Annotated in this window: 79 protein-coding genes and 1 pseudogene (1 of these 80 running past the window's edge); 51 read left to right on the top strand and 29 right to left on the bottom strand. The window is 32.7% G+C overall.

All coding sequences use genetic code 11. From position 1 onward, the window contains the following. The 3 genes and pseudogenes from NU08_RS12355 to NU08_RS12345 form a co-directional block, all read right to left on the bottom strand. Positions 1–2,825: pseudogene (locus NU08_RS12355) on the bottom strand (immunoglobulin domain-containing protein); the annotation flags it as partial. Positions 2,826–3,248: 423 nt separating this feature from the next. Then, positions 3,249–4,109, bottom strand: coding sequence for an alpha/beta hydrolase (locus NU08_RS12350; protein ID WP_129747388.1), 861 nt, complete (start codon positions 4,107–4,109; stop codon positions 3,249–3,251). A gap of 182 nt (positions 4,110–4,291) precedes the next feature. Continuing rightward, entirely contained in the window at positions 4,292–5,164 is an 873-nt protein-coding gene (locus NU08_RS12345; protein WP_129747386.1) for an AraC family transcriptional regulator, read from the bottom strand. Positions 5,165–5,614: 450 nt separating this feature from the next. Here NU08_RS12345 and NU08_RS12340 point away from each other — a divergent pair, with 450 nt between their 5' ends. The 5 genes from NU08_RS12340 (at position 5,615) to NU08_RS12320 (ending at position 9,329) form a co-directional block, all read left to right on the top strand. After that, entirely contained in the window at positions 5,615–5,980 is a 366-nt protein-coding gene (locus tag NU08_RS12340) for a DUF3244 domain-containing protein (protein ID WP_129747384.1), read from the top strand. 607 nt (positions 5,981–6,587) lie between these two features. After that, positions 6,588–6,992 carry a secretion protein gene (locus NU08_RS12335; protein ID WP_008462388.1) on the top strand — a complete coding sequence of 135 codons (405 nt, stop codon included), beginning with the start codon at positions 6,588–6,590 and terminating at the stop codon, positions 6,990–6,992. A gap of 516 nt (positions 6,993–7,508) precedes the next feature. Continuing rightward, complete coding sequence (locus NU08_RS12330) at positions 7,509–7,910, top strand: T9SS type A sorting domain-containing protein (protein WP_129747382.1); 402 nt, start codon at positions 7,509–7,511, stop codon at positions 7,908–7,910. Between the two features lie 364 nt (positions 7,911–8,274). Continuing rightward, positions 8,275–8,661 (top strand): secretion protein, encoded by a 387-nt coding sequence (locus tag NU08_RS12325; RefSeq protein ID WP_129747381.1) that lies wholly within the window; start codon positions 8,275–8,277, stop codon positions 8,659–8,661. 281 nt (positions 8,662–8,942) lie between these two features. Continuing rightward, complete coding sequence (locus NU08_RS12320; protein ID WP_129747380.1) at positions 8,943–9,329, top strand: flagellar motor protein MotB; 387 nt, start codon at positions 8,943–8,945, stop codon at positions 9,327–9,329. A 63-nt stretch (positions 9,330–9,392) separates the two neighbouring features. Here the strand turns inward: NU08_RS12320 and NU08_RS12315 are convergent, their stop codons facing one another. Further along, positions 9,393–9,803, bottom strand: coding sequence for a helix-turn-helix domain-containing protein (locus NU08_RS12315; RefSeq protein ID WP_129747379.1), 411 nt, complete (start codon positions 9,801–9,803; stop codon positions 9,393–9,395). Positions 9,804–9,995: 192 nt separating this feature from the next. On the opposite strand from NU08_RS12315, the gene NU08_RS12310 reads away from it, so the two are divergent. Together NU08_RS12310 and NU08_RS12305 are read left to right on the top strand one after the other, a co-directional pair. Beyond that, entirely contained in the window at positions 9,996–10,310 is a 315-nt protein-coding gene (locus NU08_RS12310; protein WP_129747378.1) for a hypothetical protein, read from the top strand. Between the two features lie 457 nt (positions 10,311–10,767). Next, positions 10,768–11,724, top strand: coding sequence for a hypothetical protein (locus tag NU08_RS12305; protein WP_129747377.1), 957 nt, complete (start codon positions 10,768–10,770; stop codon positions 11,722–11,724). A 393-nt stretch (positions 11,725–12,117) separates the two neighbouring features. Here NU08_RS12305 and NU08_RS12300 read toward each other — a convergent pair whose 3' ends face one another. Beyond that, positions 12,118–15,558 carry a methylmalonyl-CoA mutase family protein gene (locus tag NU08_RS12300; protein WP_129747376.1) on the bottom strand — a complete coding sequence of 1,147 codons (3,441 nt, stop codon included), beginning with the start codon at positions 15,556–15,558 and terminating at the stop codon, positions 12,118–12,120. A gap of 290 nt (positions 15,559–15,848) precedes the next feature. Between NU08_RS12300 and NU08_RS12295 the strand changes: the two genes are divergently transcribed. The 8 genes from NU08_RS12295 to purU all read left to right on the top strand — a co-directional run bounded on the left by NU08_RS12295 (position 15,849) and on the right by purU (position 22,736). Continuing rightward, on the top strand, positions 15,849–17,426 hold the full coding sequence (locus NU08_RS12295) for a murein L,D-transpeptidase (protein WP_129747375.1): 1,578 nt from the start codon (positions 15,849–15,851) through the stop codon (positions 17,424–17,426). A 199-nt stretch (positions 17,427–17,625) separates the two neighbouring features. After that, positions 17,626–17,973 carry a hypothetical protein gene (locus tag NU08_RS12290; protein WP_129747374.1) on the top strand — a complete coding sequence of 116 codons (348 nt, stop codon included), beginning with the start codon at positions 17,626–17,628 and terminating at the stop codon, positions 17,971–17,973. A gap of 101 nt (positions 17,974–18,074) precedes the next feature. Continuing rightward, positions 18,075–18,944 carry a hypothetical protein gene (locus tag NU08_RS12285; RefSeq protein WP_129747373.1) on the top strand — a complete coding sequence of 290 codons (870 nt, stop codon included), beginning with the start codon at positions 18,075–18,077 and terminating at the stop codon, positions 18,942–18,944. 126 nt (positions 18,945–19,070) lie between these two features. Further along, on the top strand, positions 19,071–19,493 hold the full coding sequence (locus NU08_RS12280; RefSeq protein WP_129747372.1) for a cytochrome c oxidase assembly factor Coa1 family protein: 423 nt from the start codon (positions 19,071–19,073) through the stop codon (positions 19,491–19,493). Positions 19,494–19,640: 147 nt separating this feature from the next. Continuing rightward, positions 19,641–20,312 carry a hypothetical protein gene (locus tag NU08_RS12275; RefSeq protein WP_129747371.1) on the top strand — a complete coding sequence of 224 codons (672 nt, stop codon included), beginning with the start codon at positions 19,641–19,643 and terminating at the stop codon, positions 20,310–20,312. 64 nt (positions 20,313–20,376) lie between these two features. Further along, the gene (locus tag NU08_RS12270; RefSeq protein WP_129747370.1) at positions 20,377–20,940 is read left to right on the top strand and encodes a hypothetical protein; all 564 of its coding nucleotides are present in this window, start codon (positions 20,377–20,379) and stop codon (positions 20,938–20,940) included. Between the two features lie 142 nt (positions 20,941–21,082). Continuing rightward, the gene (locus NU08_RS12265; RefSeq protein WP_129747369.1) at positions 21,083–21,802 is read left to right on the top strand and encodes a DUF4197 domain-containing protein; all 720 of its coding nucleotides are present in this window, start codon (positions 21,083–21,085) and stop codon (positions 21,800–21,802) included. A 79-nt stretch (positions 21,803–21,881) separates the two neighbouring features. Further along, entirely contained in the window at positions 21,882–22,736 is an 855-nt protein-coding gene (gene purU / locus NU08_RS12260) for a formyltetrahydrofolate deformylase (RefSeq protein WP_129747368.1), read from the top strand. 1,230 nt (positions 22,737–23,966) lie between these two features. Here the strand turns inward: purU and NU08_RS12255 are convergent. Then, on the bottom strand, positions 23,967–24,767 hold the full coding sequence (locus NU08_RS12255) for an ABC transporter substrate-binding protein (protein WP_129747367.1): 801 nt from the start codon (positions 24,765–24,767) through the stop codon (positions 23,967–23,969). Positions 24,768–24,836: 69 nt separating this feature from the next. Then, complete coding sequence (gene pyrF / locus NU08_RS12250; RefSeq protein WP_119789749.1) at positions 24,837–25,655, bottom strand: orotidine-5'-phosphate decarboxylase; 819 nt, start codon at positions 25,653–25,655, stop codon at positions 24,837–24,839. Positions 25,656–25,983: 328 nt separating this feature from the next. On the opposite strand from pyrF, the gene NU08_RS12245 reads away from it, so the two are divergent. The 11 genes from NU08_RS12245 (at position 25,984) to NU08_RS12195 (ending at position 32,555) form a co-directional block, all read left to right on the top strand. Further along, positions 25,984–26,457 carry a Dps family protein gene (locus tag NU08_RS12245; protein WP_129747366.1) on the top strand — a complete coding sequence of 158 codons (474 nt, stop codon included), beginning with the start codon at positions 25,984–25,986 and terminating at the stop codon, positions 26,455–26,457. Positions 26,458–26,659: 202 nt separating this feature from the next. After that, positions 26,660–26,845 carry a CsbD family protein gene (locus tag NU08_RS12240; protein ID WP_129747365.1) on the top strand — a complete coding sequence of 62 codons (186 nt, stop codon included), beginning with the start codon at positions 26,660–26,662 and terminating at the stop codon, positions 26,843–26,845. A 158-nt stretch (positions 26,846–27,003) separates the two neighbouring features. Next, positions 27,004–27,555 (top strand): helix-turn-helix domain-containing protein, encoded by a 552-nt coding sequence (locus NU08_RS12235; protein WP_111365181.1) that lies wholly within the window; start codon positions 27,004–27,006, stop codon positions 27,553–27,555. A 21-nt stretch (positions 27,556–27,576) separates the two neighbouring features. After that, positions 27,577–28,026 (top strand): response regulator, encoded by a 450-nt coding sequence (locus tag NU08_RS12230; RefSeq protein WP_129747364.1) that lies wholly within the window; start codon positions 27,577–27,579, stop codon positions 28,024–28,026. A 12-nt stretch (positions 28,027–28,038) separates the two neighbouring features. After that, positions 28,039–29,826: a CHASE3 domain-containing protein gene (locus NU08_RS12225; RefSeq protein WP_129747363.1), complete on the top strand. Its 1,788-nt coding sequence runs from the start codon at positions 28,039–28,041 to the stop codon at positions 29,824–29,826. A 134-nt stretch (positions 29,827–29,960) separates the two neighbouring features. Continuing rightward, on the top strand, positions 29,961–30,530 hold the full coding sequence (locus NU08_RS12220) for a DUF4142 domain-containing protein (protein WP_129747362.1): 570 nt from the start codon (positions 29,961–29,963) through the stop codon (positions 30,528–30,530). A gap of 36 nt (positions 30,531–30,566) precedes the next feature. Continuing rightward, positions 30,567–31,214 carry a porin family protein gene (locus tag NU08_RS12215; protein ID WP_129747361.1) on the top strand — a complete coding sequence of 216 codons (648 nt, stop codon included), beginning with the start codon at positions 30,567–30,569 and terminating at the stop codon, positions 31,212–31,214. A gap of 36 nt (positions 31,215–31,250) precedes the next feature. Continuing rightward, the gene (locus NU08_RS12210) at positions 31,251–31,403 is read left to right on the top strand and encodes a lmo0937 family membrane protein (RefSeq protein WP_111365189.1); all 153 of its coding nucleotides are present in this window, start codon (positions 31,251–31,253) and stop codon (positions 31,401–31,403) included. Between the two features lie 59 nt (positions 31,404–31,462). Further along, positions 31,463–31,747, top strand: a complete 285-nt coding sequence (locus NU08_RS12205; protein WP_129747360.1) for a YtxH domain-containing protein — start codon at positions 31,463–31,465, stop codon at positions 31,745–31,747. Positions 31,748–31,798: 51 nt separating this feature from the next. Continuing rightward, a complete protein-coding gene (locus NU08_RS12200; protein WP_008462338.1) occupies positions 31,799–32,158 on the top strand; it encodes a hypothetical protein in 360 nt (119 codons plus the stop codon). Between the two features lie 28 nt (positions 32,159–32,186). Continuing rightward, complete coding sequence (locus NU08_RS12195) at positions 32,187–32,555, top strand: hypothetical protein (protein WP_129747359.1); 369 nt, start codon at positions 32,187–32,189, stop codon at positions 32,553–32,555. A gap of 312 nt (positions 32,556–32,867) precedes the next feature. Here the strand turns inward: NU08_RS12195 and NU08_RS12190 are convergent, their stop codons facing one another. After that, complete coding sequence (locus NU08_RS12190; protein ID WP_129747358.1) at positions 32,868–34,199, bottom strand: DUF5723 family protein; 1,332 nt, start codon at positions 34,197–34,199, stop codon at positions 32,868–32,870. A 519-nt stretch (positions 34,200–34,718) separates the two neighbouring features. Further along, entirely contained in the window at positions 34,719–35,795 is a 1,077-nt protein-coding gene (gene prfA / locus NU08_RS12185; RefSeq protein WP_119789747.1) for a peptide chain release factor 1, read from the bottom strand. A 459-nt stretch (positions 35,796–36,254) separates the two neighbouring features. On the opposite strand from prfA, the gene NU08_RS12180 reads away from it, so the two are divergent. The 3 genes from NU08_RS12180 (at position 36,255) to NU08_RS12170 (ending at position 38,412) form a co-directional block, all read left to right on the top strand. Beyond that, a complete protein-coding gene (locus tag NU08_RS12180) occupies positions 36,255–37,352 on the top strand; it encodes a heavy metal-binding domain-containing protein (protein ID WP_129747357.1) in 1,098 nt (365 codons plus the stop codon). 33 nt (positions 37,353–37,385) lie between these two features. Next, positions 37,386–37,757 carry a superinfection immunity protein gene (locus tag NU08_RS12175; RefSeq protein WP_129747397.1) on the top strand — a complete coding sequence of 124 codons (372 nt, stop codon included), beginning with the start codon at positions 37,386–37,388 and terminating at the stop codon, positions 37,755–37,757. Between the two features lie 76 nt (positions 37,758–37,833). After that, a complete protein-coding gene (locus tag NU08_RS12170; protein WP_129747356.1) occupies positions 37,834–38,412 on the top strand; it encodes a hypothetical protein in 579 nt (192 codons plus the stop codon). A gap of 224 nt (positions 38,413–38,636) precedes the next feature. Here NU08_RS12170 and NU08_RS12165 read toward each other — a convergent pair whose 3' ends face one another. Then, positions 38,637–38,957, bottom strand: a complete 321-nt coding sequence (locus NU08_RS12165; protein ID WP_129747355.1) for a hypothetical protein — start codon at positions 38,955–38,957, stop codon at positions 38,637–38,639. A gap of 118 nt (positions 38,958–39,075) precedes the next feature. On the opposite strand from NU08_RS12165, the gene NU08_RS12160 reads away from it, so the two are divergent. From NU08_RS12160 to NU08_RS12140, 5 genes are all read left to right on the top strand, one after another. Next, complete coding sequence (locus NU08_RS12160) at positions 39,076–39,312, top strand: helix-turn-helix domain-containing protein (protein WP_129747354.1); 237 nt, start codon at positions 39,076–39,078, stop codon at positions 39,310–39,312. 37 nt (positions 39,313–39,349) lie between these two features. Next, entirely contained in the window at positions 39,350–39,946 is a 597-nt protein-coding gene (locus NU08_RS12155) for a hypothetical protein (protein WP_129747353.1), read from the top strand. Positions 39,947–40,337: 391 nt separating this feature from the next. Further along, a complete protein-coding gene (locus tag NU08_RS12150) occupies positions 40,338–41,153 on the top strand; it encodes a DoxX family membrane protein (RefSeq protein WP_129747352.1) in 816 nt (271 codons plus the stop codon). A gap of 33 nt (positions 41,154–41,186) precedes the next feature. Next, entirely contained in the window at positions 41,187–41,681 is a 495-nt protein-coding gene (locus tag NU08_RS12145; RefSeq protein WP_129747351.1) for an SRPBCC domain-containing protein, read from the top strand. 2 nt (positions 41,682–41,683) lie between these two features. Next, positions 41,684–41,923, top strand: coding sequence for a hypothetical protein (locus tag NU08_RS12140; RefSeq protein WP_129747350.1), 240 nt, complete (start codon positions 41,684–41,686; stop codon positions 41,921–41,923). A gap of 4 nt (positions 41,924–41,927) precedes the next feature. Here the strand turns inward: NU08_RS12140 and NU08_RS12135 are convergent, their stop codons facing one another. Both NU08_RS12135 and NU08_RS12130 read right to left on the bottom strand, forming a co-directional pair. After that, entirely contained in the window at positions 41,928–42,713 is a 786-nt protein-coding gene (locus tag NU08_RS12135) for a DUF5995 family protein (RefSeq protein WP_242502544.1), read from the bottom strand. Between the two features lie 179 nt (positions 42,714–42,892). After that, positions 42,893–43,264, bottom strand: coding sequence for a GreA/GreB family elongation factor (locus NU08_RS12130; protein WP_129747348.1), 372 nt, complete (start codon positions 43,262–43,264; stop codon positions 42,893–42,895). A 411-nt stretch (positions 43,265–43,675) separates the two neighbouring features. Here NU08_RS12130 and NU08_RS12125 point away from each other — a divergent pair, with 411 nt between their 5' ends. From NU08_RS12125 to NU08_RS12105, 5 genes are all read left to right on the top strand, one after another. Next, positions 43,676–44,101 carry a hypothetical protein gene (locus NU08_RS12125; protein ID WP_129747347.1) on the top strand — a complete coding sequence of 142 codons (426 nt, stop codon included), beginning with the start codon at positions 43,676–43,678 and terminating at the stop codon, positions 44,099–44,101. A 31-nt stretch (positions 44,102–44,132) separates the two neighbouring features. Continuing rightward, entirely contained in the window at positions 44,133–44,537 is a 405-nt protein-coding gene (locus tag NU08_RS12120) for a DUF3997 domain-containing protein (RefSeq protein WP_129747346.1), read from the top strand. 119 nt (positions 44,538–44,656) lie between these two features. After that, positions 44,657–46,966, top strand: a complete 2,310-nt coding sequence (locus NU08_RS12115) for a DNA topoisomerase 3 (RefSeq protein WP_129747345.1) — start codon at positions 44,657–44,659, stop codon at positions 46,964–46,966. Positions 46,967–47,296: 330 nt separating this feature from the next. Further along, on the top strand, positions 47,297–47,773 hold the full coding sequence (locus NU08_RS12110) for a DUF6265 family protein (RefSeq protein WP_129747344.1): 477 nt from the start codon (positions 47,297–47,299) through the stop codon (positions 47,771–47,773). Between the two features lie 111 nt (positions 47,774–47,884). Continuing rightward, positions 47,885–48,406: a hypothetical protein gene (locus tag NU08_RS12105; RefSeq protein WP_129747343.1), complete on the top strand. Its 522-nt coding sequence runs from the start codon at positions 47,885–47,887 to the stop codon at positions 48,404–48,406. A gap of 61 nt (positions 48,407–48,467) precedes the next feature. Here NU08_RS12105 and NU08_RS12100 read toward each other — a convergent pair whose 3' ends face one another. Continuing rightward, complete coding sequence (locus NU08_RS12100) at positions 48,468–49,628, bottom strand: MFS transporter (protein ID WP_129747342.1); 1,161 nt, start codon at positions 49,626–49,628, stop codon at positions 48,468–48,470. A 215-nt stretch (positions 49,629–49,843) separates the two neighbouring features. Here NU08_RS12100 and NU08_RS12095 point away from each other — a divergent pair, with 215 nt between their 5' ends. The 5 genes from NU08_RS12095 to NU08_RS12075 all read left to right on the top strand — a co-directional run bounded on the left by NU08_RS12095 (position 49,844) and on the right by NU08_RS12075 (position 57,684). Further along, positions 49,844–52,162 (top strand): TonB-dependent receptor, encoded by a 2,319-nt coding sequence (locus NU08_RS12095; protein ID WP_129747341.1) that lies wholly within the window; start codon positions 49,844–49,846, stop codon positions 52,160–52,162. Between the two features lie 133 nt (positions 52,163–52,295). Then, positions 52,296–53,021, top strand: a complete 726-nt coding sequence (locus NU08_RS12090; RefSeq protein WP_129747340.1) for a DUF4198 domain-containing protein — start codon at positions 52,296–52,298, stop codon at positions 53,019–53,021. A 231-nt stretch (positions 53,022–53,252) separates the two neighbouring features. Continuing rightward, complete coding sequence (locus tag NU08_RS12085; RefSeq protein ID WP_129747339.1) at positions 53,253–55,535, top strand: TonB-dependent siderophore receptor; 2,283 nt, start codon at positions 53,253–53,255, stop codon at positions 55,533–55,535. A 147-nt stretch (positions 55,536–55,682) separates the two neighbouring features. Further along, positions 55,683–56,993, top strand: a complete 1,311-nt coding sequence (locus NU08_RS12080; protein WP_129747338.1) for an APC family permease — start codon at positions 55,683–55,685, stop codon at positions 56,991–56,993. Between the two features lie 64 nt (positions 56,994–57,057). Further along, the gene (locus tag NU08_RS12075) at positions 57,058–57,684 is read left to right on the top strand and encodes a hypothetical protein (protein ID WP_129747337.1); all 627 of its coding nucleotides are present in this window, start codon (positions 57,058–57,060) and stop codon (positions 57,682–57,684) included. A 50-nt stretch (positions 57,685–57,734) separates the two neighbouring features. Here the strand turns inward: NU08_RS12075 and NU08_RS12070 are convergent, their stop codons facing one another. Beyond that, on the bottom strand, positions 57,735–60,368 hold the full coding sequence (locus NU08_RS12070) for a valine--tRNA ligase (protein WP_129747336.1): 2,634 nt from the start codon (positions 60,366–60,368) through the stop codon (positions 57,735–57,737). Positions 60,369–60,656: 288 nt separating this feature from the next. Between NU08_RS12070 and NU08_RS12065 the strand changes: the two genes are divergently transcribed. Continuing rightward, positions 60,657–61,037 carry a DUF1573 domain-containing protein gene (locus NU08_RS12065; protein WP_129747335.1) on the top strand — a complete coding sequence of 127 codons (381 nt, stop codon included), beginning with the start codon at positions 60,657–60,659 and terminating at the stop codon, positions 61,035–61,037. 342 nt (positions 61,038–61,379) lie between these two features. Here NU08_RS12065 and NU08_RS12060 read toward each other — a convergent pair whose 3' ends face one another. From NU08_RS12060 to NU08_RS12040, 5 genes are all read right to left on the bottom strand, one after another. After that, complete coding sequence (locus NU08_RS12060) at positions 61,380–61,862, bottom strand: hypothetical protein (RefSeq protein ID WP_165352451.1); 483 nt, start codon at positions 61,860–61,862, stop codon at positions 61,380–61,382. Positions 61,863–61,928: 66 nt separating this feature from the next. After that, complete coding sequence (locus NU08_RS12055) at positions 61,929–64,058, bottom strand: OmpA family protein (protein ID WP_129747333.1); 2,130 nt, start codon at positions 64,056–64,058, stop codon at positions 61,929–61,931. A gap of 10 nt (positions 64,059–64,068) precedes the next feature. Next, positions 64,069–64,995 carry a type IX secretion system membrane protein PorP/SprF gene (locus NU08_RS12050; protein ID WP_129747332.1) on the bottom strand — a complete coding sequence of 309 codons (927 nt, stop codon included), beginning with the start codon at positions 64,993–64,995 and terminating at the stop codon, positions 64,069–64,071. Between the two features lie 32 nt (positions 64,996–65,027). Further along, the gene (locus NU08_RS12045) at positions 65,028–67,661 is read right to left on the bottom strand and encodes a gliding motility-associated C-terminal domain-containing protein (protein WP_129747331.1); all 2,634 of its coding nucleotides are present in this window, start codon (positions 67,659–67,661) and stop codon (positions 65,028–65,030) included. Between the two features lie 150 nt (positions 67,662–67,811). Continuing rightward, on the bottom strand, positions 67,812–69,137 hold the full coding sequence (locus NU08_RS12040) for a PDZ domain-containing protein (protein ID WP_129747330.1): 1,326 nt from the start codon (positions 69,135–69,137) through the stop codon (positions 67,812–67,814). 123 nt (positions 69,138–69,260) lie between these two features. Here NU08_RS12040 and NU08_RS12035 point away from each other — a divergent pair, with 123 nt between their 5' ends. The 6 genes from NU08_RS12035 to lgt all read left to right on the top strand — a co-directional run bounded on the left by NU08_RS12035 (position 69,261) and on the right by lgt (position 74,686). Then, on the top strand, positions 69,261–70,457 hold the full coding sequence (locus NU08_RS12035) for a pyridoxal phosphate-dependent aminotransferase (RefSeq protein ID WP_129747329.1): 1,197 nt from the start codon (positions 69,261–69,263) through the stop codon (positions 70,455–70,457). Between the two features lie 204 nt (positions 70,458–70,661). Next, positions 70,662–71,333: a GTP cyclohydrolase I FolE gene (folE, locus tag NU08_RS12030; protein WP_129747328.1), complete on the top strand. Its 672-nt coding sequence runs from the start codon at positions 70,662–70,664 to the stop codon at positions 71,331–71,333. An 89-nt stretch (positions 71,334–71,422) separates the two neighbouring features. Next, positions 71,423–71,788 (top strand): four helix bundle protein, encoded by a 366-nt coding sequence (locus NU08_RS12025; RefSeq protein ID WP_129747327.1) that lies wholly within the window; start codon positions 71,423–71,425, stop codon positions 71,786–71,788. A 63-nt stretch (positions 71,789–71,851) separates the two neighbouring features. Then, on the top strand, positions 71,852–73,333 hold the full coding sequence (gene cysS / locus NU08_RS12020) for a cysteine--tRNA ligase (RefSeq protein ID WP_129747326.1): 1,482 nt from the start codon (positions 71,852–71,854) through the stop codon (positions 73,331–73,333). A 106-nt stretch (positions 73,334–73,439) separates the two neighbouring features. Next, positions 73,440–73,688 carry a membrane protein insertion efficiency factor YidD gene (gene yidD / locus NU08_RS12015; RefSeq protein ID WP_008462282.1) on the top strand — a complete coding sequence of 83 codons (249 nt, stop codon included), beginning with the start codon at positions 73,440–73,442 and terminating at the stop codon, positions 73,686–73,688. 65 nt (positions 73,689–73,753) lie between these two features. Next, entirely contained in the window at positions 73,754–74,686 is a 933-nt protein-coding gene (gene lgt / locus NU08_RS12010; protein ID WP_129747325.1) for a prolipoprotein diacylglyceryl transferase, read from the top strand. 63 nt (positions 74,687–74,749) lie between these two features. On the opposite strand, the gene NU08_RS12005 is transcribed toward lgt, so the two are convergent. The 10 genes from NU08_RS12005 to NU08_RS11960 all read right to left on the bottom strand — a co-directional run. Continuing rightward, positions 74,750–74,980, bottom strand: coding sequence for a hypothetical protein (locus tag NU08_RS12005; protein WP_129747324.1), 231 nt, complete (start codon positions 74,978–74,980; stop codon positions 74,750–74,752). A gap of 220 nt (positions 74,981–75,200) precedes the next feature. Continuing rightward, positions 75,201–76,385 carry a hypothetical protein gene (locus NU08_RS12000; RefSeq protein ID WP_129747323.1) on the bottom strand — a complete coding sequence of 395 codons (1,185 nt, stop codon included), beginning with the start codon at positions 76,383–76,385 and terminating at the stop codon, positions 75,201–75,203. After that, positions 76,378–77,856 carry a hypothetical protein gene (locus tag NU08_RS11995; RefSeq protein WP_129747322.1) on the bottom strand — a complete coding sequence of 493 codons (1,479 nt, stop codon included), beginning with the start codon at positions 77,854–77,856 and terminating at the stop codon, positions 76,378–76,380. The genes NU08_RS12000 and NU08_RS11995 overlap by 8 nt, the downstream gene beginning before the upstream one ends. A 436-nt stretch (positions 77,857–78,292) precedes the next feature. Next, complete coding sequence (locus NU08_RS11990; RefSeq protein ID WP_129747321.1) at positions 78,293–79,492, bottom strand: hypothetical protein; 1,200 nt, start codon at positions 79,490–79,492, stop codon at positions 78,293–78,295. Between the two features lie 419 nt (positions 79,493–79,911). Then, positions 79,912–81,066 carry an SH3 domain-containing protein gene (locus tag NU08_RS11985; RefSeq protein ID WP_129747320.1) on the bottom strand — a complete coding sequence of 385 codons (1,155 nt, stop codon included), beginning with the start codon at positions 81,064–81,066 and terminating at the stop codon, positions 79,912–79,914. After that, positions 81,048–81,644, bottom strand: a complete 597-nt coding sequence (locus NU08_RS22445) for a hypothetical protein (RefSeq protein WP_207214069.1) — start codon at positions 81,642–81,644, stop codon at positions 81,048–81,050. The genes NU08_RS11985 and NU08_RS22445 overlap by 19 nt, the downstream gene beginning before the upstream one ends. Then, positions 81,637–82,665, bottom strand: a complete 1,029-nt coding sequence (locus tag NU08_RS11975; protein ID WP_129747319.1) for a glycoside hydrolase family 19 protein — start codon at positions 82,663–82,665, stop codon at positions 81,637–81,639. Before NU08_RS11975 ends, NU08_RS22445 begins: the two co-directional genes overlap by 8 nt. A gap of 94 nt (positions 82,666–82,759) precedes the next feature. Further along, entirely contained in the window at positions 82,760–83,638 is an 879-nt protein-coding gene (locus NU08_RS11970; RefSeq protein WP_119789717.1) for a hypothetical protein, read from the bottom strand. A gap of 2 nt (positions 83,639–83,640) precedes the next feature. Continuing rightward, positions 83,641–85,794: a L,D-transpeptidase gene (locus NU08_RS11965; protein WP_129747318.1), complete on the bottom strand. Its 2,154-nt coding sequence runs from the start codon at positions 85,792–85,794 to the stop codon at positions 83,641–83,643. 14 nt (positions 85,795–85,808) lie between these two features. Next, positions 85,809–85,860: the end of a DUF4280 domain-containing protein gene (locus NU08_RS11960; RefSeq protein WP_129747317.1), read on the bottom strand. The gene runs 428 nt beyond the window's last position; the window shows 52 of its 480 coding nt (coding positions 429–480); its start codon lies off the right edge, out of view; the stop codon is at positions 85,809–85,811.

The following is an 85,860-nucleotide window of genomic DNA, read 5'->3' as shown; positions in this document are numbered from 1 at the left end:
GTTGTAGTGTAGCACTTGTCGGTAACTTTATAGGTCACTGTCACTGTTCCGCCGTCGCATAGTTTCGGAGCCGTCGGACTGCCTTGGATTTCCCCTTTCGCATCACAGCCTCCGCTTACGCTAAAGCCTGCTTTAAAGGTTTCGAAAGCTGCGTCCAATGCTGCCTGATCGGCATAAGCGCAAGCGGAAGCGCTAAACGGATCCGGAGATACAGGAACAACTGCTGAAGGAGCGGTAATGGTGAAGTCTCTGCTGATGGTTGTAGTGTAGCACTTGTCGGTAACTTTATAGGTCACTGCCACTGTTCCGCCGTCGCATAGTTTCGGCGCTACTGGACTGCCCACAAACTCGCCTTTCGCATCACAGCCGCCGCTTACGCTAAAGCCCTGTTTGAATGTTTCGAAAGCTGCGTCCAATGCTGCCTGATCGGCATACGCACAAGCGGAAGCACTAAACGGATCTGGAGACACAGGAACCACTGCTGAAGGCGCAGTAATCGTGAAGTCTCGGCTGATTGTAGTAGTGTAGCATTTATCAGTAATCATGTAGCTTACACTTGTAGTTCCGCCCTGACATAAGTTTGGCGCTGTCGGACTGCCCACAAACTCACCTTTCGCATCGCAGCCTCCGCTTACGCTAAAGCCCTGTTTGAATGTCTCGAAAGCTGCGTCCAATGCTGCCTGATCGGCATATGCGCAGGCTGAGGCATTCACTGCTGCTGGAGCTTCAGGCGTTATTGCTGAAGGTGCGGTGATCGTAAATGTGGCAGAACATGATTTCTGTAATCCGCAAGAATCAGTGACGTTGTAGTTTACAGTTACAGTTCCTCCACATAAAGCTGGAGGAGTCAAATTCTCTAATCCTGCAATTGTTAAAGTTCCGTTACCTCCTGAAGCTGTAAAGCTTTGTTTAAAAGCATCAAAAGCAGTATTAACCGCGGCCTGATCGGCATAAAAACAAGAACTTTTTATATTATCTTCAGGGCAAGTTATATTAATAGGCGTTGGCGGAGTACTTGTCACAACTACGTCATCTGCTTTTTTACATCCATTTATAGGGTCGGTAACTGTTAAGGTATATGTTCCTGCCTTATCAATTGTTGGTGTGAGCGTTGTACCGCCCGATACAATGTTTCCGTCCAATGTACTCCATAAATAGGTCGCATTAGGCGTACTTGATGAGCCGGATAATTTTATTGATGTTATTAAACACGTTAAAGCCTTATCTTCTCCCGCATTAACATTTGGCGGTTCTTTATTTTCAAGGACTGTGACCGTTTTTTTAGCAAAACAGCCTTCTAAATTTGTATAAGCATATACCGTATAAACTCCCTTAACAGATACAACAGGAGCATTTCCTGGTATAAAAGGGCCATCGGCTATGCCATCAGGTGAAGGTCCGTACCATTTTATAGTGGCATTTGGCGGGGTTGGCGTTGCTGTTAAAGTAGCTGTCGGATTATTACAGGTTAATGGATTACTAACATTACCCACTACGGCTACATCTGTAATATTTCCAAATAGATAAGGTCCTGAAAAATCTTTTAATTCTGCAGTAAATGAAGATGACGATCTTGTTTTTACTATCAGACTACCCAATAAATTTGAACAAGGACTTTGATTAACATTTCGGCTATCCAGTCCTAATGCTGTCAAATTAAGTCCAAACTCTGTAAACTGCAAAGCTTTATAATTATCTTGAAAAGAAGCTTGTGAACCTTCTAAAGTTCCCCAAGGTGGGCCTAATGTGGCTGCTGTAACATTAACAACTGCAAAAACATTGGTAAGTATCCCTCCTCCTTTTGCTTTTATTTCGGCATATCCGTAAGGAGGTGCACCATTGCCTTGGTCAAAAACACCAGTTAGATCAAATGGTCTGTTAGGTCTTGAGTTAAAATTAGCAATATCGGCACTAGACATCCAGACTCTTACACTACCCAGTGGTTTTGTACCGCCATTTTCAAAATCGATAGCAACAAGTACGTCACCAGGAACAAGTATTTTTCCTGTGGCATCAAAAGTCCATGCCGTATGTCCTGCTTGACTACCTGTACCAACTAATGCACTACCGTTGAAGCTAACTTCTGTTCTAAAAAATTCAAAATCAAAATGTGAGTTCCCATCAGAAGAAATTTTAGATGCTCCTCCATAGCCCCATAAAATTCCATTAGGATTAATTGCTAATGCGGCTGGAGATAAGTCTCTCCTTAAATAGCCGTAAACATCAACAATATCATCCTTTTGAGGGATACTACCTGAACCTAAAGCCCAAGTAGTCGGATTATCACCGTTCTTGTTGGAATTTCCAGAAAAAGTATTAGAGTCGTTGTTACTTTGAGTTGAATTTCCGTCACGCCCGTAAACAGCATCAATCCACAAAAAATTACCAACCATGGTATTTTTGGGTTTCGACATTCTTTTTTCGAATGTAAAATTATTATTAGCTTGGATTGATGTTTTCAGTCCCGCCGCATTAGTCTGATCTATAACATTTTGACCGGTTCCATTTGCAAAAGCAGAGCTAAAAAACCAGTCATCATAGATGCCCGAAACCGTTGGGGGAACTAAAAATTGCTCTTTGTTTGCATAAACGTCAGCATCAATACCAAAATTAGCCTGTACAGCCGCTCCAGATATAGCTTGTGAATGCAAGGAAGGATTGAAAGCAAATAGCATAAAAAGTACCATCACATAAAATTGATACTTTTTGTGCACAATAATTTTCGCCAAATTAAAATTTGGGAAAATTAAATCGATAAAAGAACAACGAAAGATTTTACAAAATTCATGTAAAATCATGATGTGATAAAGAATAGTTTTTTTCATAATAATAGTATTTAGAATACCATTACATTAGCAAAAAACCAGATAGTCTGCAGATTTGGCAATTACATGTAAATAATAAACCATCTTCAAAAGTTATGAAGCACAAAATCTAAAACTCTTATAAAAAAGACTTGACCCTCAGAAATTAATCTGACATTGACGATCAGGGGGGATAAACATTTGTTAAAATTAGTTAATAACCTAAATGCTCTCAATTAAAAAGGAGTAAAATCGATATCATTCAAAAATAATCGATGAACGGAACATAATAAGAAAGAAAAGTAGTACGAAGCGCTTTTTCAAATAAAAAAAAGACCTTTCATTTTTCAAAAATAAAAGGTCTTTTTTGTCAATTTCCTAAAAAACATATTAGCAAAACAACACAATAACACGCATGTTGATTAAAAAATATGAATTTCGTAATTACTTTGTTTTAGTTTTAAACAAAATTTTACTAAAAAATAATGCATGATACGGAAGCGAGTTTTCCCAATAATCCCATGTATGAGCTCCTGGACGTTCTGTATAATCGTGGTCGACTTTGTTATAAACTAATCTTCTGTGTAACTCTCTATTGGGTTCAATTAAAAAATCATCTACACCGCAATCTATTATTAGTGGCAACTTGTTCGCTTTTAGTTTATCTGCCATTCTTAAAACAGAATTTTGCTCATACAATTCAGTATTTCCGCTTTTATCGCCAAAAACAGGCTGCATTAATTTGACAATTTGAGCAGACGAATCTCTGTTAAGCATTGTACTCATATCTACGGCACCGCTCATACTTCCAGCTGCACAAAACAAATCGGGATGTCTGGCTGATAAATACAAAGCGCCATGACCCCCCATTGAAAGCCCCGTGATTACTCTTCCGCCTTTATTGGCAATTGTTCGGTACGTTTTATCTACTTTCTGAATTACTTCCTGCGTAATAAAAGTCTCAAACTGACTTTCTTTATTTACAGGACTATCAATATAAAAACTAAACGTCTCGCCTTCCGGCATTACGATTATCATATTATATTGATCTGCAAGATTGTGAACCAGTTTCTTGTTTGGAGTATTTTTTAGCCAGTCGCTAAAATGTCCGTATGCGCCATGCAACAGATACATAACCGGAAAAGTGGTTTTGCTTTTAGCATAAGAATTGGGCAAAACTACCGCTACTTTATAGGTTTTTCCCATTGCAGTGCTGGCAATTTGAAGTGTGTCTACTTTTGCAGCGTATGTCATGGTGGTAAGACAAAGCAAAAATGCAGACAATAGCATTTTAAATTTCTTCATTTTAATTTTTTTTTCTGATTAGGGTTTGTAAATATACCTTTTTTCAGAATAAAATATATGAAAAATCCGACCTCTTCTTGCACTTAAAAAAGATAGCCACGAATTCACGAATTTTATTAATTTTATTAATTTTATTAATATTAATTCGTGAATTCGTGGCTAAAAAAATTTAACTAAAAAAATCAGCTAATTATTATCTTATGCTCGTGACGGTATTGCGAAGCGCTTTTACCTGTATATTGTTTAAACGATTTGCTGAAGTGGCTGAAATTATTAAAACCGCTTTCGTAACAAACCTCATTAATACTTATAGGCTGTTCTGCCAAAAGCTTTGAAGCATGCACTAAACGATATTCATTTACAAACTCAGTAAATGTTTTGTTTGAAATTTTCTTGAAATAACGACAAAAAGAAGGCGTTGTCATGCTAACCAAACTAGAAACCTCATCTATAGAAATAGATTCCTGAAAATGATCTTTCACAAAATTGAAAACCACATTCATACGATCATTGTCCTGAGTCTGAAGTTCCATCGTAAATCCGTCTGCATTTAAAATGGTATATTCTTCAGCTGATTCTAGTTCGTCTAAAACAGTCAAAAGAGTCATTAATCTTTGAAATGGCGGTTCATTTTCCATCATTTCAATTTTTTCTCCAATACGTTTTTTCGTTTCACCACCAAAAGCGATTCCACCTTTAGCTTGTTTTAATATATTCTGAACTTTTTTCATTTCGGGAGCAACAAAAAAATCGCTTCCTAAAAATTCAGGTTTTATATGAATAACAGTTTCATTTGTATTTCCTGTCTGCTCATTTGTAAAACCGCAATGCGGTAAATTAGCTCCTATTAAAAGTAAACTACCATTGGTATAATAAGAAACATGGCTTCCTATTTGTCTTTTTCCAGCCCCGCCATTTATATAAACCAACTCAATTTCTGGATGATAATGCCATAAATGAGCTTTGCTATTGGTCTTTTCGGCGTGCTTAGTGTAGGTAAAAGAACTTCCGTATGAGTTAGTTATCACTTCTAGAGCTGGGGCAATAGTCTTCATGATAATTTCTTTAAAAAATAATAGCAAATTTAACAAAATCACCTAAAATAATTTAAATTTTAACCTACAACGGTTTCGTAAATGCGAATTTCACATTAAAATAACGTTCTTAGTACTGAAAAATTTATATCAAAATCGGCTTTTTTTTAGGGTCTTATTTTTTTTCCTCACTTTTTTTCTATTTATCCCATTTAAAACTAGATTTTATACCAATATGTTAAAAATTGTAAGAAAGATGGAAATTTTAAGAAGTATTAAGTTTTCGAAAAACTTTGAAGAATAACAATCAAATTAACAAAAACATAAGATTTAAATCAAATTTTAACCTATAACGGTTTCGTAAATGAGAATATAGCATATAAATTGGAAAATATAGATGTTAAAATAACACACATGCTGCTATAACTTTGCCTCAGAGAAATGAACGAAAAAAATTTAATACTATAGAATATGAAAAAGATTATGAAATTAAGTTTAGTATGTGCAGTACTTCTAACAGGAATGAGTACTTATGCAATTGATGGAAATGAAACGTTAAATCTTCATGTATTAAAAGGAAATGGCAAGGTAATTGCTTTTGGAATTAATCAATTACAAAAAGCAGTTATTAGTATATATGATGATAATGGTGAATTAATCTATACTGAAACCGCTTCTGGTAAAGACGGAATCTTAAGAACTTTCAGTTTAGAACAGTTTCCAGAAGGAAAATATATTTTAGAAGTTGCTGACAGCTTCAAAAAAGTAAAATACGATATTATTGTTAACGCTAATAGTTCTGTTTTGTCTTCAAAAGGAACAGTTTCTGTTAACTAAGAAAATATAAACGTTAAGTGCAATTCTTCACGGCACTTAAAACTTTATACTCTAATACAGTATAAAAAGTGAGGTTAGATAGTTAGTAAGTTAAAAACTTTCAAAAGTTTTAAAAACGGCTCTTTGTGGTTACTGAGCCGTTTTTTTTTGCTTTATACTTTCTTAACAGTAAAGTTTTTTTTACCGCAAAGACACAATCCCGATAGCAATCGGGAACGCAAAGTTCGCAAAGTTTTTTTCGATAAAGCTTTGCGAACTTTGCGTTTGTATTCACAATCTTAAGTAAAAATCTTTGCGCCCTTGCAGTTAAACACATCATCCAAAAAAACTTAGATTCTTAGTATCTCAGAACCTTAGCATCTTTCAAAAATTCCTACATTTTTTAAAGAAACCGTTATAATATTGCAAATTAAAAACCATCAAAAAAGTTGAAAAATAATAACCAAATCAACCAAAACAGTAAAAAATAAATCAAATTTTAACATATAACGGTTTCGTAAATGAGAATATAGCATCGAAATTGGCAAATATAGTATTGTTTTTTTACTTACAACTGAAGTAATTTAGCATCAGAGAATTAGAACTATTAATTTAAAAACTAAATACCATGAAAAAGATTATTAGATTGAGTTTAGTAGCAGCGTTGCTTTTCACAGGAATAAGCACTTATGCAATTGATGGAACAGCAGATTTTAACCTGCACGTTATTAAAGCTAATGGCAAAATGATCACTTTTGGTCTTAACCAAACACAAAAAGCCTATTTAGCTATTTATGACAAAGACGGATCTCTAATTTATTCTGAAACCGCTTCAGGTAAAGATGGAATTTTAAGAACTTTCAGCTTAGAAGAATTTCCAGAAGGAACTTACTTCTTAGAAGTAGAAAACGATGCAAAAAAAGCAAAATACGAAATCACAATAACTGACGATTCTTCTGTTTTATCTCAAAAAGCAGTTTCTTCGGTTTATAAAGCAGGTTTCGCTAAAAATACAAGCGTGGCAGCACGCTAAAAAAGTTTATGCTTTTCATAAGTATAAAGTGAGGTTAGATAGTTAGTAAGTTTAAAAACTTTCAAAAGTTTTAAAAACAGCTCTTTGTGGTTACTGAGCTGTTTTTTTTTTTACAACAAGAATTTTTACCGCAAAGACACAATCCCAATAGCTATCGGGAACGCAAAGTTCACAAAGTTTTTTCACAAAGCTTTGCGAACTTTGCGTTTTTATAAACTTCTCGTGTAATAATTCTTAGCGTGCTTTGCGCTAAATCTTAGCACTCTTTGCGGTTAAATTCATATTGTTTTTTGTAAATAAATCCTTAAACCATTGTAAATTTAAAAACAAGTAAAACATTAAAAAATAATAACTGAATTAACAAAAACGTTAAAAATAATTCAAGATTTAACCTATAACGGTTTCGTAAATGAGAATATAGCATAGAAATCAGAAAATACAGTTGTGCTTTTTCATGTAATACATAAGTAATTTAGCATCAGAGAATTAGAACTATTAATTTAAAACCTAAGTACCATGAAAAAGATTGCAAAATTGAGTTTAGTAGCAGCGTTGCTTTTCACAGGAATAAGCACTTACGCAATTGATGGAAATGGAGAATTTAATCTTCATGTATTAAAAGCTAATGGGAAACTGATCACTTTCGCACTTAACAAAGTACAGAAAGCCAATTTAGCTATTTATGACAATGATGGAACTTTAATTTATTCTGAAAGCGCATCTGGAAAAGATGGAATTTTAAGAACTTTCAGTCTAGAAGAATTTCCTGAAGGGACTTATTTCTTAGAAGTAGAAGACAATGTAAAAAAAGCAAAATATGAAATTACAATAACTGATAGTGCATCTTTATCAAGAACTGCAATTTCATCAGTTTACAAAGCAGGTTTTGCTAAAAATTCAAGTGTCGCTGCACGTTAAGAATCTATAAGCCAAAAAGGTATAAAATCGAGGTTAGAAAATTTAAAAAATTACGTTTAAGAAACAGCTCTTTGTGGTTATCGAGCTGTTTTTTTGTTTTATGATAAAACCAAAATTGTAAAACAAAACCATTTTCTGAAAATTATTCTTATTAATTCCAATCCATTGATTTTTAAGCACTAAAAAAAATAAAGAAAAAACAATCCGTAAGCCCAGTAATTACGTACATAGTTCAAACAAAATACAGAAATAATTACAATTCAATAACTTATGGATTTAAAAATACCATTTTATTGCTAAAAATTAAATTTGTATTTGTAGTTTTACACGTTCCACATTTAGTAATTAACAATTTAAAAAAAACATGACAAAATTTACCAAAGCTGGTTTAGTTGCTGCCTTTTTTTTAGCGACTGTGTTTACCTATGCCATTGATGGAAAAGGTGATTATATTTTAAACATTAAAACAGGAAACGGAAAAGTAGTTAGCTTTACTTTAGACACTGTAGAAAATGCATCTTTCTCTATCTATGATGAGAATCACAACTTACTTTATGCTGGAGAATCTGCAGCAGACAAATTGGAGGTTTCAAAAACTATTAGTTTAGAAAGTTTTCCTGCTGGAACTTATGTTCTAGAAGTGAAAGCAAACGACAAAGTGGAGAAACACCAAATTAAAGTCGCTGCAAAAAAAGTAAAGGCCGTGAAGTTAGATGAGTCTGTTAACCACAGTCCATCTTTCCGTCGCTAAGCCTTTTTTGTCCCCAAAGAAAAAAGTCAGAAAAGCAGCTCGTACCAGGAGCTGCTTTTTTTGTTTTCCATCAATATAACAGGTTTTATTTACAAAACGTCGTGTAAAATCACTTTATATTATTGATTTCCATATATTTGTACACTAAAATTGCAATAAGCCTACAATAAAAATAAATAAGTGAAGTTTATAATTGTTTTTATAACTGTTTCTTGCAGTGAAAAGATTTTCAAAAACAATTAATGAATACGATTAAATACCACAACCAAAACTAAAAACCTATGCAGAAAAAACTAGTTATTTTAGTATTGTTAATCGTATTTTCATTTCGTGCAAGGGCGCAAAATGAAACCTATTATAAAACCGATAAGGTCGGCGAAAAATACGCTTATGTCGACGTTATAAAAACCTACGAAAAGGTTGCTGCAAAAGGCTACAAATCTGTAGACTTATTTCAAAAACTAGGAAACTCATCGTATTCGAATTGCGAACTCGAAAAAGCAGCCGAATGGTACACCAAACTTTTTTCTCTTACCACAGATCTAGAGCCTGTATATTATTACCGCTATGCAGAATCGTTGCGTTTTATTTGTGAAAATGCAAAAGCCGATGCTATTATCGAGAAATTAAAACGCAAATCAAAAACTTCGATAAAAAAGAAAGTTTAAAAAACTTGAATTGATATAAAAAAAACCTCTCATTTCTGAGAGGTTTTCTTTTATACAAATTTACTATTTCTGATTTAGCAATTTCTCTAAATATTCAATTTTATCTTTCTCTGCTTGAAGCAAACGCTCGTAAAGCTTTTTATTTTCTTCTACCGTTTCCATTAATTTATCTAATGGATTAAAAGTGCAATTATTTCCAAAATTTACTTGGCTATCTTTTGTATCATTAAAAGTATTGAAATAATTAATCATTCCTTCTTCTGAAAAGTTTTTAATTGCTTCTGCTGTTACACCCAATGCTTTTGCAATTGCGATAAGTTTATCTTCATCAATCGTTTCACTATTTTCTAAAATAGAAATCGCTTGCTGATTTGTTCCTAAAGCCTGCGCCAAAGCTTCCTGCTTCATATCACGAAGTTCACGAATACGGCTTATTTTTCGCCCTATATGATTTGGTTTTGTTAGTGTGCTCATAATTCAAAGATAATAATTTAGTGTAAGAATCTGCGAGATGTAAAAAACATATTTAATCGTGTAGCAAACACAAAAAATTGATAGGACACATAAAAATCTATTTCTTCCTTCGCCGAATCAAACAAAAGTACAATTTTTCTTATAATAAATCTTATAGAAGTCAAATTGTAAACTATTTAAATTATATGCCTTATGGAAACGAACCAAACAGAAAAGCTACAAAAACTGCAAAAACTAACCGCTAAGTATTTTACAACGCTAAAACCAACCAATGAAGCCAATTCGTATACCGCACAATTTAAAGTGGTCAATTATTTAGAACTCGGCTGCCTTATTACCGATTTGCTAAAATTATCCATTCTAGCACTTGATAACGAGATGCATAATTTTTCTAAAAAAGATAAAAGTGCAACTATTAATGTGAGTCTGATTTTGGAAACGGTTCTGAATTTGTTTCCTATGGATGAAATGGAGTTTTTGGGGTTTGTTGGAGAGGTTGTTGATTGATTTTCTTTTTATTATTTCAAAAAGATATAAACATAGCCCGTGATTGAAACCACGGGAACGTAATATTTGTCTTGCTCTTATTGGTACCCGTGGTTGAAACCACGGGCTATATTTGATAATAAGATTTTTGTTATCTTACTGGTGCGAGCAGGGGAAAGTTCTAACGTTAAAAATCTCGCAAAGACGCTAAGTCGCAAAGTTTTTTACACAATCTTGTCATTTCGACGGAGGTGAAATCTTCATAAGTAGCTCCGCACAGAATATTGCCAATCTTTGTAGAGTTTCTTGCGAAGATTTCTCCTTTGGTCGAAATGACAAAACTTGAGGACGCCCCTTTGAGTTAACGAGCAGGAGCGCTAGCACTAACCAAGCATTCTATTTTATTAAAAAAATACTTATTTAATTATTTAGAATCTAAAGTTTTTTGCATTTATTTGTCAAAAATTATAATTAATTTATGAGCTTAAGAAAAAAGTATTGGGATCCCTTATATGTTTTTTGTACATCATATGTACTATATTTTATAATACTGTTTGCAGTAATTTTTTTAACTGTTGCTTTTGCAATCTTTGAAACAGATGAAATTTGGAGAGATCTTTTTAAAGGGCTTGGATTTACAATGGTTTCTAGTGGAGTTTTTGCTGTAATATTAAAGTCTGAACAGTTTTCTAACATCTTTCACAAAGAATTGCGAAATATTATTTACAGTGAAGAACAATTAGAAAAAAGAACAGATTTAGATAAAATATGGGAAAAAGTAACATTGGCTCTTTGCAGACAAAAATTTAAAAATATTAGTTCTAAATTACATCAAAAAATTAAAGGATTTTATTTACCTGTTACTCAGGAATATTATTACAAAAATTACAACTTAGATTTGACTATAGAATTAGACCCTATAAATCCAGATTTTGTTCGTATAACTGAGATAAATAAAACTCAAATTATTTCTCATGATATTCAATGTATAAAATACGATTTTCAGTCTAAAATTCCAGTTCCTGACGGTGACACAATTACCTCATATGAATTACAAGAATTTTCTGTTAATAATGAAAAGATAGATATAGATAAGCATCTTTCAATAAAAAACGAAAATGGTATCCTTGATATACAATTTAACTATGATTGTACTGGAAAAACAGTTTATAACATTGTTCGCAAAGAAAAAAAATCTTATAATTTAAAATCTAATCCATATAGAATCCATCTAGCTGCATGGTTGATTGAAAACTTTTATTTAGACTTACATTACAATAAAAACATGAAAATTGATTTTATCGAAATGGGATTACTTGATAAATTCACTATAGAACATATGGATAATTTACCAGCATATAAAAGATTTAAAGCAACTCTGACAGGCTTAATATTTAAAAAACAAGGCTTTATGCTGTTTTTTAAAGAATTTTAACTTATAATTAAAATAAATCTGTTATTTTCGCTGTATCTTAGAAGAAACAAAAACAACTATACATAATATATTGTAAAAGCAATCACAAACCCTAAAAAAATGATTATGAAAAACTTATCTAATGAAATAGTTATTAGCTAAACTATTTTCAAATTTAAAAAAGAAGAAAATAAACATTATAAATTTAACTGAGGTCCCAATGGGGCCTCTAATTTTTAATGAACTTACTAAATAAATCAATACGTTACAAAATATGTAATATAGTAACACCCATTTGTATTTAATTACTCTTGTTATCACATAAAGTTCATATTTGTTTTAACATTTGCATTTACAAAAAAAACCTCTCAAAAATCTTGAAAGGTTTTTCTATATCATTAAAAAAAGTAAAAATTACATATTCCTTCTATACTGCCCACCAACTTCAAACAACGCCGAAGTAATCTGACCTAAAGAACAAACCTTTGTCGCTTCCATTAAATGGTCGAATAAGTTTTCGTTTTTAATAGCCGCTTGCTGTAATGTATTTAAATGCTCGTTTACTTTTGCTTCGTGGAAATTATGCAAATTATCCAGCATCGTAATTTGATATTGTTTTTCTTCTTCTGTAGCACGAATAACTTCTGCTGGAATTACCGTTGGCGAACCTTTTGAACTTAAGAATGTATTTACACCCACAATTGGAAAATCTCCGTTATGTTTTAAAGTTTCGTAATACAAACTTTCTTCCTGAATTTTAGAACGTTGGTACATGGTTTCCATTGCGCCAAGAACTCCTCCTCTTTCTGTGATTCTGTCGAATTCCTGTAAAACGGCTTCTTCTACTAAATCGGTTAATTCTTCGATGATGAACGAACCTTGAATTGGATTTTCGTTTTTCGCTAAACCTAATTCTTTATTGATAATCAACTGAATAGCCATTGCTCTACGAACAGATTCTTCTGTTGGAGTTGTTATAGCTTCGTCATAAGCATTTGTGTGAAGCGAATTACAGTTGTCATAAATCGCATACAAAGCTTGCAAAGTCGTTCTAATATCGTTGAAATCAATTTCTTGTGCGTGTAACGAACGTCCAGAAGTCTGAATGTGATATTTCAGCATTTGCGCTCTTTCGTTGGCTCCATATTTGTTTTTCATGGCTTTTGCCCAAATTTTACGCGCCACACGTCCAATAACTGAATATTCTGGATCTACTCCGTTTGAGAAGAAGAACGATAAATTTGGTCCAAAATCGTTGATGTTCATTCCGCGGCTCAAATAATATTCCACGTAAGTGAAACCATTTGAAAGCGTAAACGCCAATTGCGTAATTGGGTTTGCTCCCGCCTCAGCAATATGATATCCTGAAATCGAAACCGAATAGAAATTACGAACGTTTTTATTAATAAAATATTCCTGAACGTCACCCATTAAACGCAAAGCAAATTCGGTTGAGAAAATACACGTATTCTGCGCCTGATCTTCTTTCAAAATATCGGCCTGAACCGTTCCGCGAACTTGAGCTAACGTTTTTACTTTTATTTCATTATAAACTTCCAAAGGTAAAACCTGGTCTCCTGTTACGCCCAAAAGCATTAATCCTAAACCGTTGTTTCCTGCAGGAAGTTCGCCTTGATATTTCGACCTTTCGATTCCTTTATCTTTATAAAGCTTGTTGATTTTAGCTTCAACTTCTTTTTCTAAACCATTTTCTTTGATATAAATCTCACATTGTTGATCGATTGCGGCATTCATAAAGAAACCTAAAAGCATTGGCGCAGGTCCGTTAATCGTCATACTTACCGAAGTCAAAGCATGAACCAAATCGAAACCTGAATATAGTTTTTTAGCATCGTCTAAACAGCAGATTGAAACGCCCGCATTTCCAATTTTTCCGTAAATATCTGGACGTAAATCTGGATCATTTCCGTATAAAGTTACGCTGTCAAAAGCTGTAGAAAGACGTTTTGCTGGCATTCCCGCACTCACATAATGAAAACGCTTGTTGGTTCTTTCTGGTCCGCCCTCGCCCGCAAACATTCTTGACGGATCTTCGCCCTCACGTTTAAACGGATATAATCCCGATGCAAAAGGAAATTCTCCTGGAACATTTTCCTGTAAATTCCAACGCAAAATATCGCCCCAACCTTCATATTTAGGCAAAGCAATTTTTGGGATTTGTAAATGCGATAAACTTTCAGAATGTGTCGCAATCTTGATTTCTTTATCACGAACTTTAAACGAGTAAACAGGATTTTTGTATTTGGCTACTTTTTCGTCCCAATTCAGGATAATCTCCCAATTGTACGGATCTAAGTCCATTTTTACTTTATCGAATTGATTCAGTAAAAGGTTTAAAAAGATTCTGTTTTCGTCAAGTCCTTCGACTCCGCTCAGGATGACACTATTGTCGTCTATTCCTGCTTTTGTGATTTGAGGAACTTTTCCAGAAACCGATTCTATGGTTTTGAAAATTCCGTATAATTTCTGAGCTACTTTTTGCTGTGCAACTGCTGTTTCATCATAATTTCTATTATTCTCAGCGATTTCAGACAAATAACGTGTTCTTCCTGGCGGAATCACGAATATTTTCTCGCTCATTTCTTTAGTGATTTCAAAAGTCGATTTCAAATCTGAAGCCGTTTTTTCAACCACTTTATCCATAATCGCTTTGTAAAGCGTGTTCATTCCCGGATCATTAAACTGCGAAGCAATTGTTCCAAAAACCGGCATTTCGTCTGGGCTTTTATCCCAAAGGCTATGGTTTCTTTGATATTGTTTTTTTACATCGCGCAAAGCATCAAGCGCACCTCTTTTGTCAAATTTGTTTAAAGCCACTAAATCTGCAAAATCAAGCATGTCGATTTTCTCCAATTGCGTTGCAGCTCCAAATTCTGGTGTCATTACATATAAAGAAACGTCTGAATGATCCATTATTTCAGTATCAGACTGTCCGATTCCTGAAGTTTCTAAAATAATCAAATCATATTTCGCAGCTTTCAAAACCTGAATTGCTTCGGCTACATATTTAGATAAAGCCAAATTCGACTGACGTGTCGCCAGCGAACGCATATATACACGAGGATTGTTAATCGCATTCATACGGATTCTGTCTCCTAAAAGCGCTCCTCCTGTTTTTCTTTTCGAAGGATCGACAGAAATTAATCCGATTGTTTTTTCTGGGAAATCAATTAAAAATCGGCGAACCAATTCGTCAACCAAAGAAGATTTTCCTGCTCCTCCCGTTCCTGTAATTCCTAGAACTGGAATTTTAGAACTTACATTGCTTTCGTGAATTTTATCAAAAACTGGTTTCGCAATTTCAGGGAAGTTTTCGGCAGCAGAAATTAAACGCGCAATTGCCGTTGGAACCTTATTTTCGATATGATCGATTTCTCCGTTTAATTTATCTCCAATCGGAAAATCGGCGCGTTCAACCAAATCATTAATCATTCCTTGTAAACCAAGAGAACGTCCGTCGTCTGGAGAATAAATTCTTGTAATACCATATTCATGTAATTCCTCGATTTCGCTTGGCAGGATTACACCTCCTCCTCCACCAAAGATTTTAATGTGCCCCGCTCCTTTTTCGCGAAGCAAATCATACATATATTTAAAGTATTCGTTGTGTCCGCCTTGATACGAAGTCATGGCAATAGCATTGGCATCTTCTTGAATGGCGGTATTTACCACTTCTTCCACACTCCTATCGTGCCCTAAATGAATTACTTCAACACCCGTAGATTGGATAATGCGTCGCATAATATTTATGGCAGCATCATGTCCGTCAAAAAGCGAAGCTGCAGTAACAATTCTTACTTTATTTTTAGGAATATATGGTATTTGTTGTTCCATTTTATGAATATGATAATTTTATGCGACCAATGTACAAAATATTTTAATATTTGATTAAGACAATAGCTTTATGTTAACAAAAATAAATCGATTTCGTGAACTAAAAGGGTAACAAATTACGTAACTAATTGATATAGTTAAAGAAAGCTTAAAGACATGGCAATTTCGCAACATTTAAATAAAATCTGGAAACATGTTTTGAGTACTCCAATAGTAATTTAGCAGTGTAGAAAAGCCCCAAATTTTTACCTACGACTTACATAGAAAAGTAATAACGTAAAAATTAAAAAATGAGAACATTTTATTCATTCACCGTAATTTTAGGTTTGAGTTTTTTTGTATTTTCTTTTAACAGAATTGAAAAAAGTAATCTTACATATACAAATACAAAAGCTTCAAATCATTCAACCGTTTACAATAATTCAGATGATGTAAACGAAATTTCGAACGACTTCTTTAAAAGATATTCAGATTTAAAAAAATACAAATCAGATGTGATGTCGTTGTACAAAAACAGAACACTTGGAAGTATTTGGTTTGATGATAACGAAATCAACGAATTTGGTTCTGTTTTGTATGAAAAAGCAAAAAAAACAAATGACTTAATTATTCCTTATCAAAAAGAAATTGACCAATTGTTTAGCGCTTCGTCAGATAAAAGTACTATTTCTAAAACTGATGCAGATATGCTTTTAAGTTCATTATATGTTTTATACACTAAAAAAAATAATGCTGACAAGAAAAAACTTTCTTATGATGCTATGCTGAAAGATTTCTTAAACTATAGCACATTGGAAGAAGAAACAACAGCAGTCGCAACAAATGAAAAAGTTGAGTTTGATCAGTATTATAAATTGCAAGATGCTTTAAAAAAATACAAAAGATTAGAAAAATCAAGCAAATACAAACCAATTGTTCCAGAAGAATCTCCATACAAAGAATTGCGTCCAGATGCGGTTTCAAGCACCATAGCACAAGTGAGAACTCGTTTGTATTTACTAGGAGATTTAAAAACCGATTCTAAAAGCAATGTTTATGATCGTGAATTGATGGATGCTGTAATGAAATACAAAGTCCGTAACGGATTTAAACCGAATTACATCTTGGCTCAAGAACATATCGATGAAATGAATATTCCGCTAGAAGATAAAGTTGCCACTTTAAAACTTAACATGGAAAGATGCCGTGAAATTGCAGCTAAAATTGCAGCAAGCGATGAATATGTTTTGGTTAACGTTCCTTCTTTTGAATTGTTTTATGTTAAAAATGGAAAAATAGTTCTGACCTCTCCTGTATTTGTTGGGGCGCCTTTGACAAAAACTACCATTTTTAATGGAGAAATTGACAGAATCGTTTTTAGCCCATATTGGACTGTACCGCAAAGTATTGTACAAAACGAATTAAAATCTAAAATTGCTGCAGATCCAAATTACCTTGCAGAAAAAAATATGGAAATGGTTAACGGTCAAGTAAGACAAAAACCAGGACCAGACAATTCTTTAGGATTGGTGAAATTTATGTTTCCAAATCCAGATGATATCTATATGCACGATACGCCATCTAAAACTTTGTTCGATTTTGAAAAAAGAACTTTCAGCCACGGTTGTATTAATGTAAAAATGGCCAAAGAATTGGCTGTTGCCATGCTAAAAGATTATCCAGAATGGACTAAAGAAAAAATCGATAAAGCGATGGAAGGTAAAGTAGAAAGCAGTTTTAAATTATCTAAAAAAGTACCAATTTTCATTACTTATTTTACTTCATTGGTAAACGAAAATGGTGAAATTGGATTCTTTCAGGATGTTTATGAAAAAGATGCTGATTTAACCCGTGAAACGCTTTCCGGCACAACACCTGTAAATCAATAATTTATACCAATAATTTTGAGGAAATTTATCAAAAGTATATTTGATAGATTTCCTCTTTTTTATTTTATCCCTTAATCTAAAAATACCGTAAAGTATTACTCTTAAGTCCTTTAAAGGCAATATTTTTTTAAGAATCTTCTTTTTTTTGCACTATAATTCAGCTTCATTTTTTTTATAAATGTTTAAAAAATAAACTATTATGAAAACAAATAATATTGAAGGCCTTACAATGTTTGAAATAAACGTTTTAATTCAGCAGGGAGGCAAATTTATCATGTTTCCATTTATTGTTTCTGAAATGGTAAAAAAGACAAAGGAACCTAATGTCTATTTTATACGCCCCAATGAAGGCACTTTTAAATATGCTTTAAGACACTTTTTTCTGAATTTGTCTCTAAGCTGGCGCATTTTCCCATACGCGCCTATTTATGTGGTAAAATCTTTATTTTATTTTTTGAAAGGCGGTAAAGATTATACTCAAAACATATTAAACGAGTTAAAAAAGAACCATCCGATATATCACCCTGATTTACAATATCTGCAGTAATGTTTTTTTTGTCCTAAAATGATATTTTAAAAACCTTTTGAGGTTGAAATCATGACATGTTGGAAAGAGATTTGCAAATCTTTTTTTAATAAAAAACTACAATGAAAAAATGCATTTTAATTCTTGGTGTTTCTGTTTCAACTCTCTTTACTTCATGTAATAATTTTACGTCCAAGAATTCAACTGTTTCTGATGGAAACAATAAACCAAAAGCACCAAAAGCAGTAGGACCGTCTCGTATACTATTTATTGGAAATAGTCAATTAGAGTATTTTATCAGCGCCCCTACTTTATTCCAAGAACTTTGCAATGCCAGTAATAAAAACATAAATATTGATCAGCTAACCACGTTGGGCGTGGGATTGGATAAAGTTTATTTTACAAATAAAACAGAAGCTAATCAGAATTTTTCAAACATTGATAAAGATGGAAATTATTATGATTATGTGGTGCTTCAAGAGTCGACATCAATTGCATTGAAGAATATTGAGAAATACAGATCAAATCTAAAAATGTTAGCTGAAAAGATACACAAAAATAGTCCTGATGTTGCAATTTATGTGTATCAAAATATGACTCCACTACCTTATTCAGATTCACAATACAATAATTATTATAAAGAATTACGAAAAAATACAGTCTTGGCTACCGCCTTTATAAAAAATGCAGGATTATTGAGAATTGGTGATGCTGTTAAAGATGCCTATAGTGGTAAAAGTGGCTATAATTATTTAAAAAACAATACCGATAATCTTTGCTACGGCCAAAACACTCCTCATTTTTTAAATGATGGAGGATTTCTTCAGGCTGTTTTATTATATACCACAATCTTTGAAAAAAAACCGATTATTCCTAAAAAGTTAATTTTAAGCACTGGAACTGGTGATAATGATAGCATGAGAAAACAGGAAGTGTCAAAAGCCATAAGTGATCCTATAGCACTTGAAGAAATCGCCTATAGCAATAAATAATTTGTCAAGTTACAACTCTGAAAATCTTCTTATAAACACGTAAGAAGATTTTTTTATATAAAACTCTAAAAACCAAGAGATTTTATACTTATTTTAGCTTAGTCATTTCACTTAAACCTCTAATATATGGAAGATTCTAATGAGCTAATACAAAAACAAAGCTGGCTAAACAGAAATTGGAAATGGCTGATTCCTAGTGGATGTTTAACTCTTATCATATTAGTAGCATTATTTATAGGGGGAATTTTCTACGAAGTTACTTCTGTATTAAAAGACTCTGAAGCTTATAAAGAATCTATGACTGCGCTTCAAAATAATAAATTGGTAGTCGAAAAACTTGGTTCTCCTATAGAAACAGACGGAATCGTTTCTGGAACCGTCACCTCAAGCAACAGTGTGCGAACTTGCGATGTACAAGTTCCACTAAAAGGTCCGAAAGGCAAGGGAACTTTATTTATTGTAGGCGAAAAAAGAGGTACGTGGAAATACAGTGAAATGTCTGTTTATATTGAGAATACAAATGAAAAAATTGATCTTTTGAAAAAATAATTTTTATGTTTTTTAGAAAGACTTTACTTTATTGATGTTTATGATGTGTCTTAAACTAGCAACTATATAACTTTTCGAGGCTTTTTATCAGATAAATTTAAATGAGATTTGCATATTATAATAAAAAATCATCTTATAGTTTATAATATGATTTCTTTTAATGAAAATATGGCATACGAAAAATTTACTCGTAAAGACAAGAAAAAAATCACAGAAGATTGGGCTTCCGAATTTCCTGATTTTACAATATATAAACCAATGCATTTAATTAGGCGAAATGGACCATTTTTGTGCGGATTACATTTTGCAACCTATTCCAACAATGATTCGTACGAGGTTATATTTCATATTCATAGTTTAATGACAGAATTTCCAATAATATCTCTTGGAGTAAACAATTCTTTAACAAATAAACATAATGTTTCAGAAAGCATTACTTTGCAATGGCATCACAATCATTTCAAAAGTATTTCAGAAAGAATGCGACAAAAAATTACATTATTGCAAAAAAGCAATCTAAAATTAGAAGATTTATCTGAATATATTGAAAACAATATGTCTGATTGGGAACTATACGCTTTTGAAAGTTTAATACTTTTGTATTTCAAATTGGGTAAATCTAAAAAAGCATTTGATGAATTAACATTTTATAAAAATAAAATTTCAGATTGGCCAGAAAATATCAAAACTAAATTCAATGAAAGTACATGGAAAGAAGATTTAATTTTATTAATGAATCATGAAAAACTGGATCAAACAATTAATTCTGAATTAGAAAAATTTAAACTTTCTGAAATTAAAGATTTTGGAATAATCTAATACAAATATATAAATTGATCGCAATCGCGAGAAATACTATAAAAAATTAATTTTCAAAAAAATCATGAAATCTTTTTTCTTTTTATTCGCTGGAATTTTTCTGAGCGCTTCTTCTTTTGCACAATCTGCCAAAAATCACCAAGTTTACGCCAATCAAATCAAACAATTCTCAAAACCTGCTAGAATATTAAACAAGAATATTGACACTCAAGGAAACGGTTCTGTTGAATTTACAAATGCTAAAAATCAAATACTTCGATTCCGATTACATAACAATAAACTTCAACAAGGGTCGTGTAGTATCGCTTTTGAGATATACTATTATGAAAAGAATTATCTAAAAAGAATTGAATCTTTTGACAGTAATTATAATTTGATTGGCTGCAATTTAAAACTAAACGGAGAAGCAGTTACAGAATACATAATTGAAAAACCTTCCTTGTATCTCCAAAAAAAGAAACTGATTGATGATGCCGAAGGAAATATTGATATGAAAGATGATTCTAATGAAAAAATCATTCGTGTTCAATATTTTGATGTTCATAATAAACCTATTATGCAGCCAAAACCTGTTTACATTTCGAGTAAAACCTACTGGCAGGATAATATTAGAATGGGATGGCCATAAATCAAGATGCTAAGAAAATGAGATTCTAAGTTACTAAGTTCTCTTATGTTAAGTTTACAACAAAATGTTAGTTTGCTTAAAATAAAATTGTGGCGTTGTTTTTGAATAAGTAGTATTTTTGAAACTTAAATAAAAACCCCAAATGAAAAAGATTTTACTATTAGCCGTTACATTTTCGCTTACATCTTGCGCACAAGTGCAACAAACATTAAATCAATTGCCTCAGATCGCATCTCAGATTCCTACTACAGGAACTGTCGACATTGCTTCTGGATTAAAAGAAGCTTTAAATAAAGGAATTACACAACAAGTAAGTAAATTAACCGCTGTAGATGGTTTTTATAAAAACGAAGCTGTAAAAATTTTAATGCCCGAAGAATTGCAGAAAGTAGATGCAACACTTCGTAAAGTAGGATTAAGTTCTCTTGCAGATGAAGGAATCAAGATGCTGAACCGTGCTGCAGAAGATGCCGTAAAAGAAGCTACTCCGATTTTTGTTACAGCAGTAAAAAACATGTCTTTTACAGATGCTAAAAACATACTTTTAGGAAGCGACAATGCCGCAACAAATTATTTGCAAAACAGTACAACGACTTCTTTATATGCCAAATTTAACCCAGTAATTAAAAGCTCTTTCGAAAAAGTGGGCGCAGATGCTGTTTGGACAAAAATTATAACCAAATACAACACTATTCCATTAGTAAAAAAAGTAAATCCAGATTTGACTGATTATACAACCAATCAGGCTTTGTCTGGTGTTTTTAAAATGATTGCTGTTGAAGAAAAAGATATCAGAAATAACATCTCTGCAAGAACAACGCCTTTATTGCAAAAGGTTTTTGCTATGCAGGATGGAAAATAATTCTAAAGTTGCTAAGCTTCTAAGATACTAAGTGTCTTAGCATCTCAGCATCTTTGTGACTAACCAAAAACAAACTGAAATGCAAAAAATTACCATACTCATTCACTGTAAAGACCAAAAGGGAATTATCGCTGCAGTAACTACTTTTATTGCTAAGGTAGAAGGAAACATCACCTACATTGACCAGCATGTTGATGTAGAACAAAATGTGTTTTTTATGCGTTTAGAATGTGAATTTACTAATCAAGGCAATAGCATTGAAGCCATAAAAGAAGAATTCAGCCAGACGATTGCTGCCGATTTCAACATGTCTTGGGATTTATACAATCAGGAGCAGAAACCTAAAATGGCTTTGTTTGTTTCTAAATACGATCACTGTTTGTTTGATATTTTAGGACGTTACAGTGCTGATGAATTAGGTGTTGAGATTCCGATGATCATAAGCAACCATAATGATTTGCGATCTATTGCTGAACGTTTTGATATTCCGTTTCACTATGTTCCCTTCACAAAAGATAACAAAGAAGAAGGCGAAGCAAGACAAATTGAACTTTTAAAAAGATATCAGATCAATTTTATCGTTTTGGCGCGTTATATGCAAATTGTAACTCCAAAAGTGATTTCGCTGTACGAAAATAAAATCATCAATATCCATCATTCGTTTTTACCTGCATTTCCTGGTGCAAAACCATATCATTCAGCTTTTAAACGTGGAGTGAAAATTATTGGAGCAACTAGCCATTACGTAACAGAAGAATTAGACGAAGGTCCAATCATCGAGCAAGATATTGCAAGAGTTTCCCATATTCATTCTGTAGAAGATTTTATCATGAAAGGCCGTGATTTGGAACGCATCGTTTTGGCAAGAGCCATTAAACTGCACGCTGAAAGAAAAACAATGGTTTACAGTAATAAAACTGTTGTATTTTCTTAAGGTTCCAAGTGGCAAAGATTCAAAGGTACAGAGGCTTTTCTTTAACTAAAAAACTTAGAGTTCGCTCAGTCTTACAATAAACATCTCAAAATAATAAACCCGACAGGTTTTAAACCTGTCGGGTTTTATTATTAATTGCTGTTTTTGATCGCTTGAAACGGGAGTTTATGTTTGCAGTTGTTAATTTTTTGCCTGCTCCAATAATTCTGATTTTTAGCATTTTACCAAACATACAAGCTTCTATTTAATACATTCATAAACAAAACTGATTGTTATTGTATTTTAATAACCAAACACTATTTAACGTTACAGAAAGCTCAAAACAGTCCTTTTACAAATCTTAACGTATGGTCAACAAAGTAATAACAAAACCTTAACAGCAAAAAATTGATATATGTCGGACATTTGTAATGTAATAAACTGGTTATTTATTATTTTGGTTTTGGTTAGTTAAATGATGCCGGCTTCTTCGAGATGCCGGCATTCTTTTTTGGGTTAAATCCTAACAGGATTTTTTAAATTCCAATAAAAAATTCCAAATTCCGATTCTCGTAAAACTTCCCTTTTAGATTAAAATCCAAGTAAAACAAAAAAACAAATTCCGCTTTTTCGAAACTGGAAATTTGGAATTTCAAAATATTGGAATTTTTTAAAATATTTTAATATTAACTTATACCCAACAAAGTAATAACAAGACCTTAACAGCATAAGTTTGATATATGTCTGATCTTTGTACTGTAATAAACTGGTTATTTATTATTTTGGTTTTGGTTAGTTAAATAATGCCGGCGTCTTCGAGATGTCGGCATTCTTTTTTGGGCTAAATTTCAATAAAAAAAATTCCAAATTATCGAAACTGAAATTTGATTCTTAAGCTGCCTTACTTTGAATATAATTTTACCGCAAAGAGCGCAAAGTTTTTTATTTAAGAGTTTAACACAAAACGCAAAGTCCGCAAAGCTTTATGTAAAAACTTTGCGAACTTTGCGTAATTCCTTTGCGCTCTTTGCGGTTAAACTTTCAAGCTTCAAGTTGCTTGCTTTACTTTGAACATAATTTTAACGCAAAGAACGCAAAGTTTTTTCTCAAGAGGTTTTGCATAAAAACACAAAGTTCGCAAAGCTTTGTCTAAAAAACTTTGCGAACTTTGCGTGAATCTTTGCGCTCTTTGCGGTAAAAATTACTCGTCAAGATAGTAACTTGGAACCTGAAACTTGAAACAAAAGAAAACTAATTCTTCAATCTTTCATGAAGTAATTTAAAATACGGAAACGCCTTTAGCAATCTGCTGCCGTGCCAAGAGAACATTTCACCGTCAACAAAAATAGTTTTAGCATGATGCGTGAATCTTCCTATTTCGAAGGCATCTTCTTCTTTGAAAGGATACGGTTCTGATGAAAGGAAAACAATATCAGGGTCGCCTTCTAAACGCATTTTCTTTAATTCAATTTCAGGATAACGTCCTTTGTCTTCGTAGATATTATTAAAATGATTTAGTTTTAAGAGCTCATTGATATAAGTATCTTTTCCAGCTACCATATAGGGATTTTTCCAAATAAAATAAGCCGCTTTCTTTTCCTGTATGTCTTTTATATAATTTTTAAAATCGCTCAAGGCGAAAGCCAATTTGTCGTTCCATTTCTGGGCTTCGGTTCGGCAGTTGAATAATTGTCCGAAATCTGAAATCATCTGAAAATTATCTTCAATAGAAACAATATTCGTAACCCAAACTGGACAGATTGTGCTTAACTGTTCTACAATTTCAAGCGTATTTTCTTCTTTATTGCAGATAATAATATCTGGTTCTAAAAGCTTTATTTTTTCAAAGTGAATTTTCTTCGTTCCGCCAACAATCTTTTTGGTAGATTTAAAATGAAACGGATGAATACAAAACTTTGTTATTCCGATAATTTTTTCTTCCAAACCTAAATCATAAAGCAATTCGGTTTGTGAAGGAACAAGAGAAATAATTCGTTTTGGAGCTTTTTCGAAAGTATGAACCTTTCCTATTTGATCTGTTAGTTGTTTCATAGTTTTTAGTCGCAGTCGCCGTTTTCAGTCTCATTATGAACTGCGACTGAAAACCGAGATTGAAAACTTTTATTTATTAGCAATAATCTCAGCCATTTCTTGCTGCACTTTCAAAGCTTCTTCTCTAGCCTTTTCAGCAAAATCGGTTCCTTTTGAAGCGTAAATAATCGCTCTTGCAGAATTTACCAAAAGACCTACTTTATCATTCATTCCGTATTTGCAAACTTCAGACAGACTTCCGCCTTGAGCGCCAATTCCTGGAACCAATAAGAAACTATCAGGAACAATTTTTCTGATTTCGGTAAAATATTCTGCTTTGGTTGCACCAACAACGTACATCAAGTTTTCGCTGTTTTTCCAAGTTTTAGAAGTTTCTAGAACTTGTTTGTATAATTCTTTTCCGTTTGTGTTTAAAGTCTGGAAATCGAAAGCGCCTTCATTTGACGTTAAAGCCAACATAATCGTATGTTTGTTTTCGAAAGCTAGAAAAGGCTCAACAGAATCTTTTCCCATATAAGGAGCAACCGTTACACTATCAAAATTCAAGTCTTCAAAAAAAGCTTTAGCATACATGCTAGAAGTGTTTCCAATATCACCGCGTTTTGCATCTGCAATTGTAAAAATATCAGGATAATTTTCGTTGATATAATTAATCGTTTTTTGCAGAGACATCCATCCTTTTATTCCGTATGCTTCAAAAAAAGCTGTGTTTGGTTTGTATCCAACAGTCAAATCGTGAGTGGCATCAATGATTGCTTTATTAAATTCAAAAATAGGATCTTCTGTTTCTAATAAATGTTGCGGAATCTTTGTCAGATCTGGATCTAAGCCAACGCATAAAAATGATTTTTTTTGAAGAATTTGTTCGTGTAGTTGTTGTGTTGTCATATTCTTTTTTGCTTGTGCGGCAAAATTACAAATTATAATGGTTATTGAGTTAATGGTTGGTGGTTAATTGTTAATGGTTGATGGTTGGTGGTTGATGGTTGATGGTTGATGGCTGATGGCTGATGGTTACTGTTAAATGTTTGCTATTGTCAGGCTGAGCGGAGTCGAAGCCTCATTGTGCCCTTTGACTCCACTCAGGGTGACATTAATCATACTATATTTTAAATTATATCCCTAACATTGAATTCCTATAACATCTATCAAAAATTGTGTAATAGAAAAATTAGAATCAAAGGTAACTTTGAAATAAACCATTAAAAAGACAATTATGAGCCCAAATATCGGAATATCAGCAAAAAACTTAAAAAAAAGCGCCTCTATACTTGCTACGATTTTATCAAATGAAATGACTTTGTATGTAAAAACCAGAAAATTTCATTGGAATATTTCTGGAAATAGTTTTATGGAACTGCATAAATTATTTGAAGAACAATATCGCGTTCTTGAAGCTCAAATTGATGAAGTAGCAGAACGCATTAATCAATTGGGTGAAAAAACAATCGGCACAATGAAGGAGTTTATAGATAATTCTACTCTGAAAGAATCACCAAAAGAATATGCTTCGCAAAAAAACATGCTTTCTGAACTTTTAGAAAACCACGAACAACTGATAACAGAGTTTAGAGGTTATATTCCGGTTTTTGAAAACGAGACCAATGATGTAGGCTCAGCCGATTTTGTAACAGGACTGCTGCAGGAACACGAAAAAATGGCTTGGATCCTGAGAAGATACCAAGTTTAGTTATGAGTTATGAGTTATGAGTTATGAGTTATGAGTTATGAGTTATGAATTATGAGTTATGAGTTATGAATTATGAGTTGTAAATTTTTAATTTTTTCAATCGAAATGAAAATTATGCAACAGTCAGAAAAATAAATGTAACACGATCTTGGTTTATAATTTGCAATTTTACAATACAATAAAAAACTAAAAAAGCGATATCATGAATACTACCGAGATAAAAGGAAACTGGAACGAGTTGAAAGGAAAACTTAAGCAAAAATATGCAGAGTTAACAGATGACGATTTGATGTTTGCTGAAGGAAAAGAAGACGAAATGTACGGAAGACTTCATCAAAAATTGGGGAAAACAAAAGAAGAATTTCATCAAATCCTGTCAGAATTGTAAATCCTTGCAACTCAATCAGGGAAATACCGTCTAGTAAAAAATATTAGACGGTATTTTTTTGAAAATTTTATTTTAAAATCACAATTACTTGTAATTCTATATTATTTAAAAGCAAAAACACCAAATAAAATAAGTATCTTTAACCAAATTTCTATAAAATGAAACTATTTATAAAGTTCGACATTAATACCATTTGCTCTCTTTATTTAAAACAAAATTTGGAACAAAACAATGTAAATTTTACAACTTTAGGATTTGGCGAAATTGAGATTGAAGACAATCTTGATGCCGAAGCGTTGGAGAATTTAAAAAGCAAATTGGCTCCATGCGGTTTTGAAGTAGTTGAAAATCAAAAAAGTGTGCTTGTCCAAAAAATAAAAGATGCGATTATCGAACTTGTATTTATGGATGATAATAATAATTACAAAAGTTCTGTGTTTTTGGCTGAAAAACTAAACCACAGCTACGGATATTTATCAAATGTTTTCTCAGAAGTAACATATTCTTCTATTGAAAACTTTATTATTTTACAGAAAATCGAAAGAGCAAAACAGTTGATTATTATCAACGAAATGAGTCTTACCGAAATTGCTTTTTTACTAAATTACTCTAGTGTTGCGCATTTGAGTACACAGTTTAAAAACACAACCGGAATTACGCCGTCTGCTTTTCAGAGAATTATTAAGAAACGAAGAGAAAATTTAAAATAAAAACCCAAATACCACATTAAAATGCAAAAAAACGCATTACACATTTTATTGGCCGATGACGATGAAGATGACCGTCTTTTCTTTAAAGATGCATTTGAAGAAATAAAGATACAAACAAATGTAAGTTTTGTTCATGATGGGATGCAACTCATGGATCATTTAATGGACACCAACAATAAACTTCCAGATATTTTGTTTCTAGATTTAAATATGCCTAAAAAAACAGGTAAAGAATGTTTAATTGAAATCAAAAAAACGGACCACTTAAAAGATATAATTATTGCGATCTACTCCACCTCTTCTTCTGAAGAAGATATTGAAGATACATTTATTCAAGGCGCCAATATTTACATCAAAAAGCCAAGCGATTTCAATACACTCAAAAAAATCATTAATGAAGTCGTAACTGTAAACTGGCACTACCATACCTCTGGGTTAAACCGTGATAATTTCTTGCTGCGACTAAAATAAAGCATACCAATAATGAAGTGGATACCAAATTTTAATTCTTCAAACTCTTTGAGAGTTATTTTTGTAATCGCAGTTTTCATTCTGTTATTTCTTTCTTCAATTGCTTACAAACATAATCAGGACTTGAACGAATCAAGCAAACTGGTTATGCATGCCTACGAAATCAACATACAGCTCGAACGATTAATGTCGGCTATTAAAGATGCAGAAACAGGTCAGCGCGGGTACATCATTACCCGCAATGCTCGTTTTTTAACTCCTTACATCTATTCTCGCGACAAAGTAAACACATCGTTTATCAACTTAAAAAAACTGACTGCCGATAATCCGAAACAGCAGGATAATCTTCATAAACTTTTCAAACTCATTACCCAACGTTTCGTTTCTTTTGAAAACTGTTTAAAATATAGCGATCCAAAAACATACGATAAAAGAAAATTGGATAATCATATGTTTGGCGGACGCATTTTGATGGAAAACATTCGTTTTAAGGTGGACGAAATGAACGACATCGAAAAAGAGTTTCTAAAGAAAAGGCTTAAAATTTATGATTCTGAAATTTCTTTAAGTCCGCTATTTTCAATTTCATTATTCTTGGTGGCTTTGAGTTTTATCTTATTGGCTTACCGCCAAATCAGCCGTGACTTTGAAAGATTGAAAGTATTCAATAAAAAACTTTTAATTTCAACCGGTTTAATTTCTGAATCTGAAAACATTGGTAAATTCAGCACTTGGCAATGGGATTTAGATTCTGATAAAATTGATTTTTCAGACAATCAGTTCCGATTATTGGGTCTTGAGCCAAAATCTTTTGCGCCCAATAAAGCGACACTTTTAAAATATGTTCATCCAGACGATAAAGAATCTGTTGCTAAAGCAATTGACGGAATTGTAGAAAAGAAACACCTTCCGTTTGTGTATTATAAAATTGTGCGTCCAGATTTTGAAGTTCGTTATTTTAAAACAACAGGCAAATTAGTAACTGACCAGCAGGGAAGTAAAATTTTGCTTGGAATTAATTTTGACATCACAGACGAACATCTTTTAAATATTGAGCTTCAGGAACGAAATAAAGAGCTGGAGAAAAGCAACAAAGAACTGGCTTCTTTCAACCACGTGGCAAGTCACGATTTACAAGAACCGCTTAGAAAAATACAAACTTTTATTTCTAGGGTTTCAAGTGCCGATAAAGAAGTTATGTCTGAAAGCGGTAAAAATTACATTACCAAAATAGAAAGCTCGGCAAAAAGAATGCGTGTTTTAATAGATGATCTTCTTTTGTTTTCTAGAACCAACACCACCAAAAAGGAATTCATTAAAATGAATCTGAATGAACTTTTGGATAATGCCGAATCTGAGTTGGGTGAAGTGATTGAAGAAAAGAAAGCCGTAATTCAGCGTAATGGCAAACTTCCGAAGCTTTCTGTAATTCCGTATCAGATTGAACAACTGTTTATTAATTTAATTGGAAATTCATTAAAATACAGCAAACCAGATGTTGATCCAGAAATTTCAATTTCTAGCGAAAAAGTAAATTCTTCTGACTATCCTGAAATCTTAGAACAGTCTGTAAAGAAATTTCACAAAATCACTTTTACCGATAACGGAATGGGATTTGACCCTCAGTTTAAAGAAACTATTTTTATTCTTTTTCAGCGTCTGCATTCCAAAACAGATTATCCAGGAACCGGAATCGGATTGGCAATCTGCAAGAAGATTGTAGAGAACCATAAAGGTCATATTACAGCTGACAGCACTCTTGGTGAAGGCTCTGTATTTACGGTATTTCTGCCTGATTAAACTTCATTAAAAAAATACATAAAAAGCGTTATATAAATCCATTATGGGAATTATATAACGTTTCTTTTTTATGCTGTAAAGCAAAATCTTTCATTCGTTAGCATCTTTGTAATGTAATACTTTAGGAAGTAAAAATGAAAGCAATTCCCCTATTAAAGGCTGTATATTTTAAAGTCTTTTTCTTATTGGTATTAGTAGTCTGTGCGACGTCTTGCAGAAAAATTAATCCGATTGAAAATACTTTTAAAAACCAAGCTTTTGCAAAAAATGACAGAGAAGAAACAGAAGTCTTCTTTTTTATTTCGACGGCGAATATTAGCAAGTCAATTATTTCTAAAAGTCAAATTGCACAACAAAAAAGTTCAGATGTTATTGTTCAGGGATTAAGCAAAAGAATAGAAGTTCAAGAAAGCCAATTATTGGACGAAGTAACCAAAATGGCAACATCAAAGCTCATTGTTATTACCGAAATAAATGCCACGCACAAACGAGACCTGTACAACCTTATTGATGCCAGCAGTAATGATTTCGATACTATTTACTTAAACGCCATGAAAGAAGCCATGTCTGATCAGATCGAGCTTCTTGAGAAGATTTCTAGAGAAACAAACGATAAAGAAATACTTGAACTCGTTCTTAGATTTTTGCCAGAACAATATAAACTCTTACGAGAGACTGAAAGAATAAAAAAACAAAATGTATAAAAGCCTATTATCTATCTATTAACTAAATTTTTTACTATGAAATTACAAGCCAATTTTTTATGCGCCTTAACACTTTTTTTAACAGCATCATTCGGAATGCTGCACGCTCAGGACAATAATGTAAATACCGAATTCGGTGTAAAAGGAGGATTCAACATGTCTAACCTATATGGTAGCGGAGATGATGTAGATGACAACAATATTCTGTACGGATTTAATGCTGGGGTTTACGCCACACTTCCTATCTCAGATTTTGTTGCCATCCAGCCAGAACTTTTGTTTACCACAAAAGGTTCAAAATTAGAATACAATAGCGCTTTTGCAAGTGGAGATGCAAAATTTAGACTGAATTATATTGAACTTCCACTTTTAGTGCGAGTTAATGTTACTAAAAACTTTAACATTCACGCCGGTGGTTATGCTTCTTATCTAGTAAGTTCTAAAGTAAGCGGAAACGGTACTTTTGATTTTGACCAAGATATTGACACAGACGATCTAAACAAATTTGACGCAGGTATTTCTGCAGGTGTTGGGGTCGATTTTAACCCAATTAGCATAGGATTGCGTTACAATTATGGTTTGACCACTGTGGGTAAAGAAAGAACTGTTGCGGGAACTACATACACATTTCCTGATGCAAAAAACAGCAACTTGACATTATATCTTTCTTATAAGCTAAACTAAGCAAGAAATTGATTATTAACCGCTAAAATAAAAACCATGTCAAACTTATTATATACCATAGCAGTGATTCTGGTAATACTTTGGGCTCTTGGGTTCTTTGTTTACAGTTTCGGAAGCATTATCCACATTCTGCTCGTAATTGCCATTATTGCTGTATTGCTTCGCTTAATTAAAGGTCGAGAAGTATAAAAATCACAATTCATTAAATCAACAAATTATTAATATTAATCCATTTAAAATTATTTATTATGAAAACTAGTAGCACAATTTTAGGAATTTTAGGAGCCGCAGCGGCGGGAGCATTCATAGGTGTTTTATTTGCACCAGACAAAGGGTCAAACACAAGAAAAAAAATCAAAGATAAATCAAAAGATTACGGGGATAACTTGAAATCAAAATTTGATGGCATCGTAAACACAATCACTTCAAACGGTAAAGAAATTATCGAAGAAGGAAAATCTAAACTTAACCAAGTTAAAGAAGATTACAACACGCTGAAAGACGATGTGAAAACAGTAAAATCAAACTATTAATAGCACGAAAGTATTAATTAGTGAAATTTTCAAACCATAAAACCCTATATCATGGAACCAAATGCAACAACAAACGAGAATTTAAATCTTTATGAAAAAGCAGAAAACTATGCTAAAACAAGTTTAGAATTACTAAAACTAAAAACAGTATGTTCTGTTGCCGATGGTGCATCATCATTGGCATCTAAGATAGCGATTGGTATTGTTGTTGCATTTTTTACCTTGTTCCTGAACATCGGAATAAGTTTATGGATTGGTAAAGAACTTGGAGAGTATTACTATGGCTTTTTTATCATGGCGCTATTCTATCTTATTTTAGTGATTGTGGTGGTAAAATCTCATCATAAATTGATAAAAACCCCAATTGGAAATACGATCATCTCCAGTATTCTTAAAGAAACAAAAAACTGATTTAATTTATTAATAAACATAAAAGACTATGGAAGCCATTTACAATATTGATCAATTAAATCGAAAAATTGAGGAATTAGAAATTCGCCAAGATAAAGAATGGTGCGATATAAAAGACGAAATTGACGAGATTAAGAACAATTTAAAACCGATTAATCTGATTAGAAATACAGTCGAGGAAATCAACGAAACTGTCGGTTTTAAAAGCCATATCGCGCAATCGGCAATTAGTATCGGAATTGGTTATCTGGCTAAAAGATTTATTGTCGGAAAAGGCGATTCGATGTTCAAAGGAATCCTTGGTTCTATCGTTCAGCTTATTGTAACCAATCTAGTTTCGAAACCTCATCATGAATCTGAAGAAGAAGATTCTCAATACGAACCGTCTAGAGAGTAATTGTCTAACTTAATTTAATTATTATGGAAAAGCTTAGCGAAATAGTAATAAAAAATGGTGTATACGTTTACTCGAATCTATATAAATGTTTTGAATATACGAGAGTATTTTTAGGGGTATAGCTTTTTTTAAAGTTGCTAAGGTTCTGAGATACTAAGGTTCTAAGTTTTTTTTTAAAGATTCTGCGAATCTTATTTTCTTACTATCTTTTGAAACTCACAATCATATAAAAAAACAGCATCACTTTGTGATGCTGTTTTTTATGCGTTAAAGTAAAACTTAGAAACTTAGTACCTCAGAATCTTAGAAACTTCATCTATAATCCTGATAAATCGGCAATTTCAAACCTGCATAAATATTACAGGCTTTTGAATTATTGGAGAACAGACTCGAAAAAAGAGTTCCTGAACCAATAAATATTGGACCGGCTCTAAAACCAGCTCCGATTGCTGTTCCGCTGTATTGCATGTACGTTACAGGAACGTAGAAACTAAATTGTCTGGTTTCGTATCTTGGCGTAAAAGTTACCGAATTGGCAATTGCAGTTCCGTTTATTTTTTTGGCGTCTACCAGATTGAAATCACCGCTTAGGTTTAAGTAAAATCTTTGGTCTATATTCCAATCAAAATTGGTGTGCAAAGCAGTTGGAAGATTGGCTTTTACTCCTTTTTTAGAAGATATTTTGGTGTAGTTAGCATCGAAAAATTCAAAAATATCATCAGCATCGTCAATATCTTGCTGAGTCACTTTTCCTGTAATATTATAAGTATTCTCTATAATGTTTTTATAGTTTAGCTTTCCAATATCGGTTACAGAAGCCGCTGCTTTAAACTTATAGCGGTTTCCTGCACAAGTATGGCAATTGGTGCGATATTCGTATGTAAAACCCAAATCTACGCCTACTCCAGCCGAAGCAGCATCAAACTTTGCATCATCTCCGTTTGCGTAATCGTAGCTTGCAGCAGTCCTTATAGTTCCTGTCGAAAGATATTCGCTCATAGCAGGATCTGCATTGTTTTTATTGAAAGCTACGCTCACATCACTTCCGTTAATGTAGCCGTTTACTCCCGCCATTAAGTATTTTAAAGTAATTCCACCTTTAACAAAATGATCATCGCGATCCAATAGAATCGTTGCATAACTCGCCCCAATTTCAGCCCAAGAATTCGTAACCCCATTCGGATTCCCGCCTGTGATTAAAAAACTATTTGAAGCATCGACATCTTTGTTCACCTCATCAATAAGCTGACCGTTTATGCCAATAAGATTTGTAACGCTACGCACGCGCGTAAAAAGCGCCACACTATGAACAGGCGTGATATTCATCATAAAAGAAGGGCCGAGAATATCTACGTTAAAATTTCCTCTGTTATTCGATTTGAAAGTTTTGCTCGCATCAGTCGCCAAATCATAATCGCCGTCTAGTGCATCTAGAATATTAATTCCGTACAAATCATTTTGTCCCGTTCCGCTTGCCGAGAAAATCGTAACATCGGCACGATATTTAGAATCGACAACATTAGACGGATTAAATAAAACACTCTGAATTCCGGCAAAATTATCATCCCTGAATCCAAAATACGATTGCGACCGCGCATAAAAAAAGCTTCCAAAGAAGCAAAATAAGAATAAAGTTTTCTTCATAAATTAATGTTAGTTGGTTGATTGGTATGCAAATATGAAACAAAAAATAGTAATAAAAAATTTAACAAATGATATGTATGTTAAGTTTTTTCGATGAAAGTATAAGATTATAAGAACGATAAAAAAAGAAAGAAGGTTCTTTCTTTTTAGGCTCAAAGTAACAGAGATGCAAAGGTTTAAAGGTTTAAAGGTTTTGAAAAAATTTGCAATTTTTTCTATTATACTAATTCACAGAGAGAGAAAACCTTTGAACCTTTGCACAACAACAATACATTGCGTTCCAGCGGTTGAAACCGCTGGCTATGTTTTTTTTAAAGATGCTAAGGTACTAAGTTGCTAAGATTCTAAGTTTCTTCCAATCTTCCATATTTCTTTACACAAAAAAAGCCGAACAAAGTTCGGCTTTAAATATTTTGAGTTCATAGAGAAAAAACTCAGAACCTTAGTATCTCAGAATCTTAGCAACTCCGAAAAATATGTTCAAAGAAAAAAAACTTAGAATCTTAGCAACTTAGAAATTTAGTAAACTTCTGAAGCTTCCTTCAATTTCTCCATGTTATTAACCAACTGAAGCTCAGAAACAATTTTCTGAATATCACCATTCATGATATTTCCTAAATCGTAAAGCGTTAAACCAATACGGTGATCGGTTACACGACCTTGCGCGTAGTTGTACGTACGGATTTTAGCCGAACGGTCTCCAGAACTTACCTGAGAACTACGTTTTTTAGCATCTTCCTCTTGCTTTTTGGCCAATTCCATTTCGTACAAACGAGAACGTAATACCATCAAAGCTTTATCTTTATTCTTGTGTTGCGATTTCTCATCCTGACATTGCGCTACCAATCCTGTTGGAATGTGCGTTAAACGTACAGCCGATTTCGTTGTATTTACCGACTGACCTCCAGGTCCAGACGAACAGAAGAAATCTACACGAACATCGTTCATATCTACCTGAACATCAAACTCTTCAGCTTCTGGCAAAACCATAACCGTTGCAGCCGATGTATGCACACGTCCTTGAGTTTCTGTCTGCGGAACACGTTGTACACGGTGAACACCCGCTTCAAACTTCAAAGTTCCGTATACATCTTCTCCAGTAACTTCAAAAATAACCTCTTTGAAACCTCCAGAAGTACCCTCGTTCATATCTACAACAGATGATCTCCATCCCATAGATTCGCAATATTTCGTGTACATTCTAAACAAGTCACCAGCAAAAATACTAGCTTCGTCCCCACCCGTACCGGCGCGGATCTCCACCATAACGTTTTTCGCGTCTTCAGGATCTTTAGGAATAAGCATAAATTTGATTTCCTCCTCCAATTCTGGCAGACGTTCTTTTGCTTCATCCAATTGCATTTTGGCCATTTCCACCATTTCAGCATCACTTCCGTCAGCAATAATTTCGTTTGCTTCGTCGATGTTTGCTAAAACTATGATGTACTCTTCTCTCTTTTCAACAAGCGCTTTTATCCCTTTATATTCTTGGTTAAGCTGCTTATAACGTTTTTGATCAGAAATAACATCCGGCTGAATAATCAAATCCGAAATCTCATCGAAACGCTGCTTTACATATTGAAGTCTATCTAACATTTTCTAATTCCTTTTATTGGACGGCAAAATTACAAAATTTTTATCGAAAATTCTAGTGTTCATTTTTTGGGGAAGTTAAGTTGAATATTTAGTGGAATTGTAATGATTTTTAGGAGCTGTTTCCTGTCCCGATAGCTATCGGGATTAATATCTTTTTAGGTAGAGAATTTACGGTTTAATAAGCTCTTTTTTCGTTTGCCTAAAAAGGATGCCGCTTCTATCAGGGCTAGGGCTTTGGTTTTCTTAATTATGTTTACGGTTTTCCGTAAAATTATTTCAACTTCAAAAGTTATTTTAGCAAACATAATTGTGTAAACCAAAAAGTATTACACTAAATAAAATAGGTATTTTTACTTGAACATCAATTTAAAATTATGGCGATGTTTGCTTTTGTAATTTACAGAATAGACAAGACAAAAAGATACTCCTATAATCACGACAAACATAAAGATCTAAAATATGGCAAATCCAAAAGACATTTTAGTTTTAACTACATCTTCCGCAGAAGGACTAAAAATAAAAAAACATTTAAAACCAGTTTCTGCTCATATAGTAGCGGGAACAAATCTATTTAGTGATTTTCTTGGAGGAATGGCAGACGTCTTTGGTGGTCGTTCGAATACATATCAAAAACAATTATCTTCACTTTATAACGAAGCAATTGAACGTATAAAATATAATACACACGAAATCGGAGGAAATTGTGTTATTGGATTAAATATTGACATGGACGAGATTTCTGGAAAAGGAAAATCAATGTTTATGTTAACTGCTATTGGGACAGCTATTATTATTGAAAAAGATGAGGATTTAAATTTACTATCTCATACAAAAGAAAAGTTTGAAAATGTCGGATTAGAAAGAATAAATAATTTAAGACAAAGAAGAGAAATTATAGACAAAGCTGAAAAACGGGAACTTACTTATGATGATGAAACTTGGAGTTTCGCAACGTCTAATCAAGTTTATGAAATTTTCCCTTTCATCCTTAGGAGATATTCCAATATAATTGAAAACATTAATTCAACGGAAGATTTATATAATAAGTTCAATAAAAACTTTAAAAATTATATTGATGCCTTAGAAGAAAACAAAAAGATAAGTCTACTTTATGATACAATCGAGAATGAAAGCAACCAAAAGATAGCTTTGTATTTATCAAAAGTAATTAACGAATTAAACTTATTTAATCATGAAAAGAATGAAGTTTTACTTAAAAATTCAGATTTTAAAAAGCAGAAAATAGGATTAAAAATTACGACCTATGACAAACCATTTTACAACAAAAAAGATATTGAAAACTTTGATTTAGCAAAAACTTTTATAAGTTCGACTTTTAAAGAAAGAGGAGAATTCACTACTAAAAAACAGATTCTATCATCAAAAGAAAAAGACGTTTGGAATTGTGAATGCGGAAATAAATCAGTTGAAATTGGGGAGTATTGTGGGAACTGTTTTAATGACATTTATGGCTTTGAAAGAAATGAAATGAAACCGGATGAAATAATAAAATATATTGATAAAAAAATCGAATTAATAAACGAATACTTAAAGTAATTTTTTCACAAAACTATTAAATAATCAAATATCATGGGAAGAATTGGTGCAACAGAATTTCTTGTAATTGGAATTCCATTTATAGTAATTTACTTTTTGCCTTCAATTATTGCATTAAGTCGTAAAAAAAATAATGGCGCTGCAATAATAATGCTGAATTTCTTTTTAGGATGGACATTCATTGGATGGATAGCTTCTTTAATTTGGGCTTGCACAACGGATCGTGAAACTCAAACAATTGTTGTAAACAATACTCCCTTTCCTAAAGAAGAAAACTCATCTACACAAAAAAATGAGTTTGATGAAAAATTAAATAGTTTACAAAAATTAAAAAATTTATTAGACTCGGGTGTCTTATCCCAAGAAGAGTTTGAACAACAAAAATCAAAATTATTAGAGTCGTAATAACCTGATAGTTCTAATTTGTAATCCGTGACCTCCGCTAGTAGGAGTTGTTAAAAACTTTCTAAAAAGAACAAAGATGAAAACAAAACTACTTATAATAATCTTTTTCATATCAATTACGAAATCTTTTACACAAGTAAAAACAAACGACAACATTTGGTTTGCAAAAGAATTTAGTAAGGATATAGCATTATTCAACGCAAAAGAATTTTTGTTTAAAAATGTTTTAGGCTCAACTACAGAAGTCGTACAATTTGAAATAATACCTCTTGTAGCAGCAAGTTCTGGAGAACTAACAACTTTACTGTATAAGTGTGAGAGTAAACAAAAAGAAGGATTAATTCTAGGTTTTTTCGGTAATTATTGGAAAGATTCTGGTGTTGTTTATCAAGGTTATGCTTTTAAAAATTTTGAAAAAAATGAAGCCATTGAGTTTCTAAATAAAATTCAAACTGCCATTGAAGAAAATAAAAAATATATAACTCAAGAAGCAGAAAATTACAATATCTTCTTTAAACATAATGATATGGATGTTTTAATTTGTTCTTCTTCTCCAGGGTATACAATAAGATTGTTTTGGAATGGTTTTGATAGCTCATGGGAAAAGACAGCTTTTGATCGTTCTAAGCGAAGGTTCGAAAAAAAAATAAAATAATTCTTCAAGAAATTCCTCAGCTGATACAAATATTTCGCTTGTATGCGCAATCTAAATAAAATCAAAATTCTATACTTAACATTTTCTAGAAAATATGAAAGAGACTACATCAAAAAAGAAAAATTGGCTCAAAATTTTTATCGAAAACTTACTTGATTTTATTTTAATGTGGAAATAAAAAATATGCGTAAAAATCTAGAAAACTTCTTGCGCTTTTTTCATCATTATTCTAGATGAAATTTACACAAATCATCCAACAACTCCATTTCATCTTCTGGCAATAACTGCAAGGCAATTTCAAGCAAAGTCATTACATTGACATTATTGTCTTTTGTAAAACTCGACAAACTGTTTGCATCTGGGTTAAGCAAAATAATACTTGCTTTTAGCAAATCTGAAACCATTAAATTTAATTCGTTATAAGAAGATACTTTTAGCGGTATTGTATACGAGTTGGTTTCTTTAGGTTCTGGTTTTAGTTTGCTGAAGTAACTTCCTTTATTTATTAATTCTAACAATTCTTCGGCTCTTTCTTTATTTTGCATTTCAATTTTTATATAAGATTTATTTTACAATTTTAAGCAAATATATAAAATTTCGGTTGAAAACAATCGATTTTTAACAATCATATCAAAACAATCTATTACTTGTAATTTCATTTCTATGAAAAGAGAAAGAAAAAGCGAAATTCCAGAAGTTGTAAAAGAACTAGGAATTAAGATAAAAGATGTGATTGACAGTAATAATTTAAAACCAAGAGAAGTCGCTCATGATGCTGAAATGGATGTAGAAAATTTAAGAAAATACATTAAAGGCTCGCAAGAAATGAAAGTAAGCACTTTGTTTAAAATTGCGCAAGCTTTAAAAATTCATCCAAGTGAATTGATTAAGGATTTATAAGCTAATGCTCAATAAAAATTACACATCACATTTAAAAATGAATAACAATAAAATAATTGCAAATCCAAGTTTTCTTCAAATTGGATTCAGCATATTTGGAATGCTATTTTTTTTATCATTAGCTTATTTAGCATATAATCCTGAAGTCGAATCTTATCAGAAAGCAGATTATCGAGCAATGTGGACTCTAATTTCACTCTTTTGCTTCTTTGCGCTAGGTTGCTTATATATGTTATTATGCTCAAAAAAAGTAGAACTGACAAATGAATTTTTATCGATTGAATATCCTTTACTTTTTAAAACTAAAAAAGTTTCACTAGACGATATAAAAAAGGTTTCAGAAGGCAATCACCAAATAAATTCTTCACATGATTCTAGTAGAATTGAAGTTTACAATGGCCAACAAATTACGGTTGAATTTTTTGAACTAAAGAAAATAACAATTACTTCTTTTGAAATATCGAATTACGAAATATTAGCACAAAATTTAAAAAACGTCACGAAGTCCTATTTTAAATTAAATACAGGAAATAAAAGTATAAAAAGCTATCAAGGATATGGATGGCTTATCTTTATCATTATTTTGACTGTTGGATTAGTCTTTTCGTTGATTCAGAAAAATCTAGGACACTAAACTTTAAACTCCTTGCTAGCGCGAGCGTCTCGCTCGTGAACGCAATCTAAGTAGGAAGTCTATTTTCTCATTCTGTTTCCTTCTAGTTTTGTCATTTCGAGGAACGAGAAATCACACTCGTATATCTACAAAGATTGGCAAGTATACTTTGCGGAGTTTCTAGTGCGATTTCTCGTTCCTCGAAATGACAAAACTTTATGTTTACAATATGGAAAACCTTTGCGGAGCTACTTGCGGAGATTTCTCGTTCCTCGAAATGACAAACTGTATGGGCAAGCTAATGAGAAACAAATCTCATTAAAAAACCAACCCTCATTAAATCAGTATTTTAGTAATAAATTTATATATTTGGTCATACCAAAAACCAATTTACTATCTAAAACCACTATTAATGGAAGGACTTATTAAACTCGGCCGTTTATTTTACGGTATTGGCATTATTGCTTTGGGAGTGCATCAGCTTATTATCAAAGATTTTCGATCTGAAATTTTATCACCTTTTCCCGCTTGGGCGCATCAATATCCTGTTTTTTCTATCCTTACCAGTATCGTTTTAATATTGGCAGGAATTATTATTTCGGGAATCATTACCATTAAGTTTATCGACACCAAAAAAGTCTGTCTTTATTTAGGTTTTGCTTTTCTTACTGCTTTTATTATTTCTCACCTTCCGTTTATTTTCATTTTTAATACTGATAAAACCAACGCTACACAAATCTGGATTAATGCTATTGAGGAACTCACTTATAGCGGCGGAGCGTTTGTATTGGCGGGTTCTTATAGTGCGAACAAAAGCGAAATCAAATTTGACGCATTTCTAGAAAAACTTATTCCGGTTGGGCGAATTTTCTATTCGCTTTTAATGCTTTTGTTTGGTTTAAGCCATTTTCTTTTTGCTGAGTTTGTTTCTACAATGGTTCCGAAATGGTTGCCAGGAACGATGTTTTGGACTTATTTTGTAGGCGTTGCGCTTATTTGTTCGGGCATTTCGATTATTTTTAAGCTTTGGATAAAACCTATTTCGCTACTTTTGGCTTTAATGCTTTTACTTTTTGTACTTTTCTTCCATATTCAAGATGCTGTTACAAATCCAACTGTTGGTGGCGGAAATGAAATTGTACGCGCTATTATCGCTTTACTTTTCTGCGGAATCGCATTGGTAATTGCATTAACAAATGAGTCTAAAAAAAAGGTTTTAGCGAACTGAAATAATTTAAGAAACTAAACTAAAAACCAAACCATGGAAAACTTCGACTGGACTTCTTTCATCAAAAAAATAGCCGTTAAAGCGCCACTCAGCGACATTTACAATGCTTGGACAATTGCAAACGAACTGGAAAAATGGTTTCTAGAAAAAGTATCTTTTTTTGATGCGAATCTAGAACCAATCAGCAATAACCAAAATGTTTCGGGAGGCAGTTCTTATGAATGGCTTTGGTATTTGTATGATGATGCCATGAAAGGAAAAATCACTTCTGCCAACGGAAAAGACCAATTGCAGTTTACGTTTGAAGGTACGTGTCTAGTCGATATAAAATTGAGCGAAACAAATAGCTATACAATTGTAGAACTTCGCCATCATAACATTCCGACAGATGATAATTCGAAACAATACATCAGGTTGGGTTGTTCCAACGGTTGGCATTTTTATTTGACCAATCTAAAATCGGTTTACGAAGGTGGTTTGGATTTGAGAAATAAAGATGAGAATTTAAATCCTATGATTAATAATTAATAATGGATTTAATAGAAATTATATCAGGTCGAATAATTCTGGAGTTTTTAGGAGCTTCAGTACGATTTCTTGGTTACAATTTATGGACTCTTTCCAATCACAATGATTTTAGAACATTTTCAAGTTTCTGGTCGCCAAGTGGAAGTAATCAGAAAAAAGATGATAATAGTAATCGCAATCATATGATTGGAGTTCTTTGCTTGGGAGGTTTCGTAATGTTGCTTATTGTTTTTAATACCTAATTCTTCACGCCACAACACATTCCATATTTTTTTCTTCCATAATCTGCATATCGATTATTTTTTGAGCAACGGTTCCTCTTTCAAATAAACGAATGAATTTGAAAACGGCGCTCACAAAATATCCAGGGTTCGAAACCAATCGGGCGATTTCGGTTATTCTCTGATCTCTTAATTGCGTACAGGCTTCTCTTTCGTTTTCTGGAACTGCTACAAATTCGTTGGCAAATTTCCATGCGCCGTTTCTTGCCGTTTCCATGCTGAAATCTATAAAGAAGTTGTCTACTTTGCCCGTAAATTTTAATATCCAAGTAAGTGTTGGCCAAATTTTGATTAAGCATTTTTCGACACCGCCAACCAGATTGCTCAAAATGAAGTTTATTTTATCAAAATCGGCTTTTAAATCTTCGATGTCTTCAACTGTAGAGACTTCTGCCGAGGCAATTCCTAAATCGAGATTAATATGTGCGTTGATTCCAAGAAGCAAATGCTGTAAAACTATTGGCCAGAAATTTTCGGCTTGTTCAAAAGCAAACGCCCAGCATTCAGATGGTTTTTCTTTGGCTTGATATTGATAATAGGCTTTCAAATATCGATTCGCAAAAATAACATCTAGTTTTTCCATTCGTTCTCCGTTCTGAAAAGAACCAGCCAAGATGCCTTCTTTTACTCTTACCGTAACTTCGCGATATAGAATGGCAAACAACCCTAAATTGCTTTGGTCTATTTTTGACTTTTCTATTATCTGATCCAATAACAGAATTACTTCGTCTATCGTTTCTGCTTGTTTCATACTCATTTACAATTGGTTATAATTAAATTAAGAAGAACGAATTTAGTTATTTTAAGCTTTCAACGAACGTTATTTGAAGTAATTCTCTTATTATTTACTTTCTATTATTTCAAAAAAAATCCCAAAAGAAAAACTCTTTTGGGATAGTTACTAAACTTAAATCGAAACGAAATTCTATTTTATTCTTCTACTTTTAAAATTTCTAATTTTAGATTTCCTTTTTTAGCTGGCCATTCAATAATATCACCTTCCTTGTAACCAACCATTGCAATGCCTTCATCTGAAAGAACCGAAATTTTGTTTTTACTGACTTTTGCTTTTTCTGGACCAACAAGAAGAATTGTTTTTTCTTCGTTATTGATGTGGTCTTTATAAGTAACTTTTCGATCTATTGAAACTACATCTTCAGGCAGATTTTTTCGCAATACTTGCGTAGCATGCTTTAGTTCGTCTAATAAAAGTTCTTCTTCTTGAGCGGTTACTTTTTTTCTTCTTACGTGATCTTTAATTAAATCGTATGTTCCTGTTGTTAAAATTATATGTTGTGACATGACTTTCTTGTATGCTTCATTTTTTTCATAAACATAACACAACTCTACAGATGACAGCGCGCAAAAACGTACTATTCACCGATATCATATCCTGAATAAAAATGAGATTAAATAAATAAAAACTAAATAGAAAAGAATCCCCTGCCTAGAGTTGTGACAGGGCTAAAGGAATAAACTCTTTTGAACTTTTTAAGAAAGTATCGTCATGCAAATACAACAATGCGCTTATTAAGCACATCAGACAGCTGTTTATTAAATAAAAATTTGCAGTGATCATTATTGTATTTATTCTAATGTTTTGGCAATATACGCCTTTTTCCTACTATAAAAAAATTATAAAATTTGCTAATACGGTTTTACGTAAGTATTTTGGTTTTAAACGATTTATTTTTGATGAAACTCCTAAACACAATGAGACTTCTAATAACTGTACTGCTTTTTCTTTTAAAATTAAACCTTTCTGCACAATCCAATCAGTTTGTTGGCGATTATACTCGTTCTCTTTCTAGTGAAAATCATAAAATTGAATATAAACTGACTTTAAATCCATACGGAACATTTGAGTTTCATTCTTATTCTAATATACAAGGTGGAAACCCAGAAGAAGGAAACTTATACGGAAAAGGAAAATTGAGCGCAAAAGACAATCTGATTACTTTTTCTTCTGATAAAAAAACGGACTTAGACCAAAAATATACTTTAGATTTTACAAATTCTACGGCAAGATTTATCGTCAAAAATCCGAGAGACAAAAGCGATAAAATAGTGAAAACCAAACTTCAGTTTTTAGAATCGGAAATCTTCTGGATGCGAAGAATTGATATTTTTAAATCCTAACATTTTGACTGTCTAGAAAGTATTACTATCTATGAAAAAAATCGTTTTTGCAGTTTTAACCTCTATTACACTAACTTCCTGCTTTGGTTTTCACGATTACGAAATCGATACTATTGTAGACGATTACGAAGTCCTTTGGGTTGATGCTTACGAATCAAGATCTTTAAAAAAAGGAGAAACCATAATTCCTGCCTTTGTTTTTTCGACTGGATACAATTCGAAATATATCTACTCGAAACAGCATCCGCTTTTAGAAAACTCCAAAGAGAAAATAAACTTAAACGTAACACATTATTATATCATCGAAAGAACAAAAAGCATTTTTCAGGACAAACCCATATTTGGGCCATTCAATAAAACTCAATTCGAAAAAAAATGCCACGAACTTTCCATCAAAAAACCTGAATTTAACTTAACTTTCCCAACTGAGTTTTGATTTCAATTTGAAATGGCCATAATAGCATTACAATAAACTTAGAATCTTAGTATCTTAGAACCTTAGCAACTTTTCAGCAAAAAATCCCTATTTTCGCTCTTCAATAAGAAAAGGAAAAAATGAAGGTCTGTATTGCTGAGAAACCAAGTGTAGCACGTGAAATTGCAGCCGTTTTGGGCGCTAATACCAAACATGATGGCTATTATGAAGGTAATGGCTACGCTGTGACTTACACTTTTGGGCATTTATGCACCTTAAAAGAACCCAACGATTACAAACCGCATTGGAAAAGCTGGGATTTGAACAATCTGCCAATGCTTCCTGAAAAATTTGAAACCAAAGTCGTTCAGAATTCAGGAATTCAGAAACAGTTTAAAATTATTAAAAGCCTTTTCGAAAAAGCCGACGTGGTCATAAACTGCGGGGATGCTGGACAAGAAGGAGAACTGATTCAGCGCTGGGTGATGAACGAAGCGCATTATAAAGGCGAAATTCAGCGTTTATGGATTTCTTCGCTTACAACAGAAGCAATCAAAGAAGGTTTTGAGAACTTAAAACCGTCAGCCAATTACGATAATTTATACTATGCCGGATTTTCTAGAGCTATTGGCGACTGGTTATTGGGTATGAATGCAACACGTTTGTACACCGTAAAACATGGCGGTTACAAACAAGTTTTGTCCATTGGGCGCGTGCAGACGCCAACACTGGCAATGGTCGTAGAGCGTTGTAGAGAAATCGAAAACTTTAAACCTCAACCCTATTGGGAATTGCAGACTTTGTACAGAGATACCCTTTTTAGCTATGAAGAAGGCCGTTTTCTAAACAAAGAAGATGGAGAAATTGTCGCGACAAAAGTAAAAGAAAGTGATTTCGAAATTGTTTCTGTAGAAAAAAAGAACGGAAACGAATACGCTCCAAAGCTTTTTGATTTAACCGGTTTACAGGTATATTGCAATCAGAAATTTGGGTTTTCGGCAGAAGAAACGCTTAAAATTGCACAGACTTTATACGAGCAGAAAGTTATTACATATCCCAGAGTAGATACGACTTTTTTACCCAACGATATTTATCCGAAAGTGCCAGGCATTTTGCAAAAATTAACCAATTATGCAGAATTGACTCAGCCCGTTTTGGAGAAAAAAATCAAGAAATCGCCAAAGGTTTTCAACGATAAAAAAGTAACCGATCACCATGCGATTATTCCAACGGGAATTCAAAATAATCTACCGTTCAATCAACAGCAGGTTTACGATATTATTACGAGACGTTTTATTGCCGTTTTTTATGATGATTGTTTGGTTGCCAACACCACCGTAATCGGAAAAGCTGCCGATGTGACTTTTAAAGCAACAGGAAAAGAAATCTTGAAAAAAGGTTTCCGCGTTGTTTTTGAAGATCCAAATGCAAAGGAAAAAGAACCCGATTTATTGCCGAGTTTTACTGTGGGCGAAAAAGGTCCGCATGAACCGTCTTTTCTTCAAAAAGAGACCAAACCACCCAATCAGTTTACAGAAGCGACTTTATTGCGTGCCATGGAAACGGCAGGAAAACAGGTCGACGATGAAGATTTACGCGAATTGATGAAAGAAAACGGAATCGGGCGTCCGTCAACTCGTGCAAATATTATTGAGACGCTTTTTAAGCGCCAGTACATTGTTCGAAATAAAAAACAGGTTTTACCAACTTTAACAGGAATTCAATTGATTGATACGATTCAGAACGAATTGGTGAAATCTGCCGAACTTACGGGAACTTGGGAAAAGCAATTAAAAGATATTGAAAAGGGAACTTTTACTGCTGCTGCGTTTATCAGAAACATGAAACGTATGGTCGAAGCTTTGGTTTATGAAGTTCGAAGCGAAACCAAACACGCCAATATTTCGCATGCTGCAACGATTCAGAAACCAGTTGTAAAAGCAGAAAAAGAGAAAAAGAAAGCTTCTGGAATTTCGGCAGAAAAATGTCCGAAATGCCAGAAAGGAAATATACTAAAAGGAAAATCGGCTTTTGGATGCAGCGAATACAAATCGGGTTGTGATTTTGTATTGCCTTTTGTTTTTCATGATAAAAAAATAACTGAAAGCCAATATTTAAGATTGGTTCACAAAGGTTCTACGGTAAATATAAAAGGCTTTAAAACCGATTCTGGAACTGTTGAGGGTTTAATTCGTTTTGAGGAAAACTACAAACTGAAATTAGAGCCAAAGAAAATAGATAAAAAAGCCGAGCCAAAAGAAAGCTCGGATGCTTTGACTTGTCCGAAATGCAAAAAAGGAACTATCCTAAAAGGCAAAACGGCTTATGGCTGTGCGGAATATAAATCGGGCTGTGATTTTAAAGTCACTTTTGATGAAGTTCGGGCAAAATTAAAAGATCAAAAACCAACTAAGGAATTGGTTTATTCTATTTTGAGTGCAAGTGTTTGATTTTTTTGCCACGAATTGCACGAATTTCCACTAATTATTTTTTGAAAATTATTGTGTCTATATTATTTGTCACAGATTAAAAGGATTTTTTACTCTATGTATTTTATCAATAATTGCACAAATTTTTTCCCGCAGATTTAGCAGATTTGACAGATTTTTATAATGTAGAGTATAAAATAAATCTACTGAATCTGCTAAATCTGCGTGAGATAAAATCATTTTAATCCTTTTAATCTGTGGCAGATATAACAAAAGAAATTCGCGAAAATTAGTGCAATTCGTGGCAAACATTTTTTTTCATACATTAGTACTATCAAAAACCTAATAAATATGTTTCAGAAAATTACTCTTTTAGCTCTTGTATTAGCCGCAGTTTCTTGCCAGAAAAAAGAAACGGTAGAAAAAGATAAAATCAAAAAAGCCGACTGGTTAATCGGGAATTGGGAAAATAAATCTCCTGAAGGCGTTTTATCTGAAAACTGGCAAAAGCTAAACGACAGTACTTTCAGCGCTTCTTCTTATTACATTAAAGGAAAAGACACTTTGCATTTTGAAACTATTATTTTGGCTCAGCTAGGCGAAACGCTTACTTATAAAGCAACCGTAAAAGGTCAAAATGACGATAAACCAGTTTTCTTCCCCTCTACTTCTGAAACAGAACAAAAATTGGTTTTCGAAAATCCGAAACATGATTATCCTCAAAAAATCACTTATACAAAAGGTGCTAATAATACTTTAACTGCAGAAATTTCTGGAAATTTGAACGGGAAACCGAGTTCGGAGAAGTTTGTGATGACGAAGAAGTAAATTATATAGTTAGGAAGACAAACTATATTTTATAAAATTATAGAAAAAGAAAAATGAAAGGAATATTTTCTTAAATCCAAAGAAAATATAAACATCATTAAATGTAAAGAAATGACCGAAATTGAAATAAAAGAAAAGATTATTGAAATTTTTAAAGAAGAAAGACAAAAGCCAAATGAAAACTTTGAAGAATCTCATTTTCTAGATTTCCTAACATTTCCTCCACATAAAAAAGATAATATAAAAAACTCTTTTAAAGGTGTTAAAAAGTATTACGCTTTTATGAACAGACTAGAACTCGAATTTAGTATTTGCTTTACTCTACCTGATCTTGATAAAATGTACAGCATTGACAAAATTACCAAAAAAGTAATTGAAAGAATTGGGAAAAGACGTGGAAATATTATGATTATAAAGCAACGCACACAACAAAAAGAAACTTATTATATAGAAATCTTTTTTTTCATTTTGGTAATTGCTTCCCTAGCTTTTTGGGGTATCAATTTATTTTCAGTGATCATATCAATTGCTTTCGGATATGCAATTTATTGGATACTTAACTCTAAAATAAAGAGTATAAAACATGACAAGAAATTAAAAGAAAAAATACTTAGTCAGAAACAAAAAGGTTAAATAGCCCATATTAAAAAAACCTCAGAATCTTAGTATCTAAGAACCTCAGCAACTCGAAAAATCACTCATTCTCTCCAATCTTATTCACCATTAAAATCATAAGCACACCTAAAATTGCCATTACCAAAAACGCCCATTTCATACTTAGATATTCAGAAATAAAACCAACCATTGGCGGAACTAGTAAGAATCCTAAATAACCAATTGTAGATATTGAAGTTAGAGCAGAACCTGTACTTAATTTAGATGATCTTCCCGCAATGCTAAACACCAACGGAACTACGCAAGAAACCCCAAATCCGATTAAAACGTAACCGAAAATAGTTGGGTAAGCATACGGCATGATAAAACAAATTCCGAAACCTGCTGTTATTAAGATTCCGCTGTAAAGAAGGATTTTTTTAGTTCCAAATTTCATTACACCATAATCGCCAAAAATACGTCCTAAAGTTACTGCCGAAGCAAAAAACACAAACGCGGCACTGGTTAATTTTGGAGAAGCTTTCAGGATATTTTCGAAATAAATTCCGCTCCAATCGTACATTGTGTTTTCGCAAGCCATTGACACAAAACAGATCATGGCAAATTTTATCAGATTTTTTTCTGGCATTGAGAAGAACTTCTTTTTAACCGGAACAGGTTCGTTGTGAATGCTCATTGGATAAAAACAAGCCGTCAGCGCCAACATAAAAATACTCACTCCCAATAAATGATGCGATGGTGCAATTTTCTGAGTTACCATTACATACCCTAATCCCGCTCCCGAAAAAACAGCAATACTCCAAACGGCGTGAAAACGCGTAATAATAGATTTTGGATATAATTTCTGCACTTCAAGAGATTGTGCATTTATAGACAAATTGAAAATATTTCGAGAAGCTCCAAAAAATAAAAGTATAATAACCAGCTGCCAAACAAATGCCGCTAAACCCGGCAAAGACAAAGCCACATTGAACATTACCGCTCCAAGCAGCATGATATAACGGCTGCTGTATTTATTTAACAGTTTTCCTGTAAAAGGCATTGTTAACATTAAACCTATTGGAAAAGCAAATAAAACAGCTCCGAATTCGGCTTCAGAAAGTTTCAATTGAGCTTGTATATGTGGAATTCTCGAAACCCAAGAAGAATAACCAAAACCAGAAAGAAAGAAAAAAACGGTATTGGCAATACGATATCCTTTGGGCGTATTTTGAATCTTTTTAAAGAATGGTAAAATCATGAAGTCATTTTTCAGACTGCAAAATTAAGTCTTTTTATAGTTTATCTCACTACAACTCGTAATAAGAATTTTGATTAATCGCTCTAAAATCAACATTTAACAATTTCATTCATAAAAGGCAAAAAATAAAATCATTAAAGTTATTTTAATTTTTACATTTGCATTGTTTTTATTTATTCTAAATAAATTTATTATAAACCAAATTTAAAATAGTAATGAATTACCTTAGTTTGAAAACTTCACGTTTTCTATTTTCAATCAGTTTTCTATTTTCGTTTTTATCTGCCTTTGCACAAAACCACGGAAAAATTAAAGGAACAATTACAACATCTGATGGCGATGCCGCAGCTGGTGTAAATATTATCCTTAAAAACACTAAATATGGCACCGTTTCTAATGATGACGGCAGTTTTGAATTTAACAGAGTAAAACCTGGCTCCTACAATATACAGGTATCTCTATCAGGCTATGAAACGCTTGAAAGAGATATAATTGTCGCTGAGTATGAAACCATTACCACTAATTTGCAATTAAAAGTTTCTAATAAGGAATTGAATGAAGTTGTAGTAAATGGCAAGAAAAGCAACTTATCAAAAAAGACCGATTATGTTGCCAGAATGCCATTAAAGAACCTGGAAAATCCTCAGGTTTATAATGTTATTCACAAAGAGCTATTACAAGAGCAAATTGCGGTTGAAATAAGAAGTGCGGTTCAAAATGCTACGGGCGCAATCTCAAAAATATATCCTTCTGGCGGACTTGAAATTAGTTTTAGAGGATTCAGCTCCGGTGTAAACGCTCGAAACGGGATGGAGACTCTTTCTGGACGAAGCTCAATCTCAATTGATAATGCCGAACGAATCGAGGTGCTAAAAGGACCTTCTGGAACTTTGTTTGGTTCTTCTGTTTCTTCGTTTGGAGGAGTCGTAAACCTGGTAACCAAAAAGCCTTTTGAAACTAGTAAAACTGAGATCTCTTACACAGGAGGAAGTTTTGGACTGCAGCGCGTTGCGGTAGATTTTAACATGCCTTTGACTCAGAACAAAAAGGTTTTGTTTAGAATGAATGCTTCGGCCAATACAGAAAATAGTTTCTTAAATTATGGTTTTAATAAAACGGTCTTATTTGCACCGAGCATTATCTATAAAGCAACCGACAGATTAACGCTGAGTTTAGACACAGAAATTTTCAACACCAACAACACACGTCCCACTTACGGACGTTCTTATGCGGCAGGGCTTACCAACCCAACAGATCTAAAAGTAGATTACAGAACGAGCTTATTTGCAGATGATCTTGATGCAAAAACAAGTTCTCCTAAAATATTTGCTCAGGCAGAATATAAACTTTCTGACAACTGGAAATCTACAACATTATTCTCCCTAGTAGACGAGCGTGTTGATCATAGTTATCAATACTACACTTCATGGAAATCGCCAACAGAAGTTCAAAGAATGGTATCGCGTTTTGGGCCAATTCACAATAACTTTACCAATTTTCAAGAAAATATTAATGGTGAGTTTTCAACAGGAAGCATCAAACATAAACTCTTAACAGGCATCAATTACAGATTTACAAAAGCAACATTTAAGTATGCTACCACACAAGTATTAGATGAAATTGATGTAACGGCAGATTTCGAACCAATTCGAAAAAGCGACGTAGATCCAAAATTGAAAGAAATGCAGTTTGGCGTTCCAAATGAAGAGACTTTAAGTGTCTATGCTTCAGATGTAGTCAGTTTTACAGATCGTTTGTCTGTTATGTTAAGTCTTCGTTTGGATAACTTTGTTCAGAAAAAAATAGAAGATACAGACGGATACAATCAGACTGCTTTGTCTCCAAAATTAGGTTTGGTATATGAAGTGGTTAAAGATCAAGTTTCTTTATTTGGAAATTATATGAATGGTTTTCAAAACTCTGGGCCAGTAAATCAGCCAGACGGATCAATATTAATTTTAAAACCAATTTATGCTAATCAATATGAAGGTGGTGTAAAAGTAGAAGCATTCAATAAAAAATTAAGCACAACTCTTAGTTATTACAACATTACAATTGATAATGCAACAAGAACAAATCCTGATGGATATAACATTCAGGATGGAAAACAAGTAAGTAAAGGAATTGATTTTGAACTTATTGCCAATCCAATAAACGGCTTAAACTTGACGGCTGGTTATGCTTATAATGATAACCGTATCATTAAGTCGTCTGACGCTTCCATTGAAGGCAACAAAGCCAGTGGCGCGCCAGAAAATGTGGTGAACTTTTGGCTTTCGTATAAATTTCAAAACACATTGAAATACTTGGGCTTCGGTTTTGGAGGAAATTATGTGGACAAACAATACAAATTTGAAGATGAAAGCTTTTATGCTCCTTCCTACTCTATTTACAGCGCAACTGTATTTTACGATAGACCTGTATGGAGGCTTGGGGTTAAATTCAACAATTTAACCAATACAAAATATTGGGATTCTTACGGAATGGCTCAAACTCCAGCAAACTTCTTAGTAAACCTCACAGTAAGACTTTAGTTTTTTTACTTTGAATATTTCCTAAACCTTGAAATTCGTATAATATGCAATAGATTTTGAGTTTTTATTTTTAATTATTCTAAATAAAACTTATGTTTGTAAAATATCATTCTAATAATTTAAACTTGATCTTATGAAATCAAATACTTTAAAAACACTAAGCTTTTTATTTTTAATGCTTTTTGCTGCACCTCAGCTTTTTGCTCATGCACTTTGGATCGAAACTAAAGCAACAGGAACAAAAGGAAAAGCTCAAGAAATTTCTGTTTATTTTGGAGAGTTCTCTGATAACGACATTACAAAAGCTGATAAATGGTTTTCTGATTTAAAAGATTTCTCTTTAGTTGTAATTTCTCCATCAAAAAAAGAGACTAAATTAACTTCTAAAGCTTTAGACAATAAATATCAAGCTTTCTTTACACCAGATGAAGACGGAGTTTACACTATTGTAATGCATCATACCGTAAAAGATGTATATGGTACTATGAAATTAGATTACAACTCTAGTGCAAATGTTGTAGTTGGAAATAAAGCTGCAGGAAATAATATTGCTTCAAACACCAATAAGATTGCTGTTTTCTCAGAAAGTGCAGATATAGCCAAAAAAGATACTAAAATTACTGGTGTTGCCTCTTATGACGGAGCAATCGCAAAAGAGGCTAAAATTAAAGTAATTGCTCCAAACGGGTGGGAAAAAGAATTATGGACAAATGATAAAGGAGAATTCTCTTTTACGCCTATATGGTCTGGAAATTATATGGTAGAATATGCTCACACAGATAAATCATCGGGCGAACACAATGGAAAAAAATACGATGAAGTCTGGAAAATGGCCACTTATCATATTGCAATAAAATAATTAAACTTCATTCTTTAGTTTTTAATTTCAATTAAAAAAACCTTGCTAGACGGCAAGGTTTTTTTTGTTGTTATTTATACTAAATTAAAATAAAATTATAAAATTCTTAAGCAAATCTTAAGATAAAAATAATAAAATTTTAAGAAAGAAAAATGTCTCATAATTTTCTGTTAAAGAGTCTGTGTCTTTATATTTGCAATCGATAATTTTTATTGAATCTAAATAAATACCATGAAATATAATTTACTATTTGCATTAGGATTATTAAGTTTTGTCTCTTACGGCCAAGATTATTCAAGCAATGAAACTACTTCATCTGTTACTGATACTGTAAAAAATAAAAAAGGAGAAATTCTAAACGAGGTTGTGGTTACCAAAACAAAAGAACCAAAACCTGTAACAGCAGTTCGTTCTGGCTTAAAACCGATGGATAATCCTCAAAGCATTCAAGTAATTGGTTCTGAAATCATCGAACAGCAGCAAGCTATCAGATTAAGCGAAGTTCTTAAAAATGCCAATGGTGTTTATGTAAGTTCTGCTCGTGGTGGTGCGCAAGAATCTTTCTTTTCAAGAGGTTATGACATGTCTGCAAATAACATGTTTAAAAACGGATTCCGTTACAATTCAGGCTCAATTCCAGATGTTTCGGGTTTAGATAAAGTAGAGTTCTTAAAAGGGGGTTCAGCTTTATTATTCGGAAACGTCGCGCCGGGAGGTATTGTTAACTTAGTAACCAAAACTCCTCAATTTAAAAGTGGTGGAGAAATCTCAATGCAGATAGGAAGTTATGCATATTACAAACCAGCATTTGATTTTTATGGAGGACTAAATAAATCAATTGCATTTAGAATTAATGGTTCTTACGAGAATTCAGAAAGCTTTAGAGATGTGGTAAAAAATGAACGTTTGTACATTAATCCGTCTTTGCTTTTTATTATTAATCCAAAAACTCAAATCACAGTTCAAGGAGATTATTTAACTGCAGATTGGACACCTGATTTCGGAACTGGAATTATCGGAAAAGAAATTTTAGACTTGCCTCGTAATGCTTTCTACGGAGCGCTTTGGTCAAATGGTACAACGAAATCTTCTAGTGCTTCTATATTATTAAATCACGATTTCAATAAAAATTGGAAACTGAACTTCAATAGTTCTTATCAAACATACAATAGAACACAAAAATCTACAGCTCAACTATCAAATTTAGATGACACTAAAACATATCCAATTCCAGGTTACTGGAATAGAGGACTAACTCAGGGGCAAAACTTAGAGCAAATTTTAGGAGATCAATTAAGTCTTCAGGGGAACTTTAATACTGGATCTGTAAAACATCAAATTTTTACTGGTGTAGACTGGGAAAATTCGTTTGCAACTGCTTATACTTACGCTTTTAATGAGAAATATTTAGTAACTAGCAGAAATCCTGACGGTACTCCAAAAACATACGATCCAAGTATTTATGACACTATTTATCTCTATGATTTTGATCCGTCAACACAACGAAATGACATTCCGAATGCAAGAGCTACTCAAATTACAAAAACAGACACAAATCGTTTTGGAGTTTATTTTCAAGATTTCATTTCAATTACAGATAAATTCAAAGTATTGGCAGGTTTAAGATGGTCTTGGCAAGAAGCTGAAGTTAGCACTTATAAAGAAACTAAAACTGGTGCTGGAAATCCAGAAGATGCAGTTCCAACAGTTACTCCAAAACGTTTAGATAATGCATTTTCTCCTAAAGCAGGATTAGTGTATCAGCCAACAAAAGATATTTCAGTATTTGGAAGCTATTCAACTTCTTTTACACCAAATACAGGAACAACTGTTGACTTACAACCTCTTGAAGCTTCTATTATTGATCAATATGAAGTTGGAGTAAAAACAGATTTCTTTAAAGGTTTATTGAGCACAAATGTTACGGTTTACCAAATTACTAATAGCAATTTTGCACAAATGGCACCGTATAAAGCAGATGGAAGCGAAAATAATGATAGCACCATCAAACTTTTAAGTGGAGAAACAAAAAGCAAAGGAGTTGAAGTTGATGTTACCGCAAGACCTGTTGAAGGCTTAAGTATTATTGCAGGATATAGCTATAATGATATGCGTTACACTAAAACTTCAGGATTAAACGGAAGTTTTATTGAAGGTGACCGTGTAGCAAGAACGCCATCAAACACAGCAAATTTAAGTTTCTTTTATACTTTGCAAGAAGGATTCTTTAAAGGCGTTTCTGTTGGTGCAATAGGAAATTATATTGGAGACAGAATTGGAGGATGGAACAACCAATATGATTCTAAAAGACCAGATGGAATCTGGCACAGAGAAATTCCATTAGAAGGTTATGCTACAATTGATGCATCTGTTGGGTATACTTGGAGAAAATGGTCTGTACTTTGCAAATTATCAAACATTACAAACGAATTAAACTATACTGTTCACGAAAACTATAGTGTGAACCCAATTGCTCCTCGTCAGGTTATGACAAGCTTGCGATACAAGTTCTAAAATATTGAATTAGATGTTTTTTTTGATTTATCCCAAGATTTTCTATTTCTCTTGAAATAGAAAATCTTGGGATTTATATTTTAAGTCCAATTCTAATTCAATTAACACTATTTTTGCGTGCAATAGTATTCCCTAAAAAAATCAAAAATGTCAGATTCTCCAAAAAATCAATTGCAAAAAACTTTAGGTCTCAGCTTTAATATTGCTGTTTTAATTGGAGGAACAATTGGAGTTGGCATTTTACGCACGCCAGGAACTATTGCCGAAATGCTAAATAACTATTGGCTAATTCTTGCTTCTTGGCTATTTGGAGGTTTTTATGTTTTATTGGGAGCCAATTCGTATTCAGAACTGGCTACAATGCTGCCAAAAGCTGGCGGATCTTACAATTACATTAAAAGAGCTTTAGGCGAATACGCTGGGTTTCTTTCTGGCTGGTACGATTATATTGTAAATGCCATTCCTCCTGCTTTTTATTGCATTGTAATTAGTGAATACACTATCATTCTATTTCCACAATTGGCCAATTATGCAACAGTAATGTCCATTTCTTTATTAATAGCATTTGTATTGCTGCATTTAAGTGGTGTAAAAAACGGAAGCTTGATTCAACAGATTACCAGTTTATTAAAAGTGATTTGTTTTGTGGCTTTGGTTGTGGCTTGTTTTATGTATTCTGGAGTTGAAGTTCCGTCAATTAAAACCGATAATTCTATTTTTCAAATCGGACTAATTTTTGGATTTTTCAAATCATTGCAACTAATTATCGGGACTTACAATGGCTGGAATGCTGTTTGTTTTTTTGCTGAAGAAAATGAAAATCCAAACAAAAATATTCCGAAATCTTTATACAGCGGAGTTTTACTTGTTGTAGCCATTTATATTTTGGTAAATGCCGCATTTTTTCATGTACTGCCAATCGAAACACTAGCAAAATCTAATCTTGCCGCTGCTGATGTTGCTAAAATTCTTTTTGGCGAAAGCGGAGCTAAAATCGTAACGGTAATTTCGATTTTCTCTTTAATCAGTATTTTGAATGCCTTTATGATGATTCCTCCAAGAATTTTGTACGGATTAAGCCGTGACGGATTTTTTATCGAAAAAGGAACTCAAGTCAATAAAGGCGGAACACCAATTGTAGCGCTTTTGGTTTCATCATTTTTTAGCTTGTTTTTAATCTGCATTGGTTCTTTTGAAGTTTTGTTTTCATTCGCCGCTTTTATCTCCATAATCGTTTGGGGATTGGCGTATTATTCCCTTTTAAAACTAAGAACTACCGAACCAGACTTACCGAGACCTTATCATTCTTTTTGGTATCCGTGGACCACAATAATAGCCATAATATTTTCTATTGCTTTACTTGCTGGATTTATTTACAGTGATCCTAAAAGTTTTATTATCATTGTTGGTATTGCGATTGTTTCTTATCCTTTGTTTTTGGTTTTGAAGAAGAAATAAAGTAATACAAAACTTACTTTTGTTTTGTTTTTTAATAAAATGCACTATTTTTGCATTTAACAATATGAAACATGAATTACAACTTATCATTTCAGGAAAGAGCAAAGTTAAGCATGGAACAATTATCCAAGCAGCAGCCAGTTACCTTAGAAGAAGCCAAAGCTCAAGTACAATGGCTAAAGAATTCAAGCGTTTCAAAAAACAAGAAAAAGAGACCTTAGAAAGATTTATAGAATTAAATAGTCTTTGGATTCTAGATATTAATCTTGAAGATTACCTTTCTGAAGGAGCAGAGCAAAAAGTCTATTTGAAAGACGGAAAGCATGTAATCAAGCTTAATGATTCTATTTATTACAATTCTTGGATAGATTACTTCAATAATTTATTATTAAATAACTTCTTTTTCCCAGATACAGCATACAGTTTATTAGGCTTTTTCAAAAATGATGATGTTATATATGCAGTTGTCGAACAGCCTTTTGTTAAAGCAACTGAACCAACAGATCTGGAAGTCGTAAAAAAGTTTATGCTTGTAAACGGTTTTCTAAATACCAAAAACAACGATTATTATAATCCTGACTTAGGAATTATTCTTGAAGATCTTCACGACGAAAATGTATTGACAGAAAATGGCATACTCCAATTTATAGACACCGTTTTCTACATAAAAGATAATTTTTACGAAATATAAAAAAACGACAGGTTTCGAAGCCTGTCGTTTTTTTATAAACTAATTGATTCTTATTTCAAACCAGCCAAACTCTGCTCGATTGTAGCAATTTTTGCTAAAGCATCAGCTTGTTTTTGTTTTTCTAAATTAAGTACTTTCTCCGGAGCTCCGTTAACGAATTTCTCATTTGAAAGTTTCGCTTCAACCGATTTCAAGAATCCTTTTGTATAATTCAATTCTTCTGTCAGTTTTGCAATTTCTGCTTCAACGTCAATATTTCCAGTAATCGGAATGAAATATTCATTAGATTTTACACGGAAAGACAAAGCGCCGTCTACTTTTTCAGAAACATATTCGAAAGCAGAAACGTTTCCTAATTTCGTAATAATTGAATCAAAATAAGTAGAAACATTTTCACTGTTGATTCCTTTTAATTCGATTGCATCTTTAAACGGAATATTTTTGTCTTTTCTGATGGTTCTAATTCCCGAAATTACTTCAATAGAATTTTCGAAATCAGCAATTAATTTTGCATCAAACGGTTTTACTTCTGGCCAAGTCGAAACAATTAAAGCTTCTTCTGGTGTTCTTTCAGTAATTAACTGCCAAATTTCTTCAGTTAAGAAAGGCATGAACGGATGCAACAACTTCAAATTGTTTTCTAGCATTTCGATCGCTTTCGCGAAAGTTACGCTATCAATTGGCTGTTGGTAAGCTGGTTTAATCATTTCTAAGAACCAAGAACAGAAGTCATCCCAAACCAATTTATAGATTGCCATAAGAGAATCTGAAATTCTGTATTTCTCGAAATTATCTTCAATGTCAACTAAAGTCTGCTGCAATTTCGCTTCGTACCACTCGATTGCTACTTTTGATGATTCTGGCTGTGCGATAGTTTCAGAAACTTCCCAACCTTTAATCAGTTTGAAAGCATTCCAGATTTTGTTTGAGAACGCTTTTCCTTGAAGGCATAATTCTTCGTCAAACATAATATCGTTTCCTGCAGAAGCACTTAAAAGCAATCCTACACGAACACCATCGGCACCAAATTTCTCGATCAAGTCTAAAGGATCAGGAGAGTTTCCTAATGATTTAGACATTTTACGACGTTGTTTATCACGAACTAAACCAGTTAAGTACACATTTGTAAATGGTTTTTCGTCTGCATATTCGTAACCTGCAATAATCATTCTTGCCACCCAGAAAAATAAAATATCCGGACCTGTAACCAAATCATTCGTTGGATAGTAGTATTTAAAATCTGGACTTTCTGGATCCATAATTCCTCCAAAAACAGACATTGGCCATAACCAAGATGAGAACCATGTATCTAACGCATCAACATCTTGTTTAAGGTTGTCGGTTGTTAGTTGTTGGTTGTTAGTTCTTTCTTTTGCTAAAACTAGCGCCTCTTCGATACTTTCAGCTACTACGAAATCTTCTTTTCCGTCTCCGTAATAGTACGCCGGAATTTGTTGTCCCCACCATAATTGACGAGAAATATTCCAATCGCGAATGTTGTTTAACCAATGCGCATAAGTGTTTTCGAAACGTTTTGGATGCAATTTAATGTCTCCGGTTTCTAAAACCGATTTAATTGCTGGTTTTACCAATTCTTCCATTTTCAAGAACCATTGATCAGATAATCTTGGCTCGATTACCGCTTTTGTTCTTTCAGAAGTTCCTACTTTATTTAAGTGAGTTTCTGTTTTAGCTAAAGCGCCAATTTCTTGAAGTTCTTTTTCAATTTCCTTACGAACTACAAAACGGTCTTTTCCTTGATAGTGCAATCCGAAGCTGTTTAATGTAGCGTCTTCGTTAAAAATATCAACGATTTCAAGGTTGTGTTTTTCACCCAACGTTTTGTCGTTCATATCGTGCGCAGGTGTTACTTTCAAACATCCTGTTCCGAATTCAATGTCAACATATTCGTCCTCGATAATTGGAATAACTCTTCCGCAAATTGGAACGATTGCTTTTTTACCTTTTAAATGTGTAAAACGCTCATCGTTCGGATTGATACAGATGGCAGTATCTCCAAAAATAGTTTCTGGACGCGTTGTAGCAATGGTCAAGAAATCTTCTGAACCTTCAATTTTATATTTTAAGAAAAATAATTTTCCTTGTTGTTCTTCATAAATTACCTCTTCGTCAGAAAGAGTGGTTTTTGCTTCTGGATCCCAATTCACCATACGGTATCCTCTGTAGATTAAACCTTTGTTGTATAAATCTACAAACGATTTAATTACAGATGCAGACATATCTGGATCCATTGTAAATTTAGTACGTTCCCAATCGCATGAAGCACCTAATTTCTTAAGTTGCTCCAAGATTGTTCCTCCGTATTTATCTGTCCATTCCCAAGCATGTTTTAGGAATTCTTCGCGAGTTAAATCATTTTTATTGATTCCTTCTGCTTTTAATTTTGCAACCACTTTCGCTTCAGTAGCAATAGAAGCGTGATCTGTTCCAGGTACCCAACAAGCGTTGAAACCTTTAAGACGTGCTCTACGAATTAAAACATCCTGAATCGTATTATTCAACATATGTCCCATGTGAAGGACTCCAGTGACGTTTGGCGGCGGGATTACAATGGTGTACGGTGTTCTATGATCTGGTTCTGAATGAAAATAGTTGTTTTTCATCCAGTAATCATACCATTTACTCTCAATCGTCTTAGCGTCAAATTGTGCTGGAATTGTCATTTACTAGGGTTGTTTAATCGTTAATTTGTTTAACCGTTTAATCGGTTTTGATCATCGAGTTCAAATTGATTTATTTTCTTATTTTCTGTTTAAAAAAATCATTTACAAATCAATCTCAACGATCAAAACAAATAAACGATTAAACAGTTAAACAAAAAAATGGTTCAATTTTTGTATTTATAACTGACAGCAAAAGTAAATAATTAAGTAGACTATAAAAAGAGAAATAATAATTTGTGTGTTAATTAAAAGAATGTATATTTACTTACAATTAAAAAAAGATTTCATATGAAAAATGCAGCCTCTTTTATTGCAGTCTTATTGTTTAGTGCAATAAGTTATGCGCAAAACGGCCCAAAAATTGAATTTGCAGCCCCTGATAATACAATTGATTATGGAAAAATTTCTAAAAGTGACAATGGGCTTCGTTCCTTTGAATTTACAAACACTGGAGATGCTCCTTTATTAATTACAGGTGCAGAATCTACAGTAAGTTCTATCATCGTAACAAAACCAGCGGCAGCAATTCAGCCGGGCAAAAAAGGAAAAATCGATGTAAAATATAATATGGTCGCAGGACCTATCCGTAAAACTATTACTGTTGAAACAAACGCAGTAAACTATCCTGACGGAAGAGTAGCTCTTAAAATTAAGGGTGAAGTCCAATAAGAATTTAAAATCTAAAAATAACAAAAATAGCTGTCTCAAATGGACGGCTATTTTTTTTTAAAAGCTTCAGAGAAGCAAAATATTTATAGTAAAAGAATAAATGATTACAACATAAAGCTCCAGAGGAGCGTCATATATTAAGTCTACAGAAAAAATATGTCGCTCCTCTGGAGCTTAATCCATTTTTGATATTACCAATTCTATAAACATTTCACCCCGCTGGGGTTTTTACAGATCAAAAAAAATGTTATAAATATTTCTGTTCAATAAAAAAACTGTCCTTTTGAGACAGCTTCGTTTTATTTTTGTAGAGAAACATCTTGCCTCTCAAATCTTTCTTCTTTATTTAGCAGCGCATTCAGCGGCATCAAATTTGTACTTTACGCTTTCAAAATCAATTGGTTTATCTTTTACTAAATAAGTAACTCCCATTGTTGTCTGCATCGTTCCGTTTCCTAAAATAAGCTGATTATTGCGTTTTAAAAGCGCCATCGGATTCTTGAATGTTTTGTCTCCGTTTACGTTGTCCTTAAAAGTATAATCTACAAACAGCGTATCTCCATGAAACTCTCCTGCAACTTCACCCGTTCTAACAGTTGAAGGCGCCACTCTCATAACCATATCTCCAGATAATTTTCCGTTCTTTAAAGTGTTCAATTTTAAATCTATTGTATCCTTTTCATAAATTGCTTTGTAGCATGCAGTGCTTACTACTGTTTCTCCTTCAGCTTTTGCAGCTTCGGCAGCTTTTTGTTTTTCTTCATTTTTACAGCTTTGCAATCCAATAACGGATAAAAGCAAACAAGACAAGGCTAGATTTCTCATAATATTTTTCATTTTGTTGATATCACTATAAAATTAAAGAAAAAAGATTCTCTTCATAGTATAATTTTATAAATTTTTAATTACAAATTCAGATCTTCTATTCAATTCATGCTCTTCTTCTGAGCACGATTCGTCTGTTTTGCATTTTATAATTGGAACCGATTCTCCGTAGCCTTTTGCTGAAACTCTTTTGACTTCAATTCCAGATTGTATGATAAACTCTCTAGTTGAGTTGGCCCTTTTTTGAGATAAATCGGCATTGTATTTTTCATTTCCTCTTGAATCTGTATGCGATCCAATTTCGATTACCATTTCAGGATATTTTTTCATTAATTCAACCACTCTGCCTAAAATCACTTTGGATTCTTTTCTAATGTACCACAAATCATAATCAAAGTAAATCGGGTCTGTTTTAATGATTAAACGGTCTTTGTCTTTGACAACATCTTTTTCTTTAGCTAAAATCTCTTTTACTTTTTCATTCTTTTTAATTTCGGCCGCAACTATAGCCGCGTCTTTGGCTTTTTTCTCTTTTTCTTTTAATTCAAGCGCAGCCAAAGCTTCTTTTTTCTTATTTTCTTCTTCAATAATAATTTCCTGTTTTCTCTTATTTTCAGCAATTTGTTTTTCTTCTTTTTTGATGGCTTCTAAAGATCTCAAGGCCAAAGAAGCATCGTTAACTTTATCTCTAGTTTTATCTAAGGTCAATATTTTAGAAGCATTGGTATAGTTTTCTTTAAAAGCGCTAATCTTATACGAAGTCTCACAGGCAACCGTAAAACTGAATTTTCCGTCAGCCGAAGTTGTGATTGTATTTAAGGTTTTATTTTCTGAATCTTGCAATAATACCGTTGCGTTTTCTAGAACTAATTGCGTATCTACATCTGTAATTGTTCCAGCAATAAACTGTTTGCAATCTTCAACAATCAAATCTTTTATTTCTTTGAATTGATAAATATCGTCGCTTCCCTTTCCTCCTTCTCTATTCGACGCGAAAAATCCTTCTTTGGTATTCGAATCAACGTTGAACGCAAAATCATCTAAATTAGAGTTTAATGGAAGTCCAACATTTACTGGTTTTGAATAGTCATTTCCATTTATTTCAGAAACAAAAACATCTAATGATCCGTAACCTAAATGTCCATCTGATGAAAAATATAATTTATTGTCTGTGGAGGCAAAAGGAAACTGTTCTCTCTTATTGGTATTAATTTGCGGCCCTAAATTCTTCGGAGTATCAAATGCTCCTTTATTTATGTTTACCGAATAAATATCAAATGATCCCAAAGAACCCGGCATGTCTGAAGCAAAATACAATACTTTTTCATCGGCACTCAAAGCGGGATGCTCAACAGAATAATTTGGACTGTTGAATGGAAGCGCCGTAACGTTTGTCCATTTTCCTTCTACCAATTCTGCTTTAAAAATCTGAAGATTAGAGATTTTTTTGTCGTCTTTTTTCTTCTTTCCGTTTTTAGAATTATTTCTCGTAAAATACATGGTTTTGCCATCTTTTGTAAAAACAGCATTCGATTCATGCATTCCAGTTTTCAGTTCTTTCGCAAAATAATGAATGATAGAATCTGCCGAATTGATGTTCTTTAAAGGAATTGAAACCAAATTTAAATAGGTTTCGTTATCCCATTTAAACTTTTTATCAAATAAACCCGGCTTTAGTTTCACTCCTGCAAAAACTAGATTCTCTTTGTATTTAACCGCTCCGAATTCAGAATTTGGCGTATTTATAGCAAGGTTTTTAATTTCAAAACGCTTACCGATTGCAGTAACATTTTCTAAAGTTTTAAGTTCTTTTTCAAAATTGGCAAGATCTTCTGGATTAGAAGACTTAGCATAATATTCTTTTAAATTGGCATTTGCATCATCGATACTATTTGTTGCTTTTAAAGTCTGTGCATATCTAAAATAGTATTCTCTGTCTAAATTATTGCTGTAATTGCCAATTAGAAAACGATAATAACGCTGGGCTTTAACCAAATCATTGGTATAGAAATAAGAATCGGCCAAGTTTTTAATGACTTCTTGCGAAGGCCTTTCGTCAGCTAATTTTTGGTATAAAATAATGGCTTCGCTGTAATACGTTTTATCAAAAAAACGTTTTGCTCTAATCAATTCCTGATCCTGTGCATTTATAAACTGTATTGAAAATACGAATATAATAACGAGTAGTTTTTTCATATTTTTCATTTTAGAAGAATCTTGGTGATTTATCGAATCCTTTCCCTAACAAATCCAAATCGAACAATAGCATAATTTCATGTGTTCCTGAATTAAACTGGCCGAAATTTGTGAGCGTATAATCATAGGCATAACCCACTCTCAGCGTTGGCGTAACATTGATATTGAATAAAGCGCTAACTGAATCATCAATTCTGTAAGCAGCTCCAAATTCAAACTTTTCATTATACAAAACATTCGCAGTGACGTCTAAAGTAATTGGTGCTCCTTTTACAAATTTTGACATAAATGCTGGTTTCAACTTCACCTTATCGCTAACCTGAAAAACATAACCGGCCGTCAAAAAAGTGTGTATTTCTTCAGAACCAAAAGCGTTAATTCCTGATTTTTCTTCAATGTATTTTGATTTCAGCAAATTAGGCGCAGATAATCCAACATAGAGATTGTCTCTAAAATAGTAAGCTCCAACTCCAATATTAGGTTTGGTTGCATTTATATTTTCTGCAAAAGCTAAATCCGTCTGCGGATCTGTAAAACGAAATCCGTAAAAATTGGTTTGCATGGATGAAAATCCCGCTTTTAAGCCCAGCGACAATTTATTTTTTCCGCCTAATTTTAAAACATATGCAAAATCGGCGTAAACATTATTTTCTTTTTTGGCACCATCTCCAATATCATCTGAAATAAAGGAAATACCAGCTTCTATTTTATCATTAATCGCCGTATGTCCAAAAAACGTAAATGTTTTTGGAGCCCCATAAGCGCCCACCCATTGCGTTCTGTACAATCCACCAAAATTCATCATGGCAGGAACACCTGTCGCATAAGCAGGATTGACTACGCTCATATTGTACATATAATGCGTGTATTCTGGATCTTGCTGTGCAGAGACCGATAAATAGAAGAAGAAATTTATAAGGAGTATTATTTTTTTCATTTGAAAACTGTATTAAAATGTAAAAAGAGGTTTTATCGATTTAAATAAAGACGGCCTTGTTTTGGCGGTTTATTGTCTTTATTGAAATGCAATACATAAAAATAAACTCCGTTGGGCGCGACACCTCCTGCGATACCGCTTTTTTCATAATTTTTACCATCCCAAGCCGGTTTACTATTATCTCCTTTATACATTCCGTTTCCGTATCTATTATAAATTTCAAGTGTATAATTCGGGTATAAAAACTCAATATCTTTTATCACAAACGAATCGTTTACACCATCTCCGTTTGGCGAAAATCCGTCTGGAATAAAAAACTCGTATTGAGCCACCTCGCAGTCTTGCAAAGAGACTTTTACTTCTCTGTAACTTTCAGACAAGCATCTCGTTACTTCATTTAAATCATATCCGTAATAAGTTGCATTATGGACTAATAATGTGGTTGACGGCAGTAAATTTCCATCTACCGCATCATACCAAGCAACGGTAGTGGGAACATTGGTTTTACTGGAAAGGTCACTTATTTTCGGATTTGCCAATCCGCAGAAGTCTGGCGTTTCTGTCATTTCAGGAGCTGGCGTATCGTTTATAATTACCGAAATTTTGGCTGGTTCTGAAGTACAGCCCGCTGCTGAAGTTTCTCTAACGAAATAATCTTCTGTTTTTAAAACATAATCAACTGCTAACGGTGTTGTTGCTGTTGCCGAATTATACCATTTATATTGCGCCCCTTTTGGCTCTAAGTTGACTATTACTGCTTCATCAACTTTACAAAACTGCTGATTTGCAACAATTGGCGCTGGCGGAATTGGATTTATTACAAAATCGTCTGTAATGTTGATTAAATCTACATCACAATTTGTCACTGTATTGGTTAAATTCAGTAATGTGATTTTTGTGGCGCCTGTATTCAAAAGCAGTTCGGCAGGAATAATAAAATCTAATTTTCCATTTGTGACTGCTTTTGTAATAGTTTGCACGGATGAAGAATTGCTTTCAGACAATGCATAAGAAATACTGGCATTCGTTAAGCTTCCTAAACCAGAAACTGCAACAGTAACAGGCGCATTCAAACAGAAATCATTAACTTTTGCCACCACAGTTACTGCATTTGGAAGCGGATTTATATTTAAATTCCCTGCTACATTTGCCGTATTGCTGCATTGAGGAGAAGGATTTGTAATATCAGTGATGCTATAAATACTAATTACCGATAATCCGCTTCTTGTATTCAAATTTCCTGGAACTATAAAAGAAGCCTTTCCTCCAACAGACTGCATTTCTGCTATTTCGCCAAGAGCCAGATTATCTCCATTTACGTTATAAGAAATACGGTAATTTCCATCGAGCAATTGAGGCGCTGTGACTTGAATTGTAGCATCATCATTTTGACAAATAGGAAGCGCCGATAATGTAGCATTAGTCAAACGCGGTAATGGATAAATAGTCAAAATAGTTGAAAACGGACTAAAGATATTTACACATTTTCCTTTACTTGATGTTGACAATATACGCGTAACCGTTATGGTATATTGGCCCACTTGTTTAAAATAAGACGAGCGAATTGGAAAGTTAAATTCTCCATTTGCAAAATTTCCTCTTACAGTTTCAGATCCAGACGCTCCCGGTCCGACAACACTAAAACTAACGTCGTATACTCCATTAGGTATAGAATCTGGTCCTTGCGTAATTTTAGCCGAATACGTTGCTGTGGCAATTTCAGATTCGCAGATATCTTTACTAACCACGATTTTAGATCCTGTAAAATCAAGTCTTTTTTCGAGCAATATTTTTACAGTAGCATTATCATCAGGACATATAAAGTTATTAGGAACAGCTAAAACAGTATACGTATAAGAATATTCCCCTGGCCCATTTGCATCAAATAATTCTTGAAGATTAATATTATGATCCGTTGCCGATGTTATTCCGATACCTGTCCACGTTCCATCTGGGTCTTCACCAGTAAGCCTATCATTTAAATTCAAATCGGTATATGCTGCCAAATCGGTAGTACCGCACAATTCTAAATGTTGTGCTTCTCCTGCTTCTGGAGCTATATAAACTGTTACCTGTACATTGGTCGACTTTTCGTCAGGAGAACATTCAAGCACAGCTGGCACAGTATAAATGAAATTAAGTGTCGTTTTGACCTTGTATTGCTCAATATTTATAGTAGATTCCACAGGTATACCTGCGGCGGTTGTAAATGTTCCATTTACATGAGGTCCCATTACTTTACTATCAAAAGCTGTAAAAAGATTAAAAGTTCGATATTTATTACAAACTGTCGCTTCCGAACCAACCCCCACATAGGCACCTATCGTAATCGTAACGACAGCCTTATTATCTGTACATCCTGAAGTCGCTGGAGCAGTATAAGTATAATAATACGTTCCACCGCCAAGAATAAGTTGCGCGTTCAAAACACCATTAGCAGCATCTAAACCTTGCTTGCTGCTTCCTGTCCATGTTCCGCCAGGAACTGGAGAACCTCCTAATAAAGAAAATAAATTTACCGATTGATAAATTGGATTAGAGACGTCACAAATTAATTCATTCGTATTATCATCACCAGCACATTGTGCAGTTAGTTTTGAAGAAATGAGGGTAAAAAAAATAAAAAACAATACAAAATAGTGGTAGCTAATGTAGTTTTTTGCCATAGATTAATTTTTTTATTAAACATAAGAAAATATTTAACAAAAAACACATTTTTTAGTAAACTTATTTTCACAAAAAGAATACATTTATGCAATACAACATGTTAAAACATGGTTTTACAATAAATCGAAAAAACTGTAATTCATTTTTTTTTACAATTCATCTTCTAGTTTAAATCTAAATTTTAAGACTACACTATTTCTTTCTACTTCAAGATTTATCCAAACGTCATCTTCAGATTTTAAAAGGTTATTGATCTGCTGAAGGCTATATTTATATGGTTGTGTATTATTAATACTTACAACAATATCTCCTTTGCGTAATCCACATTTTTCTGCTGCAGAATTCTTACGCACGTTTACAATTTCATAAACAGGTTTTAGAGCAAATTTATATTTAAAATTATTATTGTTCTTATCTTTTTCCTGCAATTCATCCATTGAAGAAGCAACTCGTACCGTTTCTAGATGCACCGTTTCCTGCACCCACTGAAGTCCATTGTGCTGAATCGTAATTCCGCTTTTATTGTATGTAAAGGGTTCTCCATATTTACTATTTTTTTTTAGGTATAACTTTTTTCCTTTATAATCCAAAACTAAAGTAAATCGTTTTAAAACTTCACCTCCTACAGATCCGATACGTCCTGGAACCATCTTAACATTACGAATTGAGGCAGAATCAGGAAAAGACACAATTGGTTTTTTAAAATCAAATTCATCAATCGAGAATTTATCAATTTTGGCGCGATGCCCTTCAATATCTCCACTAAAGCCTTTTCCTAAAAAGTCTGGAAAATTTTTGTTTGGAAGCTTAATTTTATTGTTTTCAAAAATCCAAAAAGCATCACTATTTCCAATATCAATTAAAAGCTTTGCCGGAATTTCTTCGTTATTCACAGTTGCTGTTGTCATGATATAAGGCTTTGCCTTTTCTACCGTTATCGGAACCATTCTAAACTGTCTGTTTAGTTTTTCCTCATATTTATCACTTTTAGCGTGAACTATTATTTTCTTTTTCTGATAATTAACTTCAACATAATTATTTCGAAAGAATTTATGGCCGATAATTCCGTTGACAGGAATTCCAATATGAGAAGACAAATTGAAGCTTTGATCTAAAATAATAAAGACCATGTGGTCGCTAGATTTGAGGCCATGCGTTTCCAGAATATTTTTTGTCGATTTCAGGCCTTCTATTTCTTCCTCGCTTCCTAAACCACGAAGTTTGATTTTCTCCACATTGTTAAAACTAACTTCTTGTTTTTCTTCCATACTAAACAGAATCGTTTCTTCGACACCAGAATCTAGGAGGAAATTTAATTCAACTCCATTAACTTTTATAGGAATAAAAACAAGGTTATTTATCAATTTAAAAGGTATTGTGGCCTTTGTTGCATTGTTTTCCAATAAAAAATCGCCTTGTCCAAAAAGCAAAAAAGGTAAGAATAACCCAAAAAACAATACTATATATTTTTTCATTGACAATATTTTATTATAAAATTAGTAAATATATTTATTATTGTTACATTTTTGCAAGTCCCCGTATTGTTTACGTTAAATTGGAAAAAAAAATGCAAATTTGCACTTCAATAATTTATACTCATGCCGACAATTTCACACAAGGGAAGAAACATGCCCGAATCTCCGATACGCAAGCTGGCTCCTTTTGCTGATTTAGCAAAGAAAAAAGGACACAAGGTGTATCACTTAAACATTGGTCAACCGGATATCAAGACACCGGAAGTGGCCATCGAGGCGGTAAAAAATATTGATTTGAGTATTATAGAATACAGTCCGTCTGCCGGATATGAAAGCTATAGAAAAAAATTAGCTCATTTTTACCAGCGCCAAAATGTAAACGTTAACACAGAAGACATCATTGTAACTACTGGTGGTTCTGAAGCCTTACTTTTTGCACTGGCCACAATTACAGATCCTGGAGATGAAATCATTATCCCGGAACCTTTTTATGCTAATTATCACGCGTTTGCTTCTTCGACAAGTGCAACTGTAGTGCCTCTTGTTTCTACTATCGAAACTGGGTTTGCTTTGCCAAGCATTGATGAAGTTGAAAAACTAATAACACCAAGAACAAAAGCCATTCTGATTTGCAACCCTGGAAATCCGACTGGATATTTATACTCTGAAGCCGAAATTAAACAATTAGCTCACTTAATTAAAAAACACGATTTATACTTAATCGCTGATGAAGTGTACCGTGAATTTTTATATGATGGAGATGATGTTCATTTTTCTGTAATGAATCTAGAAGATGTACAGCAAAATGTAATCATGGTCGATTCTGTGTCCAAACGTTACAGTATGTGCGGAGCAAGAATTGGCTGTCTGGTGACAAAAAACAAAGACGTCTTGGCAACCGTAATGAAGTTTGCTCAAGCGCGTTTGAGTCCGCCAACTATTGAGCAGATTGCTTGTGAAGCTGCGATAGACACTCCACAGAGTTATTTTGACGAAGTAATTGGTGAATATAAAGAACGTCGCAATACATTAATTGCTGAATTAAACAAGATTGAAGGAGTTGTGGTTACAAAACCAAAAGGCGCTTTTTATTGTATTGCCGAACTTCCTATAGAAGATTCAGACGATTTTGCACAATGGCTTCTTGAAAGCTATGATTTAAATGGCGAAACGGTAATGATTGCTCCAGCTAAAGGTTTCTACTCGACACCTGGAATGGGATTAAATCAGGTTCGTATTGCTTATGTGTTGAACAAAAAAGATTTGATTACAGCAGTAAATATCTTAAAGGAAGCTTTAATAGTTTACAATGACAGATAATCAATTCATTATAATACACTTTGAAAAGGCAATAACGTTTTTCGTTATTGTCTTTTTTGTTTCTAATAACAGTATTTCTCTTCAAATTTTAAATTATATCCAAAAACGAGTAATTAAATCCTAAAAACCATAGAAAAGGTTTCCCATTTATTAATTATCTTTACCGCCTTAAAAAGATATACCACATTATAATAGTAGTTCTTAATGATAAATAACGAAGAATTTTTAGACGAAATAGGTGACAGTCATTTCAGCAGTAATGCAAAAAACCCTCTAAGAGCGGATGCTTTTGACATCACTGATGAAGAAAAAATAGAAAAAATTAAAAAAGATGTCGAAAACATCCTGCAAACTTTAGGAATGGATTTGACAGATGACAGCATTAAAGGAACTCCAAACCGAGTTGCAAAGATGTTTGTAAAAGAAATTTTTGGAGGTCTTAACCCTGCAAAACAGCCAAAAGCTTCTACTTTTGACAATAATTACAAATATGGCGAAATGCTTGTAGAAAAAAACATCACGGTGTATTCTACTTGCGAGCACCATTTACTGCCAATTATCGGGCGTGCTCACGTTGCTTATATCTCAAGCGGACGCGTTATCGGTTTATCAAAAATGAACCGTATCGTAGAGTATTATGCAAAAAGACCTCAAGTACAGGAGCGTCTAACTATGCAGATTGTTCAAGAGCTTCAAAAAGCTTTAGGAACAGAAGATGTAGCCTGCGTTATTGATGCAAAACACCTTTGCGTAAACTCACGCGGAATTAAAGATATCGAAAGCAGCACAGTAACTTCTGAGTTCGGAGGAAAATTCAAAGACGCTCAAACGAAGAGAGAATTCCTTGACTACATTAAGTTAGATACTCAGTTCTAAATATTTGGGTTAATCGTTTATTTGTTTAATCGTTTAATCGAAAAAAAACAACTGAACAAATAAACGGTTAAACGATTAAACTAAAAAACATGTACATTTTTTCTTTTGAGAAACTTGATGTGTGGCAAAATGCAAGAATGTTTATTTTGGATATTTATAAATTGACTAGTAAATTTCCATCAAATGAATTATTCGGAATAACATCTCAAATAAAAAGAAGTGCATCTTCAATTGCAACAAATATTGCTGAAGGAACTTCAAGAAATACAAGTAAGGACAAAGCTCATTTTTTAACGATTTCTTATTCATCTGCAATGGAAACTTTAAATCATTTAATCATTTCAAAAGATTTAAATTATGTTTCAGAAACAGATTATGTAGCATCAAGAGAAAAAATTGAAAAAATTTGTAATCAAATAAATAATCTAAAAAAATATTATCTTTCACAACAATAAATCCGACAATCCGAATTAAACAAAATTAACGGTTAAACGATTAAACGATTAAACAAAAATACTATGCCACTATATAGCAGTCAGCCTTTAAAAATATACAATTCGCTTTCTGGCGAAAAAGAAGATTTCAAACCAATCCATGAAGGAAACGTTGGAATGTATGTTTGTGGACCTACCGTATATAGTAATGTTCACTTAGGAAACGTGAGAACTTTTATGTCTTTTGACGTAATTTTCAGGTATTTTCTGCATTTAGATTATAAAGTTCGTTATGTTCGAAATATTACCGATGTTGGACATATCGTAGACGATGTGGATGAAGGTGAAGATAAAATTGCTAAAAAAGCACGCTTAGAGCAATTGGAACCAATGGAAGTAGTACAGCGTTATACTGTAGATTTTCATAACATCTTAAAAGCGTTCAACTTTTTACCGCCAAGCATCGAGCCTACAGCTACAGGACATATTATTGAGCAGATTGAAATTATTAAAAAAATTATCGATAAAGGTATCGCTTACGTTGCTAATGGATCTGTTTATTTTGATGTAGTAAAATATAACGAAACCAATAATTACGGTATTTTAAGCGGTAGAAATATCGATGATATGCTGGCAAATACTCGTGATCTTGACGGACAATCTGACAAGAGAAATCCACAAGATTTTGCGTTGTGGAAAAAAGCAGAGCCAGAACATATCATGAGATGGCCATCACCTTGGAGCGATGGTTTCCCAGGATGGCATCTTGAATGTACTGCAATGAGCACCAAATATCTTGGAAATCATTTTGACATTCATGGAGGTGGAATGGATTTAAAATTCCCTCACCACGAGTGCGAAATCGCTCAAAACGAGGCTTGCACTGGTCAGGCACCCGTAAATTACTGGATGCACGCCAACATGCTTACGCTGAACGGAAAGAAAATGGCAAAATCGACTGGAAATAATATTCTTCCAGGCGAAATTCTTAGTGGAGACAACAACATTTTAAGCAAACCATTTTCTGCTTCAGTAACTCGTTTTTTCATGCTTCAAGCACATTACAGAAGCATCTTAGATTTTTCTGATGATGCTATTGTTGCAGCTGAAAAAGGATACAAAAGATTAATGGAAGCACTAGATGCTTTACCAAATATTACTGCAGGAAATTCTAGCTCTATAGATTTTGCAGCTTGGAAACAGCTTTGCTATGATGCAATGAATGATGATTTCAATACGCCAATTTTGATTGCACAATTGTTTGAAGCCGTTCGTTACATCAATTTATTAAAAGATGGCAAAGAAACGATTTCTGCTGATGATTTAGCCGATTTCAAAAAAGCCGTAAATGCTTTTGTATATGACGTTTTAGGACTTAATGACGATAAAACTGCTGATGGCGATAGCGATAAATTAGACGGCGTGGTAAACATGCTTATCGCAATGAGAAATCAAGCCAGAGCAGATAAAAACTTTGCTCTTTCTGACCAGATTCGTGATCAATTAATCGCTTTAGGAATTCAGCTTAAAGACGGAAAAGAAGGAACTACTTTTAGCATACAATAAAAAAAAGTGGTCAGCGTTCAGTTTTTTAGTGTTCAGATTCAAACTTTGAACCTAATGAATACTACAAACTGAAAAACTGAACACTAAACTAACTGGTACAAAAAATATGTTTTCAAAAATCCTAATATATCCGTTTGTATTGTTAGTCCGTTTTTATCAGACTGCCATTTCACCGTTTACACCCGCTGCTTGCAGATTTGAGCCCACTTGTTCGACATATATGATTCAGGCATTGCAAATTCATGGATTATTTTATGGCGGATTTTTAGGCATCAAACGTATTTTAAGCTGTCATCCTTGGGGAAGAAGCGGTTACGATCCTGTACCAGAAAAGAAATGCAACCACAAACATTAACTTTTTAGAAAGCGGTACTTTACATTAAATATTTATTTTTACAGCTATAATAAAAACATTTATACATGACACACGCCTTAAATTTAGTTTGGAATCCTTCTGAGGGAATCAACTTAGGATTTTTTATGATTCGCTATTACAGCTTAATGTTTGTAATTGCTTTTGGTTTAGGATGGTTCCTAATGAAAAAGATGTTCGAAAGAGAAAACGAATCGATTGAAAAACTAGATTCTCTATTTGTTTGGACAGTTTTAGCTACTTTAATCGGTGCGCGTTTAGGCCATGTTTTCTTTTACGATTGGGAATATTTCAGAAATCATTTACTTGAAATTTTCCTTCCATTTAGATTTGAACCAGAATTTCAATTTACAGGTTTCCAAGGATTAGCTAGTCATGGAGCAGCTATTGCAATCATTATTGCGATGTACTACTACAGTAAAAAAATATTAAAACGTCCGTTATTATGGATTTTAGATCGTGTTGTAATTCCTGTTGCAAGCGGTGCAATATTTGTTCGTTTAGGAAACTTCTTTAACTCAGAAATTATTGGTCACGAAACAAATTCTGCATTCGGAATCCGTTTTCTTCACGATAAATTCAGCAAAGCCGAAGCTGTACAAAAAACAGGAATAGCAGATCCAAAAGAAGCATATAATGCAATCGTTTCAGATCCAAGATTTGCAAACATATTAGCCGAAGTGCCTTCGAGACATCCTACTCAATTATACGAAGCAATTTGTTACGTTTTTGTTTTTGCTATCTTATACTTTTTATACTGGAAAACAAATGCAAGACTTAAATCTGGACTTTTATTCGGATTGTTTTTAGTTCTTTTATTTGTTGTTCGTTTCATTGTAGAGTTTGTAAAAGAAAGCCAAGGCGGTTTTGAGAGCGAATTAGGCTTGTTTTCAACAGGACAATGGTTAAGCATACCATTTATTATTATTGGTCTTTTCTTTGTCATTAGAGCACAGAGAAATCCTTTAGCAGAATCATAAAAACATTTCAATTCATAAAAAACGCCCAATATCTCGAATATTGGGCGTTTTCTTTTTATAGCTTTAATTTACATCCAAATATGGATTTAAAGTTTCAGCTAGTTCATTGAGCCAATAGAAACTATCTCTTAATTTGGTTTCTTGCTGGATGTTTTCTTGTTCGCTCATCACGTTTAGTGCGAGAGTAAAATTGACCTGTCTTAATGCTTTCGCCATAGACTGCGCATCAATTCTGTCGTTGAAGAAATTCATCAGCCTGATTTCGGCTTCTTTTGAAAGGGTTTTGGTGCTCATAATCTTAACTTTTAGGGAAATATAAAACCCGCGTAGGTTAGGTGTCCTACGCAGTTAAGAACGCGTTGCAGTTGTTTCCAATACCGCCACCATACCACACGGGCAAACTTTTTTTCTGTGATCATAATTCTTAATTTTTAGGAAGTGCAAATATATTAAAAAAGACTAGTTTTAATAAGTAGGAAAAGTAATCTTTTTTCTTTGTTTTAATTAGCTTCATTTACATAGGCAAACCAATACCACCATTTTTAGTATCATCGAATAATTTTTTAAAATCAGGAATGTTGTAGTAGTTACTTCTTTTGAATTCTTCTTCAAATTTCTCATCATTTAATTTTGGGAAAAAGGTATAAACATAACCTTTGTCAATACTTTGAGTAAATTTTGTCGCATAATAACAATAGAGCCCATAAATTCTTGCCGTATCACTGAAACTTGTATCTTCAACTTTTGGAAGTTCTGTTTTTCCTCGTAGATAAAGAAGATATTTTTCTTTGCTTTTAGTGTCTGCTTTAGTCATTACTTCAAAAATCTCTTTATGGAAAATGTATTTGTTATCGCAGGTTTTGGTAAAAAGTAATTTATCGAATTCGTCATCATTTAGGTTTCGGTCTAAAACCCATTTTAGTAAATCTTTATCTTGAACATAACCAAAGATTTTAACTAATGATTCCAGAAAAACTTGATCGTTAAACTTTAGCCATACCAAACTTGCTTTGTTATCATTGAATAGATATTTGTTGCGATTTATAAGTATCTGGATATTTTTTTCTCTTGTTTGAGCTAAATATTGTAAATCATCTTTCCATTGAGAAGCTTTTGTTTTTACATTCTCTATCTTATCTTCAATAATGATGTCCTCTTTTTCAAATTTTGAAACATCAGGAAACAGTTTTAAATAATCAATTATTGTTGGAAGAGGGTAAAAGTTTGTAATGAATTTACCTTTTACGACATATAAGTATTGTGCATCAGCAGCATAAGGGTAGTATTGCAAACTTTTATCGCATTTATTTTCAGCAAATGTTTCAATTTTTAAATATTCATTTATGGAATGATCATCAATTATTCTTCCAAATACTTTTTTTACAATATCATTAAAATTCTTGTTATCTACTATTTTGTATCCACTTGATTTCAAAATGGATTGCGCAACTATAACAAGAGCGTCTAGATCATCTTTATTGTAATCTTGAAAACTACCATAGACTTCATCACTTCCAGAATCAACCTGCTTTATTAAAATTGATTTTATCTTATCGTTATTATCATTATATAACATAGTCTCTTTATTAATTTTATTTTCATTTTGAATATTTTCTTCTTTTTTTTTAGCACAGCCATAAATCAAAACAAAAATTAATATTCCTAGTTTGGTTAATTTACTTTTTTCATTTTTAATCATCTTTCTCCCCTTTAACAGTTTTAATTGAACTTAATCCTATTGATTTATTTGCTTCGTCAGGATTTGAATACACATCTGATGCCGTTAATTTTTCAGTTGTTTTTATTTGATACCCCTTAGGCTTGAAAAAACCCATAAATTTTTTATATACGTCTCTTTTTTTCTTGGCACTATAATGACTGTGGAAAACGTTTCCACTACAGTCATACGATGAAACTTTAATCATATTATTTTGGTTTCCTCCTAACACGGCATAATTATCTGTGCCATTTATTTTTCCATAAACAAAAGTTACATGTCCTGAGCTTTCAACAATACCATTTTTATTACAATCAGAAAATGTAGCTATTGCACCGTAAAATACTTCACATTTTTCAACCGTTTTATTATTAATAAATGATCTAGATCCTGGTGAATGGGGTGAAGGATAATCAGGATTACTATTTTCAAGACACCAGCATGCAAATGATGAACACCAGGCATCTTTTTTACCTAGATAGCTAGCTCCTTCTTTATGGTACATTGTTACTCTATCTTGTATTAAATTTTGTTTTTTGCCACCATAAATTTTAGCTTCATTAACAGCTACTTCCATCCATGGTGCTCTGTCACTGATATCAACACTTCCTTCTTCAGCATTTTCACAGATACCTTTAAAAAGCTCTTTTGCTCCAGGATCATAATGCTTTTCCTTTAATTCTAAAATAACATCAGCCACTGTGGTTTTTCCGTTTATAAATCCCCAACGGTCTTCAAAACGCTGTCTGGTGTAAACCCACTTTTTTCGTTGGGTATGTTCCTCGCCTTTCATAAATGAAGGATTTGAGGAATAGCCGTATTTCGTTACCCAAGGCTCAATACCAATATTAATACCCCTTTGCTTAGCACTTGTTTGGCTTCCATCGCCATCCGGCACTGAAATACTTTCGTCAAAGAGAACATAATCAGGATTATTTCCATTTCCTACAGCATTGGGCTTTAAAACATACAAATACAAGTCTACCATGTTTGATATTTCTTTCTTTGAAGCAAAATAATCATGAACATAATCCATTTGCTTGATAAAGGTCATCTTCTTTAGCTCAGCTCTTGTAGTGCCTAATTTTTTGGCTGAAACGTCGCTAAATTGTATTAAACCAGAATAGTCAGCTCCATTGTCAGCGTAAGGCTTAAACATGTTTTTCTCACCCGTTTCAAGATGCATAATAGCCATTAGTTCACTTGCTTTGTCTTTCTTTTTATCCTCTCCCCAAAGTTTTGCGCATACTTCAAGAACTTTTTTGCGTTCGTCGCAGGTTAATTTATTGCTCCAATAGAAATTATTTTCTTTGCAAACACACTTTCCTTTATTTTTGTCTGCCCAATATCCACCAATATTAACGGTTAAGTAACTATTAATCTTTTCAATAAATGGATCTTTCCAAATTTCTTTTTTTACATCTATTTTCTGCCCGATAGCGCGGATTTGCAATCCGTGCCCGCAACAGCAAGACACAAAACAAATCAGTAAAACAAAAATTAATGTGTTTTTTTATTATTTCCAAATATAACCAGGCAATCACCAAACCAATCTTTGCGGGCACGGATTGCAAATCCGCGCTATCGGGTTATTGTAGTCTTTTTGGAAACTTTTAAAGAATAATTCTATGATTTTTTGTTTGTTGTCTTGAATGTTACATATTTTAGAAGAATCTATTGATTCTATTAAAGTATCTATAACATTTAATTTTAGTGAGTTTTCAATTGAATGAACACTTTTTATTTTAGTTTCTTTTTTACAAAAAGACATCAAAAAAGTAAAACAAATAATACTAATAAATTTTAGGTGTCTCATTTTATATTTTTAAAGTGGAGTTAAAAGATTGAACATGCAAATGATATTGGATTCAAATACTCCCCTGTTAGTATTATCTACTATTTTTATTATTACATAAATCATCAATAGTCTTACTATCGTAATCTATGAATTGTACTTCTCCAAAATTATTTGTTGTAAATGTATTCTCCCAATTTTTTGATTCATCTGCATATGTTGTTACTATACTATATTTTTGAAGTTTTATCTGTTTATTTATTTTATCATATTGAAATGTTATGAATCTGGTTTGTGTAGGTCCTTCAGAAATATTATCAACGAAAGTAAAATCATAATTATTCCATTTTATACCATTAAGTCCTGTACCTGTAGAGTTTGGCGCAGGTGGAGTAAGTATATTTTCATTCTCAAACGTTTTTTGAACAGATGAATCTTCATTCAAAAGAACAATATAAACAAGAAATTTTTCCTCTTTACTATCCCAAAAAACATAAATTTCATCTTCGCGATTATCTTGATTAAGATCACATTTTTTTTCGAAAAAACGTTCAAGACCTTTCTTCTTTATATCTTCTAAAAATTCAGACAAACTATAATTACGATTGGATTTAGCCTTTTCTGATTTTGTAACTTTATCAATATATTTTTTTATCTCTGTTTCTGGCAAAAGATCATTGAATACAGAACTTTCAAAATTTAAAATATTCTTTTTTGAAACATCACAAAAAGTTAAAATATATTTGTCTGATTTTTTAGTTAACTTAAAAGAGCCTTTTTTCCATTCTTTATTTAAATTTTCAAAAGAAATTTTATTTAAATCCTCATCTTTTATATTAAAATTGTTTAAATATGAAAAATGATCTTCATCAAATTCATACGCAATTAAATTTGGATATTGTTCTGTGTAACCAGGTAACAATAATATTCCTTTCGATTTTTTTTCATCAAATAATAATCGAATTCCATCGTAATTATCAGGTAAATATTCAAAATTGAATAAAATTTGTTTCCAATCAGAAACATTTTCACCATCAACAACAAATTGTAATAACGTTATATCTTCTATAAATCGAAACTTAAGTAGAAAATTGTTGTATTGAATATTTAATTCTCTTATATCGCCAGTTGTTTTATAACTTTTTGTAAAAATAACCTCTTTATAATCTTGTGAATTTATTATTTCGGTTTTTAAGTTCTCTTTTTTATCATCGTTTTTACAACTTAACAAGGTAATTGATATAACAAATACCATTATGAACTTGAATAATCTAGTCTTTTCCATTAATTTCATTTATTTTTCCTTTTTCAGCTATTTCCTTTTGTAAATTCTTTTCTTCAATAGATTGTTCGGATGCTCCTTTAAAATGCACATAAAACCCGATAGCGCGGATTTGCAATCCGTGCCCGCAACAGCAAGACACAAAACAAATCAGTAAAACAAAAATTAATGTGTTTTTTTATTATTTCCAAATATAACCAGGCAATCACCAAACCAATCTTTGCGGGCACGGATTGCAAATCCGCGCTATCGGGTTTTCTATCAGCTTTTGCTATTCCTCTGGTTTCTTTTTTAGAAGGACCTTTTGTTCTGCGGGAGATGGTTTTTGAGTTTCAGATGGTTTTGAAGCGGTGTAAATTTGATATTTGGGACACATAAATTATCTAAAATGACATTCAAATGTGATTGCTTTTCTCTATGTTGTAAAACTTCTATTGAAAAGACTCCGCTTTTATCTTAGTTTTATAAACATATCCTTTTTTGCCTTCCTTGGTTTGTACCAACCACCAATCTCCTGAATTATCCAATACTTGAACTTCAGAACCAGTGCTTATTTTTTGAAGAATTTCAGAAGATGTATTTTTCTCTTTTCTCAGATTTGTATAGCCGTCTGAATCGTTTATTTTATATTTAGAGTTATAACTTAAAGAATTTGAATATTCATGTTCAAGATAATTTTTTAACCTTTCAAAACCATAATAATTATTATTCTGTAAAACTTTTATATAATCTGGGTTTTCATCCAAATCCTCATCTACAATCCCTCTTATCCCTGACAAAATAATTTCATTTAATAAGAAAGCAATTTGATAATCACTTTTTTGAAAGTCATTTGGCTTTTTTCTGATTTCTTGGATTAAGTCTGAAAAATTAGAATAAACATCAGCTCCAACAACAACACCATAGTCTGTTGAAATTTCATTATTAAATTTTATTTCCCTTAATTTCTTAACCATCTTTTCACGTAATTTCAATTTGGTTTCATGATCTTGAAACAGAAGTTCAATAAGTACTGATTTACTTTCAAAATTAGTACGGCTAAAAACAAATTTTAATATGTCATTGTTTTCAGTAAATCCATAAACACTTACCAAATCATCCAATAGATATGGATGTCTTAATTTCAACCAAGCTAAAGCTGGGTTGTCATCATAAAATATAAATTTATTGTAATTACTAATTAATTGACCATCTATTTCTTCCCCGTCAGAATTTTCCACATAGATTAAATTATAATCCTTAATAACAACAGGAAACATATCATTTTCTAAAACAATAATATTTGTATAATCTTTGATATCCCAATTATAATAGAATTTAATCTTATCGTAGAATGTATTTGTATCTGGTACCTTATAACCATACTTATTTACTTCAGATCTTATTCTTTCCTTATTGTCAGTAATAAATTTTTCAAAATTTATATTCATACCTCCATCATTAAAAATATTGAATGATGAAATTTTTTCGTTTGTTTGCCTATTCATTTTTTTATTTTTTTCATGTTGTCCATTGCAAGAAGCAGATAAAATAATTAGTGAAATACTAATATATTTCATTTTGTTTTTTATAATATTCCAGTCCATTTCGTATCTCCTATTTCTGTATTATCCCATTTTTCTTCTTTTACAGACCTCTGTTCTACAATAATCCTTACAGGTCGCTCATCATTTAGTGGTAAGTCTTCTAATTTCGAAAGCAATTCTTCTACTAATTTTGTATCTTGACCAGTTACCGTAGTCAAACAACCAATAGAATATTTTGGACTATATTGATGAATAGCAATACCTGCTCTTATTCCATGTGGTCCATTAATGGATGCAGATTTACCATCATCACTCAGATATATTTTGTATTTTTGACCATCAGATTTAGGGATTAAATAATATTCTCCAGGTGGAGTTTCATTATTTTTTCCGTATCTCATATTAGAATGCTTCCCATATTTGGTTTTATCACCATGTGCATCTCTTGATAGAAAAATAGAATAATCTTCAACAGGTAATTTATTTTCAGTTTTTTGTTTCTCGTATGTCTCTAGCGACATATTAAAATAAATATTAGTTTTATAAACAACCCAATCTTGGATTTTTTTTGAACCCTCACCAGAAACAACTACAACAGTTCCTATATCTAGATTTGAAAAAGTACCTGCTTTACTCACTAAGCTTTAATATATCATTAGCTTTTTTGAAAAATCTTTGCCTCTCTTTCAAACCATCAGCGATCGCATTAATTTTTAAAGAAACTTTTTCAACAGCTTTTGCATTATTTTCATTTGCAAGAGAATTTATATTATTCTTGCCCCAATAAGCCAATGCACTAGTTATAGCATCTTTTGGATTATTTTTCAATTTGTATGGGTTGTCTCCATCTGTCCAATCTACATCAGGTTCATTATCATCCTTCATATGAGTATTGAAATATCTTTCTAGATTTTGATAATTCTCCTTCCACGTAATCTGTTTAAAGCCTTTCCCACTATACAACCATCCATCTCCTGTGTTTATGTGTAATCTGCCTAGCGGGTGTGTGTGTCCATATATTGCATTAGCCAATTCAATTTGTTGATTTAAAGTTAGCCCAGGCGTAGGTAATCGATTAATTCTTCCTAACCTTTTCGCCTCGGTTTCTTTTTCAAGACGTGTTCTAAATTGATTAAAATATGATGAGAATTTACCTATAAGCTTCTCCCAATACCAATTAAAGTTTTCCTGCAAACTGTAAAATTTACTTTCTTGAGAAATTTGAGCTAAAAAGTGAGCCTTTCGTATACAAGTATTTATGCCAACTTTTTTACGATATATATTTAAATAAGGAAGAGCGGCTCTTATCATGGTTTCATCCTCAACTAGACAATTGTTTCTTTTGTCTACACAAATCTTTTTAATTTCATCAAGTGTAATATCTTTATCACAATTTGGGCAATCACTTTTTTTCTGATGCCAAATTGAATCCCCAACATCAACCATTAACAGACTATTTATAAATTCCTGTTGCGGGTCGTAATTAACGGTAGGTTTTACATCTATTTTCTGCTCCAGATAATCATTCGCTTTTCTATCTGCTTTTGCTATTCCTCTGGTTTCTTTTTTAGAAGGTCCTTTTTGTTGTGCGGGAGATGTTTTTTTAGTTTCGTTTTCAGATGGTTTAGAAGCAGAGTTTGGACAAACATATCCCCACACGAAAGGATTCGTGCGGGAACGGAGGGGAGGTAACAACAGGAATATCTGTTTTAACTTTAAATTGTTGAAGATTTATTTTTCTAGTTTACAATCACTATTTTATAAGATAATCTTTAAGAATAGGTAAAATTTTTACTTTGTAAAATATTTTTTCTTTAAGATCTAATTTACTTTCGATTTTTTTGTCGATAAATAGTTTTACATCATAATATTCATTAGTAGTATTCTTCCATCCATTTTCAAAACTTGGAGAACAATTAATTTCAATTATTTTTTCAGACTTAAATTTATCTTTGAACTTTTTTAAAGTTGGTTCTGAATCTAAAGTATCTTTACTTAATAAAATAACACCTTTTTCTAAATCATCACAAGCACACATCCGTGTAGGGTCTTTTATTTCAGCTTCATTTTTAATATATCTTGGAGTTATATCCTTTAAAATATATTCTATAATAGTAATGTCATTATATTTTGAAGATTCTTTTATATAAAATATTCCATTTTCTAATAAGTCATCGAAAACATATTCACTAATCATCTCAATCCCATTATATGATATAGAAGGATTTTTAGACGATTCCGTTAATAAATAAAAACTATTAGTATCCTTTAATTGAATAATTCTTCCTAAAAGTAATTTTGAAAAATAAGTAGCTTTAAATTCATCATCGCTATCAACAACAGAATTCGCTAAATATTTAAAAAAACTTTCTCGATACTCTTTATTCAACAAATCGACAATTTTAATATTTTCTATATAAGTATCATTATATCTATATTTTTTCATTTCTAATTTTTCACCAAAAAAGGACATTTTATCAAGGTTAAGTCCACTTATTAAAATTTCATCAGTGTTTTTCATTTCTATATTTTTTTCCTTTATTTTTTTATTGACATTTTTTAATTCTTCATTATTTTGCTGTTTACAGGATACAAATAGAGCAATTGATATTGCTAAAATGATGTTTCTCATAATTAAGATTTTATTATTTTTAATTTTCCAGGTTTAATATTTGGATTGTTTTTATAAAAATCAACCCACCATTCATAAAATGATTTAGCATCGGAATCAAATATTCTAATACAACCATGTGTTCTTTTTAAAATAGGATCTGGTATAGGCTTAAATGTTATTTTATCCTCTTGTCGTCCACCGTGTATTCTAATAGCAGATCTTCCACTTTTATCAGCCTCATCCTCACTATCTTTTATAGGTTCAAATGACAATCTTGGATTAGGTCCATACGAAACTCTTTTCCCTCCTGAACTAGAGCCAATTATAAAAGGAGAAGCCGAAATTTTGTATGTACCATATGGGGTATCAGAATTCGTAATTAACCTATCTTCTCCAGCTACACCTTCCAACAAACAATCAGAAATTGTAAAAGCAATCTTCTCATTATGATCAAATACTTCAATTTTACCTCTCCTACAATTATTTCTAGGTTTCTCATGTTCACATTTTTTACCTGTATATTTTTCAGTTATAATAACATTCCAAGTTCCTGATTCCACATCTGGTTTAACAACATCATCTTTATTGCATGAGAGATTTTTAGTTTTTTGCCCTTTTCCTTCATCATATATAGCAGAAACATACTTTTCTATTTCCCATATATATGTTTTACCTTCTCCATCGTACTTTTCACCTCCTTTTTTAACTTTTTCTTTTTCTCCTACTTCATAAAAAAAAACAGGATTTTGTCTGTAACCATAATGTCTGGATTTACTTAGATCTGTTAAAGTTTTGCCATCTTTCTTATATTCTAAATGATATTGATTATCAAATACAATATGATTAGGAGTACTTCCTTTTCCAATATCTACAGGCATTAGAATTGACAAATAAAAATCTGCCAATGTTGTTAATTTTGACTTATTTTTAGTTAAATATTTTTCAACATAATCTAACTGCTGTAATGCGGTCATTTTTAAAAGAGCATCTCTTGTTGTACCAACTGATTCAGCAGCATCATCTCCAAATTGGATTAGCCCCACATAACTAGATCCTTTTCCTGCTGTAGGTGAAAATGTTCTTCCTGTTTCTAAAGCCATAGCTGCCATTAATAAATTAGGATCTTTATTTAATCTCTGTGCTATTTCTATAACTTTCTTTCTAAACTCGCAACTTACTTTATTTCCCCAAATAAGATCATAATCTTTACAAACACACTTTCCTTTATTTTTATCTGCCCAATACCCGCCAATATTAACGGTCAAGTAACTATTAATCTTTTCAACAAACGGATCTTTCCAGATTTCTTTTTTTACATCAACTTTCTGTTCCTGATAATCATGCGCTTTTCTATCTGCTTTTGCTATTCCTCTGGTTTCTTTTTTAGAAGGTCCTTTTTGTTGTGCGGGAGATGTTTTTTTAGTTTCGTTTTCAGATGGTTTAGAAGCAGAAGTTTTAGAAAGTATATCTACTTTATAATCTGGATTAATTACATTAATATCTTGGGTAGGTTTCGAAACTTTTTTGTAAAACTCTGCTGTCACATAATATTCATGAAATGCGCCTTCGTTAGACTCATTGGGTGACGTTTTTGCATTGGCAAGCCAAACTTTGCTGGGGTCAAAAGTAAATTTGACATCGGCTATTCCATTTAATACATTGGCTTCTTTTGTTTCAATACTAATGTCAGAAAGGTCTTTTTTGCCTCCGTCATTTTCCCATAAAGTAACGTTTATGCGAAATTTTTCCATATTCAGGCAATGCACGCGAGCTGTAATGGTTTCGCCATAGCTAAATAGTTTAGTAGGCTTTTTTCCAAGGTTGTCCAAAATTTCTACATATAGAATCTTGCTTTCTGCATTATTTTTGGTTTTAATATCCAAAACTGCTTTTTCGCCGTTGGCATCAACAAGCATCCTGATTCCTTTGCGGGTAAGGCTGGTTTGGGTAAATGTATACTCAACGGTGGCACCTGTCTTATTGTTTTTGGTCATTTTTACCCATTCCTTTCCCAATAATATCCAGACACTCCATTTGATATTTTCGTCAGGTATATTTTCTATTGGATCAATGAATTTTGATGGAGCAGAACTGCCAAAAAAATCATGTATAGAGTAATATTCTTTTATCCCTATCACAGGATTGGGATTGCCATATATTTTTACTTTGCTCATAATTTTGTACTATTTTAATAACAATCAGGAAGCTGGTCTTCTGACTCATCAGGATTTAACAAAGGA

The organism is Flavobacterium anhuiense, from assembly GCF_004151235.1.
GTDB lineage: Bacteria > Bacteroidota > Bacteroidia > Flavobacteriales > Flavobacteriaceae > Flavobacterium > Flavobacterium anhuiense_A.
Note: the sequence above shows the minus strand (reverse complement) of the source record. Positions and strands in the feature narration are given on the sequence as shown.

Coding starts and splice junctions, on each gene's coding strand:
- NU08_RS12350 (WP_129747388.1), bottom strand. CDS start 4,109: ATGAAGAAATTTAAAATGCTATTGTCTGCATTTTTGCTTTGTCTTACC.
- NU08_RS12345 (WP_129747386.1), bottom strand. CDS start 5,164: ATGAAGACTATTGCCCCAGCTCTAGAAGTGATAACTAACTCATACGGA.
- NU08_RS12340 (WP_129747384.1), top strand. CDS start 5,615: ATGAAAAAGATTATGAAATTAAGTTTAGTATGTGCAGTACTTCTAACA.
- NU08_RS12335 (WP_008462388.1), top strand. CDS start 6,588: ATGAAAAAGATTATTAGATTGAGTTTAGTAGCAGCGTTGCTTTTCACA.
- NU08_RS12330 (WP_129747382.1), top strand. CDS start 7,509: ATGAAAAAGATTGCAAAATTGAGTTTAGTAGCAGCGTTGCTTTTCACA.
- NU08_RS12325 (WP_129747381.1), top strand. CDS start 8,275: ATGACAAAATTTACCAAAGCTGGTTTAGTTGCTGCCTTTTTTTTAGCG.
- NU08_RS12320 (WP_129747380.1), top strand. CDS start 8,943: ATGCAGAAAAAACTAGTTATTTTAGTATTGTTAATCGTATTTTCATTT.
- NU08_RS12315 (WP_129747379.1), bottom strand. CDS start 9,803: ATGAGCACACTAACAAAACCAAATCATATAGGGCGAAAAATAAGCCGT.
- NU08_RS12310 (WP_129747378.1), top strand. CDS start 9,996: ATGGAAACGAACCAAACAGAAAAGCTACAAAAACTGCAAAAACTAACC.
- NU08_RS12305 (WP_129747377.1), top strand. CDS start 10,768: ATGAGCTTAAGAAAAAAGTATTGGGATCCCTTATATGTTTTTTGTACA.
- NU08_RS12300 (WP_129747376.1), bottom strand. CDS start 15,558: ATGGAACAACAAATACCATATATTCCTAAAAATAAAGTAAGAATTGTT.
- NU08_RS12295 (WP_129747375.1), top strand. CDS start 15,849: ATGAGAACATTTTATTCATTCACCGTAATTTTAGGTTTGAGTTTTTTT.
- NU08_RS12290 (WP_129747374.1), top strand. CDS start 17,626: ATGAAAACAAATAATATTGAAGGCCTTACAATGTTTGAAATAAACGTT.
- NU08_RS12285 (WP_129747373.1), top strand. CDS start 18,075: ATGAAAAAATGCATTTTAATTCTTGGTGTTTCTGTTTCAACTCTCTTT.
- NU08_RS12280 (WP_129747372.1), top strand. CDS start 19,071: ATGGAAGATTCTAATGAGCTAATACAAAAACAAAGCTGGCTAAACAGA.
- NU08_RS12275 (WP_129747371.1), top strand. CDS start 19,641: ATGATTTCTTTTAATGAAAATATGGCATACGAAAAATTTACTCGTAAA.
- NU08_RS12270 (WP_129747370.1), top strand. CDS start 20,377: ATGAAATCTTTTTTCTTTTTATTCGCTGGAATTTTTCTGAGCGCTTCT.
- NU08_RS12265 (WP_129747369.1), top strand. CDS start 21,083: ATGAAAAAGATTTTACTATTAGCCGTTACATTTTCGCTTACATCTTGC.
- purU (WP_129747368.1), top strand. CDS start 21,882: ATGCAAAAAATTACCATACTCATTCACTGTAAAGACCAAAAGGGAATT.
- NU08_RS12255 (WP_129747367.1), bottom strand. CDS start 24,767: ATGAAACAACTAACAGATCAAATAGGAAAGGTTCATACTTTCGAAAAA.
- pyrF (WP_119789749.1), bottom strand. CDS start 25,655: ATGACAACACAACAACTACACGAACAAATTCTTCAAAAAAAATCATTT.
- NU08_RS12245 (WP_129747366.1), top strand. CDS start 25,984: ATGAGCCCAAATATCGGAATATCAGCAAAAAACTTAAAAAAAAGCGCC.
- NU08_RS12240 (WP_129747365.1), top strand. CDS start 26,660: ATGAATACTACCGAGATAAAAGGAAACTGGAACGAGTTGAAAGGAAAA.
- NU08_RS12235 (WP_111365181.1), top strand. CDS start 27,004: ATGAAACTATTTATAAAGTTCGACATTAATACCATTTGCTCTCTTTAT.
- NU08_RS12230 (WP_129747364.1), top strand. CDS start 27,577: ATGCAAAAAAACGCATTACACATTTTATTGGCCGATGACGATGAAGAT.
- NU08_RS12225 (WP_129747363.1), top strand. CDS start 28,039: ATGAAGTGGATACCAAATTTTAATTCTTCAAACTCTTTGAGAGTTATT.
- NU08_RS12220 (WP_129747362.1), top strand. CDS start 29,961: ATGAAAGCAATTCCCCTATTAAAGGCTGTATATTTTAAAGTCTTTTTC.
- NU08_RS12215 (WP_129747361.1), top strand. CDS start 30,567: ATGAAATTACAAGCCAATTTTTTATGCGCCTTAACACTTTTTTTAACA.
- NU08_RS12210 (WP_111365189.1), top strand. CDS start 31,251: ATGTCAAACTTATTATATACCATAGCAGTGATTCTGGTAATACTTTGG.
- NU08_RS12205 (WP_129747360.1), top strand. CDS start 31,463: ATGAAAACTAGTAGCACAATTTTAGGAATTTTAGGAGCCGCAGCGGCG.
- NU08_RS12200 (WP_008462338.1), top strand. CDS start 31,799: ATGGAACCAAATGCAACAACAAACGAGAATTTAAATCTTTATGAAAAA.
- NU08_RS12195 (WP_129747359.1), top strand. CDS start 32,187: ATGGAAGCCATTTACAATATTGATCAATTAAATCGAAAAATTGAGGAA.
- NU08_RS12190 (WP_129747358.1), bottom strand. CDS start 34,199: ATGAAGAAAACTTTATTCTTATTTTGCTTCTTTGGAAGCTTTTTTTAT.
- prfA (WP_119789747.1), bottom strand. CDS start 35,795: ATGTTAGATAGACTTCAATATGTAAAGCAGCGTTTCGATGAGATTTCG.
- NU08_RS12180 (WP_129747357.1), top strand. CDS start 36,255: ATGGCAAATCCAAAAGACATTTTAGTTTTAACTACATCTTCCGCAGAA.
- NU08_RS12175 (WP_129747397.1), top strand. CDS start 37,386: ATGGGAAGAATTGGTGCAACAGAATTTCTTGTAATTGGAATTCCATTT.
- NU08_RS12170 (WP_129747356.1), top strand. CDS start 37,834: ATGAAAACAAAACTACTTATAATAATCTTTTTCATATCAATTACGAAA.
- NU08_RS12165 (WP_129747355.1), bottom strand. CDS start 38,957: ATGCAAAATAAAGAAAGAGCCGAAGAATTGTTAGAATTAATAAATAAA.
- NU08_RS12160 (WP_129747354.1), top strand. CDS start 39,076: ATGAAAAGAGAAAGAAAAAGCGAAATTCCAGAAGTTGTAAAAGAACTA.
- NU08_RS12155 (WP_129747353.1), top strand. CDS start 39,350: ATGAATAACAATAAAATAATTGCAAATCCAAGTTTTCTTCAAATTGGA.
- NU08_RS12150 (WP_129747352.1), top strand. CDS start 40,338: ATGGAAGGACTTATTAAACTCGGCCGTTTATTTTACGGTATTGGCATT.
- NU08_RS12145 (WP_129747351.1), top strand. CDS start 41,187: ATGGAAAACTTCGACTGGACTTCTTTCATCAAAAAAATAGCCGTTAAA.
- NU08_RS12140 (WP_129747350.1), top strand. CDS start 41,684: ATGGATTTAATAGAAATTATATCAGGTCGAATAATTCTGGAGTTTTTA.
- NU08_RS12135 (WP_242502544.1), bottom strand. CDS start 42,713: ATGAAACAAGCAGAAACGATAGACGAAGTAATTCTGTTATTGGATCAG.
- NU08_RS12130 (WP_129747348.1), bottom strand. CDS start 43,264: ATGTCACAACATATAATTTTAACAACAGGAACATACGATTTAATTAAA.
- NU08_RS12125 (WP_129747347.1), top strand. CDS start 43,676: ATGAGACTTCTAATAACTGTACTGCTTTTTCTTTTAAAATTAAACCTT.
- NU08_RS12120 (WP_129747346.1), top strand. CDS start 44,133: ATGAAAAAAATCGTTTTTGCAGTTTTAACCTCTATTACACTAACTTCC.
- NU08_RS12115 (WP_129747345.1), top strand. CDS start 44,657: ATGAAGGTCTGTATTGCTGAGAAACCAAGTGTAGCACGTGAAATTGCA.
- NU08_RS12110 (WP_129747344.1), top strand. CDS start 47,297: ATGTTTCAGAAAATTACTCTTTTAGCTCTTGTATTAGCCGCAGTTTCT.
- NU08_RS12105 (WP_129747343.1), top strand. CDS start 47,885: ATGACCGAAATTGAAATAAAAGAAAAGATTATTGAAATTTTTAAAGAA.
- NU08_RS12100 (WP_129747342.1), bottom strand. CDS start 49,628: ATGATTTTACCATTCTTTAAAAAGATTCAAAATACGCCCAAAGGATAT.
- NU08_RS12095 (WP_129747341.1), top strand. CDS start 49,844: ATGAATTACCTTAGTTTGAAAACTTCACGTTTTCTATTTTCAATCAGT.
- NU08_RS12090 (WP_129747340.1), top strand. CDS start 52,296: ATGAAATCAAATACTTTAAAAACACTAAGCTTTTTATTTTTAATGCTT.
- NU08_RS12085 (WP_129747339.1), top strand. CDS start 53,253: ATGAAATATAATTTACTATTTGCATTAGGATTATTAAGTTTTGTCTCT.
- NU08_RS12080 (WP_129747338.1), top strand. CDS start 55,683: ATGTCAGATTCTCCAAAAAATCAATTGCAAAAAACTTTAGGTCTCAGC.
- NU08_RS12075 (WP_129747337.1), top strand. CDS start 57,058: ATGAAACATGAATTACAACTTATCATTTCAGGAAAGAGCAAAGTTAAG.
- NU08_RS12070 (WP_129747336.1), bottom strand. CDS start 60,368: ATGACAATTCCAGCACAATTTGACGCTAAGACGATTGAGAGTAAATGG.
- NU08_RS12065 (WP_129747335.1), top strand. CDS start 60,657: ATGAAAAATGCAGCCTCTTTTATTGCAGTCTTATTGTTTAGTGCAATA.
- NU08_RS12060 (WP_165352451.1), bottom strand. CDS start 61,862: ATGAGAAATCTAGCCTTGTCTTGTTTGCTTTTATCCGTTATTGGATTG.
- NU08_RS12055 (WP_129747333.1), bottom strand. CDS start 64,058: ATGAAAAAACTACTCGTTATTATATTCGTATTTTCAATACAGTTTATA.
- NU08_RS12050 (WP_129747332.1), bottom strand. CDS start 64,995: ATGAAAAAAATAATACTCCTTATAAATTTCTTCTTCTATTTATCGGTC.
- NU08_RS12045 (WP_129747331.1), bottom strand. CDS start 67,661: ATGGCAAAAAACTACATTAGCTACCACTATTTTGTATTGTTTTTTATT.
- NU08_RS12040 (WP_129747330.1), bottom strand. CDS start 69,137: ATGAAAAAATATATAGTATTGTTTTTTGGGTTATTCTTACCTTTTTTG.
- NU08_RS12035 (WP_129747329.1), top strand. CDS start 69,261: ATGCCGACAATTTCACACAAGGGAAGAAACATGCCCGAATCTCCGATA.
- folE (WP_129747328.1), top strand. CDS start 70,662: ATGATAAATAACGAAGAATTTTTAGACGAAATAGGTGACAGTCATTTC.
- NU08_RS12025 (WP_129747327.1), top strand. CDS start 71,423: ATGTACATTTTTTCTTTTGAGAAACTTGATGTGTGGCAAAATGCAAGA.
- cysS (WP_129747326.1), top strand. CDS start 71,852: ATGCCACTATATAGCAGTCAGCCTTTAAAAATATACAATTCGCTTTCT.
- yidD (WP_008462282.1), top strand. CDS start 73,440: ATGTTTTCAAAAATCCTAATATATCCGTTTGTATTGTTAGTCCGTTTT.
- lgt (WP_129747325.1), top strand. CDS start 73,754: ATGACACACGCCTTAAATTTAGTTTGGAATCCTTCTGAGGGAATCAAC.
- NU08_RS12005 (WP_129747324.1), bottom strand. CDS start 74,980: ATGAGCACCAAAACCCTTTCAAAAGAAGCCGAAATCAGGCTGATGAAT.
- NU08_RS12000 (WP_129747323.1), bottom strand. CDS start 76,385: ATGATTAAAAATGAAAAAAGTAAATTAACCAAACTAGGAATATTAATT.
- NU08_RS11990 (WP_129747321.1), bottom strand. CDS start 79,492: ATGAAATTAATGGAAAAGACTAGATTATTCAAGTTCATAATGGTATTT.
- NU08_RS11985 (WP_129747320.1), bottom strand. CDS start 81,066: ATGGACTGGAATATTATAAAAAACAAAATGAAATATATTAGTATTTCA.
- NU08_RS11970 (WP_119789717.1), bottom strand. CDS start 83,638: ATGAGAAACATCATTTTAGCAATATCAATTGCTCTATTTGTATCCTGT.
- NU08_RS11965 (WP_129747318.1), bottom strand. CDS start 85,794: ATGAGCAAAGTAAAAATATATGGCAATCCCAATCCTGTGATAGGGATA.